This is a genomic window from Citrobacter sp. CK189 (assembly GCF_030333505.1).
GTDB lineage: Bacteria > Pseudomonadota > Gammaproteobacteria > Enterobacterales > Enterobacteriaceae > Citrobacter_B > Citrobacter_B koseri.
The window spans coordinates 170,646-285,988 of sequence record NZ_JAOWFV010000035.1 but is presented as its reverse complement, the minus strand read 5'-3'; the positions used below and the strand labels follow the sequence as shown (position 1 = coordinate 285,988).

Annotated in this window: 109 protein-coding genes and 4 pseudogenes (2 of these 113 cut by a window edge); 48 read left to right on the top strand and 65 right to left on the bottom strand. The window is 53.6% G+C overall.

Going from position 1 to position 115,343, the window contains the following annotated elements; genetic code table 11:
• On the bottom strand, positions 1 to 303 hold the 5' portion of the coding sequence (osmE, locus tag OGV83_RS05670) for an osmotically-inducible lipoprotein OsmE (protein ID WP_012132630.1). Its footprint begins 39 nt before the window's first position; only the first 303 of its 342 coding nucleotides appear in the window; its start codon is at positions 301 to 303; the stop codon falls past the left edge of the window.
• 228 nt (positions 304 to 531) lie between these two features.
• Between osmE and nadE the strand changes: the two genes are divergently transcribed.
• A complete protein-coding gene (nadE, locus tag OGV83_RS05665) occupies positions 532 to 1,362 on the top strand; it encodes an NAD(+) synthase (RefSeq protein ID WP_104868732.1) in 831 nt (276 codons plus the stop codon).
• 172 nt (positions 1,363 to 1,534) lie between these two features.
• Here nadE and ves read toward each other — a convergent pair whose 3' ends face one another.
• The 7 genes from ves to astC all read right to left on the bottom strand — a co-directional run bounded on the left by ves (position 1,535) and on the right by astC (position 9,123).
• Positions 1,535 to 2,110, bottom strand: a complete 576-nt coding sequence (gene ves, locus OGV83_RS05660) for an environmental stress-induced protein Ves (protein ID WP_047457383.1) — start codon at positions 2,108 to 2,110, stop codon at positions 1,535 to 1,537.
• Positions 2,111 to 2,282: 172 nt separating this feature from the next.
• Positions 2,283 to 2,771, bottom strand: coding sequence for an ATP-independent periplasmic protein-refolding chaperone Spy (gene spy, locus OGV83_RS05655; protein WP_047457387.1), 489 nt, complete (start codon positions 2,769 to 2,771; stop codon positions 2,283 to 2,285).
• A gap of 324 nt (positions 2,772 to 3,095) precedes the next feature.
• Positions 3,096 to 4,064: a succinylglutamate desuccinylase gene (astE, locus tag OGV83_RS05650; RefSeq protein WP_104868733.1), complete on the bottom strand. Its 969-nt coding sequence runs from the start codon at positions 4,062 to 4,064 to the stop codon at positions 3,096 to 3,098.
• Positions 4,057 to 5,400, bottom strand: coding sequence for an N-succinylarginine dihydrolase (gene astB / locus OGV83_RS05645; protein ID WP_286463253.1), 1,344 nt, complete (start codon positions 5,398 to 5,400; stop codon positions 4,057 to 4,059). Before astB ends, astE begins: the two co-directional genes overlap by 8 nt.
• Entirely contained in the window at positions 5,397 to 6,875 is a 1,479-nt protein-coding gene (gene astD, locus OGV83_RS05640; RefSeq protein ID WP_286463251.1) for a succinylglutamate-semialdehyde dehydrogenase, read from the bottom strand. Before astD ends, astB begins: the two co-directional genes overlap by 4 nt.
• The gene (astA, locus tag OGV83_RS05635; RefSeq protein WP_012132639.1) at positions 6,872 to 7,906 is read right to left on the bottom strand and encodes an arginine N-succinyltransferase; all 1,035 of its coding nucleotides are present in this window, start codon (positions 7,904 to 7,906) and stop codon (positions 6,872 to 6,874) included. Before astA ends, astD begins: the two co-directional genes overlap by 4 nt.
• Positions 7,903 to 9,123: a succinylornithine/acetylornithine transaminase gene (gene astC / locus OGV83_RS05630; protein ID WP_071258197.1), complete on the bottom strand. Its 1,221-nt coding sequence runs from the start codon at positions 9,121 to 9,123 to the stop codon at positions 7,903 to 7,905. The genes astA and astC overlap by 4 nt, the downstream gene beginning before the upstream one ends.
• Positions 9,124 to 9,568: 445 nt before the next feature.
• On the opposite strand from astC, the gene xthA reads away from it, so the two are divergent.
• From xthA to OGV83_RS05600, 6 genes are all read left to right on the top strand, one after another.
• On the top strand, positions 9,569 to 10,375 hold the full coding sequence (gene xthA, locus OGV83_RS05625; RefSeq protein ID WP_012132643.1) for an exodeoxyribonuclease III: 807 nt from the start codon (positions 9,569 to 9,571) through the stop codon (positions 10,373 to 10,375).
• A 9-nt stretch (positions 10,376 to 10,384) separates the two neighbouring features.
• Positions 10,385 to 11,059: a TVP38/TMEM64 family protein gene (locus tag OGV83_RS05620; RefSeq protein ID WP_012132644.1), complete on the top strand. Its 675-nt coding sequence runs from the start codon at positions 10,385 to 10,387 to the stop codon at positions 11,057 to 11,059.
• A 14-nt stretch (positions 11,060 to 11,073) separates the two neighbouring features.
• Positions 11,074 to 12,237, top strand: coding sequence for an ABC transporter substrate-binding protein (locus OGV83_RS05615; RefSeq protein WP_071258198.1), 1,164 nt, complete (start codon positions 11,074 to 11,076; stop codon positions 12,235 to 12,237).
• The gene (locus tag OGV83_RS05610; protein ID WP_286463303.1) at positions 12,210 to 13,745 is read left to right on the top strand and encodes an ABC transporter permease family protein; all 1,536 of its coding nucleotides are present in this window, start codon (positions 12,210 to 12,212) and stop codon (positions 13,743 to 13,745) included. Before OGV83_RS05615 ends, OGV83_RS05610 begins: the two co-directional genes overlap by 28 nt.
• Positions 13,745 to 14,377 carry an ATP-binding cassette domain-containing protein gene (locus OGV83_RS05605; protein ID WP_049010881.1) on the top strand — a complete coding sequence of 211 codons (633 nt, stop codon included), beginning with the start codon at positions 13,745 to 13,747 and terminating at the stop codon, positions 14,375 to 14,377. Before OGV83_RS05610 ends, OGV83_RS05605 begins: the two co-directional genes overlap by 1 nt.
• 87 nt (positions 14,378 to 14,464) lie before the next feature.
• Positions 14,465 to 15,772, top strand: a complete 1,308-nt coding sequence (locus OGV83_RS05600; RefSeq protein WP_286463249.1) for a rhodanese-like domain-containing protein — start codon at positions 14,465 to 14,467, stop codon at positions 15,770 to 15,772.
• Positions 15,773 to 15,860: 88 nt separating this feature from the next.
• Here OGV83_RS05600 and OGV83_RS05595 read toward each other — a convergent pair whose 3' ends face one another.
• Both OGV83_RS05595 and OGV83_RS05590 read right to left on the bottom strand, forming a co-directional pair.
• Positions 15,861 to 16,496, bottom strand: coding sequence for a CDP-alcohol phosphatidyltransferase family protein (locus OGV83_RS05595; protein WP_286463247.1), 636 nt, complete (start codon positions 16,494 to 16,496; stop codon positions 15,861 to 15,863).
• Positions 16,489 to 17,058, bottom strand: a complete 570-nt coding sequence (locus OGV83_RS05590; RefSeq protein ID WP_286463245.1) for a carboxymuconolactone decarboxylase family protein — start codon at positions 17,056 to 17,058, stop codon at positions 16,489 to 16,491. Before OGV83_RS05590 ends, OGV83_RS05595 begins: the two co-directional genes overlap by 8 nt.
• 79 nt (positions 17,059 to 17,137) lie before the next feature.
• On the opposite strand from OGV83_RS05590, the gene OGV83_RS05585 reads away from it, so the two are divergent.
• Positions 17,138 to 17,551 carry a pyrimidine (deoxy)nucleoside triphosphate diphosphatase gene (locus OGV83_RS05585; protein ID WP_111925695.1) on the top strand — a complete coding sequence of 138 codons (414 nt, stop codon included), beginning with the start codon at positions 17,138 to 17,140 and terminating at the stop codon, positions 17,549 to 17,551.
• Here the strand turns inward: OGV83_RS05585 and OGV83_RS05580 are convergent.
• A complete protein-coding gene (locus OGV83_RS05580) occupies positions 17,511 to 17,753 on the bottom strand; it encodes a YnjH family protein (protein WP_172773950.1) in 243 nt (80 codons plus the stop codon). The two genes, OGV83_RS05585 and OGV83_RS05580, sit on opposite strands and share 41 nt — an antisense overlap.
• A gap of 269 nt (positions 17,754 to 18,022) precedes the next feature.
• Between OGV83_RS05580 and gdhA the strand changes: the two genes are divergently transcribed.
• Positions 18,023 to 19,366 carry an NADP-specific glutamate dehydrogenase gene (gdhA, locus tag OGV83_RS05575; RefSeq protein WP_286463243.1) on the top strand — a complete coding sequence of 448 codons (1,344 nt, stop codon included), beginning with the start codon at positions 18,023 to 18,025 and terminating at the stop codon, positions 19,364 to 19,366.
• Positions 19,367 to 19,468: 102 nt separating this feature from the next.
• On the opposite strand, the gene topB is transcribed toward gdhA, so the two are convergent.
• From topB to OGV83_RS05560, 3 genes are all read right to left on the bottom strand, one after another.
• Positions 19,469 to 21,412 carry a DNA topoisomerase III gene (gene topB / locus OGV83_RS05570; RefSeq protein WP_286463242.1) on the bottom strand — a complete coding sequence of 648 codons (1,944 nt, stop codon included), beginning with the start codon at positions 21,410 to 21,412 and terminating at the stop codon, positions 19,469 to 19,471.
• 4 nt (positions 21,413 to 21,416) lie between these two features.
• Positions 21,417 to 22,460, bottom strand: coding sequence for a selenide, water dikinase SelD (gene selD / locus OGV83_RS05565; protein ID WP_024130393.1), 1,044 nt, complete (start codon positions 22,458 to 22,460; stop codon positions 21,417 to 21,419).
• 160 nt (positions 22,461 to 22,620) lie between these two features.
• Positions 22,621 to 23,172, bottom strand: coding sequence for an NAD(P)H nitroreductase (locus OGV83_RS05560; RefSeq protein ID WP_104868743.1), 552 nt, complete (start codon positions 23,170 to 23,172; stop codon positions 22,621 to 22,623).
• Between the two features lie 180 nt (positions 23,173 to 23,352).
• Between OGV83_RS05560 and sppA the strand changes: the two genes are divergently transcribed.
• The 3 genes from sppA to pncA all read left to right on the top strand — a co-directional run bounded on the left by sppA (position 23,353) and on the right by pncA (position 27,005).
• Positions 23,353 to 25,209 (top strand): signal peptide peptidase SppA, encoded by a 1,857-nt coding sequence (gene sppA, locus OGV83_RS05555; RefSeq protein ID WP_058669023.1) that lies wholly within the window; start codon positions 23,353 to 23,355, stop codon positions 25,207 to 25,209.
• Between the two features lie 127 nt (positions 25,210 to 25,336).
• Positions 25,337 to 26,353, top strand: a complete 1,017-nt coding sequence (ansA, locus tag OGV83_RS05550; protein WP_049008792.1) for an asparaginase — start codon at positions 25,337 to 25,339, stop codon at positions 26,351 to 26,353.
• A 10-nt stretch (positions 26,354 to 26,363) separates the two neighbouring features.
• Positions 26,364 to 27,005: a bifunctional nicotinamidase/pyrazinamidase gene (pncA, locus tag OGV83_RS05545; RefSeq protein ID WP_286463241.1), complete on the top strand. Its 642-nt coding sequence runs from the start codon at positions 26,364 to 26,366 to the stop codon at positions 27,003 to 27,005.
• A 104-nt stretch (positions 27,006 to 27,109) separates the two neighbouring features.
• Here the strand turns inward: pncA and OGV83_RS05540 are convergent, their stop codons facing one another.
• Together OGV83_RS05540 and msrB are read right to left on the bottom strand one after the other, a co-directional pair.
• A complete protein-coding gene (locus OGV83_RS05540) occupies positions 27,110 to 27,385 on the bottom strand; it encodes a YeaC family protein (protein ID WP_012132664.1) in 276 nt (91 codons plus the stop codon).
• A gap of 41 nt (positions 27,386 to 27,426) precedes the next feature.
• Positions 27,427 to 27,840 (bottom strand): peptide-methionine (R)-S-oxide reductase MsrB, encoded by a 414-nt coding sequence (msrB, locus tag OGV83_RS05535; protein WP_047457431.1) that lies wholly within the window; start codon positions 27,838 to 27,840, stop codon positions 27,427 to 27,429.
• 341 nt (positions 27,841 to 28,181) lie between these two features.
• On the opposite strand from msrB, the gene gapA reads away from it, so the two are divergent.
• Both gapA and OGV83_RS05525 read left to right on the top strand, forming a co-directional pair.
• Positions 28,182 to 29,177: a glyceraldehyde-3-phosphate dehydrogenase gene (gapA, locus tag OGV83_RS05530; protein ID WP_012132666.1), complete on the top strand. Its 996-nt coding sequence runs from the start codon at positions 28,182 to 28,184 to the stop codon at positions 29,175 to 29,177.
• 84 nt (positions 29,178 to 29,261) lie between these two features.
• Positions 29,262 to 30,146 carry a D-hexose-6-phosphate mutarotase gene (locus OGV83_RS05525; RefSeq protein WP_047457434.1) on the top strand — a complete coding sequence of 295 codons (885 nt, stop codon included), beginning with the start codon at positions 29,262 to 29,264 and terminating at the stop codon, positions 30,144 to 30,146.
• A gap of 209 nt (positions 30,147 to 30,355) precedes the next feature.
• Here the strand turns inward: OGV83_RS05525 and OGV83_RS05520 are convergent, their stop codons facing one another.
• Positions 30,356 to 31,102: a MipA/OmpV family protein gene (locus OGV83_RS05520; protein WP_012132670.1), complete on the bottom strand. Its 747-nt coding sequence runs from the start codon at positions 31,100 to 31,102 to the stop codon at positions 30,356 to 30,358.
• A 432-nt stretch (positions 31,103 to 31,534) separates the two neighbouring features.
• On the opposite strand from OGV83_RS05520, the gene yeaG reads away from it, so the two are divergent.
• Both yeaG and OGV83_RS05510 read left to right on the top strand, forming a co-directional pair.
• Positions 31,535 to 33,469 (top strand): protein kinase YeaG, encoded by a 1,935-nt coding sequence (gene yeaG / locus OGV83_RS05515; RefSeq protein ID WP_012132672.1) that lies wholly within the window; start codon positions 31,535 to 31,537, stop codon positions 33,467 to 33,469.
• Between the two features lie 204 nt (positions 33,470 to 33,673).
• Positions 33,674 to 34,957, top strand: coding sequence for a YeaH/YhbH family protein (locus tag OGV83_RS05510; RefSeq protein ID WP_058669020.1), 1,284 nt, complete (start codon positions 33,674 to 33,676; stop codon positions 34,955 to 34,957).
• A 51-nt stretch (positions 34,958 to 35,008) separates the two neighbouring features.
• Here OGV83_RS05510 and OGV83_RS05505 read toward each other — a convergent pair whose 3' ends face one another.
• On the bottom strand, positions 35,009 to 35,779 hold the full coding sequence (locus tag OGV83_RS05505; protein WP_049008788.1) for a class I SAM-dependent methyltransferase: 771 nt from the start codon (positions 35,777 to 35,779) through the stop codon (positions 35,009 to 35,011).
• Between the two features lie 170 nt (positions 35,780 to 35,949).
• Here OGV83_RS05505 and dgcJ point away from each other — a divergent pair, with 170 nt between their 5' ends.
• Both dgcJ and OGV83_RS05495 read left to right on the top strand, forming a co-directional pair.
• Entirely contained in the window at positions 35,950 to 37,437 is a 1,488-nt protein-coding gene (gene dgcJ / locus OGV83_RS05500; RefSeq protein WP_012132675.1) for a diguanylate cyclase DgcJ, read from the top strand.
• A gap of 45 nt (positions 37,438 to 37,482) precedes the next feature.
• Positions 37,483 to 37,986 (top strand): YbaK/prolyl-tRNA synthetase associated domain-containing protein, encoded by a 504-nt coding sequence (locus tag OGV83_RS05495; protein ID WP_012132676.1) that lies wholly within the window; start codon positions 37,483 to 37,485, stop codon positions 37,984 to 37,986.
• Between the two features lie 4 nt (positions 37,987 to 37,990).
• On the opposite strand, the gene yoaI is transcribed toward OGV83_RS05495, so the two are convergent.
• The gene (gene yoaI / locus OGV83_RS05490) at positions 37,991 to 38,095 is read right to left on the bottom strand and encodes a small membrane protein YoaI (protein ID WP_096753847.1); all 105 of its coding nucleotides are present in this window, start codon (positions 38,093 to 38,095) and stop codon (positions 37,991 to 37,993) included.
• Between the two features lie 209 nt (positions 38,096 to 38,304).
• Here yoaI and OGV83_RS05485 point away from each other — a divergent pair, with 209 nt between their 5' ends.
• A complete protein-coding gene (locus OGV83_RS05485; protein ID WP_153259123.1) occupies positions 38,305 to 38,751 on the top strand; it encodes a DUF441 domain-containing protein in 447 nt (148 codons plus the stop codon).
• Here the strand turns inward: OGV83_RS05485 and OGV83_RS05480 are convergent.
• A pseudogene (locus OGV83_RS05480) lies at positions 38,734 to 39,523 on the bottom strand (AraC family transcriptional regulator); the annotation flags it as partial. The gene OGV83_RS05485 and the pseudogene OGV83_RS05480 overlap by 18 nt on opposite strands.
• A gap of 99 nt (positions 39,524 to 39,622) precedes the next feature.
• Here OGV83_RS05480 and OGV83_RS05475 point away from each other — a divergent pair.
• A complete protein-coding gene (locus tag OGV83_RS05475; RefSeq protein ID WP_012132679.1) occupies positions 39,623 to 40,810 on the top strand; it encodes a CynX/NimT family MFS transporter in 1,188 nt (395 codons plus the stop codon).
• 32 nt (positions 40,811 to 40,842) lie between these two features.
• Here OGV83_RS05475 and OGV83_RS05470 read toward each other — a convergent pair whose 3' ends face one another.
• Positions 40,843 to 41,550, bottom strand: a complete 708-nt coding sequence (locus OGV83_RS05470; RefSeq protein ID WP_012132680.1) for a CTP synthase C-terminal region-related (seleno)protein — start codon at positions 41,548 to 41,550, stop codon at positions 40,843 to 40,845.
• A gap of 217 nt (positions 41,551 to 41,767) precedes the next feature.
• On the opposite strand from OGV83_RS05470, the gene OGV83_RS05465 reads away from it, so the two are divergent.
• The gene (locus OGV83_RS05465; protein WP_012132682.1) at positions 41,768 to 42,115 is read left to right on the top strand and encodes a DUF488 domain-containing protein; all 348 of its coding nucleotides are present in this window, start codon (positions 41,768 to 41,770) and stop codon (positions 42,113 to 42,115) included.
• 55 nt (positions 42,116 to 42,170) lie between these two features.
• Here the strand turns inward: OGV83_RS05465 and OGV83_RS05460 are convergent, their stop codons facing one another.
• Positions 42,171 to 42,425 (bottom strand): putative hemolysin, encoded by a 255-nt coding sequence (locus tag OGV83_RS05460; RefSeq protein WP_024130397.1) that lies wholly within the window; start codon positions 42,423 to 42,425, stop codon positions 42,171 to 42,173.
• 170 nt (positions 42,426 to 42,595) lie between these two features.
• Between OGV83_RS05460 and OGV83_RS05455 the strand changes: the two genes are divergently transcribed.
• A complete protein-coding gene (locus OGV83_RS05455; RefSeq protein ID WP_024130398.1) occupies positions 42,596 to 42,694 on the top strand; it encodes a YoaK family small membrane protein in 99 nt (32 codons plus the stop codon).
• Positions 42,695 to 42,833: 139 nt separating this feature from the next.
• Here the strand turns inward: OGV83_RS05455 and OGV83_RS05450 are convergent, their stop codons facing one another.
• Positions 42,834 to 43,082: a GlsB/YeaQ/YmgE family stress response membrane protein gene (locus OGV83_RS05450; RefSeq protein WP_012132684.1), complete on the bottom strand. Its 249-nt coding sequence runs from the start codon at positions 43,080 to 43,082 to the stop codon at positions 42,834 to 42,836.
• A gap of 466 nt (positions 43,083 to 43,548) precedes the next feature.
• On the opposite strand from OGV83_RS05450, the gene fdhF reads away from it, so the two are divergent.
• Complete coding sequence (fdhF, locus tag OGV83_RS05445) at positions 43,549 to 45,696, top strand: formate dehydrogenase subunit alpha (RefSeq protein WP_012132686.1); 2,148 nt, start codon at positions 43,549 to 43,551, stop codon at positions 45,694 to 45,696.
• Positions 45,697 to 45,759: 63 nt separating this feature from the next.
• Here fdhF and OGV83_RS05440 read toward each other — a convergent pair whose 3' ends face one another.
• The 7 genes from OGV83_RS05440 to OGV83_RS05410 all read right to left on the bottom strand — a co-directional run bounded on the left by OGV83_RS05440 (position 45,760) and on the right by OGV83_RS05410 (position 52,569).
• The gene (locus OGV83_RS05440; RefSeq protein WP_058669016.1) at positions 45,760 to 46,407 is read right to left on the bottom strand and encodes a hypothetical protein; all 648 of its coding nucleotides are present in this window, start codon (positions 46,405 to 46,407) and stop codon (positions 45,760 to 45,762) included.
• Positions 46,408 to 46,639: 232 nt separating this feature from the next.
• On the bottom strand, positions 46,640 to 46,822 hold the full coding sequence (locus OGV83_RS05435) for a DUF1869 domain-containing protein (protein ID WP_012132688.1): 183 nt from the start codon (positions 46,820 to 46,822) through the stop codon (positions 46,640 to 46,642).
• A gap of 3 nt (positions 46,823 to 46,825) precedes the next feature.
• Complete coding sequence (gene yeaR, locus OGV83_RS05430; protein ID WP_024130400.1) at positions 46,826 to 47,188, bottom strand: DUF1971 domain-containing protein YeaR; 363 nt, start codon at positions 47,186 to 47,188, stop codon at positions 46,826 to 46,828.
• A 186-nt stretch (positions 47,189 to 47,374) separates the two neighbouring features.
• Positions 47,375 to 48,013, bottom strand: a complete 639-nt coding sequence (gene leuE / locus OGV83_RS05425) for a leucine efflux protein LeuE (RefSeq protein WP_012132690.1) — start codon at positions 48,011 to 48,013, stop codon at positions 47,375 to 47,377.
• 209 nt (positions 48,014 to 48,222) lie between these two features.
• Complete coding sequence (zinT, locus tag OGV83_RS05420) at positions 48,223 to 48,873, bottom strand: metal-binding protein ZinT (RefSeq protein ID WP_024130401.1); 651 nt, start codon at positions 48,871 to 48,873, stop codon at positions 48,223 to 48,225.
• Positions 48,874 to 49,009: 136 nt separating this feature from the next.
• Positions 49,010 to 51,454, bottom strand: coding sequence for a trimethylamine-N-oxide reductase 2 (locus OGV83_RS05415; RefSeq protein WP_071258212.1), 2,445 nt, complete (start codon positions 51,452 to 51,454; stop codon positions 49,010 to 49,012).
• A gap of 20 nt (positions 51,455 to 51,474) precedes the next feature.
• A complete protein-coding gene (locus OGV83_RS05410) occupies positions 51,475 to 52,569 on the bottom strand; it encodes a NapC/NirT family cytochrome c (protein WP_200053591.1) in 1,095 nt (364 codons plus the stop codon).
• Between the two features lie 531 nt (positions 52,570 to 53,100).
• Between OGV83_RS05410 and uspF the strand changes: the two genes are divergently transcribed.
• Entirely contained in the window at positions 53,101 to 53,529 is a 429-nt protein-coding gene (gene uspF, locus OGV83_RS05405) for a universal stress protein UspF (protein WP_012132695.1), read from the top strand.
• A 666-nt stretch (positions 53,530 to 54,195) separates the two neighbouring features.
• On the opposite strand, the gene OGV83_RS05400 is transcribed toward uspF, so the two are convergent.
• The 3 genes from OGV83_RS05400 to icd all read right to left on the bottom strand — a co-directional run bounded on the left by OGV83_RS05400 (position 54,196) and on the right by icd (position 57,366).
• Positions 54,196 to 54,327, bottom strand: a complete 132-nt coding sequence (locus tag OGV83_RS05400) for a hypothetical protein (RefSeq protein ID WP_012132696.1) — start codon at positions 54,325 to 54,327, stop codon at positions 54,196 to 54,198.
• 123 nt (positions 54,328 to 54,450) lie between these two features.
• Positions 54,451 to 55,410, bottom strand: coding sequence for a Kdo(2)-lipid IV(A) acyltransferase (locus OGV83_RS05395; RefSeq protein ID WP_024130404.1), 960 nt, complete (start codon positions 55,408 to 55,410; stop codon positions 54,451 to 54,453).
• A gap of 705 nt (positions 55,411 to 56,115) precedes the next feature.
• Positions 56,116 to 57,366 (bottom strand): NADP-dependent isocitrate dehydrogenase, encoded by a 1,251-nt coding sequence (gene icd / locus OGV83_RS05390; RefSeq protein WP_153258433.1) that lies wholly within the window; start codon positions 57,364 to 57,366, stop codon positions 56,116 to 56,118.
• A gap of 172 nt (positions 57,367 to 57,538) precedes the next feature.
• Here icd and rluE point away from each other — a divergent pair, with 172 nt between their 5' ends.
• From rluE to purB, 5 genes are read left to right on the top strand one after another with little or no spacing between them, the layout of a single operon-like run.
• Positions 57,539 to 58,192: a 23S rRNA pseudouridine(2457) synthase RluE gene (gene rluE, locus OGV83_RS05385; protein WP_081353176.1), complete on the top strand. Its 654-nt coding sequence runs from the start codon at positions 57,539 to 57,541 to the stop codon at positions 58,190 to 58,192.
• 9 nt (positions 58,193 to 58,201) lie between these two features.
• Complete coding sequence (locus OGV83_RS05380; protein ID WP_047457463.1) at positions 58,202 to 58,663, top strand: NUDIX hydrolase; 462 nt, start codon at positions 58,202 to 58,204, stop codon at positions 58,661 to 58,663.
• Between the two features lie 54 nt (positions 58,664 to 58,717).
• Positions 58,718 to 59,824: a tRNA 2-thiouridine(34) synthase MnmA gene (gene mnmA, locus OGV83_RS05375; protein ID WP_248623415.1), complete on the top strand. Its 1,107-nt coding sequence runs from the start codon at positions 58,718 to 58,720 to the stop codon at positions 59,822 to 59,824.
• A 35-nt stretch (positions 59,825 to 59,859) separates the two neighbouring features.
• Complete coding sequence (gene hflD / locus OGV83_RS05370; protein WP_024130407.1) at positions 59,860 to 60,501, top strand: high frequency lysogenization protein HflD; 642 nt, start codon at positions 59,860 to 59,862, stop codon at positions 60,499 to 60,501.
• 3 nt (positions 60,502 to 60,504) lie between these two features.
• Positions 60,505 to 61,875, top strand: coding sequence for an adenylosuccinate lyase (gene purB / locus OGV83_RS05365; RefSeq protein WP_012132704.1), 1,371 nt, complete (start codon positions 60,505 to 60,507; stop codon positions 61,873 to 61,875).
• A 412-nt stretch (positions 61,876 to 62,287) separates the two neighbouring features.
• Here purB and OGV83_RS05360 read toward each other — a convergent pair.
• Positions 62,288 to 63,078, bottom strand: a pseudogene (locus tag OGV83_RS05360) (PBSX family phage terminase large subunit); the annotation flags it as partial.
• A 182-nt stretch (positions 63,079 to 63,260) separates the two neighbouring features.
• Between OGV83_RS05360 and OGV83_RS05355 the strand changes: the two are divergent.
• The 8 genes and pseudogenes from OGV83_RS05355 (at position 63,261) to roxA (ending at position 69,904) form a co-directional block, all read left to right on the top strand.
• A complete protein-coding gene (locus OGV83_RS05355; protein WP_248623280.1) occupies positions 63,261 to 63,962 on the top strand; it encodes an XRE family transcriptional regulator in 702 nt (233 codons plus the stop codon).
• Between the two features lie 21 nt (positions 63,963 to 63,983).
• Positions 63,984 to 65,135, top strand: a complete 1,152-nt coding sequence (locus tag OGV83_RS05350) for a type I restriction endonuclease (protein ID WP_110494337.1) — start codon at positions 63,984 to 63,986, stop codon at positions 65,133 to 65,135.
• A gap of 234 nt (positions 65,136 to 65,369) precedes the next feature.
• Positions 65,370 to 65,744 (top strand): annotated as a pseudogene (locus tag OGV83_RS05345) (RecE family exodeoxyribonuclease); the annotation flags it as partial.
• Positions 65,707 to 66,081: pseudogene (locus OGV83_RS05340) on the top strand (recombinase RecT); the annotation flags it as partial. The pseudogenes OGV83_RS05345 and OGV83_RS05340, both read left to right, overlap by 38 nt.
• A 19-nt stretch (positions 66,082 to 66,100) precedes the next feature.
• Positions 66,101 to 66,490 (top strand): site-specific integrase, encoded by a 390-nt coding sequence (locus tag OGV83_RS05335; RefSeq protein ID WP_248623954.1) that lies wholly within the window; start codon positions 66,101 to 66,103, stop codon positions 66,488 to 66,490.
• Between the two features lie 65 nt (positions 66,491 to 66,555).
• Complete coding sequence (phoP, locus tag OGV83_RS05330; protein WP_024130426.1) at positions 66,556 to 67,227, top strand: two-component system response regulator PhoP; 672 nt, start codon at positions 66,556 to 66,558, stop codon at positions 67,225 to 67,227.
• A complete protein-coding gene (phoQ, locus tag OGV83_RS05325; protein WP_012132787.1) occupies positions 67,227 to 68,690 on the top strand; it encodes a two-component system sensor histidine kinase PhoQ in 1,464 nt (487 codons plus the stop codon). The genes phoP and phoQ overlap by 1 nt, the downstream gene beginning before the upstream one ends.
• 92 nt (positions 68,691 to 68,782) lie before the next feature.
• The gene (gene roxA, locus OGV83_RS05320) at positions 68,783 to 69,904 is read left to right on the top strand and encodes a [50S ribosomal protein L16]-arginine 3-hydroxylase (RefSeq protein ID WP_047457471.1); all 1,122 of its coding nucleotides are present in this window, start codon (positions 68,783 to 68,785) and stop codon (positions 69,902 to 69,904) included.
• Between the two features lie 110 nt (positions 69,905 to 70,014).
• Here the strand turns inward: roxA and pepT are convergent, their stop codons facing one another.
• Positions 70,015 to 71,241 carry a peptidase T gene (gene pepT / locus OGV83_RS05315; RefSeq protein ID WP_047457474.1) on the bottom strand — a complete coding sequence of 409 codons (1,227 nt, stop codon included), beginning with the start codon at positions 71,239 to 71,241 and terminating at the stop codon, positions 70,015 to 70,017.
• Positions 71,242 to 71,491: 250 nt separating this feature from the next.
• Here pepT and potA point away from each other — a divergent pair, with 250 nt between their 5' ends.
• Genes potA through potD form a run of 4 tightly spaced genes read left to right on the top strand, consistent with a single transcriptional unit; the run spans position 71,492 to position 75,316 of the window.
• A complete protein-coding gene (gene potA, locus OGV83_RS05310; RefSeq protein WP_012132791.1) occupies positions 71,492 to 72,628 on the top strand; it encodes a spermidine/putrescine ABC transporter ATP-binding protein PotA in 1,137 nt (378 codons plus the stop codon).
• Entirely contained in the window at positions 72,612 to 73,469 is an 858-nt protein-coding gene (gene potB / locus OGV83_RS05305; protein WP_049011765.1) for a spermidine/putrescine ABC transporter permease PotB, read from the top strand. The genes potA and potB overlap by 17 nt, the downstream gene beginning before the upstream one ends.
• The gene (gene potC / locus OGV83_RS05300; protein WP_012132793.1) at positions 73,466 to 74,245 is read left to right on the top strand and encodes a spermidine/putrescine ABC transporter permease PotC; all 780 of its coding nucleotides are present in this window, start codon (positions 73,466 to 73,468) and stop codon (positions 74,243 to 74,245) included. The genes potB and potC overlap by 4 nt, the downstream gene beginning before the upstream one ends.
• A 24-nt stretch (positions 74,246 to 74,269) precedes the next feature.
• The gene (gene potD, locus OGV83_RS05295; RefSeq protein ID WP_071258216.1) at positions 74,270 to 75,316 is read left to right on the top strand and encodes a spermidine/putrescine ABC transporter substrate-binding protein PotD; all 1,047 of its coding nucleotides are present in this window, start codon (positions 74,270 to 74,272) and stop codon (positions 75,314 to 75,316) included.
• Positions 75,317 to 75,417: 101 nt separating this feature from the next.
• Here the strand turns inward: potD and cobB are convergent, their stop codons facing one another.
• The 5 genes from cobB to lolC are packed head-to-tail and all read right to left on the bottom strand — an operon-like array spanning position 75,418 to position 80,336.
• A complete protein-coding gene (cobB, locus tag OGV83_RS05290; RefSeq protein WP_047457485.1) occupies positions 75,418 to 76,239 on the bottom strand; it encodes a Sir2 family NAD+-dependent deacetylase in 822 nt (273 codons plus the stop codon).
• A gap of 15 nt (positions 76,240 to 76,254) precedes the next feature.
• Positions 76,255 to 77,166, bottom strand: coding sequence for an N-acetylglucosamine kinase (gene nagK / locus OGV83_RS05285; protein WP_286463234.1), 912 nt, complete (start codon positions 77,164 to 77,166; stop codon positions 76,255 to 76,257).
• A 32-nt stretch (positions 77,167 to 77,198) separates the two neighbouring features.
• The gene (gene lolE / locus OGV83_RS05280; protein ID WP_024130429.1) at positions 77,199 to 78,443 is read right to left on the bottom strand and encodes a lipoprotein-releasing ABC transporter permease subunit LolE; all 1,245 of its coding nucleotides are present in this window, start codon (positions 78,441 to 78,443) and stop codon (positions 77,199 to 77,201) included.
• Complete coding sequence (gene lolD, locus OGV83_RS05275; RefSeq protein WP_012132798.1) at positions 78,443 to 79,144, bottom strand: lipoprotein-releasing ABC transporter ATP-binding protein LolD; 702 nt, start codon at positions 79,142 to 79,144, stop codon at positions 78,443 to 78,445. The genes lolE and lolD overlap by 1 nt, the downstream gene beginning before the upstream one ends.
• Positions 79,137 to 80,336 (bottom strand): lipoprotein-releasing ABC transporter permease subunit LolC, encoded by a 1,200-nt coding sequence (gene lolC / locus OGV83_RS05270; protein WP_024130430.1) that lies wholly within the window; start codon positions 80,334 to 80,336, stop codon positions 79,137 to 79,139. Before lolC ends, lolD begins: the two co-directional genes overlap by 8 nt.
• Positions 80,337 to 80,597: 261 nt before the next feature.
• On the opposite strand from lolC, the gene OGV83_RS05265 reads away from it, so the two are divergent.
• From OGV83_RS05265 to ldtC, 3 genes are all read left to right on the top strand, one after another.
• Positions 80,598 to 81,671, top strand: coding sequence for an acyltransferase family protein (locus tag OGV83_RS05265; RefSeq protein WP_012132800.1), 1,074 nt, complete (start codon positions 80,598 to 80,600; stop codon positions 81,669 to 81,671).
• Positions 81,672 to 81,800: 129 nt separating this feature from the next.
• Complete coding sequence (mfd, locus tag OGV83_RS05260) at positions 81,801 to 85,247, top strand: transcription-repair coupling factor (protein WP_058669010.1); 3,447 nt, start codon at positions 81,801 to 81,803, stop codon at positions 85,245 to 85,247.
• Between the two features lie 354 nt (positions 85,248 to 85,601).
• Positions 85,602 to 86,567 carry a L,D-transpeptidase LdtC gene (gene ldtC / locus OGV83_RS05255; protein WP_047463699.1) on the top strand — a complete coding sequence of 322 codons (966 nt, stop codon included), beginning with the start codon at positions 85,602 to 85,604 and terminating at the stop codon, positions 86,565 to 86,567.
• 79 nt (positions 86,568 to 86,646) lie between these two features.
• Here ldtC and bhsA read toward each other — a convergent pair whose 3' ends face one another.
• Positions 86,647 to 86,904, bottom strand: a complete 258-nt coding sequence (bhsA, locus tag OGV83_RS05250) for a multiple stress resistance protein BhsA (RefSeq protein ID WP_012132806.1) — start codon at positions 86,902 to 86,904, stop codon at positions 86,647 to 86,649.
• A 240-nt stretch (positions 86,905 to 87,144) separates the two neighbouring features.
• On the opposite strand from bhsA, the gene comR reads away from it, so the two are divergent.
• A complete protein-coding gene (comR, locus tag OGV83_RS05245; protein WP_024130432.1) occupies positions 87,145 to 87,780 on the top strand; it encodes a TetR family copper-responsive transcriptional repressor ComR in 636 nt (211 codons plus the stop codon).
• A gap of 73 nt (positions 87,781 to 87,853) precedes the next feature.
• Here comR and OGV83_RS05240 read toward each other — a convergent pair whose 3' ends face one another.
• From OGV83_RS05240 to hinT, 8 genes are all read right to left on the bottom strand, one after another.
• Complete coding sequence (locus tag OGV83_RS05240) at positions 87,854 to 88,393, bottom strand: glycine zipper 2TM domain-containing protein (RefSeq protein ID WP_024130433.1); 540 nt, start codon at positions 88,391 to 88,393, stop codon at positions 87,854 to 87,856.
• A gap of 235 nt (positions 88,394 to 88,628) precedes the next feature.
• Positions 88,629 to 89,933, bottom strand: coding sequence for an NADH-quinone dehydrogenase (ndh, locus tag OGV83_RS05235; protein WP_024130434.1), 1,305 nt, complete (start codon positions 89,931 to 89,933; stop codon positions 88,629 to 88,631).
• Between the two features lie 247 nt (positions 89,934 to 90,180).
• A complete protein-coding gene (gene ycfP, locus OGV83_RS05230; RefSeq protein ID WP_012132812.1) occupies positions 90,181 to 90,723 on the bottom strand; it encodes an alpha/beta hydrolase YcfP in 543 nt (180 codons plus the stop codon).
• A 23-nt stretch (positions 90,724 to 90,746) separates the two neighbouring features.
• A complete protein-coding gene (nagZ, locus tag OGV83_RS05225) occupies positions 90,747 to 91,772 on the bottom strand; it encodes a beta-N-acetylhexosaminidase (protein ID WP_024130435.1) in 1,026 nt (341 codons plus the stop codon).
• A 10-nt stretch (positions 91,773 to 91,782) separates the two neighbouring features.
• Entirely contained in the window at positions 91,783 to 92,607 is an 825-nt protein-coding gene (gene thiK / locus OGV83_RS05220) for a thiamine kinase (RefSeq protein WP_114647416.1), read from the bottom strand.
• The gene (gene lpoB / locus OGV83_RS05215; RefSeq protein ID WP_049008938.1) at positions 92,588 to 93,229 is read right to left on the bottom strand and encodes a penicillin-binding protein activator LpoB; all 642 of its coding nucleotides are present in this window, start codon (positions 93,227 to 93,229) and stop codon (positions 92,588 to 92,590) included. The genes thiK and lpoB overlap by 20 nt, the downstream gene beginning before the upstream one ends.
• A 13-nt stretch (positions 93,230 to 93,242) precedes the next feature.
• Positions 93,243 to 93,617: a YcfL family putative periplasmic lipoprotein gene (locus OGV83_RS05210; RefSeq protein WP_058669008.1), complete on the bottom strand. Its 375-nt coding sequence runs from the start codon at positions 93,615 to 93,617 to the stop codon at positions 93,243 to 93,245.
• 2 nt (positions 93,618 to 93,619) lie between these two features.
• Positions 93,620 to 93,979, bottom strand: a complete 360-nt coding sequence (gene hinT / locus OGV83_RS05205) for a purine nucleoside phosphoramidase (protein ID WP_047463701.1) — start codon at positions 93,977 to 93,979, stop codon at positions 93,620 to 93,622.
• A gap of 354 nt (positions 93,980 to 94,333) precedes the next feature.
• On the opposite strand from hinT, the gene fhuE reads away from it, so the two are divergent.
• The gene (gene fhuE / locus OGV83_RS05200) at positions 94,334 to 96,532 is read left to right on the top strand and encodes a ferric-rhodotorulic acid/ferric-coprogen receptor FhuE (RefSeq protein ID WP_104869145.1); all 2,199 of its coding nucleotides are present in this window, start codon (positions 94,334 to 94,336) and stop codon (positions 96,530 to 96,532) included.
• A 191-nt stretch (positions 96,533 to 96,723) separates the two neighbouring features.
• On the opposite strand, the gene ptsG is transcribed toward fhuE, so the two are convergent.
• The 14 genes from ptsG to yceD all read right to left on the bottom strand — a co-directional run bounded on the left by ptsG (position 96,724) and on the right by yceD (position 109,272).
• Entirely contained in the window at positions 96,724 to 98,157 is a 1,434-nt protein-coding gene (ptsG, locus tag OGV83_RS05195; protein WP_024130440.1) for a PTS glucose transporter subunit IIBC, read from the bottom strand.
• A gap of 416 nt (positions 98,158 to 98,573) precedes the next feature.
• A complete protein-coding gene (locus OGV83_RS05190) occupies positions 98,574 to 99,371 on the bottom strand; it encodes a metal-dependent hydrolase (protein ID WP_198448254.1) in 798 nt (265 codons plus the stop codon).
• Positions 99,372 to 99,381: 10 nt separating this feature from the next.
• Complete coding sequence (holB, locus tag OGV83_RS05185) at positions 99,382 to 100,386, bottom strand: DNA polymerase III subunit delta' (protein ID WP_153258413.1); 1,005 nt, start codon at positions 100,384 to 100,386, stop codon at positions 99,382 to 99,384.
• Positions 100,383 to 101,024, bottom strand: a complete 642-nt coding sequence (tmk, locus tag OGV83_RS05180) for a dTMP kinase (protein ID WP_012132824.1) — start codon at positions 101,022 to 101,024, stop codon at positions 100,383 to 100,385. The genes holB and tmk overlap by 4 nt, the downstream gene beginning before the upstream one ends.
• Positions 101,014 to 102,036: a cell division protein YceG gene (gene yceG / locus OGV83_RS05175; protein ID WP_248623279.1), complete on the bottom strand. Its 1,023-nt coding sequence runs from the start codon at positions 102,034 to 102,036 to the stop codon at positions 101,014 to 101,016. The genes tmk and yceG overlap by 11 nt, the downstream gene beginning before the upstream one ends.
• Positions 102,037 to 102,038: 2 nt before the next feature.
• Positions 102,039 to 102,848, bottom strand: a complete 810-nt coding sequence (pabC, locus tag OGV83_RS05170) for an aminodeoxychorismate lyase (RefSeq protein ID WP_248623278.1) — start codon at positions 102,846 to 102,848, stop codon at positions 102,039 to 102,041.
• 116 nt (positions 102,849 to 102,964) lie between these two features.
• Positions 102,965 to 104,206: a beta-ketoacyl-ACP synthase II gene (gene fabF / locus OGV83_RS05165; protein WP_248623277.1), complete on the bottom strand. Its 1,242-nt coding sequence runs from the start codon at positions 104,204 to 104,206 to the stop codon at positions 102,965 to 102,967.
• Between the two features lie 85 nt (positions 104,207 to 104,291).
• Positions 104,292 to 104,528, bottom strand: coding sequence for an acyl carrier protein (gene acpP, locus OGV83_RS05160; RefSeq protein ID WP_000103754.1), 237 nt, complete (start codon positions 104,526 to 104,528; stop codon positions 104,292 to 104,294).
• 151 nt (positions 104,529 to 104,679) lie between these two features.
• Positions 104,680 to 105,414: a 3-oxoacyl-ACP reductase FabG gene (fabG, locus tag OGV83_RS05155; protein ID WP_012132828.1), complete on the bottom strand. Its 735-nt coding sequence runs from the start codon at positions 105,412 to 105,414 to the stop codon at positions 104,680 to 104,682.
• Between the two features lie 12 nt (positions 105,415 to 105,426).
• The gene (gene fabD, locus OGV83_RS05150) at positions 105,427 to 106,356 is read right to left on the bottom strand and encodes an ACP S-malonyltransferase (RefSeq protein ID WP_199971460.1); all 930 of its coding nucleotides are present in this window, start codon (positions 106,354 to 106,356) and stop codon (positions 105,427 to 105,429) included.
• A gap of 15 nt (positions 106,357 to 106,371) precedes the next feature.
• The gene (gene fabH, locus OGV83_RS05145) at positions 106,372 to 107,325 is read right to left on the bottom strand and encodes a beta-ketoacyl-ACP synthase III (protein ID WP_012132830.1); all 954 of its coding nucleotides are present in this window, start codon (positions 107,323 to 107,325) and stop codon (positions 106,372 to 106,374) included.
• A gap of 76 nt (positions 107,326 to 107,401) precedes the next feature.
• On the bottom strand, positions 107,402 to 108,481 hold the full coding sequence (plsX, locus tag OGV83_RS05140; RefSeq protein WP_071818860.1) for a phosphate acyltransferase PlsX: 1,080 nt from the start codon (positions 108,479 to 108,481) through the stop codon (positions 107,402 to 107,404).
• A gap of 79 nt (positions 108,482 to 108,560) precedes the next feature.
• Positions 108,561 to 108,734: a 50S ribosomal protein L32 gene (rpmF, locus tag OGV83_RS05135; RefSeq protein ID WP_000290727.1), complete on the bottom strand. Its 174-nt coding sequence runs from the start codon at positions 108,732 to 108,734 to the stop codon at positions 108,561 to 108,563.
• 16 nt (positions 108,735 to 108,750) lie between these two features.
• On the bottom strand, positions 108,751 to 109,272 hold the full coding sequence (gene yceD / locus OGV83_RS05130; RefSeq protein WP_012132832.1) for a 23S rRNA accumulation protein YceD: 522 nt from the start codon (positions 109,270 to 109,272) through the stop codon (positions 108,751 to 108,753).
• Positions 109,273 to 109,470: 198 nt separating this feature from the next.
• On the opposite strand from yceD, the gene OGV83_RS05125 reads away from it, so the two are divergent.
• Complete coding sequence (locus OGV83_RS05125) at positions 109,471 to 110,055, top strand: Maf family protein (RefSeq protein ID WP_012132833.1); 585 nt, start codon at positions 109,471 to 109,473, stop codon at positions 110,053 to 110,055.
• A gap of 159 nt (positions 110,056 to 110,214) precedes the next feature.
• Here OGV83_RS05125 and rluC read toward each other — a convergent pair whose 3' ends face one another.
• Positions 110,215 to 111,168: a 23S rRNA pseudouridine(955/2504/2580) synthase RluC gene (gene rluC, locus OGV83_RS05120; RefSeq protein ID WP_012132836.1), complete on the bottom strand. Its 954-nt coding sequence runs from the start codon at positions 111,166 to 111,168 to the stop codon at positions 110,215 to 110,217.
• Between the two features lie 687 nt (positions 111,169 to 111,855).
• Here rluC and rne point away from each other — a divergent pair.
• Entirely contained in the window at positions 111,856 to 115,059 is a 3,204-nt protein-coding gene (rne, locus tag OGV83_RS05115; protein ID WP_286463228.1) for a ribonuclease E, read from the top strand.
• 162 nt (positions 115,060 to 115,221) lie between these two features.
• On the opposite strand, the gene flgL is transcribed toward rne, so the two are convergent.
• Positions 115,222 to 115,343, bottom strand: partial view of a flagellar hook-associated protein FlgL gene (gene flgL, locus OGV83_RS05110; RefSeq protein WP_049008924.1) — the final stretch only. It continues 832 nt past the right edge of the window; the window shows 122 of its 954 coding nt (coding positions 833-954); the start codon falls outside the window, past its right edge; the stop codon is at positions 115,222 to 115,224.

Here is a 115,343-nt window from a genome sequence, read left to right as displayed (position 1 = left end):
ACAGCTCTGGTAGCCGGAGTTAATCACATGACCAGTGTCATCCAGCGCGACAAAATAGGTTTCAGCTTTACCATCACGTTGACCCAGGATGTAGGTCTGGCAAGTACCGCGCGCGTGAATCATGCTCACTTCAGATGAAGGCTTACCGGCAATCTGCTCAACCTGCGACCGGCTCATCCCTTTTTTCACATCTTTTACTACAGGCTGGACAAATTGGTCTTTTGTACGATCGTACGCCGTACACCCTGCCAGCATAGTCATTACCGCCGCTGCACTCAGAATTCCTGCTATATTCTTGTTCATTTTCCGTCCTCTTGTTTATCAGCGTGTTATATAAGCCTGGAATACATCAGGGCTTTTTTCAAGCCCACAATCGATGCAACAAATCTTTCAGAAAATTCCAATTAAACAAAACGATGTCGTTTTAATGCCGTAAATTGCGCCACTCAGGCCGTGGAGTCTTGTCGTTTAGAGAGCAAAGCGTTAGCTTTAACGCAGTATATTTATTCTGAAAATCTTCGGAGGGGTTAAATGACGCTACAGCAAGAGATAATCCGGGCGCTTGGCGCAAAACCGCACATTAATGCAGAAGAGGAAATTCGCCGTAGCGTAGATTTCCTGAAAGCGTACCTGAAAACATATCCCTTCCTGAAATCCCTGGTACTGGGTATCAGCGGAGGGCAGGATTCGACGCTGACGGGCAAATTGTGCCAGACCGCAATTACTGAACTGCGTGAAGAGACAGGGAACGACGCCCTGCAATTTATTGCCGTGCGTCTGCCATTCGGCGTGCAGGCCGACGAGCAGGATTGTCAGGATGCGATCGCGTTTATTCAGCCGGACAGAGTCCTGACCGTCAATATTAAAGGCGCCGTTCTGGCCAGCGAGCAGGCGTTGCGTGAAGCAGGCATTGAATTAAGCGATTTTGTTCGCGGCAACGAAAAAGCCCGCGAACGCATGAAGGCACAGTACAGTATCGCCGGAATGACCAACGGTGTGGTGGTCGGCACCGATCATGCCGCCGAAGCGGTGACGGGTTTCTTCACTAAATATGGCGATGGCGGTACCGATATTAACCCGCTTTTCCGTCTGAACAAGCGCCAGGGAAAACAGCTGCTCGCCGCGCTGGGTTGCCCGGAACATTTATATAAGAAAGCGCCAACGGCGGATCTCGAAGACGATCGCCCTTCTCTGCCGGACGAAGCGGCGCTGGGCGTCACCTATGACAACATTGATGATTATCTGGAAGGGAAAACGCTGGATGCCAGCGTCGCGAAAATCATCGAAGGTTGGTATATCCGAACGGAACACAAACGTCGCACACCCATTACAGTATTTGACGATTTCTGGAAGAAATCATAATCGCCGGATGGCGACGTACCGTCTTATCCGGCCTACATCACTGTATAACGCCCGTAGGCCCGATAAGCGAAACGCCATCGGGCGCGAACGTGCCGTCTTATCCGGCCTACATCGCTGCATAACGCCCGTAGGCCCGATAAGCAAAGCGCCATCGGGCGCCGTCCTGTTGCACTTACTGGACGGTGTCCGGCGTATAACCCGGCAACCACGTAATCTCGCTAAACAACAGCTGTCCTTCTGGCTTCAACAACCGTAACGTGTGTTTCCCGTCATGCCAGCAGGCGCCCTGATCGGCGGTCAGGAGCTTGTCTCCCAGTTGCCAGGCGCCGCTAATAACAAACACAACGCCACCGCGCGAACCGAAGGTCGTAAACGTGCGATCGGCAACCCTGACCTTCGCCTTACAACGATCGCGTCGGGTCATAATATTGAGATCCATCGACATTTGCCCTTCCGACAGCGTGGCTTTCACAACGCTATCGCCTGCAAACGTGAATGGCTGATGTCGCTTGAGAGTATGGGTAAACGTATTCACGCCTTCCAGCATCACCTCTCCGCCTTCCAGTAACGTAATAACGCGCTCAACCCCAGGAAAAAGGGAAAACTCCCCGTTCCCGGCGATAGACGCAATACTGGCGCGCCAGTGAAAATCCCGCGTCGCCGGAGGAAAACAACAAATCTCGCGCGTTTCGCCCGCACCATTGCGCCAGAGGTTTACCGGCATTTTACGGATATCAAAGTATTCCATTATCACTCCCGAGAAGGACGCAGCGCCATAATATGGCACATTGTTGTTATCGGCAGCAGTGAAGATTTACCTTAACGAGAAGAAAAGAAAAACCGCCGATCCTGTCCACATCGAGAAGAGATGTTGTGAACAGGACCGGCGGTCTTGAATGCGTTAGCGTAACGCTGAGGGATTACTCAGCAGGGGGTGTTGGCATTTTACCTTCCGGCGCCGGACGTTCTGTCAGACGCTTCTCAAAATTGGCATTAAACTGTTTTTTCTGTTCCGGCGTCAGAATGTTGTAGATCTTATTCTGCGTTTCCATGTGCGCCAGCATATTGGCTTTACGCTGTTCTTCCATCTTCGCAATCTGCGCTTCGGCTTTCGCCTTATCGAAGCTGTCGCTGGCGATGATATCGTGCATTGCGCGGCGCTCTTCCAGCGGCGGACGTTTCATCTGGTCACGCTGACCTTTCATAATGTCGCGGATTTGCTGTTTCTGCGCGTCGGTCAGGTTCAAATCTTTGAACATCATGTCATGATGCGGACCGAATTTGCCTTTGTGGTGCATCATCGGCTTCGCATCTGCCGGAGCAGCGGTAGTGGTATCAGCCGCGTGAGCCAGGTTCGCAGCGCCCAGCGCCAGGGTAGAGGCAACAAACAGTGCAGTTAATTTACGCATAATCTATGTCCTTCCTTTCAGTTATTCTTTCGGCGTAGCGCCGTGTTGACGAGATAAACTTTACCGCCTTAATCGTCAATTAGTCAGAGCAACGGTAAAACAATGAAAGTGTAAAAAACAATTTTTCGTCAATTATGAAGAAAAAAAGAATAAATCGAGGAGAGTTGCAATATTTTATTGCAAGCGGATGATTTTGCAGGAAATATGAAGAACTATACCTGACCGATGACTATTAATAAAGCAGTTTACCAGGATTAATCCGTAATAAATCGCGATAGCACACAAAAATAAGACCCTCAGACGTTCGCCTGAGGGGAGAAATAATTACGCGAGTTTTTCCAGCATCAGGCCAGCGCGTAAACCACAGGCCACATTAGGGTTAGGAAAGAGAACATATTCAACATCATGGGTAACGATCACCTGCTCATCGCCATCCTGCGCCAGTAGCGTTCCTTCTTTGAACGGCGTGAAATTCAGCGTCTGGTTATCCATACAGAGAACAAACGCATCGCTGCGGCGTGTAATTTGCGCCACCACGCGATAGCGAACCGGCCTCGTTCCCCCTTCCATCGGCTTTTCTCCCGCCAGCAACGTTGCCAGCGCCTGCGCGGTGGGGGTAAATTGCGTCAGATCGTTGTGCCCAAACGGCAGCGCTTTGCCCAGCTCCAGCGTGCAGGACAACGCGCCAAAATGCTCACAGCTAAAATGCGTAAAGGTGCCGCCCGGCGTTTGATGAAAAACCAGCGCCTCCAGCCCTGCCGCCCCCAGCCATGACAAAAAGTGTTCATCCCAGGGGATCGGCCGTTGCGGCAAAACGCCAAACCGAACGTGGCGGGAGCCGCGAATCGCAGTATGCAGATCGAGATGCCAACGTATCCGCGTTTTGCGGCGGGAATAAAAATCCTCCAGCAGTTGTTCCAGCTCGCGGGCGCGCAGCGTTTCCCCGCTCTCCTCGAACATCTGCCAGCGCCCGCCGAACATACGGTTCATATCGCTATGGCAATAGCGTACCCCCTCTGCCAGCGCCGGAGGATTCCCCAGAATCACCAGCAATCGCCAGCGCAGGGGGATTTTCCCTTCAAACAGCGCCGAAAGGAGTGCGTCTAGCATTTCCACAGGCGCCGTTTCATTGCCGTGGATGCCCGCAGAGAGTACCAGAGCGCGGTCAACCTCAACGGCAGGCGTAAGTTCAAGCACACCAGGCATCTGCCAGCGCCAGTGAAAGCTCTCCGTTTCCCCTTGCGTAATATCGGGGGATATTCCTGCCAGCGTCTGCGCCAGAAAGTTATCCATTCCCTGCGCCCTCCTGCTGGAAGGGATACACCGATCCCAGGTTAAGCAGTTGCGTCAGCGTATCAAGCGCCTCCCGCCCTTCACGCAGCAATTGCGGATCGGCCAGATCGGCGGCGGTGAGGCGGTCGCGATAATAACGATCCACCCAGTCATTGAGCGTGCTGAACAGGGTATCGTTCATCATCACCGCCGGATTCACCGCCCGCAGCTCATCCTCGGTCAATACCACGCGCAAGCGTAAACAGGCCGGGCCGCCGCCGTTCGCCATACTTTCGCGCAGGTCGAACACGCGCAGATCGCTGATGGGGTTATCAGCCGCCAGCAACGCGTTCAGATACCGCCACACACCGGCATGTTCCCGGCACTCCTGCGGCAGAACCAGCGCCATCGAGCCGTCATCGCGGCTTAAAAGCTGACTATTAAACAGGTACGTGGCGACGGCATCCTGCACGGAAACCTCCCTGGCTGGCACCTCAAGCGGCATAAATCCCGCCACGCGCGACCGGAGCTGGCGCATCAGCTCGCCCTGCTTTGCGAACGCCTGTTCATGGCAAAACAGCACCTGGCGGTTCGACACCGCAATCACATCGTTGTGGAATACGCCGAGATCGATAACGTCTGGGTTCTGCTGGGCAAAGATAACCTGATGCGGATTCACCTGGTTAAGACGCGCCACCGCTTCACTGGCCTCGCGGGTTTGCCGCGCCGGATAGCGCACCGGACGCGTGTCGACGCCCTCTTCACGCCCATAGACAAACAGCTGAATGCCCGGCGCGCCATAATCACCGCCGAGCCGGTTATGGTTGGCAGCGCCTTCATCCCCCAGCAGCGCCACCTGCGGCAGCGCGTCGTGCACTGCGAAAAACTGCGCGTCGCGGAAGATGGTCCGCAACAAAGACGCCGTGGTCGGTGCCTCCAGCGCGCGGTGAAATTTGTTGTTCAGGTTCGCCACCGTCAGATGCACTTTGCCGTCAAGCGCGTCCGCTGAAGGACATACCGTCGCCGCATTCGCCACCCACATCGGCGAAGCGGAGCTGACGCTGGAGAGCCAGTGAGGTGCCTGGCGCGCCACTTTCTCCAGCACCTGCTCGTCCTGCCCGCTAAAACCTAGCTGACGAAGCACGGGAATAAACGGCCGCTCGTGCGGGGGGATGACCGCCTGAGGGAACCCCGCATCCGCCAGCGCTTTCATCTTGAGTAAGCCCTGCTTCGCCGCCAGGCGGGGATTCGACACCTGAAAGCGGTGCTGTATCGACGCCTCGTTACCAAAGGACAGCCCGGCATAGTGGTGGGTTAACCCCACCAGGCCGTCAAAATTCACTTCATGCGCTTTCATACCGGTTCCTCGCGAGAGAAGTCCAGCCCCGGACTGAGCGAATCGGGCAGTACAAGCGTCGGCGATTCCAGGCTCGCCATCGGCCAGGCGCAATAATCTGCCGCATACCAGGCGCTGGGGCGATGGTTCCCCGACGCGCCAACGCCGCCAAACGGCGCCGTGCTGGCCGCTCCGGTCAGCGGTTTGTTCCAGTTAACAATACCCGCACGCGCCTCCAACAGTAGCTGGTCGAACTGCTTACTATCGGGAGACACCAGCCCGCACGACAAACCGAAGCGGGTGTTATTCGCCATACGAATGGCTTCATCAAAGCGCTCATAGCGCCAGACGCTCAGTAACGGGCCAAACACCTCGTCATCCGGGACCTGCTTCACGCCGGTCATTTCGATAATGCCCGGCGTCAACAAGGACGTTCCCGCTTTCAGCATACGTGGGGCCAGCAGCGTTCGTCCGCCCATCGCCTCAAGACGCTGCCAGGCCTCATACACATGACGCGCAGCCGGTTCGGAAATCAGCCCGCCGATAAACGGCTGCGGTTCATCATCCCACTCACCCGGCGTTAAACGCTGACTCACCTCCAGCAGGCGCGCCAGAAACGCGTCGCCCTGTTCCCCGCGTTTCACCAGCAAACGGCGGGCGCAGGTGCAGCGCTGTCCGGCGGTGACAAACGCCGACTGAATCGTGAGGTGTACCGCCGCATCAATGTCCTCTGGATTCTCAATGATGAGCGGGTTATTCCCTCCCATTTCCAGCGCCAGGATTTTTTCCGGTTGCCCGGATAACTGACGGTGCAACTGATACCCCGTATTCGCGCTGCCGGTAAAGAGCAGACCGTCAAGCGCATCCAGCGCGCTGAGCGCCTGTCCCGTTTCGCGCCCTCCTTGCACCAGGTTGAGTACGCCTGGCGGCACCCCCGCCTGTTGCCACAGTTTCATCACCGCTTCGCCAGTCCACGGCGTTAGCTCGCTCGGTTTAAAAATCAGGGTATTTCCGGCCAGCAGCGCCGGAACGATATGGCCGTTGGGTAAATGGCCGGGAAAATTGTATGGGCCAAACACCGCCAGCACGCCATGCGGACGATGGCGCAATGTCGCCGCCCCGTCCGGCAATTCGCTTTGTTGTTCTCCCGTCCGGGCATGGTATGCCTTCACCGAGATAGCGATTTTATTGATCATCGCCGTCACTTCCGTCGCCGCTTCCCAGCGAGGCTTCCCGGTTTCTCGCGCAATAATTGCCGTCAACTCCGCTTTATGAACCTCCAGCAAGGCGGCAAATTTTTCCACGATGGCCTGTCGCGCGGCGAAAGGCAGCCTGGCCCAGGCCGGAAACGCCGCACGCGCCGCACGCCCTGCCTCAGCGACCTGTGTCGCATCCGCGTCGCTGCCCTGCCAGAGCACTTCGCCATTCACCGGATTCGTTTTGACCCGGCGCTCCCCCTGACCAGTTACCCAGTCACCATTTATCCATAAAGTCATGCGGTTTTCTCCTCAGCGCAAAGACGTACCAGACGAACGCGATCTCCCGCGTGGCATTTGAGCGCATCAAGTTGCGCCGCAGTCAGCACCAGACGTTGCGTATCCGGGTCGGTACGAATCAGCATGGCGCGAAAATGATGATAATTTTCATTGGCGACCAGACACGCCGGAAACTCGCCCGGCGCGGGCTGGCCTTCCACCACGTCCAGCAGGCGGCTTTTACGGATTGCCCGAACCCGATCAATGTCGCACTCCAGCGTCGGGCCGCCGTCGAAAATGTCGATATAGTTGCGGTAGCGGAAACCTTCTTTCTCCAGTACCGTTCTGGCCGGCGCCGTTTGCGGATGTACTTCGCCAATCACCGCCTGCGCTTCTTCCGATAAGAAATGGGTGTAGATAGGGTGCTTCGGCATCAGTTCAGCAATAAACGCCTTCTGCCCGGTGCCGCATAAATAGTCTGCCCGGCTGAATTCCATAGAAAAAAAGCGTTCTCCCAGGCTTTCCCAGAACGGCGAGTAGCCGTGTTCGTCGATCACGCCACGCATTTCCGCCACAACCTTTTCATTAAATTTGTCGCGAAACGCCGCCATAAACATAAAGCGTGATTTAGAGAGCAAATAGCCGTTGCCCTCTTTGCGCCAGTCGGGATCGAGGAACAGCGTGCACAGTTCGCTGCTCCCGGTGTGATCGTTACTGAGAAACAGCGTCGGCAGCGCGTTATAGACATTCAGCTCTTTAGAAGCATGCACCAGCGTGCCAACGCGATAGTTGTACCAGGGATCGTTCAACCCCACGGCCACCTCAATCGCACAAATTCCCGCAACGCTTCCCGTATCGCTGTCCTCCAGCACAAACACGTAACCCTGTTCGCTTTTCGGCAGTTCGCCACGCCACGTTTTTAGCGCGCGCTCAATACGCGACGTCAGCGTTGCTTCATCTGCTGGCAGAGAGGTCAGGCCGCCGCCGGTTTTACTGGCAAGCTGCATCAACGCACTGACATCACGTCGTTCGACGGGGCGGATCACCATCATGACGAACCTCCTGCTTTGATGCGTTCACAGGCCAGCGCAAAGCGATCCAGCCCGGTTGCCACTTCCTCTTTGCTGACGTTTAACGCAGGTGCGAAACGCACCACGTTAGCGCCCGCAATCAACACCATCACTCCGGCTTTTGCGGCTTCCTGTGAAATAAGTTTAGCTTTTCCGGCAAACTCAGCCTCCAGAACGCAGCCAATAAGCAGCCCCAGTCCACGAATTTCACTGAACAATCCGAAGCGTTCATTTATGGCGTTCAGGCGTTCGACAAACCAGTCATGGCGTTGCTTAACGCCGTTCAGCATTTCCGGCGTATTGACGATCTCCAGCAGCTTTCCCGCCACCGCAGAAGCCAGCGGGTTGCCGCCGTAGGTGGTTCCGTGAGTGCCTACCGTCATCACGCTGGCGCATTTTTCAGTGGCCAACAGAGCCCCGATGGGGAAACCGCCGCCCAGCGCTTTCGCAGTGGTAAGCAGATCGGGGGTGACGCCATAATGCATGTAGGCATACAGCTCGCCGGTACGCCCAACCCCCGTCTGTACTTCATCAAAAATCAGCAAGGCATTGTGTCGGTCGCACAATTCGCGCAGCCCCTGTAAGAATGCTTTCGTGGCCGGGAGCACGCCCCCTTCGCCCTGCATGGGCTCCACGATCACCGCGCATGTCGTGTCATCAATCAGTTCGCTGGCCGCGTTGAGATCGTTATACACGGCATGGCGGATATCCGGCGGCAGCGGAGCGAAATCCTGTGAATACGCGGGCTGCCCGCCTGCGCTGACGGTAAACAGCGTGCGGCCATGAAAGGCATTTTTGAATGCCACAATCCCGCTTTTATGCGTGCCAAAACGATCGTGCGCATACTTACGCGCCAGTTTCAGCGCCGCTTCGTTGGCCTCCGCGCCGGAGTTACAGAAGAAGACGCGTTCAGCAAAGGTGGCGTCAATCAGCATCTTCGCCAGTCGCAGCACCGGCTCGTTGGTGTAGCCATTTCCGGTATGCCAGAATTTGCTCGCCTGCTCATTCAACGCCTCGCGTAAAGCCGGGTGCGCATGGCCGAGCGCATTCACCGCAATTCCCCCGGCGAAGTCGATATACTCTTTCCCCTGCTGATCCCACAGGCGTGAGCCTTCTCCACGAACCGGAATAAAAGGTGCCGGGGCATAGACCGGCATCATCCATTCATCAAAATTTTCACGCGTAATTGACAGAGACATAGCGACCTCTTCCGGTAAATAAAAAGTTATTTATATGTTAATAAAATGAGTGTTTGCGCTGTAAATGTAGATTGCACTGTTCGTGCCAGCCAGAGGAAAAAATGCATAAACCGGTTTTGGAAACGAAAAATCAACGGGTTACAACCCGCCGGTATTCACTATTGCTGCATAAAAAGTGAATATATTTGCGAAGAAAAGAACAAATAAGAGGAAAAATCGAAATATTATTCAGTCGCCAAATATAATTCTGGAATTGTGATCGTAGACGAAATTTATCGGAAATTATTGCATCGTTATGACGCACTCCGCCCTGAAACAGTGCAGTTTTTGCTCCATCGTTAAGACCATTGGCAGTTATCGTTTGATTCGCGCGACAAGTGGCAGTCAGCCCGTCTAATTTCTGCTACCATCCTTGCACTATTCATCTTGCAAAGTGGCAGCGACTATGAAATTTGTCTCTTTTAATATCAACGGCCTGCGCGCCCGTCCTCATCAACTGTCAGCCATTGTCGACAAGCACCAGCCTGACGTGATCGGCTTGCAGGAGACAAAAGTTCACGACGATATGTTCCCTCTCGAAGAGGTAGCAAAGCTCGGCTATAACGTCTTCTATCACGGACAGAAAGGCCATTACGGCGTCGCGCTACTGACCAAAGAGACGCCTGTTTCTGTGCGCCGTGGTTTTCCCGACGACGGCGAAGAGGCGCAGCGCCGTATCATCATGGCGGAAATCCCGTCGCCGCTGGGCAGTATCACCGTCATTAACGGTTATTTCCCGCAGGGCGAAAGCCGTGACCACCCGCTGAAATTTCCGGCAAAAGCGCAGTTTTATCAGAACCTGCAAAACTACCTGGACAACGAACTGAAACGCGACAATCCGGTGCTGATCATGGGGGATATGAATATCAGCCCAACCGATCTGGATATCGGCATTGGCGAAGAGAACCGCAAACGCTGGCTGCGTACCGGTAAGTGCTCCTTCCTGCCGGAAGAGCGCGAGTGGATGGATCGCCTGATTAACTGGGGGCTGGTGGATACCTTCCGTCACGCGCACCCGGAAACGGTCGATAAATTTTCATGGTTTGATTACCGCTCAAAAGGTTTTGACGACAACCGGGGGCTGCGCATCGACCTGCTGCTGGCGAGCAATCCGCTGGCCGAACACTGCGTTGAAACCGGCATTGACTATGAAATCCGCAGCATGGAAAAACCGTCCGACCATGCGCCCGTCTGGGCAAAATTCCGGGTCTGATAAACGCAGGTGAACGCGAAAAAACGACTGCTCTCAGGTTTTTTAATCATCTGTATCGCCGGGGTGGTGTGGGCTTTGCCTCCCGGTTTTCTCTCCCTTGATACCCTGAAACGCTATCACACGATGCTGGCGGCCTGGCAGCAACAGTCGCCATTCCTGAGCGCCGGTCTCTATTTTCTGGTCTATACGCTGGTGGCGGCCTTATCGATTCCCGGCGCTGCGCTGCTGACGCTGCTCGGCGGCGCGCTATTCGGACTCTGGCAAGGAACGCTGCTGGTCTCCTTCGCGTCAACCCTCGGCGCTACGCTCGCCATGCTGGCCAGCCGCTACCTGCTGCGGGAGTGGATCTCCCGCCGGTTCGCACGCCAGATGCAAACCGTAAATCATGGTATGGCGCGCGACGGCGCCTTTTATCTGTTTGCGCTACGCGTAATGCCGCTGTTCCCCTTCGTTCTCGTTAATTTACTCGCCGGGTTGACGTCAATCCGCGTACGTCAATACTGGTGGATCAGTCAGGCGGGCATGTTTCCGGCAACGGTGATTTATCTCAACGCCGGACGCCAGCTCAGCCAGTTGACATCAATACGCGACATCATTTCCCCCGGTATGCTGGCGGCCTTTGCCCTGCTGGGGCTGTTACCGCTGGCCTCCCGTTGGCTGGTTAAGCGTTTTTTACGATCCTAATTTCAGGAGCGATCATGCGTCGTACTCTATTACTGGCGGGTCTGCTGTTGACGGGCCATGTGCAAGCCGTCGAAAACTGGCAGGCGGTGAAAGATGAAGCCAAAGGCCAGACCGTCTGGTTTAACGCCTGGGGCGGCGACAATGCCGTTAATCAGTATCTCGACTGGGTCAGCGGCGAGATGAAAACGCATTACGCCATTAACCTCAGGATTGTCCGGCTTGCGGATGCCGCCGATGCCGTGAAACGCATTCAGACTGAGTCCGCCGCCGGGCGTAAAACCGATGGTTCCGTCGATCTGCTGTGGGTAAATGGCGAAAACTTCCGCACGCTGAAAGAAGCCGGACTGCTGCAAACCCACTGGGCGGAAACGCTGCCAAACTGGCGCTATGTCGATACGCGCAAACCGGTACGCGAGGATTTTTCCATGCCGACGCAAGGGGCGGAGTCACCCTGGGGCGGCGCGCAGTTAACCTTCATTGCTAACCGGGATATTACGCCGCAGCCGCCGCAAAGCCCGCAGGCGCTACTCGCTTTTGCGAAAGCCCATCCCGGTACTGTCACCTACCCACGGCCGCCGGATTTTACCGGGACGGCGTTTCTGGAACAGCTGTTACTGGCGTTAACCCCTCAACCGGATGCGCTCAAGGTCGCGCCGGATGACGCGACGTTCAATTCCGTCACCGCGCCGCTATGGGCATATCTTGATGCGCTGCATCCCAGCCTGTGGCGGAAGGGAAAAGACTTCCCTCCCTCTCCCGCCCGGATGGACGCGCTGCTGCAAGCCGGTTCGCTGCGCCTGTCTCTGACATTTAATCCCGCTCATGCGCAGCAAAAGATCGCCAGCGGCGAACTGCCCAAAACCAGCTACAGTTTCGGTTTTTCACAAGGCATGATTGGCAACGTGCATTTTGTCACGATCCCGGCGAACGCCCGCGCCAGCGCAGGCGCAAAGGTGGTTGCCAATTTCCTGCTCTCCCCCGACGCGCAGTTGCGCAAAGCCGATCCGGCGTTCTGGGGCGATCCTTCCGTGCTTGATCCGCATAAGCTGCCCGCCGGGCAGCGGGAAGCGTTACGGTCGCGCATTCCTGACGGGTTGCCGCCTACGCTGGCGGAACCGCATTCCGCATGGGTGAACGCGCTGGAACAGGCATGGCTACGCCGCTACGGTACACAGTAACCCTGCTGGTCTGGGGCGTGATGGCGGTCATCTGGCTGCCGCTGGTTCCTGCCGCATTCACGCTTATCACGCCCGCGCTCTCCGCTACGCACTGGCTGGCGCTGTTTAGCGATCCGCAGCTTCCGCAGGCGCTGCGGGCAACGCTGGTCTCCGTCACCCTGGCGGCAACCGGCGCGCTGGCTATTGCGCTGACGATCGTCGTCGCGTTGTGGCCTGGCGCAAAATGGGCGCATCTTTGCGCCCGCCTCCCCTGGCTACTGGCCATTCCCCATGTGGCCTTTGCCGCCAGCGCCCTGCTGCTTTTTGCCGAAGGCGGGATGCTTTATCGCCTTTTCCCCTCGCTCACACCGCAGATGGATCGCTATGGCATCGGGCTTGGGCTCACGCTGGCCGTCAAAGAGAGCGCCTTTCTGCTCTGGGTCCTGTCGGCATTATTAAGTGAAAAACAGCTTTCGCAGCAGGTCATCGTGCTGGATACCCTGGGCTACAGCCGTCTGCAATGCCTGAGCTGGCTGCTGTTACCCGCCGTTGCGCCAGGATTAGGCGCGGTGATGCTGGCGATTGTCGCCTGGTCATTATCGGCAGTGGATGTCGCGATGATTCTGGGGCCGGGCAATCCACCTACGCTGGCAGTGTTAAGCTGGCAATGGCTGAGCCAGGGCGACGCCGACCAACAGGCCAAAGGCGCTCTCGCCAGTTTACTGCTCGTGGCGTTGCTTATGCTGTTTGCCCTGTTCGGCTATCTCATCTGGCGGGGATGGCAACGCACCCTTCCTGCCATCAACGGTTTTCGCCGCCAGCGCTTATCAGGCAGAAGCGGAAAAACGTTGGCGCTAACGCTGCCGTTAAGCGGCATGCTGTGCGTGGCGCTGCTGGCTTATATGGCTGAACCTGCGTCGGTGAACCGCGAAGCGCTGGTGAACAGCCTGCAAATGGGTCTGGCGTCCGCCGTGCTGGGGTTGATGACGCTGTTCTTATGGCTGGAATGGGGGCCGCAAACCGGGCACCGCTGGGTCTGGCTGCCAATACTGCTGCCTGCGCTGCCGTTGGTCGCCGGGCAATACACTCTGGCGCTGCTCGCCGGGCAAGACGGCCAGTACGCTACCGTTATCTGGGGGCACCTGCTATGGGTTATCCCGTGGATGTTATTCGTCCTCAAACCCGCCTGGCAGCGCATTGACCCACGGCTGGTGCTGATCGCGCAAACGCTGGGCTGGACGCGGGTTCGTATCTTCTGGCGCATCAAGTGCCCACTTTTACTGCGCCCCGCATTGTTTGCCTTCGCGGTAGGCTTTTCCGTCAGCATCGCCCAATATATGCCGACACTCTGGCTGGGCGCCGGACGCTATCCTACGCTCACCACAGAAGCCGTGGCGCTCAGCAGCGGCGGCAGTACCACAATTCTTGCGTCGCAGGCGCTATGGCAACTGCTGTTACCCCTGCTGGTTTTCGCGCTGACGGCGCTGTGTTCACGCGTCATTGGCCACTATCGTCAAGGACTCCGCTAATGCTCATCGTTCGACATCTCACGCTGCGCCAGGACAATCACCGCTTATTGAATCAGGTCGCCTTTCAGGTCAAAAAAGGTGACATTGTCACGTTAATGGGACCCTCCGGTAGCGGAAAGTCTTCGCTGTTTTCGTGGATGGTCGGCGCACTGCCGTCTCAGTTTCAGGCCTCCGGCGAGCTTTGGCTCAACGAACGACGCATCGATACGCTCCCCACCGCGCAACGTCAAATCGGTATTTTGTTTCAGGATGCCCTGCTGTTTGACCATTTCAGCGTCGGGCAGAACCTACTGCTGGCGCTGCCTGCCGCAATAAAAGGGGCGGCCAGACAAACGGAAGTACGGCATGCTCTTGAGCGCGCCGGGCTGGACGGGTTCAGCCGCCGCGATCCGGCGTCATTGTCCGGCGGCCAGCGCGCCAGGGTGGCCCTGCTTCGCGCGCTGCTGGCGCAACCGCAGGCATTACTGCTGGATGAGCCGTTCAGCCGACTGGACGCCGGGCGCCGCGACGCCTTCCGCCGGTGGGTCTTTGCCGAAGTACGGCAACAAAATATTCCGGTGGTACAGGTGACGCACGATATCCAGGATGTTCCTCCCGGCGGCACGGTGCTCCAGATGGAGGCGTGGGCGTGAATATGCCGACAAACTGCGTTAACGCAAAGTTTTTCCCTGCCAGCCAGCAGAGAATGGCGCCCTCTTATTTTAACGTCGGGCTATTCGATGAAACGTGTTTCTCAAATGACCGCGCTGGCACTGGCTTCAGGACTCGCCTGCGCTTCCTCCTGGGCTGCTGATATGGCGCAGTCGCTTACCTTCAGCCAGCTACAGCAAAAACAGGGCGCCGCAATTGATACGCGCCAGAGCGCTTTTTACAACGGCTGGCCGCAAACCCTTAATGGCCCTTCCGGTCACGAACCTTCCGCACTGAATCTGTCAGCCTCCTGGCTCGATAAAATGAGCGACGAGCAGCTCGCCGCCTGGCTGCAACTGCATCAGCTCAGGAAAGACGCCCCGCTGGCGCTGTATGGCAATGACAGTGGCGTACAGGCGGTGAAATCACGTTTACAGAAGGCAGGCTTCAGCCAGATTGCTACGCTGAGCGATGCGCTGACCGATCCTTCCCGACTGCAAAAGCTCCCTCACTTCGAGCAATTAGCATACCCACAGTGGTTGCATGCCCTTCAACAAAACCAGCCGGTTACGGCTAAACCAGCGGGAGACTGGAAGGTGATTGAAGCAGGCTGGGGCGCGCCGAAATATTATCTGCTCAGCCACATTCCCGGCGCCGGATACATCGACACCAATGAGGTGGAAAGCGAACCGCTGTGGAATAAAGTCTCTGACGCGCAGTTGAAAGCGATGCTGGCGAAACACGGTATTCGCCATGACACGACGGTTATTCTGTATGGCCGCGACGTATACGCTGCGGCGCGCGTTGCGCAGATTATGCTCTATGCGGGCGTGAAGGACGTTCGTCTGCTCGACGGCGGCTGGCAAACCTGGTCCGATGCGGGTCTGCCGGTTGAACGCGGCATGCCGGCTAATGTGAAGCCGGAACCCGACTTTGGCGTGGCGATCCCGGCGCAGCCGCAGTTAATGCTGGATATGGAACAGGCCCGCGCCCTGCTGCACCGTCAGGACGCATCGCTGGTCAGTATCCGTTCCTGGCCGGAATTTATCGGCACCACCAGCGGATACAGCTATATCAAGCCAAAAGGCGAAATTGCCGGCGCGCGCTGGGGACATGCGGGCAGCGACTCCACGCATATGGAGGATTTCCATAACCCGGACGGCACCATGCGCAGCGCAGAGGATATCGCCGCCATGTGGAAGCAGTGGGATATCCTGCCGGATCAGCACGTTGCCTTCTATTGCGGCACCGGCTGGCGCGCCTCCGAAACGTTTATGTACGCGCGGGCGATGGGCTGGAAAAACGTCGCCGTGTATGACGGCGGTTGGTACGAATGGAGCAGCGATCCGAAAAATCCGGTGTCCACCGGCGAGCGCGGCCCGGACAGCAGTAAGTAGGCGTAATACGCTGATGGCGCTACGCTTATCAGGCCTACGGGAAAGCGCCGTGCCATACTGATGCCTGATGGCGCTGCGCTTATCAGGCCTACAGGGAGGCTCTTTTTCCAGGCCGGATAACCTTCAGCGTCAGGTATCCACTCCAGACCCTTGTCAGGGTGGTCATCCAGCACAACGCGCCAAATACCCACGCCAGAACGGGAAAATAACGCGGAAACAGGCAGCTCAGGACAAAAAGCAATATTGTCTCGGTGCCTTCGGTCAACCCGCCCAGATAGTAAAACGATTTGTGCGCATAGCCCGGATTATCAATCTGATATTTCGCCGCCAGCGCCGCAAACGCCAGAAAACTACTGCCCGTACCGATAAACGCAAACAGCAGCCAGCCCCCTGCCAGCGCGTTTTGTTCCGGTGCGGCCAGGATAAAACCAAACGGAACCAGCGCATAAAACAGAAAGTCGAGGGTGATATCAAGAAATCCCCCCGCATCGGTTAACCCTCTGCGCCGCGCCAGCGCGCCATCCAGCCCGTCGAACAGGCGATTCAGCACAATGGCCGCCAGCGCGGCCAGATACCAGCCCAGCGCCAGAAACGGCAGCGCCAGCACGCCAATGGCAAATCCGAACAGCGTCAGGCCGTCCGGGGTGATCGCCGGTTTATCGAGATACGCGGCACAGCGGTGCAGGAGCGGTTTAACCCGTGGGTGCAGATGCCGATCAAACATGTGGCGCCCCTTTCAATGCGTCACACAGCCCTTGCGAAGGAATATCCAGCGCAGCATTAAAACGCGCCGACAGGTTCTGAAAGGCGATCAGCGCCGTCATTTCGGTAATCGCGTCGTCAGTAAAATAGCGTTTCATCATCGCCTTGAGCGCCTCATCAACCTGCGGCGGCGTGGCGGTCACGGCCTCGGCATAAGCCAGTGCGACACGCTCCTCCTCGCTGAACAGCGTGGACGATTGCCACCCGGCAACGGCCTGTACTTTATCCAGCGCCCCACACCGCTCGGCCAGACGTAAACTGTTGGCATCCACACAGAAGGCGCAATGGCACACCTGCGAAACGCGCGTCATCAACAACGCGCGCATCACCGGCGTTACCCGCGCGCGCTTACGTTCCAGAAACCCGACAAACAGCGCCACCAGCCAGAACAGAAACGGCATTCGCCCCCACCAGCGCGTGGGGTGCAGAACGTCGCCGTAATGTTTTTTCTGCGTAGCGACGAGAGGTTTCAGACTGGAAGGGATATGGGTCAATGGGCTAACCCAGGGTTGTGAATCGTTCAACGCTTGCTCCTGAAGACTTTAGGTCACGCAAAGATAAGGATAGTATGTCACTTTCCGTTGTTGAACCTTGATGAATATGATGAAAACCATTGATGTCGTCGCCGCAATCATTGAGCGTGACGACAAAATATTGCTGGCTCAACGCCCGGAACACGCCGATCAGCCGGGTATGTGGGAGTTTGCCGGAGGCAAAGTGGAGTCCAGTGAGACGCAGCCTCAGGCGTTGATTCGCGAACTGCGTGAAGAGTTGGGTATTGAGGCGGTTGTCGGGCGCTATATCGCCAGCCATCAGCGCGAAGTCTCTGGCCGGCTGATCCATCTGCACGCCTGGCACGTCCCGGCGTTTACCGGCGCCGTCACCGCGCATTATCACCAGAACATGATCTGGTGTTCGCCAAAAGAGGCGCTGCGTTACCCGCTTGCGCCTGCGGACATTCCGCTGTTAGAGGCGTTTATGGCTTTACGCGACGCCAGACCAACGGATTCGTACTGAGCGTTTTTTCGTCGCGCTGGCATTGCAGCAGCACGCCTTCGGCTTTAATCACCGCCCCTTCCGAATAGTTTTGATCCTGGTAGACGCAGCACTGATTGCAGGGCTGCGCACGCTGCCCGCTGGAGCTGAACACTTCGGGCGGGACGTTAACCTCCACATCCGGGCGATAATGCTGATTCGCCAGCGCGGCAAAAGAGACCATCGCCGCTGCTGCCGCGATAAATAAACGATGCATAGCGTTTCCTTGTTATGAAGCCTACCTTCAGTATAACGGTCGTAAGCGACTGAAACTTTAGCCACTCCATCCATCGCTTTTTATTATGACGCGCGCGCCGTTATTAATTTCCCTGGCACGCCATTTTTTTTTCTTGCTTACCGTCACACTGCTGGTGGTATAGTCAAAAACTGCATAAACACGAAACACAACATTATAAATATAACCATATCAATACATAAGAGGTTCTTATATCTATGGATCAGACATGTTCTCTGGAGTCGTTTCTAAACCATGTTCAACAGCGTGACCCCAATCAGACCGAGTTCGCGCAGGCCGTTCGTGAAGTAATGACCACGCTGTGGCCTTTCCTTGAGCAAAATCCTCGTTATCGTCAGATGTCATTGCTGGAACGTTTGGTTGAGCCAGAACGCGTGATCCAGTTCCGCGTGGTGTGGGTGGACGATCGTAACCAGGTGCAGGTTAACCGTGCCTGGCGCGTACAGTTTAATTCCGCCATCGGCCCGTATAAGGGCGGGATGCGTTTTCATCCTTCCGTTAACCTCTCAATACTGAAATTCCTCGGCTTTGAGCAGACGTTTAAAAATGCGCTGACCACGCTGCCGATGGGCGGCGGTAAAGGCGGCAGCGATTTCGATCCTAAAGGCAAGAGCGAAGGCGAAGTGATGCGTTTCTGTCAGGCGCTGATGACGGAGCTCTATCGCCATTTAGGGCCAGACACTGACGTACCTGCTGGCGATATCGGCGTGGGCGGACGTGAAGTGGGCTTTATGGCCGGTATGATGCGTAAGCTCTCCAACAACAGCGCCTGCGTGTTCACCGGGAAAGGCCTCTCGTTTGGCGGTAGCCTGATTCGCCCGGAAGCCACCGGTTATGGCCTGGTGTACTTTACCGAAGCGATGCTCAAACGCCACGGTCTGGGTTTTGAGGGTATGCGTGTGGCGGTGTCCGGTTCCGGCAACGTGGCGCAGTACGCTATCGAGAAAGCAATGGCGTTCGGCGCTCGTGTGGTGACGGCTTCGGACTCCAGCGGCACCGTCGTTGATGAGAACGGCTTCACCGAAGAAAAACTGGCGCGCCTGTGCGAAATCAAAGCCAGCCGTGACGGTCGCGTGGCGGATTACGCCCGCGAGTTTGGCCTGCCCTATATGGAAGGCAAACAGCCGTGGTCAGTGCCGGTTGATATCGCCCTGCCGTGCGCAACGCAGAACGAACTCGACGTGGACGCCGCGCGCGTGCTGATCGCCAACGGCGTGAAAGCAGTGGCGGAAGGCGCCAATATGCCAACCACCATTGAAGCCACCGATCTGTTCCTCGAAGCCGGCGTGCTGTTCGCGCCGGGTAAAGCGGCCAACGCAGGCGGCGTGGCGACCTCCGGTCTGGAGATGGCGCAGAACGCCGCGCGAATGAGCTGGAAAGCCGAGAAAGTGGATGCGCGTCTGCACCACATCATGCTGGATATTCATCATGCCTGCGTGGAATACGGCGGCGAAAACAAACATACCAACTATGTTCGCGGGGCGAACATCGCAGGCTTCGTCAAAGTGGCCGACGCGATGCTGGCGCAGGGTGTGATTTAATTTTCCGTGGCATGCAGGCCTGATAAGCGTTGTAGGCCTGATAAGCGCAGCGCCATCAGGCATTGCCAGATGGCGGCGTAAGTGCCTTATCCGGCCTGTGCGTTATACGCTCGCCTCTTCTGACGGCGGGCTTTTTTTCGCCGCTCGCTTACGGGGCGCGCTCTTTTTCTTCTCGCCGCCACCGCCTGGCGCGACAATGCCCCGGAACTGACGTACCGGCGTGCGTTTGGCCTGATCGATCAACTGAAAAAGCGTGCCGACCAGCGGCTGCATAAAATCCTGATAGCGGCACTGCTTTTCACTGATTTGCGTCAGGACAGACTCCCAGTGCGCCGTCATATCCGGTCGGGCAGCCATCTCCGGTAACGAGTGAATCAGGGCTTTCCCGGCATCCGTTGAATGAATGTAACGCCCTTTCTTGGTCAGGAATCCGCGCCTGAACAGCAGTTCGATAATGCCCGCGCGCGTCGCTTCGGTTCCCAGCCCGTCGGTCGCTCGCAGGATCTTTTTCAGATCTTTATCCTGCACGAAACGGGCAATCCCGGTCATGGCGGACAGCAGCGTAGCATCGGTAAAATGGCGTGGCGGCTGGGTCTGACGCTCAACGACCTCGCCCTTTTCGCACAGCAGTTCGTCGTCTTTCGCCACCACCGGTAACGGCGTACCGTCGTTCTCTTCGTCACGCTCTTTATTGCCCAACAGCGTTCGCCATCCGGCCTCCGCCAGAAAACGCGCTTTGGCGACGAATTTCCCCTTCGCAATCTCCAGTTCAATGACGCATTTGCGAAATACCGCGTCCGGGCAGAATTGCATCAGGTACTGGCGTGCGATCAGGTTGTACACCTTCGCTTCATTGTCGCTGAGGGAAATTGATGAACTGCGCGCAGTCGGGATGATCGCGTGGTGAGCGTCGACTTTTTTATCATCCCAGCAGCGGTTTCGCGTGTCCGGGTCAACCACCGGCTGCGGCAACAAATCCTCAGCATGCACGCCAATGGCGTTCATCACCGCATGGCGTCCGGCAAAATGCTCTTCCGGCAGATAGCGGCAGTCGGAACGCGGATAGGTAATTAATTTGTGGGTTTCGTACAACTTCTGGCAGATATCAAGCACGTTCTGCGCGCTCAGGCCAAAGCGTTTCGCCGCTTCAATCTGCAACGCCGACAGCGAAAACGGCAACGGGGCAGATTCTGATTCCCGTTTATCGTTATAGCTGGTGACGATCGCGGGCTGACCGTTAATACGATTCACCACATGCTCCGCCAGCGGACGATGCAGCAAACGCCCCTCTTCATCCTGATACGGTTCGCACGCTTCACTGGGTTGCCAGATGGCGGTAAACCGCTCCTCAGCTGGCGTGACGATATGCGCTTTCACTTCAAAGAAATCTTTGGCGACGAAGTTCTCGATCTCTTCATCGCGGCGAACCACCAGCCCGAGAACCGGTGTCTGAACACGCCCTACCGAGAGCACGCCCTGGTAGCCCGCGTTGCGCCCGAGAAGGGTATACGCGCGGGTCATGTTAATGCCGTACAGCCAGTCGGCGCGCGCACGCGCCAGCGCGGAAACGCACAGCGGCACAAATTCGCTGTTGGCGCGCAGCCGGGAAATCGCACGCTCCACCGCCTGCGGGTTAAGATCGTTGATCAGGCAACGCTGCACCTGCTGGCGTTTTTCCGGGGACAGTTGCAGATAATCCAGCACCTCGTCCACCAGCAGCTGCCCTTCGCGATCCGGGTCTCCCGCGTGAATCACTTCGCTTGCGTCATGTAAAAAGCGCTTAATGACATTGAGCTGCTTCATCACGGAAGGACGCGGCTGGAGCTGCCACTTTTCCGGCACAATCGGCAGATCGGCCAGATTCCAGCGCGCATAACGACCGTCATACGCGTCCGGCTGCGCCTGTTCAAGCAGATGGCCGATGCACCAGGTGACCACCTGTCCATTCCCGCATTCGATAAAACCGTCGCCTTTGCGGTGCGGCTTTGGCAGCACATCCGCAATGGCGCGGCCCAGACTCGGCTTTTCGGCAATAAACAACCGCATCGAATTAACGGATCTCTACCATGGCGCGACCGCCACGGGCGTCAACCAGTTCACCAATCGCCGTCAGTTCAATACCAAACTCCGCCGCGGTGACTTTCACTTCCTCTACCGCTTCCGGCGTCACCGCAAGCAGCAGACCGCCAGACGTTTGCGGATCGCACAGCAGGTCACGCACCTCGCGCGGCATGTCGCCCATCAGATGGCCGTAGCTGGCGAAATTACGCTCCGTCCCCCCCGGCACTGCGCCAAGTTTAATGTACTCTTCGACGCCCGGCAGTTTTGGAATGTCCTGATAGCAGATCCGCGCCTGCACGCCTGCGCCCTGGCACATTTCGCTAAGGTGCCCCAGCAGACCAAAACCGGTCACGTCGGTCATTGCTTTCACGCCGTCGATATGGGCAAACGACGCCCCCGCAATGTTCATCCGGCACATCACTTCTGTCGCCAGCCCCTGATGTTCCGGCTTGAGCAGTGATTTTTTCTCGGCGGTGGTCAACACGCCAATGCCCAGCGGCTTGGTGAGGAACAGTTTGCATCCGGCCTGCGCGGTGCTGTTTTTCTTCACGCGCTCGGTCGGCACCACGCCGGTGACAGCCAGACCGAAAATGGGCTCAGGCGCGTCGATAGAGTGCCCGCCCGCCAGCGCAATACCCGCCTGACGACAAGCAAAACGCCCGCCTTCGGTGACTTCCCGGGCAATTTCCGGCGACAGTTTGTTGATAGGCCAGCCCAGAATGGCGATCGCCATAATCGGTTTGCCGCCCATCGCGAAGATATCGCTGATGGCGTTGGTCGCCGCAATACGGCCAAAATCGAACGGATTATCGACAATCGGCATAAAGAAGTCGGTGGTGCTGATGATACTGGTGCCATTACCCAGGTCGTATACCGCCGCGTCATCGCGGGTTTCATTGCCCACAAGCAGGTTCGGGTCGACAAACTTCGCCTGCTCGCTGTGCAGGATGGTTTCCAACACTTTAGGGGAAATTTTACAACCGCAACCGGCTCCGTGGCTGTATTGCGTTAAACGAATAGCGTGCTCGCTCATGGACATCTCCTGTCATTGCAATCGGGCTATGGTAGCGCTCATTCCATGACGTGGTAAGAGAGAGTGTCTGAATTCCGGCGTCTTTGCTCATAATCCAGACAGTTTTGCCGAATAATCGGCAGGCGCTCATCGAAAAAGCCGCCTGCCGGGGCCATGACGCTTAGAAATACGTCACGAAAGGCGTCGGGTCCGGTACGCTGATGGTCGTTGACGCTTTCAGCTGCGGCGTGCCCAGATAGAGGAAGCCCACAATTTTATCCTGTGCGCGACAGTCGAACGCCTCGCGAACCACCGGGCTTTCGGTTAACGCCCCGCTGCGCCAGATGCCGTTGAAGCCTTGCGCAATCGCCGCCATCTGCATCGCCATAACCGCACATCCTGCTGACATCTCCTGCTCCCACAGCGGCACTTTGTGGTTCTCCTCGCATTTCGCCACCACCGTGATGATCAGCGGCGCGCGAAATGGCGCGGTGCGCGCTTTCTCTATCGCTTTCTCATCGCCTTCCGCCGCAATGGCGCCCTGCTCCAGAACAGCGCTGAAGCGCTCACGCCCCTCACCTTCAATCACAAAAAAACGCCAGGGTTGCAGGGATTTGTGATCGGGTACGCGCATGCCCGCGCGCAGAATATTTTGTAACTGTTCACCCGCAGGCGCGGGTTCGGCCAGACGAGAGGCGCTACGACGGTTTACAAGTAATTCGAGTGCGTCCATTTGGTTAACTCCAGCAATGATATTTATTCACAAAATTAACACGAGAGGGGATTTAGTTACAGCACAGGCAGTGATTCCTGCTGACAAGTGCCTGCCTGGTCATTACGATACCCACATCTTATACGCTTTCTCTCTGAGTATGACGGAGATAGCGGAATGTTAATCTGGTAGGGAGAATACATGCGAACCCTGTGGCGATTTATTGCCGGATTTTTTAAGTGGACATGGCGACTGCTGAATTTCGTCCGGGAACTGGTGCTCAACCTGTTCTTCATCTTTCTGGTTCTGGTGGGTGTCGGTATCTGGATGCAGCTTAGCGATGGCAATACCAGCCAACAAACTGCACGCGGCGCGCTGCTGTTGGATATTTCCGGCGTGATCGTCGATAAACCGTCCAGCACCAACCGCCTGGGCGTCATTGGCCGACAGCTGTTTGGCGCCAGCTCTGACCGCCTGCAAGAAAACTCACTGTTTGATATCGTCAACACCATTCGTCAGGCGAAAGACGATCGCAATATCACCGGCATCGTGATGGATCTGAAAAACTTCGCGGGCGCCGATCAGCCTTCCATGCAGTACATCGGGAAAGCGCTGCGCGAATTTCGCGATAGCGGCAAGCCGGTCTTTGCCGTAGGCGACAGCTACAGTCAGGGGCAATATTACCTGGCGAGCTTCGCCAATAAAATCTGGCTTTCTCCGCAGGGTACGGTCGATCTGCACGGCTTCGCAACCAACGGCCTGTATTACAAATCCTTGCTGGATAAGCTGAAAGTCTCCACGCACGTTTTCCGCGTCGGCACCTATAAATCCGCCGTGGAACCGTTTATCCGCGATGATATGTCGCCTGCCGCGCGCGAAGCGGACAGCCGCTGGATTGGCGAGCTGTGGCAAAACTACCTGAACACCGTTGCGGCGAACCGTCAGATCCCCGCGCAGCAGGTCTTCCCTGGCGCGCAGGCTATGCTCGACGGGCTGAGCAAAGTGGATGGCGATACCGCGAAATACGCGCTCGACAACAAACTGGTGGATGCGCTGGCGTCTAACGCCGAAGTGGAAAAAGCGCTGACCAAACAGTTTGGCTGGAGCAAAGCAGAAAACAACTATCGGGCCATCAGCTATTACGATTATTCGCTGAAAACGCCTGCGGATACCGGCGACGGTATTGGCGTCGTGTTCGCCAATGGCGCGATTATGGACGGTGAAGAGACGCCGGGCAACGTTGGCGGCGACACGACAGCGTCGCAAATCCGCGATGCGCGCCTGGACCCGAAAGTGAAAGCGATTGTGCTGCGCGTAAACAGCCCCGGCGGCAGCGTCAGCGCCTCTGAAGTCATTCGCTCCGAACTGGCCGCTGCGAAAGCCGCAGGCAAGCCGGTTGTGGTGTCGATGGGCGGAATGGCGGCATCCGGCGGTTACTGGATCTCCACCCCGGCAAGCTACATTGTGGCGAACCCGAGCACCCTGACAGGCTCAATCGGCATTTTTGGCGTTATCAACACCGTTGAGAACAGCCTGGATTCGATCGGCGTGCATACCGATGGCGTTGCCACCTCGCCGCTGGCGGACGTTTCTGTCACCAAATCGCTGCCGCCTGAAGTGCAGCAGATGATGCAGCTCAGCATTGAGAATGGCTACAAACGCTTTATCACGCTGGTTGCCGATGCGCGTAAGAGCACCCCGGCGCAGATTGATAAAATCGCGCAGGGGCATGTCTGGACCGGTCAGGATGCAAAAGCGAATGGTCTGGTAGACAGTCTGGGCGACTTCGACGACGCCATCGCCAAAGCCGCAGAGCTGGCTAAACTGAAGCAATGGCATCTTGAGTATTATCAGGATGAACCGACATTCTTCGACAGAATCATGGACAGCATGTCCGGCTCCGTGCGCGCAATGCTGCCGGAAGCCATTCAGGCGATGCTCCCGGCGCCGCTGGCGACAGCCGCCAGCGCGGTAAAAGCAGAGAGTGATAAACTGGCTGCCTTTAACGATCCGCAAAACCGTTATGCGTTCTGCCTGACCTGCGCGAACGTGCGCTAAATTGCCATTGCCGGATGGCGATGCTATCGCATCTTATCCGGCCTACGAGTTTCGCGTAATTTGTAGGCCGGATAAGGCGCAACCGCCTCCGGCAATATAAGAGACTTCACTTCGTAAGAACATTGCCATGCAGAAAAAATCGATTTACGTTGCCTATACCGGCGGTACGATTGGTATGCAGCGCTCGGAACAGGGTTACATTCCAGTATCAGGCCATCTCCAGCGCCAGCTGGCGCTGATGCCCGAATTTCACCGCCCGGAAATGCCGGACTTCACCATTCATGAATATGCCCCGCTGATGGACTCATCCGATATGACGCCGGAAGACTGGCAGCATATCGCAGAAGACATCAAAGCGCGTTACGCCGACTATGACGGCTTTGTCATCCTCCACGGCACGGACACGATGGCGTTTACCGCCTCGGCGCTCTCCTTCATGCTGGAGAATCTGGGTAAGCCGGTAATTGTGACAGGGTCACAAATTCCGCTAGCGGAACTGCGCTCCGATGGGCAGATTAATCTGCTGAATGCCCTGTATGTCGCCGCGAATTACCCCATCAATGAGGTCACCCTCTTTTTCAATAATCGGCTGTTTCGCGGCAACCGCACGACAAAAGCGCATGCCGATGGCTTTGACGCGTTCGCCTCCCCCAACCTTCAGCCGCTACTGGAAGCCGGAATTCATATCCGTCGCTTAAGTACGCCGCCCGCGCCGCACGGCGAAGGCGAGCTGATTGTTCACCCAATCACGCCGCAGCCTATTGGCGTCGTCACCATTTATCCGGGAATTTCTGCCGAAGTGGTGCGTAACTTCCTGCGCCAGCCGGTAAAAGCGCTGATCCTGCGTTCTTACGGCGTCGGTAACGCGCCGCAGAACAAAGAGTTCCTCAAAGAACTGGAGGATGCGAGTTCACGCGGTATCGTGGTGGTTAACCTGACGCAATGCATGTCCGGCAAGGTGAATATGGGTGGGTATGCCACCGGCAACGCGCTGGCGCATGCGGGCGTGATCGGCGGCGCGGATATGACCGTTGAAGCAACGCTGACTAAGCTGCACTACTTGTTAAGCCAGAATCTGGATACACAGACCATTCGTACCGCGATGACGCAAAATCTGCGCGGTGAACTGACGCCAGACGAATAAGGAGCTTTTCATGACGACCCGGGCCTTACTGCTGGTTGATTTGCAGAATGATTTTTGCGCCGGCGGCGCGCTGGCCGTCCCTGAAGGTGACAGCACCGTGGACGTAGCAAACCGTCTTATCGCCTGGTGTAAAGCGCGCGGCGACACAGTGATCGCCAGCCAGGACTGGCATCCTGCCGGACACGGCAGTTTCGCCAGCCAGCATCAGGCGCAGCCCTACAGCCAGGGACAACTGGACGGTTTAGCGCAAACCTTCTGGCCCGATCACTGCGTACAAAATAGCGACGGCGCGGCCCTGCATCCCCTGCTCAGGCAGAACACCATCGACGCGGTTTTCCATAAAGGCGAGAATCCGCAGGTGGACAGCTACAGCGCCTTTTTTGATAACGGACGCCGCCAGAAAACCGCCCTGGACGCCTGGCTTCGGGAGAACGGCGTACAGACGCTGATCGTGATGGGGCTGGCGACCGATTACTGCGTGAAGTTTACCGTGCTGGATGCGCTGCAACTGGGTTATACGGTGAATGTGATTACCGATGGCTGCCGTGGTGTGAATATTCAGCCGCAGGACAGCGCGCACGCCTTTATGGAGATGGCGGCCGCTGGCGCCACGCTGTATACGCTGGCAGACTGGGAAGAGACGCAGGGTTAGGTGTTCTTACTGCCTGATGGCGCTTCGCTTATCAGGCCTACTGGTTATCGCTTTGTAGGCCTGATAAGCGAAGCGCCATCAGGCTACCAACAAAAAAGGCTACATTACAGTTTCAGCGTCGCAATCGATTTTGGCGCAATGCCAAAATCCTCTTTCAACTGCTGCTTACTTTTCATCACCATCTGACCGTTGGTATCAATGGTCATATGCTGCGCGTCGGTATTGTGCCGCGCCTGCCAGAGCATCACCAGTTGCATGCTGTTCTCTTTTTGCTCCGGCGTCAGCGCAACGCCGTCCGGCCATTTTCCCAGCTCAACGGCGGTAGATAAGCGCTGATAAACTTCCGGCGTCATGCTGTCGATCATCTCATCAAGATTCATGATAAGTCCGCTCCTGTGGAATAATTTGCTGAATCGTTTTTTCAGCCCTTAGTTTGTTCGCCGTTTTCATCATCGGTGAAGCTTAATGAGGCCGAATTGACGCAATAACGCTCACCCGTCGGCTGTGGGCCATCCGAAAAGACATGTCCCAGGTGCGCATCACAGTTGCCGCAGCGAATTTCTATACGCTGCATCCCGTGGGAAAAGTCCTTAATGTAACGGATAGATTCTTCACTGACCGGCTCGTAAAAGCTCGGCCAGCCGCAGCCGGAATCATACTTGGTTTGGGAATGAAACAGCGGCGCGTCGCAGACCAGACAGTGGTAGACGCCATCACGCTTATTATGCAGCAAACGCCCGGTAAATGGCGGTTCCGTACCGTGATTCTGCGTCACGTAGAATTGCATTTCGGACAACTTTTTTTTCAGATCTTCCGCAGAGGGTTGATTAGCCATTTGCTCACATCTCGCTTTAGCCATACTCACATTGCGTGACCGATTCTAACAAAACATTAACACCCCAGTGTGAACTTTTGTTCTAAACTTGATCCTTGCGAAATGGCAGCTTATGAATCGTGATCGAAATCACGTTTTTATCTCAGTTGCCCTTTAAAATTCGGGGCGCCGCCCCCATGTGGTTTCAAGCCGAAAGGAAGAGTGAGGCGAGTCAGCCGTGCAAAGCTTGTACAGAGGATTGATTTGTCGCAATGATTGACACGATTCCGCTTGACGCTGCGTAAGGTTTTTGTAATTTTACAGGCAACCTTTTATTCACTAACAAATAGCTGGTGGAATATATGACTATCAAAGTAGGTATCAACGGTTTTGGCCGTATCGGTCGCATTGTTTTCCGTGCTGCTCAGAAACGTTCTGACATTGAGATTGTTGCAATCAACGATCTGTTAGACGCTGAATACATGGCTTACATGCTGAAATATGACTCCACTCACGGTCGTTTCGATGGCACCGTTGAAGTGAAAGACGGTCATCTGATCGTTAACGGTAAAAAAATCCGTGTTACCGCTGAACGTGATCCGGCTAACCTGAAATGGGACGAAGTTGGTGTTGACGTAGTTGCTGAAGCTACCGGTATCTTCCTGACTGACGAAACCGCACGTAAGCACATCACTGCTGGCGCGAAAAAAGTGGTTCTGACGGGCCCGTCCAAAGACAACACTCCGATGTTTGTTAAAGGCGCTAACTTTGACAAATACGAAGGCCAGGACATCGTTTCCAACGCATCCTGCACCACTAACTGCCTGGCGCCGCTGGCTAAAGTTATCAACGACAACTTCGGTATCATCGAAGGTCTGATGACCACCGTTCACGCGACCACCGCTACTCAGAAAACCGTTGACGGCCCGTCTCACAAAGACTGGCGCGGCGGCCGTGGCGCAGCTCAGAACATCATCCCGTCCTCTACCGGTGCTGCTAAAGCGGTAGGTAAAGTGCTGCCGGAACTGAACGGCAAACTGACTGGTATGGCGTTCCGCGTTCCGACTCCGAACGTATCCGTTGTTGACCTGACCGTTCGTCTGGAAAAAGCGGCTTCTTACGAAGACATTAAGAAAGCGATCAAAGCTGCTTCCGAAGGCCCGATGAAAGGCGTTCTGGGTTACACCGAAGACGACGTAGTATCTACCGATTTCAACGGCGAAGTGTGCACTTCCGTGTTCGATGCTAAAGCAGGTATCGCGCTGAACGACAACTTCGTGAAACTGGTCTCCTGGTACGACAACGAAACCGGCTACTCCAACAAAGTTCTGGATCTGATTGCTCACATCTCCAAATAAGTTGAGATGAGAAATTGATCCCAAAAGGCGACCTCCGGTCGCCTTTTTTTATGGCTAAGAGTTTTCAACTCCAAGGATTGCATCATGATTAACACAATTTTCGCTCTCCCGGTCATCGAACAAATTACCCCTGTCCTCTCCCGCCGCCAGCTCGACGAGCTTGACGTGATCGTCGTCGATCACCCGCAAGTTAAGGCGTCTTTTGCACTCCAAGGCGCACATTTGCTCTCCTGGAAACCAGCAGGCGCCGAAGAAGTGCTGTGGCTGAGCAACAACACACCGTTTAAAACAGGCGTTGCGCTGCGTGGCGGCGTACCGATCTGCTGGCCGTGGTTTGGCCCCTCTGCGCAGCAGGGTCTGCCGTCTCACGGCTTTGCCCGTAACCTGCCGTGGGCGCTGAAAGCCCACAACGAAGACGACAACGGCGCGGTACTGACATTTGAACTACAGAGCAGTGAGGCGACTCGCCAGTACTGGCCGCACGATTTCACCCTGCTTGCGCGCTTCAAAGTGGGTAAAACCTGTGAGATCGAACTGGAGGCCCACGGCGAATTCGAAACCACGTCTGCCCTGCACACCTACTTTAACGTCGGCGATATCGCCGCAGTTAAGGTCAGCGGCCTTGGCGACCGTTTCATTGATAAAGTGAACGACGCCAAAGAAGATGTGCTGGCAGACGGCGTCCAGACGTTCCCGGATCGTACTGACCGCGTTTACCTGAACCCGGAAGCCTGTAGCGTCATCCACGATGACGCGCTGAACCGCAACATTGACGTCATCCACCATCACAACATTAACGTTGTGGGATGGAACCCTGGCCCGGCACTCGCCGCCAGCATGGGCGACATGCCGGATGATGGCTACAAAACCTTTGTCTGTGTGGAAACGGCTTATGCCACAGCGCCGCAAAAAGCCAGCGAAGAAAAACCGTCTCGCCTGGTGCAAACAATTCGCGTCGCAAAACGTTAAGGCTTGACTGATGCCGGATGACGATGCTGACGCATCTTATCCGGCCTGCAACCTGTCGGCACCGCCGTCTGCGTACATCTCTGCGCTGGCATTCTCACCCATGTACCACGTCCTGTCATCGCATCCTCCCCATCAATGCACCACCGCAAAGCAAAACAGAGCGCAAGCGCCCTGTTTTGATGCACGAATTGCACTGTAAAAATGCACAATCAGAACTTATAGGTGATCCCGGTTGAGATTAGGCCGGTCCAGGATTTATCAACCATCGGGCTGTCGGTCACTTCATCCGACAAACGGGTATAACGCGCTGTACCGTAAACGCTCCAGTCCCCGAGGAAGTTGTAGTTAGCGCTGATTTCCAGGTACGGGTTCCAGCCGCTTTCTGGATCGTAGCTACGCAGGCCGCTGCGCGAGGACTCTTTGCGCGAAACGCCATAGTAGTATTCATTCTGGTTTTCGCTGTTCCACTGCACGCCAATACCCGGCGTCAGCGTCAGCGCGCCATTGGTATAGCGGTACAACCAGGCCAGATCCCACACGATGCCGTTGCTGTTATCCAGCGTATCGCCCGCCAGCGTGGTGCGCAGGAAACCGTATTCGGTATTGTGGATGTAAGACAGGCCCGCCATCATGGTGCTCTTACGCTTGTCGAGTTCGCGCAGTCGGCGATCGTCGCTGTCACCCGGCTTAAAGTACAGCGGAGACCAGTACGCGGTAATCGACAATTTATCCGCTTTGTCGTTCCACAGGTAGTATCCGCCGCCCAGCCCCCGGAACCAGAAGTTATCACTTTCATAGTTGATAACCGGCACCGGATACACATCAGCATCGTAATCTTTGTAAGGATGTTCAACCACACCAACGCCAGCGCCCAGCGTCAAGTCGTTTTCAGCTTGCGCTACGCCAGCTGATGTGGCGATAAGCACGCCAAATGCCAGAAGTTTGAGTTTGGTCACAATCCATATTCCTTATTCAAATGTTTAGCGCCAAAAGTGTAACTGCCAATACGTTTCAACCCAACTATTTTACTTATTCGTTTCACTCTCTGTAACCGGTTAATTTCTCAATAGTGGATGACAGTTTGCTTGCAGTCGGATGAACGCGGGATGACTTTCATCTCTTTTCTTTACATAACCATGCACTTTTAGCGGATGAGTTATTGATATGCCATTGAAATTCATTTATGCGCACAGGCAAGTTTTGCAAATGCCATCTACGCTTAATTTTAAGAAGGTGTATCACCGGGCACGTTGATCTCTTGCTCAGCGTTGTGGCATGAGAGTTGCTGTTTATCAGTAGAGACGTCGTTCAGTTACCTCTTCCGGGAGCCTCTACTATTCATATGAACGGCTCTTACCATGTGCTAAAAAACGAAAGGACGGCATACCATGAATATATTCGATCACTATCGCCAGCGCTATGAAGCTGCCAAGGACGAAGAGTTCACACTGCAGGAGTTTCTTACCACTTGTCGGCAAGATCGCAGTGCTTATGCCAACGCGGCAGAGCGGCTACTGATGGCTATTGGTGAGCCTGTCATGGTCGATACTGCCCAGGAACCTCGACTTTCTCGACTCTTTTCGAACCGGGTCATCGCTCGCTATCCCGCATTCGAAGAGTTTTACGGCATGGAAGACGCGATTGAACAGATTGTCTCTTATCTGAAACACGCGGCTCAGGGGCTGGAAGAGAAGAAACAGATCCTGTATCTGTTGGGGCCTGTAGGGGGCGGTAAATCGTCGCTGGCCGAGCGACTGAAATCTTTGATGCAGCATGTGCCTATTTATGTTCTGAGCGCCAACGGTGAGCGTAGTCCGGTAAACGATCACCCGTTATGCCTGTTTAATCCGCAGGAGGACGCGCAGATTCTGGAAAAAGAGTACGGCATTCCGCGCCGCTATCTCGGCACTATTATGTCGCCGTGGGCCGCAAAACGTCTGCATGAGTTCGGCGGGGATATTACCAAATTCCGCGTCATCAAAGTCTGGCCGTCCATTCTGGAACAGATTGCTATCGCCAAAACAGAACCCGGCGATGAAAACAACCAGGATATTTCCGCGCTGGTCGGCAAGGTGGATATTCGTAAACTCGAACACCACGCGCAAAACGACCCGGATGCCTATGGCTATTCCGGCGCGCTGTGCCGCGCTAACCAGGGGATCATGGAGTTCGTCGAGATGTTTAAAGCACCGATTAAAGTGCTGCATCCTCTGCTGACCGCCACTCAGGAAGGTAACTATAACGGGACGGAAGGTATCTCCGCCCTGCCGTTTAACGGTATTATTCTTGCCCACTCGAACGAATCCGAATGGGTGACTTTCCGCAACAACAAAAATAACGAAGCCTTCCTCGACCGTGTTTACATTGTGAAGGTGCCGTATTGCTTACGCATTTCCGAAGAGATCAAAATCTACGAGAAGCTGCTGAATCACAGTGAGCTGACTCATGCGCCATGCGCGCCGGGTACGCTGGAAACCCTGTCGCGCTTCTCGATTCTTTCTCGTCTGAAAGAGCCGGAAAACTCGAGCATCTACTCGAAAATGCGCGTCTATGATGGCGAAAGCCTGAAAGATACCGACCCGAAAGCTAAGTCCTATCAGGAATACCGGGATTACGCCGGCGTCGATGAAGGGATGAACGGTCTGTCCACGCGTTTCGCGTTTAAGATCCTCTCCCGCGTGTTTAACTTTGACCATGCCGAAGTGGCCGCCAACCCGGTGCATCTGTTCTACGTACTGGAGCAGCAAATCGAGCGCGAACAGTTCCCGCAGGAGCTGGCCGAACGCTACCTGGAGTTCCTGAAAGGTTATCTGATCCCGAAATACGCCGAGTTTATTGGCAAAGAGATCCAGACCGCCTATCTGGAATCCTATTCCGAGTACGGACAGAACATTTTTGATCGTTATGTCACCTATGCGGATTTCTGGATTCAGGATCAGGAATATCGCGACCCGGATACCGGCCAGCTCTTTGACCGCGAGTCACTGAACGCTGAACTGGAGAAAATCGAAAAACCGGCGGGCATCAGCAACCCGAAAGATTTCCGTAACGAGATCGTCAACTTCGTTCTGCGTGCCAGAGCGAATAACAGCGGTCGCAATCCAAACTGGACCAGTTACGAAAAACTGCGCACGGTTATTGAGAAGAAAATGTTCTCGAATACCGAGGAGCTGCTGCCGGTGATTTCGTTTAACGCGAAAACCTCAACCGACGAGCAGAAAAAACACGACGATTTTGTCGACCGCATGATGGAGAAAGGTTATACCCGTAAGCAGGTTCGCCTGCTGTGCGAATGGTATCTGCGCGTACGTAAATCGTCTTAACAGCATAAATGGCCCGGAAAATTTTATCCGTTTACCGGGCCAACAATTCTTTTGTACGCGAAATCATTCAAGAGGTATCAAGGCGGCAAATGAGTGAATCCCCAGGAGCGTACATAAGTACGTGACTGGGGTGAGCGAATACAGCCAACGCAGAGACAACTTGAAGGATGAAGCGTAAGTTGGCAAATGCAGTACGGGGGGCTTATGACCTGGTTTATTGACCGGCGTCTTAACGGTAAAAACAAGAGCATGGTGAACCGCCAGCGCTTCTTACGCCGTTATAAAGCGCAAATTAAACAGTCGATCTCCGAGGCCATTAATAAACGTTCGGTGACCGATGTAGAGAGCGGCGAGTCCGTCTCAATCCCGACGGATGACATCAGCGAACCGATGTTTCATCAGGGACGGGGCGGCTTGCGCCATCGCGTACACCCCGGCAACGATCATTTCGTACAGAACGATCGCATTGAGCGTCCACAAGGTGGCGGCGGTGGTTCCGGGAGTGGGCAAGGCCAGGCCAGTCAGGATGGTGAGGGTCAGGATGAATTCGTCTTTCAGATTTCCAAAGATGAGTATCTGGATCTGCTCTTTGAAGATTTAGCGCTGCCTAACCTGAAAAAAAATCAGCAACGGCAGCTTACTGAGTATAAAACCCACCGCGCGGGTTTTACCTCCAACGGCGTTCCGGCCAACATCAGCGTGGTGCGTTCCCTGCAAAACTCTCTGGCGCGCCGCACGGCGATGACTGCGGGTAAACGTCGGGAGCTGCGCGCGCTTGAGGACGACCTGGACATCATCACCAAAAGCGAACCCGCGCAGTTGCTGGAAGAGGAGCGGCTACGTAAAGAGATTGCCGAACTGCGGGCAAAAATCGACCGTGTCCCCTTTATCGACACCTTTGATTTACGCTACAAAAATTATGAAAAGCGCCCTGACCCTTCCAGCCAGGCCGTGATGTTCTGCCTGATGGACGTATCCGGTTCGATGGATCAGGCCACCAAAGATATGGCCAAACGTTTTTATATCCTGCTCTACCTGTTCCTCAGCCGAACCTATAAGAACGTTGAAGTGGTCTATATCCGCCACCATACGCAGGCAAAAGAGGTGGATGAGCATGAGTTCTTCTACTCCCAGGAAACCGGTGGCACTATCGTCTCCAGCGCCCTGAAATTGATGGATGAGGTAGTGAAAGATCGCTACGACCCGGCGCAGTGGAATATCTACGCGGCGCAGGCTTCGGATGGCGATAACTGGGCAGATGACTCTCCGCTGTGTCATGAGATTCTGGCGAAAAAACTGCTGCCGGTGGTGCGCTATTACAGCTATATCGAAATCACCCGCCGCGCCCACCAGACCTTATGGCGCGAATATGAGCATCTGCAATCGACCTTTGATAACTTTGCGATGCAGCATATCCGCGACCAGGATGATATCTATCCGGTCTTCCGTGAACTGTTCCAGAAACAAAGTACGACAAGTAAAGACTAGAAATCAGTCCGTCATGTCAGTAAAAAGCCAGAACCCTGTTCTGGCTTTTCTTTATTTCCCCTTAACCGAACAGCAGGCAATGTAATTCAACTGATGGCGCTGTGATTTAAAGAAGCGAAACATCTTGATAAAACGGCTGCGATTGTCACGGATGCACAGCCCGTTATAAACAATTTTAAGCGCCCCTTTCAGCCCTTCATCGCGAATCAACCCTCGCGGAGACATCAGCGACATTTCACCGTTCTGCTGTAAAACCTGCTCAAACCCGGAATCCAGCAACAGATCGCGCCAGCCTTGTTTGGTCATCGGGCTTACATTCGATTTCACCACATGCTGAAGCTGGTTCTGCTCACCTTCCGCCAGCTTCTGGCTGGTCAGCATAATATCGTGCGTTAAGAGACGGCCACCCGGCTTCAGAACCCGATAATATTCACCGATCAGCTTTGCTTTCGCTTTGTCGGCATACATGGTGAGCATGGCCTCGTTAATCACGACATCGAAACTGTTATCGGCAAAGGGTAAGCTGTTGGCATTGGCGGCCATGACATGGATGTGATTTTCCAGCCCGTGCGCCGCAACATTGTTCCGCGCGTTTGCCAGCGCGTTTTTATCCATATCGATGGCGTAGACCGAACAACCAAAACGTTGCACCAACTCAATGGCGGTCGTCGCCATATTGCATGCCACTTCCAGCACCTGGCTGCCCGGCGTCAGTTGAGACTGGCTGAACAGCCACTCCGTCGCCTCAATGCCGCCCGGACGCAGACGGGTTTTGCCCAGGCTAGCTAAAAACGTATGGCCCGCTTTTTCATTCGCACTCATCGCGCACCTCCTTCCTGATAAGTTGCATTATAAATACAACATTAAGAGAAAAAGGGGAAGTATGAGAATGATTTTTATTTCACAACACAAAAGAGGACGAAGGCGCTGTTAGAGAGAACATCGCCACTGTGATAAACTGAAGCGTCGCCCTTTGAAAACTGTTATTCATCATGAAATTGCATCATAAAGCGCTCAGGCTCTTTATCTCCGCAAGCGTCATTGTACTGACGTCCTCTTTTCTGGCTTATGAATTGATCGCCAGTGACAGGGCGATGAATGCCTATATGGGCTATATCATCGAAAAGGCAGACTCTTCATTTTTGTATGACAAGTACCAGAATCAGAGCATTGCAGCTCATTTAATGCGCACGTTCACGGAGCCCAAAACACCACCATCCGATGAACAACAATATGCGTTATGCCGCGGATTTGAAACAGGTCGCAATACCCACGGCATCAATCTCACCACTCATAATAACCCATCGCTACATGGAACACTGCAAACCGCCGAGGCAAACTGCGCGATCGTAGCTGACGACGCTCCTCTGTTGTTCGCTTTTGATCAGGCGGTGGCCGCGAATCGTAACCAGAAGGATTATGGTAAAGGGCTGGGCACTGTAGAAGATAAATTCCACTACTATCTGGATATTAAAAAACGCTACGTCTATTTCTATAACCTGATTGACTCCAGACAATTTTTTATGCACCACTGGTCTTTTCTGCGAAAAGGAACGCTGGGAATCAACCGTAACGATATTGATGGTCAATTCACAGGGCGAACAGTGCTCTCAAGCATTTATCAGGACGATCTTACTGAAAAAAATGTGATGAGTTTTTTAACTCCCGTTTATCTACATGGAAAGTTAAAAGGCATAGTAATGGTGGATATTAACCAGGATAACCTGAAGAATATTTTTTACACTCAGGATCGTCCACTGGTCTGGCGCTATCTGGACGCGACTCTGTTCGACCTTAATTCAGAGAAAAAAATCATCGTCCATCAGAGCGAAAATAACCTCTTTAATTATGTTAATTATGTTCACGACCTGCCAGGCGGAATCCGTGTCACATTATCTCTCGACATCCTGTATTTTATTGTCTCATCATGGAAACTGTTCGCCTTTTACCTGCTCGTTACCGCTACGTTACTGAACATGGTCAGAATGCATTTTCGCCTTTACCATAATGTCAATCGTGAAAATATCAGCGATGCGATGACCGGCCTCTATAACCGTAAAATCCTGACACCGCAGCTTGAACAGCGTTTGCAGCGACTGGTCAACACAGGCACCTCCGTGACGTTTATCGCCATCGATCTGGATAGGTTGAAAGTCATTAACGACACGCAGGGGCATCAGGAAGGCGATCGCACAATTACATTGCTGGCAAAAGCCATTGAAGCATCGGTGCGTAAAACAGATTATGCAATAAGATTGGGAGGTGATGAATTTTGTGTAATTCTTATCGATTCAGTTGTACCGGCAACAACTTTACCTGAGCGTATTGCCAATAAGTTGCGAATCATCGCGCCAGATAAGGTGATTAGTTTTTCCGCTGGACTTTATCATATGCAACCTGAGGATACGATCCAGGACGCATACAAGGCCTCTGATGAGCAACTCTATCTCAACAAACAACAAAATCATGCACGTTTGTGATACCCTTTTGCCGTTAAAACTTCATCGCAATATTGGGAGTGAATGATGAATGAAGTCGCTAAGGGAATCACGGCTCACCAGCGTTTGATTACCCTTTTATCGCAGGAAGGCGCCACTTATCGTGTACTCAGCCACGAGGCGGTCGGTAAGTGCGAAGCGGTTTCGGAAATTCGCGGCACCGCACTGGGCCAGGGGGCAAAAGCGCTGGTATGTAAAGTGAAAGGCAATGGCGTCAATCAACATGTCCTGGCGATCCTTTCCGCTGACCAGCAGGCCGATCTCGCCCAACTCGCAAACCATCTCGGCGGACTAAGAGCTTCGCTTGCCAGCCCTGCCGAGGTGGATGCGCTGACCGGCTGCGTCTTTGGCGCGATTCCCCCTTTTAGCTTCCATCCTAACCTGAAGCTGGTGGCCGATCCGCTGTTGTTCGAACGCTTCAACGAAATCGCGTTTAACGCCGGCGTACTGGAAAAATCGGTCATTATGAATACCGACGATTACCTGCGCATTGCGCAGCCGGAACTGGTCAACTTTCGCCGAGCGCAATAACGGCTCAGAAACGTCTTTCCAGCACCAGTACGGAAATCACAATCACCGCGGCAATAGCGAAAAATGATGAGGTAATGATCAGTGTTTCAATCAGCATATGATCGTTCATGGTTTCACCCCGTTGCGACAGAGAAAACGGCTCACCTGTTATTGATAAATCGAATTAATGGCAATTTAATGACAGCAAGCCTGGCCTGCCCGGAAAATTCCCCTCAGGCATTCGCCTGAAAATGTGCCGTTATTGATAAAAAAGCCTGTTCACTCACGTATTTGCGCGTACAGTAAGCAGGCTTATCTTTCTCTGGCAAGGAAACCACGATGTTTGATGTCACTCTGCTGATCCTGCTTGGACTGGCAGCGCTGGGCTTTATCAGCCATAACACCACTGTCGCCGTTTCAATTCTGGTGTTGATCATTGTCCGCGTTACCCCACTCAATACGTTTTTCCCGTGGATTGAGAAACAGGGGCTTACCGTCGGGATCATTATCCTGACTATCGGCGTCATGGCGCCGATCGCCAGCGGTTCGCTGCCTCCCTCTACTCTCATTCACTCCTTCATCAACTGGAAATCACTGGTTGCCATCGCCATTGGCATCTTTGTTTCCTGGCTGGGCGGGCGCGGCGTTACGCTGATGGGAAGCCAGCCACAGCTGGTCGCGGGTTTACTGGTGGGGACGGTACTGGGCGTTGCGCTGTTCCGGGGCGTGCCGGTCGGCCCGCTCATTGCCGCAGGCCTGGTGTCGCTGATTATTGGGAAGCAGTAAGCCCGGCCAGATAACGGCCTGGCGTTTGCCCCAGCCCCTTTTTAAACATGGTGATAAACGCGGTCGTTGAATCATAACCCAGCGTTTGGGCGACATGCTGCACGCTGTGTCCGTCAATCAGCGCCTGCAACGCCAGAATAAGCTGCAACTGGTGACGCCAGCGACGAAAGCTCAGGCCGGTTTCCTTTACCACCAGTCGGGCAAGATTGCGTTCGCTCATGGCGAACAGGCTCGCCCACTGCCCCAGCGTTTGCCAGCGGGCTGGTTCACGCGCCATCGTCTCCACCATTTGACGTATTTTGGGATGCCCGGAAACCGGAAGCTGCATCTGCTCCTGTGGTTGTTGCGGAAGCTCATCAAACAAGACCTGTGTCAGGCGCTGCGTCATTGGCTCGGTACGCTGAATATCCGTTCTCGCGGCAAGCGCCAGAATCAGCTCCCGGCACAATGGCGTTATTTTCAGCGTACAGCAGCGATCCGGCATCACAACCGCATCCGGCTCAATAAACAGAAAACATAATTCCGCCCCCGCCGTGACGTGGTTACTGTGGGGAATTTCGCCGGGAACCCATACCGCATACTGTGGCGGCACCATCCACATGGCGCTTTCTACCTCGCAGGTAATAGCGCCATGCAGCGCCAGGATCAGTTGTCCTTTTCGATGGTGATGCAGCGGACTGAAAAGCTCATCTTCGCGAGCGCGAATGCAAAAGGCCACAGCCGCATCATGGTGAAGGTCAGGCTCGTAGCCATCCAGTCTCAGGCCAATCATCATATTGTCCGATTTTAGCGATAAACTGTCATTTTAGCTTGATTGATCCAGAGAGTAAAAACGGTAAGGTATCGCCTCGCCTGTTGATATGAGAAAACAATGACTATTTCCCCTTCATTACGCGGCAAAAACGGTGCATTACTGATTGCCGGTATTCTGATGATTGCGACGACGCTGCGCGTTACCTTCACTGGCGCTGCGCCGTTACTGGAGACAATTCGTGCGGATTACGGGCTAACTACCGCACAAACGGGCCTCCTGACCACGCTTCCCTTGCTGGCTTTCGCGCTGGTCTCTCCGCTGGCGGCAAACATTGCGCGCCGGTTCGGCATGGAACGCAGCCTGTTTGCCGCCATGCTGTTGATTTGCTTTGGTATTGCCGTGCGCTCGCTGCCTTCTGCCAGCTTCCTGTTTACCGGCACAGCCATTATTGGTTGCGGTATCGCGCTGGGAAACGTGCTGCTCCCCGGGCTGATTAAACGCGATTACTCACAGCATGTGGCAAAACTGACCGGCGCCTATTCATTGACGATGGGCGCCGCAGCGGCGGTGGGTTCGGCAATGGTCGTACCGCTGGCGTTGCATGGCTTTGGCTGGCGCGGCGCGCTGTTAATGCTGATGCTGTTTCCCCTGCTGGCCTTTCTTATCTGGCTGCCGCAGTGGCGCAACACGGCTACCGCCAACCTGAGCAACTCCCGCGCGCTACACTCGCGCGGCATCTGGCGATCTTCCCTCGCCTGGCAGGTCACCTTATTCCTCGGCATTAACTCGCTTATCTATTACGTTATCATCGGCTGGCTGCCCGCGATTTTAATCAGCCACGGCTACAGTGAAGCGCAGGCCGGATCGCTACACGGCCTGCTGCAACTGGCGACGGCTGCGCCGGGACTGTTGATTCCGCTCATCCTGCACCGATTCAAGGATCAGCGCAGTATTGCCGCGCTGGTATCGCTCATGTGCGCTCTCGGCGCGGCCGGGTTCTGGTTTGTGCCGGAACAGGCGGTGCTGTGGACGATTCTGTTCGGGTTTGGCTCTGGCGCGACGATGATTTTAGGTCTGACGTTTATCGGGCTGCGCGCCAGTTCCGCGCACCAGGCGGCGGCGCTTTCGGGCATGGCGCAATCTGTCGGCTATCTGCTGGCGGCATGTGGGCCGCCGTTGATGGGTAAGATTCATGATGCCAACGGCGACTGGCACATCCCGCTAATTGGCGTGGCGGTTCTGGCGGTCGCGATGGCGATATTCGGCCTTTATGCCGGACGCGATCGGGAGATCGCAGCAAAATAACCGAACGGGCAGGCATTGACCTGCCCTTGTTTTTATCCCCGTGCGGCTCGCAGCATCGCCTGCACCAGGGGAACGGGTTTGCCCGCCAGCGCGCCACGTTCATGTTGAAAAAGCGTACCAACGAAAAAGGGATGCGTTACCAGTTCCACGGCACGGATGTCTCCCGCCTCATCCCACCCGGTAACCCGCAAATCGCCATTCTCAAGTTCAGCGGCAAAATCCTCTGATACCCCGTAGTTGCAGTGATACCCTTCGGAGATAACGTCCTGCCCGTAGGCTTTGGCGACCAGCGTATTCGCCCTCAGTTCGATATCATCCGTTTTTTCCACCAGCGAGCAGCTCAACGGGGCGATAACCATCCGACCGGAAGCATCAGTTTCGGCGTGCGCCGCATCGCGCCAGCCCAGCACGTTGCGGGCATACTCGAGGATCGCGTGCTGGAATCCGCCGCAGGTTCCCAGAAAAGGAATGCTGTTTTCACGGGCATAGCGAATAGCAATCAATGCCCCTTCGGTATTTTTATAGGGACTGCCGGGAACAACCCAGATGGCATCATAGCCCACCAAATCTTCGTCACTATTGATGTCGGGCGTCGTCAGCCAGTCATAGTCCGCCATTAACTCCAGCACGGCGGCCGCATCATCAATAGCAAGGGGAATGGCCTGGTGCGCCACGATATCGGGGTTGTAATCACCCACCAGCGCAATACGTAGCGTGTCTTTAACAGGGGAAAGTTCCATGAGGCGTTCCTTATGTCAATGCAATGAGGGACAACATAAGGAACCTCAGACTACCGATCTTTTACTGTTATCACAATCCCTTAAATTGAGGAGGATCGAAGTGCTATAGTGATGACGTTCTACGTTTCAGAAACAGCCTGCTACGTCAGCATGACGCGGCACGATTTTCCGGCAATCAGATTAATGAAGTCATGGCCTGGATTGAGGAGAGAAAAGGATGAAAATTCAGTGTAAACGCGTCTACGACCCGGCAGAAAAAAGCGACGGCTACCGTGTACTGGTTGACAGGCTGTGGCCGCGAGGGGTCAAAAAAACCGATCTGGCCTTTGACGAGTGGGATAAAACGCTGACGCCTTCATCTGAATTACGCAAGGCCTTTCACTCTGAAGTGATTGATTTCAAAAATTTTACTGAGCAATACCGGAGTGAACTCGACCAACAAAAGCAGGAAGGTAAACGGCTGGCGGATATTGCCCGCCAGCAGACGCTGACCCTGCTATATGCGGCAAAGAACACAGAGCAGAATCACGCACTTGTCCTGGCCGACTGGCTACGCGGATTGTGATTCGCACAAAAAATCCGCCAAAACACGGCGCATGCGCAAAGCGATGCGCCGGGTGTCACTTACCGCTGGCAGGATGATCTCTGCGCCAGAGATCCCACTCTTCAATCACTTCACCGCCGGGTAGTTTACATTCCGTGCGTACCCCTTGCGGGCTTTGAACGGGCACTCGCGTACCGCCCTTCTGTTCGCAATAGACGGCAGCCGGGTTTGCCATACCTATTTGCGGAGGTTTCGGCGCCTCGGGCTGGGATGACGACGAACAGGCGGAGAGCGCCAACGCGCACGGCAGCGCGACAAACATGAATCTCATATGAACTCCCGTTAACATTACACCCCGACAGGTTAACCCGCCTGCCGTTGTATCTCCATGTTTTCTTGCGATGCGTATCAGAATGAAAAGCGTGACGTTAAAACATCTTTTGTCACGCACGACGCCCTGCTATCCTTGCTCGTCTTCCTATAACGAGAACGGGTGATAGCATGAAATTAGGCATTATTTTTCCTGTCGTAATTTTCATCACGGCGGTGACTTTTTTGGCATGGTTTTTCATCGGCGGCTACGCCACGCCGGGGGCGTAACGATGAAGAAAACGACGCTCATCATGATTGGCATCGCGATTATCGCGGTGGCAGGAACCAAACTGGGCTGGTGGTAACGGGCTTATCAAAATAATAAAGGCCACCAACGGTAGCCTTTTCGTCTTACGAACTACGTCGCTTAACTTTTGATTTTTCTGTAGATAAACAGAACGACAATCGCGCCGATAACCGCTACGGCAAAGCTGCCAAAGTTGAAGCCGTCAACTTTGCCAAACCCGAAGAACGTGCTGATCCATCCCCCTACCACGGCACCGACGATCCCCAGGATGATCGTCATGAAGAATCCGCCGCCATCCTTACCAGGCATAATCCACTTCGCCAGAATACCTGCAATAAGCCCAAAGATAATCCATGAAATAATGCCCATTTTTTCCTCACTTATGTTTGTACGTTAGCGGTTTACTCGCCGTTAAAAAGAATAGCACATCATCAGAGAATTGAAATTTGTGATAAATGTCACTTTTATTATTTTTTATTTACTCCCATAAAAGTTGGGGTTGCAAGTTTAGATGATAAAGATTATCTTTCTCATTACTGAATAGTTGAGCAAATCACTCAGGTATTCAGTACGACATTGCTCACATTGCTTCCAGTATTTTTGCCCGCCTCACTGAGTGCGGGCTTTTTTTTGACGTTTACTCGTCATTTATGACGAATCCGCTGTCATTTTCTTCATCTTTCCGCAGACAAGCCCCGCCGCGCCTGAGTTTCTGTTTCTGGCACGGTTTGTGCTTTAACAGCCCGTCGCTACGACAAACCGAAGCCAGCGCCATGTCGCGCGTCGGCTTCGACTACAATTCGCGCTATTTCAGCTTTTAACAGGTCTGTTATTGATGAAAAAAATCACCAGTGTGTGCCCGTACTGTGGGGCCGGGTGCAAGCTCAAGCTTGTTGTTGAAAATAACAAAATTATCCGTGCCGAAGGCGCAGAGGGTGTAACCAACCAGAACCAGTTATGCCTGAAAGGCTACTATGGCTGGGACTTCCTTAACGACACGCGGCTTCTGACGCCACGTCTGACCCGCCCGATGATCCGCTATCAAAAAGGCGGAAAATTTACCCCCGTCAGTTGGGATGAAGCGATCCGCTATACCGCACAACGCTTATCCGCCATTAAAGAAACCTTTGGGCCCCGCGCCATTATGACGACGGGCTCTTCCCGTGGGACAGGGAATGAGACCAACTACGTCATGCAGAAATTCGCCCGCGCCGTACTCAATACCAACAATGTCGATTGCTGCGCCCGCGTATGCCACGGCCCTTCCGTCGCCGGGTTGCAGGAGACGCTGGGTAATGGGGCGATGAGTAACTCCATCAGTGATATAGAGAACTCCAAATGCCTGCTGATTTTCGGTTATAACTGCGCAGACTCTCACCCTATTGTCGCGCGCAGAGTCATTAAGGCCAGGCAGAACGGCGCCAAAATTATTGTGTGCGATCCCCGGCGCATTGAGACCGCCCGTATTGCCGATCAGCACCTGCAACTGAACAACGGTTGCAATATGGCGCTGGTTAACGCCTTTGGCTACGTTCTGCTTGATGAACACCTTTACGACACGGAGTACGTACAAAAGCACACGGAAGGACTGGAGGCCTACCGGGAGACCGTAAAAGATTACGCCCCGGAATCCGTTGAACATTTGACCGGCGTCCCTGCCCAGCAGGTGCGTCAGGCGATGCGAACGTTCGCCGCCGCCCCTTCCGCCACGGTCATGTGGGGAATGGGTGTGACCCAGTTTGGTCAGGCTGTCGACGTCGTGCGCGGTTTGTCGAGCCTGGCGCTGCTGACGGGCAATCTGGGGCGTCCTGACGTCGGCGTCGGCCCGGTACGCGGTCAGAACAACGTCCAGGGAGCGTGCGATATGGGCGTTCTGCCTAACCAGTTCCCCGGCTACCAGGACGTGACGGATGCAGCCGCCAGAGAGAAATTCGCGCAAGCCTGGGGAATCGATGCCAGCCTGATGGATGACAAAGTCGGCACGCGTATTACCGAGGTGCCGCACCTGGCGATGGAAGGCAAAATTAAAGCCTACTACATCATGGGGGAAGATCCGCTGCAAACCGAGGCCGACCTGGGGCTGGTGCGGGCCGGTTTCGAGGCGCTGGACTTTATCGTGGTACAGGATATTTTCATGACCAAAACGGCAGAAATGGCGGATGTTCTCCTGCCCGCGACCTCATGGGGCGAACACGGCGGCGTCTTCACCTGTGCCGACCGTGGCTTCCAGCGGTTTGAAAAAGCCATCGACCCCACCGGAGATGTGAAGCGCGACTGGGAGATTATCAGTCTGCTGGCGACCGAAATGGGCTACCCGATGCATTATGAAAGTAACCAGCACATCTGGGATGAGATGCGCGAACTGTGTCCGCTTTTCTACGGCGTCACCTGGGAGAAAATGGGCGATATGGGGCATGTGCAGTGGCCGTGCCCGGACCTTGATCACCCCGGCACACCGTATCTTTACGCACATAGTCAGTTTGATACGCCCAGCGGCAAAGGCAAGTTATTCGCCGCGCCGTGGCGGGCTCCGGCGGAAGTTCCTGATGATGCGTTCCCGATGGTGCTCTGTACCGTTCGCGAAGTGGGACACTATTCCTGCCGCTCAATGACCGGCAACTGCGCTGCGCTACAGGCGCTGGCAGATGAACCTGGCAACGTGCAAATCAACACGAACGACGCGGAAAAACTGGGGATTCGTCATCGCGAACTGGTGTGGGTGAGTTCACGTCGCGGTAAAGTCATCAGCCGGGCCGATGTTTCAGATCGCATTAACCAGGGGACGGTCTATATGACCTATCAATGGTGGATAGGCGCCTGTAACGAACTGACTCAGGATAATCTTGATCCGATTTCGAAAACGCCTGAAACCAAATACTGCGCCGTGAAGGTCGAAGCCATTACCGATCAACGCTGGGCGGAAAACCATGCTGCCCAATCGTACAGCGATATGAAGTCGCGTTTATGCGAGGCAATTGCATAAGCCGCGCTGTGCTTGTTAGCCCGGGTTCGGGAAAAAGAACCCGGGCGTTTTCATCCGCGAACCTCAATATTCCGCATGCTGCGGTTCCGCCGTCTGCAACGCAATATATTCATCTTGTTTATCGCGTTTCATAAACGTCAGCGTAACCAAAAAAAGCCCGATCATGAACGGCAATTCGTACAGTTCTTCAATCAAATCGGTGTATTGCTTACTGTGCAGGAACAGCGGCGCCAGTAACCGATGATGCTCCACCGTATCGGAAATTAAAAACGCACAGGCAGTAACAGTTAGCAACCACAGCGGCAGGGATTCTTCACGCAGCCGACGCGCAATTTCCTGGCGCAAAGTCTTTGAGATCAATACCGGAAGCACAAGCGCGGCGATCAGGACGACGGAAATCCCCCGGAAGATCATTTTGGGATGATCAGGAAAATAGTCGCGCCCCCAGCTGGTGCTTCGCCCTAACAACACCAGCCACCACACCACCGCCCAAAGCCAAAACTGCTTTGCGCCGTCAGGGCGAGACAACGGCCTGATATACCAGGCGGTAAATAGCGCACCAAACAGTAGCCATAGCGCCTGCCCATTTTCAATCCATAACACCACGACGCCATTTAGCAGAGGTACGTGCCAGTTCGCAGTGAAAGGAATAACCAACGCAACAAGCGCAAGGACGAGAGCCGACGAGGTCAATCGAGTATCAAATTTCATGGTGGTCATTTTCTGTTCAGTGTTTGATGCTCAATCATATATTTTATGAATGCCATAGCATTAACAAACAATGCGATGTTCTTAAGGTTTCCTTAATATTTCTTTTCAATTAATTTCAGTTGTCAGGTACATGCTGATATCAGGCGAAAAAAAAACCGCCCAGCGTCGTGATAGCGCTGTGCGGTTTAGCGTAACGGTTAAAAAATCGCGGTCGCAGGCTTCCCGAACGGGATCACCAGCCGCAAACGTCGTGCTCGTTTTCGGTGTCGTATGAGCGCACGGTGTTCACCAGATCTTTCACCACTTCTGCCGCAACGTCCGGGACCAGCAGTGTCATCGGCGCTTCAGTTTCATAATCAACTGAAACACCGTTGCTGTTATTGGTTACGGTAACGGTATAGGTCGCTTTGCCCATAATTTACTCCTTCCCGGTATGAATGACTTTTCGTTGGCTGGCGCTTTCCATCAGCACTTCCGGTGCAACAAAAAAGTCGATGTTAAAGTAGGTATCGTCGCTCATCACTTCGATGTTGTGCCATTTTTCCGGGGGAAAAACGCCGAACTGACCGGCTTCAATGATCATCACTTTTTCCGGTTCCGGGCTGTGTTCATCTGCGTATCCGAGATATTTGACCGCCCCCTGCATAACCGACAGGCGAGGATAAACCCCTGGTCGGGTTCCTTTATCAAGGTGGCGTTCGAAAATTCCGGCTGGCGCGGTGTCTTTATTCCAGAACGGAGTGGAGCGTGTATGGATATGATTTTGTGGAATTTGAAGCATTTTATTCCCTCTTCCAGTAACAACCAGCGATCTTACTGAATCGCTGCTGTAAAAAGGGTACGCCTCATAAGATGCGTTTTAAATACCATTTATTGGTTATTTTTTTCCGCCGCGCGTGGCGGTGAGCATCATCTTTAAGCAAAAAGTAAAAACGGAAGGCCCACAGAGTGCGCGGGCCTGATGGCGTTATGACTGAAGCGTCGCCAGACGTGCGGCAAAACCAACGAAAATCAAACCAATAAGGGAATTCCCTACCTTCGCCAGTTTCTTTTTCGTGCGAATGTACTGCGTTACAAAAGCGCCCGAAATAATCAGGAAGCTCAGATAGAAAAAGCTCACCACTTCAAGCGTTGTCGCCAGGATAAAAAATGACAGCCCCGCGTGTGGCGCATTGACGTCAATAAACTGGACGAAAAACGAAACGTAAAAAAGGATGGCTTTGGGATTGGTCAGGCTCAGTATTAAGGCACGTTTAAAGATTGCGCCAAACGGAACCTCATCATGCGCCACTTCGCTCCCTTTCGATTTGAGCGTGGCGTAAAGGATCTTCGCACCAAGATACAGCAGATAAAAAGCGCCGAGATAACGAACGATATTAAACAGCACCGGCGTTGTTTTTATTAATGTTGCGACGCCCGCGTACGCCAGAAACATCAGTACCGCATCGCCAATGAACACGCCGCTGGCGGCGAGATACCCGCCTTTCATCCCTCGCCCGACGCTGTTTTTCAGCACAAATATCGTATTAGGCCCCGGCACCAGCACGATAAAAATGGCCCCAACCAGATACGTCCAGTAGTTCAGAACTCCATACTCTGCGAACACGTTAACCTCTTCCTGAAAAAAACAGATACGCTTTACTGCGAAACAATATGCTAACGAATGAACTGAATGATGGGAAGGGAAATCATAGCGTTGCGTTATATCATGATATTTACCGGCAAAGGCGCCTTACTTATGACAGATATCGCTCTTTTGGGATACCGTCACAACACGATGGCGGGTCCTGCCGGACCCGCCATAATGACAACATCTTAGTGGTGCAACATCTCGTCGACGACCTCTTCGGCCTTCAGCTGGTACGGATAATAGGTTGGCCAGTTATCCATTTCTTCAAGCAATGCCTGCTGGGAAGTGTTCCCCATAAAGATATGGAAATGGCTCGACTTACGCGGCGCGATAATATGATCGCTGAACTGCACATATTTAGGCGCGTTGCTCTTCGCATCTTTACACTCAAACAGATAGCGAACGCCTTTTTTACCGGATGCATAGGTCAGGATTTTGTGTCCGGCATAATCGTATTGGCAGGACTCAACCTGATTACCGGTGTGAAATTCCATGACGCCATTCTCAATGCCGATAGTATCCACATTGGTAGCGTAGCCTTTACGGTAATAGGCCTTAATCTCCTCGGCTGTTTTGCTGTTATCTTTCTCCGCTTTCTTTTTAAATACCGGATCAAGCTCCCCGCTTACCAGATACGGATAAACAGACTGCCACATACCGTCCCAGTCCGTTAGCGCCCTGTCCTTCACGTTTTTATCGTCAAAAACGCCTTCTGCCGCCTTTTGCTCCATCTCCGTTAGCGGTGCGCCATGTGAATGGTGCCCATGCGCAAGCGCGTGTCCGCTAACCAGAAGCATTCCCAGAGCTACTGCTAATTTTTCAAAATGAATCGCCAAAATATCACCCTCAATCAGTGCGTAAAGATGGAATGTTATAATATAACATCACCATTAATTCAACTCTGAATGAGAAGCATAAAAAACGGGAGCACACAGGCTCCCGCTTATTCCAACAAACTAACAGCCCCCGGCGTTACAGAGTGACAATCTCTGGCTCATCAAATACCGTGAGCGTTGGGGCTTCGCCGGTGAATTTCTCTGCGTATACCAGGGTCGTATTCCCCGCGCAGCCGTTCGCCAGCCTTGACGTCGGGATGTCCGCCGTCAGCACGTTGGCGCCGCCGTTTTTACAGATGCCATTCTCGATATCAGGCCAGGCGCCTTCATGGATACAGATGATCCCCGGCTTGATCCCATCGCTGACGTGCGCCCCGACCAGAACCTGACCACGACCATTCCATACGCGTACCAGGTCGCCTTCGGCAATGCCTCTTGCCTTCGCATCATCTGGATGAATCGTCACCGGCTCGCGATCGGCAATGGCATACTCTTTTCGCAACGACGCATAGTTCAACTGACTGTGCAGACGGTGTGCCGGATGGGCGGTCAGCAACTGTAGCTGATCCTTATCCGCAGACCCTTTCCACTCATCTGGTTCAATCCATGAAGCATGAGGCGGACAGTCTTTGTAGTGATAACCTTCAATGGTTTTTGAATAGATCTCGATCTTACCGCTTGGCGTACCGAGCGCATTCATGACCGGATCATGGCGGAAATCGGCATAACGCACATACTTGTTGTTCTTTTCGTTCTCGCGCATTTCAATCAGCTTATTCTGCTGCCAGAACGCATTGAACTGAGGCATTGCCACACGTTGAGCGCGAGCCGCCTTTTGCGCGGCGTCGTAGAATTGCTTCAGCCACGCCATCTCATCTTTACCCTCGGTATAGACCGCTTTGCCGCCGGGTTTGAGCATCTCAGCTAAATCAGCAAAGACGTCAAAGTCATTACGGGCCTCAAACTGCGGCGCAATCACCTGCTTCATAGGCACCAGATGCTGGTTGCTGTAGTCTCCGGTCATCGTGAGATCGTTACGTTCAAACGATGTGGTGATCGGGAGAACAATATCGGCATGTTTCGCCGCCGCCGTCCAGTAGCACTCGGAAATCACCACCAGCTCAGGCTTCTGCCACGCTTTGATTAAGCGGTTGGTATCCTGATGATGGGTAAAGTTCGCGCCGCCTGCCCACCAGATCATTTTGATATCCGGGAAGGTCTGCTCTTTACCATTATGCTGATATTTTCCTCCCGGGTTTTCCAGCGCTTCCACAATTCGCGCCACAGGCAGATTCACCACCGCATCCGATACCGCCCAGTCGTTCCCTGCCGACGATCCCCCCTCAATTTGCGCCGATATCGCAGGCAGTACACCACCGGTACGCGTCGGGTTCCCGCCGTTGGAATAGTGATAGGAGAAACCGAAACCGCCGCCTTCCGTCCCAATTTGCCCCAGCATCGCGGCCAGCGTCACCAGCATCCAGTGTTTTTGCTCACCGTATTGCTGACGTTGAATCCCCCAGCCCGCCATCAGCATGGTTTGGTTGCTGGCAAAAATTTCCGCCAGTTTCTCAATCTGTTCTGCGGGTACGCCACAGACGCCGGATGCCCATTCAGCGGTTTTCTCAACGTTGTCGCTCTTGCCGAGCAGATACTCTTCAAACTGCGGATAACCGGTGGTGTATTTTTCCAGGAACGCTTTATCGTGACGCTCTTTTTTCACCAGCGTATGCGCAATCCCCAGCATCATCGCCACGTCAGTTCCCATATGCGGGGCGATCCACGTTGCATTGTCGCCAAAAAACTCAATGGTTTCTGAGCGCATTGGGTCGATCGCGATAACGGTTTTTCCCGATTTCTTCAGCAGATTAAAATACTCAAGCCCTTGTTCATCCGTACTGCTCCAGGCAATTTTTAACGTGTTGAGCGGGTTCATCCCCCACAGCACCACCACCTGGCTGTGCTCAAGCACCATCGGCCATGTCGTCTGTTGTTCGTATACCTCAACCGATCCCACAACATATGGCATGATAACCTGCGCCGCCCCGGTGGAATAATCCCCGGTATGGCCTGCATATCCCCCGGCCATACTCATATAGCGTTGCAGCAATGTTTGCGCTTTATGCAAGACGCCGCTGGAGCGCCAGCCATAGGAACCCGCAAAAATGGAGGACGGGCCATAGCTGCTACGAATACGGCTATGCTGCTCATGAATGAGTTTCAGCGCCTGTTCCCAGCTCACCCGCACAAAGGGATCGCTTCCCCGTTTACCGTCCGCTTTACCTGGATTTTCCAGATAGCTTTTACGCACCATTGGGTATTTTACTCGGGCGTTGGTATGTACCTGATCCGGCGCGGTTTGCTGCAATGAGTTCGGTATGGTTTTAGGTAATGCGCCTTTTGAAGAGACAACTTTGCCGTCTTTGACCTCCACATATACGGCCCCCCAACGTGCGGCCGTCAGGATGGCGCCGCCATTTTGGTTTTCGGCCCAGGCAGGCATTGGGATCACCGAAGAAATCGCCATAGTCCCGGTTGCCGCTCCAGCCGTCTTGATAAAGTCACGTCTTGTGAGTTTCATGATTTCTCCTGGTATTATCACTATTCATGCATGTCTTTCGCGTTGTACTGGAAGTAACGGCTCAGGATATCCAGTTCGTTTTCACTGATGTTGGTACGAGCCCCCATCCCTTTCGCCACAGAGGGCCAGGCATTGAGGGTAAAATGCTTCGCAGGAATCGGCGCATGGCAGCCTGCGCAATACACATTGTCGAGTTTGCGCGCGTAGTCCCACATCGGTTCGCGGCTGGCGAGCGCAGAGCCACTCCACTCGCCCTGTAGCGCCACATCCCGCCACGCGTTACCGTAATCATCTTTTTTCCAGTCAGAGAAAATGTTGAGTGATTGCTGCCCTTTCTCACTCAGGCTGGCAAGGATCAACCGCTGGCCTGCCGCGTAGTAAATAACCTGCTCGCTCCCCTGCATCTGGCTCCCGCGAATCTCCACCAGCCGTGACGTTTCCGTCGATTTCAGGACATGCATTTGCGTGGCCGGATAGACCGTTGCCAGATCGCCAAGTGCGGTATTGCTTACGGCATAGAGCGTTTTTGCAGATGCGGGGGTAGATGCAGACTGGGCCTCAAGCGCTTTGAGGGCGCTGTCGTCCATTGTTATTTCGGGTGGGAAGTGGGCGACGCCTTTGTGGCAATCAATACAGGTTTGTTTTTCCTGAATGCCCATTTGGTGCATTTTGCGGGCATCAGCGCTTTGCGCGTCAAGATCCATCGCATCCATGCTATGACAGCTACGACAGGTTGCGGAGTCGCTGGCTTTCAACTGCGCCCAAACGGTTTGCGCCATCTCCAGACGATGTTCTTCAAACTTCTCTGGCGTGTCGATTTTTTTGGTGATGAACTGATGATAGACATCTTTCGAGGCAAGGAGCTTGGCTACCAGGTAATCCACCCCGCCTTCCGGGATATGGCAATCCGCGCATTCTGCACGAATCCCCTTCTGATTCTGGAAGTGAACCGAGCCCGTATACTCCTCATAAGGCGCCTGCATCGTATGGCAAGACAGACAAAATTCAGTGCTCGATGTTTTATGTAACGTCCATTGCCCCGCTAAAACAATTACTGCGCCAAGAACGATGCAAAGCAGCAGCATCCATAAAATGGTTTTATTTATTTTTCTCATTCTTCATTCTCGTCAGACAACTACCCTTTTAGAGGTAGACAATAATTAGACTAAGCAGGTTAATTATTGATATCCATCAAGCGTGGATGTGAATAAGAATTAGCATGCAAGTAAATTTGAAGGGGATCGCAGATTACACAGCAACGGAATATATGAATACAAAAGTGTTAAAACACAGCAAGTTACACTGTATTATATAGATATTTAAACCAGCATTAAATTAAATACCAGGAGAAAGTTTCAAATAATTAAGATGGCGATTCAAGAGAGAGAAAATATCCCGTCGTTATATAAATAAATATACAATGAAATAAAGTAAAACGGAACCCATTACTGCTTCATAACGATATTCACGGTAAAAATCATTCTCCTGACAGCCATCATGTCGGTAACACCTTCTGGTGGACGTTTTGTGTCTACATTCTTACGACTTGCGGACTCGTTCACATAACTTTGATCTGATTACTTCTTATACAACCGATAAGTCCAGTACACTTAAGGTGGAGATAAAACAAACAGGAGGTGGTGAATATGTATCGTTCTATTCTGGTGCCGATTGATATCTCAGAAGCCAGCTTGACCCGTCAGATCATCCCGCAGGTTGAGGCGCATGCTAAAACCGCAAAGGTGCATTTTTTGGCCGTAATACCTTCTGTCCCATTCTATGCCTCACTGGGTCTGGCCTACTCCAGCGAGTTCCCGGATAGAAGCGGTCTTCAGTCAAAGGCCGCCGTCAAACTGGAGGAAATTGTTAAACAATTCAATATCCCCGAGGGCAGGAGCCAGTCCCATGTTGTCTACGGCCCGCCCAAAGATCAGATCCTCAAACTGGCGGATGCGGTAGAAGCCGACCTGATTATCATTGCGTCGCATCAACCGGGTTTCAGCACCTATCTGCTGGGTTCAACTGCTGCGGCCGTTGTTCGCCATGCAAACTGCCCTGTTCTGGTTGTACGCTAATACCGCTCGCTAACCCTGGCGAAAACGGGAGCCAACAGGCTCCCGTTCTTGTATCACACCTGTTTTCTGATGAATGACTCCCGATAAAAACAGCCTTATAAAACGAATGGTTGAATCATTAAATGATAATGGTTATCATTCTCTTGCTGTAAATACCTTAGCGCCTAATACAGGTATTGAAAGCACGACATTGCTCACATTGCTTCCAGTATAATTTTGCCCGCACTCTGTTGCGGGCTTTTTTTGCCAGAGTATTCATGCTCTCAGGGAAAAGGGCATGTGAGTCGTTAAACATTAAAAGGATATTTATGAACATAAAGAGAGTTGCCGGCACGATTTCAATCGTATTGTTGACGGCTTGTGTCGACTCAGAAGTACAACCCGCGCCCTCTTCCGCCAGCCCAATTTGTCAGGGATTCGGCTGCGTAAAAACTCCCGGGAAACTTCCCAGCCGCGCCGCCACCCATAAACCGACAAAAGAAGAAAGAAACCGTGTGATCCGGGGCGAGAAACCCGATTTTGGCTCCGAAGAGTGGAGTGTCGGGGGCACGCTGCCTGGCTGGTGATTGCAGGTGCAGAGTCGTCACTCTCACAACACGCCATTCTACTGGCATAAAAAAACGGGAACTGACTGGTTCCCGTTCTTGTTTATCCTCAGGTGCATATTTACAGATACCCGGCGATATAACCGGAGATCATACGCACAAGATAAGGCCACCCGGCCATGACAAGCAGCATCAGCAGCGCGATAAGCAGCCCCGTTAATACTGACCGAATGCGTTCATGTTCCGTGCCCATTTTCACCTCCCCTGACCGCAGAAAATGAATGACTAAATTCCCAATAGCACGAACACATGACAGGTTTATGACGGCATTATTGACCAGTAACCGCCCGGAGGCGGTTTGAAACCAGAAAGCGAGCTATTCGCCGTTACTCTCAATCGCGTTTTCCTTCTTCCCATACAGGGCCGGCTTGCCTGCTGGTCGGGTCTTAAAGCGACGGTGTAGCCACATATATTGTTCAGGAGCCAGGCTGATTGCGCGTTCAATCGCCCGATTCATTCTGGTCGCAACGGTTTCCTTGCCCTCGTCATACAGTTCATGGCCGATATCCGGGAGGATGATCAGCTCGTACCCTCTTCCATCCGCTCGGCGTCGGGGAACAAAAGGAACAACCGCCGGGCGCGCGCTTCTGACAAGCATGTAACTGCCTGCGGTAGTCGCCGCATCGGGAACATCAAAAAAAGGAACAAACACGCTGTTACGAGCGCCATAGTCATGATCAGGTGCATACCAGACAATCTCACCTTGTTTGAGCACTCGTATCATGCCTTTTAAATCATAGCGATCGAGCATGGTTTTATTTGAGCGAAGACGTCCCCGCGTCTGCAACCAGTCATACAGCGCGTTATTGTTCGGCCTGTATACGCCAATGCCCGGATTGAGCATCCCAAATATGCGCGCCCCAAGTTCAAGAGTAAGAAAGTGCATACCGATGAGAAGCACGCCTTTATTTTCAGCTCGCGCACTTTCCATATGTTCATAACCCGTAACCGTAAACCATTTGCGTAAACGCCTGTCTGACCAGAACCAGGCGATACCGGTTTCAAGTACCCCCATGCCTACCGACTCAAAATTTTTAATCAGTAATTTTTCACGCTCCTTCGCAGGTAACGCCTTAAAGCAAAGTTCCAGGTTGCGACGGGCTATTGTTACCCTGCGAGGCAATGCGCGCATGGCCACTCTCCCCAGACAAGCGCCAAGCCTGAGCAGAATGGGATAAGGCAGCAAAACAGCACATCGTAAGAAGAAAATACCCAGCCATAGCAGCCAGTAGCGAGGATGAAAAAAAGCGAATGAAAATGTTGGGAGTCTCGTCATTGAGTAAAATACGTTCCGGTTTACTGATAACTGCGGTGTTAGCTATCTGACTATTACAAAGAGGGGGAAAACTAAAGCCCCGGTTAGCACAAAAAGTCTATAAAAAGACGAAAAAGTCGTTTTGTCATTTTTTGCGACTTATCCCCTGCTCACCGCGAGGTCGTAAAAACGTCATTTACCTTTTCGCCGCCACGTGACCGATCGGACAATTTCAGGTCTATTCATTAAGCACAATTGAGGTTATGTTATTACATAACTTTTAGTGAGAAGGGTAATCATCAGATGAAAGTCAGAAACATATTCGCCATATCACTGGCTGCCTCGTCGTTCAGTTGCCTGGCATTCAAATCGCCGCCCAACGTAGTACCCGGTACGGCTCCTGATAACGTTCGCACACTCGAAAGTAAGATTCTGGGAAGTTTTTACAGTCAGCATGGTACTGAGCCGCAGACAACATTTTTGGGAACCTGTGATGCTTCACCCGTTCCAGGTTGTTCATGCCCGTTTTGCACAATGCTCCGTAGCCACATCCGCTGATGGGCTAAACGTCTGAGCCACTGGCAGATGCACATCTTCCCCGTCTGGAGACTTGCGAAGTAGCGTCTTAGTCCTCTGCGGGTTCGACATTCAAAAAACAAGTTCGAATGCTAATAATAAAAAACGGGAACCCTCAGGCTCCCGTTCTTGTTTAACCCAGAAACTGGATTACATGTTTGCGATGATCGCGTCGCCAAACTCTGAACATTTCAGCAGTTTAGCGCCTTCCATCAGACGTTCGAAATCGTAAGTGACGGTCTTCGCGGCAATCGCGCCTTCCATCCCTTTGACGATCAGATCTGCGGCTTCGAACCACTGCATGTGGCGCAGCATCATCTCAGCAGACAGAATGATGGAGCCCGGGTTAACTTTATCCTGACCCGCATACTTCGGCGCAGTACCGTGAGTCGCTTCGAACAGCGCGCACTCGTCACCGATGTTCGCGCCCGGCGCGATACCGATACCGCCAACCTGCGCCGCCAGGGCGTCAGAGATGTAGTCGCCGTTCAGGTTCATACAGGCAATCACGTCGTACTCAGCCGGACGCAGCAGGATCTGTTGCAGGAACGCATCGGCGATCACGTCTTTAATCACGATCTCTTTGCCGGTGTTCGGGTTCTGGATTTTGACCCACGGGCCGCCGTCGATCAGCTCACCGCCGAATTCATCACGCGCTAACTGGTAGCCCCAGTCTTTAAACGCGCCTTCGGTGAACTTCATGATGTTGCCTTTGTGAACCAGGGTCACAGAATCACGGTCATTAGCGATGGCATATTCAATCGCCGCACGTACCAGACGTTTGGTTCCTTCTTCGGAACACGGCTTAATACCGATACCACAGTGTTCAGGGAAGCGAATTTTCTTCACGCCCATCTCTTCACGCAGGAATTTGATCACTTTCTCGGCATCCGCAGAGTCGGCTTTCCATTCGATACCTGCATAAATATCTTCAGCGTTTTCGCGGAAGATGACCATGTCGGTCAGTTCAGGGTGTTTAACCGGGCTTGGGGTGCCCTGATAGTAACGAACCGGACGCAGACAGACGTACAGGTCGAGTTCCTGACGCAGCGCCACGTTCAGGGAACGAATACCGCCGCCGACCGGGGTAGTCAGAGGGCCTTTGATGGCCACGCGATAATCACGAATCAGATCCAGGGTTTCAGCAGGCAGCCAGACATCCTGGCCATAAACCTGAGTGGATTTTTCACCGGTGTAAATTTCCATCCAGGAGATTTTACGCTCGCCTTTATAGGCTTTCTCGACAGCGGCATCGACCACTTTGAGCATGGCTGGGGTTACATCAACACCGATACCGTCGCCTTCAATGAACGGGATAATCGGATTTTCAGGAACGTTGAGTTTGCCGTTTTGCAGGGTGATCTTCTTACCTTCCGCCGGAACAACTACTTTGCTTTCCATTCACCTCTCCTTCGAGCGCTTCTGGTTTGCTCGTCTGTCATCACGCTGCATGTGCGTTTGCGTCCTGCGACACGGATGCATTAGAGCAACTTTTTTGTTAATGATTTGTAATGAGCGTGTCAATACTACCCTATTGTTTGCTGCCATGAAAGACACTCGTTATTAGGCTATAATGCGGCAATTGATAAGCCCTGAAAATACCATGCAAAAAACTTCTTTTAGAAATCACCGGGTTGAGCGATTCAGCTCACGACAAGTCACTAAGCGGCGGAAAGAAAACCAGCCAAAACGCGTGGTTTTGTTCAATAAACCTTACGATGTTTTGCCGCAATTTACGGATGAGGCCGGGCGCAGCACATTAAAAGACTATATTCCTGTCCAGGGCGTCTATGCAGCAGGTCGTCTGGACAGGGACAGCGAAGGTCTTCTGGTGCTCACCAACGATGGCGCATTGCAGGCTCGTCTGACGCAGCCCGGCAAACGTACCGGTAAGATTTATTACGTTCAGGTTGAAGGCGAACCCACCGCAGAAGCGCTGGAAGCCCTGCGCAATGGCGTGACGCTCAATGATGGCCCCACTCTGCCTGCGGGCATTGAGGTAGTGGAGGAACCCGAATGGCTGTGGCCGAGAACGCCGCCGATTCGCGAACGAAAAAGTATTCCCACCCGCTGGCTCAAAGTGACCTTATATGAAGGCCGTAACCGTCAGGTACGGCGTATGACGGCGCACGTCGGCTACCCTACGCTGCGACTGATCCGCTACGCAATGGGCAACTACACGCTGGATAATCTTGCCAACGGCGAATGGCGAGACGCTACCGATTAAGGAAAAACCATGTTCAAACCGCACGTCACCGTTGCCTGCATCGTCCATGCAGAAGGTCAATTCCTCGTGGTGGAAGAGACCATTAACGGCAAAGCGCTCTGGAATCAGCCAGCCGGACACCTGGAAGCCGACGAAACGCTGGTGGAAGCCGCCGCGCGCGAACTCTGGGAAGAGACAGGGATTACCGCGCAACCCCAGCACTTTATTCGTCTGCATCAATGGATCGCACCGGACAACACGCCGTTCCTGCGTTTCCTGTTTTCCATTGAGCTTGCCAGGATGTGCGCCACTGAACCTCACGACAACGACATTGACTGCTGTCGCTGGGTCAGCGCCGACGCGATCCTCAACGCCCCTAACCTGCGTTCGCCGCTGGTTGCCGAGAGCATTCGTTGCTGGCAGAACGGGCAACGTTATCCGCTGGCGATCATCGGCGAATTTAACTGGCCGTTTACAGAGGGTGTCAAGTAAAAGGGCTGCGTGATAGAATACGCCGCCTTGAAGTTCAATGTCGTGAGTATTCCAATGTCAGAAAGCCCAAAAAAAGTGATCGTCGGCATGTCCGGCGGTGTCGACTCCTCCGTTTCCGCCTGGCTGTTGCAACAACAGGGCTACCAGGTAGAAGGCCTGTTCATGAAGAACTGGGAAGAGGACGACGGTGAGGAATATTGCACAGCGGCAGCCGACCTGGCTGATGCGCAGGCCGTTTGCGACAAACTTGGCATTGAACTGCATACCGTAAACTTTGCCGCAGAATACTGGGACAACGTTTTTGAACTCTTCCTGGAAGAGTACAAAGCGGGCCGCACGCCAAACCCGGATATTCTGTGTAATAAAGAGATCAAATTTAAAGCCTTCCTCGAATTTGCCGCTGAAGACCTGGGCGCTGATTATATCGCCACCGGTCACTACGTCCGTCGCGCGGATGTGGACGGCAAAAGCCGCCTGCTGCGCGGGCTCGACGGTAACAAAGATCAGAGCTACTTCCTTTACACACTCGGCCATGAGCAGATCGCCCAAAGCCTGTTCCCGGTCGGTGAACTGGAAAAACCGCAGGTACGCAAAATTGCCGAAGACCTCGGTCTGATCACCGCGAAGAAAAAAGACTCTACCGGCATCTGCTTTATCGGCGAACGTAAATTCCGCGAGTTCCTCGGTCGCTATCTCCCGGCGCAGCCAGGAAAAATCATCACCGTAGACGGCGACGAAATCGGTCAGCACCAGGGGCTGATGTACCACACGCTGGGCCAACGTAAAGGTCTGGGTATCGGCGGCACCAAAGAAGGCACCGAAGATCCGTGGTACGTGGTCGATAAAGATGTCGAGAACAACATTCTGGTTGTCGCTCAGGGTCATGAGCATCCACGTCTGATGTCCGTCGGCCTGATTGCCCAACAGCTTCACTGGGTCGATCGCGAACCGTTTAGCGGCACCCTGCGCTGCGCGGTGAAAACCCGCTACCGCCAGACCGACATTCCGTGCACCGTGAAAGCGCTGGATGACGAACGCATTGAAGTGATTTTTGATGAGCCGGTAGCCGCAGTAACGCCGGGTCAGTCGGCTGTCTTTTATAACGGAGAAGTGTGCCTCGGCGGCGGTATTATCGAGCAGCGCCTGCCCCTGCCGGTATAATTATTCTCTATAACTGATACAAGGAAGCAGTGATCGTGGCAAAGAATTATTATGACATCACCCTCGCACTGGCAGGTATTTGCCAGTCAGCACGCCTGGTGCAACAGCTGGCGCACCAGGGGCACTGTGATGCCGATGCGCTACACGTTTCACTGAACAGCGTTATCGATATGAACCCCAGCTCTACGCTGGGCGTATTCGGCGGCAGCGAAGCGAACCTTCGCCTCGGTCTGGAAACCTTGCTCGGTGTCCTGAATGCCAGTAGCCGCCAGGGGCTGAACGCAGAGCTGACGCGCTATACGCTAAGCCTGATGGTGCTGGAGCGCAAACTGTCAGCCGCCAAAGGCGCGCTGGACATGCTGGGCGAGCGCATTAACGGCTTACAGCGTCAGCTTGACCATTTTGACCTGCAATCAGAAACGCTGATGAGCGCGATGGCCGGTATTTATGTCGATGTCATCAGCCCGCTGGGGCCACGCATTCAGGTGACGGGCTCACCCGCCGTGCTGCAAAGCCCGCAGGTGCAGGCAAAAGTTCGCGCCTCGCTTCTGGCCGGTATCCGTGCCGCAGTGCTCTGGCACCAGGTCGGCGGTGGCCGCCTGCAATTAATGTTTTCTCGTAATCGCCTGACCACTCAGGCAAAACAAATTCTTGCTCATTTAACCCCGGAGTTGTGATCTATGGAATTATCCTCACTGACCGCCGTTTCCCCTGTCGATGGACGCTACGGCGATAAAGTCAGCGCGCTGCGCGGGATTTTCAGCGAATACGGTTTGCTGAAATTCCGTGTACAGGTTGAAGTACGCTGGCTGCAAAAACTGGCCGCGCACGCAGCGATCAAGGAAGTTCCTGCTTTTGCTGCCGACGCAAACGGTTTCCTGGATACGATTGTCGCGAACTTCAATGAAGAAGATGCCGCACGTATCAAAACCATTGAGCGCACGACGAACCACGACGTGAAGGCAGTTGAGTATTTCCTGAAAGAAAAAGTGGCGGATATCCCGGAACTGCATGCGGTTTCTGAGTTCATCCACTTCGCCTGTACTTCTGAAGACATCAACAACCTGTCTCATGCGCTGATGCTGAAAACCGCGCGCGACGAAGTGATCCTGCCGTACTGGCGTCAGCTGATCGACGCGGTCAAAGATCTGTCCGTTCAGTATCGCGACATTCCCCTGCTCTCCCGTACCCACGGTCAACCGGCTACGCCGTCCACGATGGGGAAAGAGATGGCTAACGTGGCTTACCGCATGGAACGCCAGTTCCGCCAGTTAAACCAGGTGGAAATCCTTGGTAAAATCAACGGCGCGGTCGGTAACTATAACGCCCACATTGCCGCTTACCCGGAAGTGGACTGGCACCATTTCAGCGAAGAGTTTGTGACGTCGCTGGGTATCCAGTGGAACCCGTACACCACACAGATTGAACCGCATGACTACATCGCAGAGCTGTTTGACTGCGTCGCGCGCTTTAACACCATCCTGATTGACTTCGATCGCGACGTCTGGGGTTATATCGCGCTCAACCACTTCAAACAGAGAACCATCGCGGGTGAAATTGGTTCTTCCACCATGCCGCACAAGGTTAACCCAATTGACTTCGAAAACTCCGAAGGCAACCTGGGCCTGGCTAACGCCGTACTGCAACACCTGGCAAGCAAACTGCCGGTTTCCCGCTGGCAGCGCGACCTGACGGACTCCACCGTGCTGCGTAACCTGGGCGTCGGTATTGGCTATGCGTTGATCGCGTATCAGTCCACCCTGAAAGGCGTAAGCAAACTGGAAGTGAACCGCGATCGTCTGCTGGATGAACTGGATCACAACTGGGAAGTGCTGGCAGAGCCGATCCAGACCGTAATGCGCCGCTATGGCATTGAGAAACCGTACGAGAAGCTGAAAGAGTTAACGCGCGGCAAACGTGTTGACGCCGAAGGCATGAAGCAGTTTATCGACAGTCTGGCCCTGCCGGAAGAAGAGAAAACGCGCCTGAAAGCGATGACCCCGGCCAACTATATTGGCCGCGCCATCACTATGGTTGACGAACTAAAGTAATCCCCCCTGCCGGATAGCGATGCTAACGCATCTTATCCGGCCGATATTCAGCGCCCCCAATGCCGGAGACTCATCCGGCATAACTCTCCCCCCGGTTTACGAAATGTTTATCCCCGCCGCAACACAATCAGCGTTAGACTGCGAATGAAAAAAATAAACAATTTAAAAAAAACATATATTTATAACAATATCAAAAAGTTGGGGAATGTACTCATCGGACAATAGCAGACAATATCAGGTATTTTATCGCCCCTAAAGTTGCCCCTAACCTACTATTTGCCCCCAGATCCGCCCCCAAAATCCATACCGAAAACCAATAAAAACCCTGTCGAAGCAGGGTTTGAAAATAATCAGTTTATAAATTCAGGCAGCAGCAGTAACACCAAGCAATTTAGAGATCTTTGCTATACCTTTAACGAATGCCATCCCAGTAGTGCTCATAACCGTCGGCCAGTTTCGGCAACACCTCGCCGGTTATGCGGTCTGTTTTGTACGACCACATATGGGCCTCTCGCGCTACCTTCTTGCAGCGCGGGTGAATGATTATCTCGTCGAAGCCACGAAGATGTGCGATCCCGTCCTCAACGCTTCCCTGCCACTTCTCGGCGGCTGAGATTTTGAAACCCTGCCGCTTGAGATAGCTGATTGTCTCAGGGCGCGCCGAGTCGGCTGTAATGGGCCATTCACGCGACCCGGGGATTGTGTCGTATAGCTCCGGCATGTGGTCCAGCTCTGTTTGCTGACCGTATGCTTCATATTCGATGTACAGCCTGTTATGCAGAATGAATGAACGCACCAGCGTGTTCGGGTCTTTGGCAAAACTGAAGTCGACGCCGAAGAACAAGCGCTCGGCCTCTTTCCAGAGATTATCTGAGAATTCGGCGACCCGGTATTTACCGGCCAGAACCTGTTTATCCAAGTTTTCCAGGTAAGTCCCTTCCCACACCCAGTCATAGGTAGCAGGGTCGAGTCGGCGCTGGTCGTTCAGGCGTTCTCCTTCGAGCACGTCGGGGAATCACGGGTTATCCGTATAGTTCACATCTCAACGGTGATGCAGTCGTCACCTGCCTCTTTGCGGAAACGCTTGTCAGTGGCGCTACCGTCGCGCTCCGGGTTCCACGTCACCCAAATCTCTGAGCCTTCTTCGCGCACTGTTGGGCTGAGTTTCTGCCAGGCTATTTCACTGACTGATTCAGCTTCATCAAACTCCGCAGGCGTCAGCAAGTCTTTGCTGGCTTCCCACAATTTTCAGCACCCTATAAATAACTAAATTCATGAAACATTCCTCAAGTGGTAATTAATAATGAAAAAATAACCAAGATTATACAACCAATCCATAATATTTATTATTTTACTTTCTATAACCACGGTTATAAATTGACTGTATGAAAACCTTCGCAGAACGATTAATCGCCGCTATGACCGCCACTGGCTTGTCCCAAGGACAGCTAGCTGAACGTGTTGGACTCTCACAACCGGCGATTCAAAAAATGACATCAGGAAAGACAAATGGCAGCCGTAAGATGGTTGAGCTTTCGCGCGCGCTAAGCGTCAGACCAGAATGGCTAAGCGCAGGAAGCGGACCGATGCGTCATGGAGACAACACCCCCCCAGAGAAAGAATGGGGGAAAATTGACTCATGGGACAGAAATACGCAGCTTCCTGAAGATGAGGTGGAGATCCCTTTTTTGAGAGATATAGAGTTTGCTTGTGGTGATGGCAGGGTTTCTGACGAGGATCACAACGGTTTTAAGCTGAGGTTTTCAAAAGCTACTCTGCGCAAGGTAGGAGCTAACACCGACGGTTCAGGTGTTCTATGTTTCCCCGCCAGAGGAAATAGTATGGAACCTAATATTCCTGATGGCACTACGGTCGCTGTAAATACGAAAGATAAAAAAATCATTGATGGGAAAATGTATGCCATCAACGAAGATGGGTGGAAAAGAATTAAACTGCTTTATCGCACAGGACCCGAGATGATCAGCATTCGCAGTTACAATAGTGCTGAGTATCCATCTGAGGATAAAAATCTAGGAGATATAGAAATTATAGGCAGAGTTTTTTGGTGGTCAGTTTTAGACTATTAACACAGACATGGGACACCCCAAATGGATGCATTTAAAAACAGGTTAAAACTTCATAGTGAGCATGTTAAAAACGTTGGACTGCATTGCACTACTGAAGAAACAACAAAACAGGCACTAATTTTACCTTTTTTGGATATTCTCGGTTTTAGTCCATACGATCCACAAAAAGTAAAAGCTGAATACGGTGCTGACTTTCCTGGGGTGAAAGCTAATGAGCGGGTTGACTATGCCCTGTTTTGTCAAGGAATTCCAGTCATGTTCATTGAAGCCAAAGCCTATAAAGAAAAAATTGATAATCACTGCCCACAGTTATCAAGATATTTTAACTCAACCCCAGAAGTGACAATCTCAGCCATAACCAATGGAGTTGAGTGGCGGTTTTTCACTGATCTAAAAGAGAAGAACATTATGGATCCCACTCCATTCTTAAAAATAAGAATGGATGAAGTTACGGACGCCGATGCCGAGCAACTATTTAGATTTAGGCATGATAAGTTCAAACCAGAAGCCTTAAGAACTCTCGCAGAAGAAAGCGTATACCTTTCCGCTTTTACTAAAACAATAAGTTCAAGCCTTCGAGAAGTTGACCAGGAATTTGTTAGATATGTAGCAAGCAGATCGAATGTAGAAAGGCAATTGAACCAAAGATTTCTTGAGTCGATAACTCCATTAGTTAAACAAGCAGTAGAATTATCAGTAAGTGCCATGGTAGTTTCTGGGCTATCAGGAAAAAACTCAACAGAATCCCCGAACGATGAAGTTCATGATGATAACGAACAAGAAAAGTCTGACGCACAGGCGGATGTTGTAGATCCCGATAATCCTAATATTGTCACGACTTATAAAGAAAGGCAGCTCTTTGATAAAATCGTATCCATCATTGGCTCTGAGCACGACATTCAATACAAAGACACTGCATCGTACTTCGGTGTTCTCTTCCAGGGTAAAACGAACCGCTGGATAGTTCGCTACTATGATAAGAAATCGAAATCATCGATCCAGCTACCTATAGAATTGAATGACATAACAATTAATGAAATCTCTAGAGCAGGGTTAACCTGCGATGCTTCAAGAATTTACATGGATAATCCTGAAGATATTTTGAGGATATCGGGATTGGTTCTTGATTCATTTGAGTACGTAAAAAACGACGAAAATTTCCGCAAGAAGTAAGAACATAACCGGCCTTATGGCCGGTTTCTTCCTCCCCATCCTAAAGCAACCAATCCACTTCTGCTATCCATGCCCAAATTTCATAAAATTAAATTCTCTTTGTTATCATGAATATATAACTTAATTATTATAACTATAAGTTAAGTTACGGGCGTTGCAGATAACCATGGTTATCCTTAATCCATCGCGAAACACTAAGCACATAAGACTTCTAATTCTCAGCAGGCCGGCTTTATTAATGAGGAAACCAGGCTGGAAATCCGCGTACGCCCTGACCTTGAAATCGACATCGGCGCGGACCTGAAGACTATCAGCATGTGGAACATCAAGCAGGAAGGCCTGAGCGCTGCCATGTACTGCGAAACCGCAGCACTGGACCAGTTTTTCTGGATATTCGTCAACAAAGACGAGAACTACCACTGGCTCGCCATCGTCGAAGCATCCGAAGAATTGCTGAAACTCGGCATGCTGGAATACCGCAAAGCAATGCGCGCCATAGCGAACGGGTTCGACACAGGCGAATGGCTGGCACCGATTACCAAAGATTACGCCGAAGAACTCAATGATTTTGATGTGCGCCGCCTTGAAGCACTGCGCGTACAGGCATAAGGGGGAAATCATGGAAAACACAAATATTGTTACCACTGAGCAGCAGGCACCAAACACCATTTCTGCCAGTAACGCGATTTTTAACGTACAGGCGCTGGGCCAGTTAACCGCGTTCGCAAATCTGATGGCCGATTCCCAAGTGACTGTACCGGCGCACCTTGCAGGAAAACCAACCGACTGTATGGCTATCGTGGTGCAGGCTATGCTGTGGGGCATGAACCCATACGCGGTGGCGCAAAAAACGCATCTGGTTAACGGTATTCTTGGATACGAGGCGCAACTTGTCAACGCGGTAATCGCCAGTTCCAGTGCCATTCATGGCCGCTTTCATTACCGTTAACACCCTGAAACGAGTCGTGGGCGAGAACACACGCCTGGTTGATATTCAGCACGCAGATATTCTGAATTACCGCAAAGAACTCCTGACCGGAGAAGTTTTCAATCCTTCAATGCCAAACCGCATCAAAAATGGGCGCGCGCCCTCAACAGTCAATAAACAGATGGCTGTTTTATCAGAAATGCTGAAGCTTGCAAACCGAAGCCAGTTTATATTGCATGCTCCTTATGAAGGAGTGTCGCGACTCAAGTTATCTAAAAATGATCCCGATCCACTTTTACTTCATGAGTACCAGGCACTGATAGCCGCCCTTCCCCGTAGCCAGACATTAATCATCATTATTGCAGTACATACAGAGATGAGGCCCCCACGGGCGAGGGAGTATGAAAAAAGTTATTTAATTTCATAGCGCTGGTTTCAATCCACACAATCAGCGTTAAACTACTAATACCGTTAATTTAGGGAGAAAAGATGATGCGCGTACTGGTTGTCGAAGATAATGCCTTATTACGCCACCACCTGAAGGTTCAATTACAGGATTTGGGGCACCAGGTTGATGACGCAGAAGATGCAAAGGAAGCCGATTATTATCTTAACGAGCATCTGCCGGACATCGCCATCGTCGATTTAGGCCTCCCGGATGAAGACGGGCTTTCGCTGATCCGCCGCTGGCGCAGCAATGACGTTTCCCTTCCTGTTCTGGTATTAACCGCCCGTGAAGGCTGGCAGGATAAAGTGGAAGTGCTGAGCGCCGGCGCCGACGACTACGTGACAAAACCGTTTCATATTGAAGAAGTGGTCGCGCGTATGCAGGCGTTAATGCGCCGCAACAGCGGCCTGGCCTCGCAGGTTATCTCTATTCCGCCTTTTCAGGTGGATCTCTCCCGCCGTGAATTGTCCGTAAATGATGAAGTGATAAAACTGACGGCGTTTGAATACACCATTATGGAAACGCTGATCCGCAATAATGGCAAAGTCGTCAGCAAAGATTCGTTGATGCTACAACTCTACCCGGATGCGGAACTGCGTGAAAGCCATACCATTGATGTATTGATGGGGCGCTTACGCAAAAAAATTCAGGCGCGATATCCTGATGATGTGATTACCACCGTCCGTGGTCAGGGATACCTGTTCGAACTGCGCTAATGAATAAATTACTGCGTCATCTTTTTCCTTTATCGCTGCGCCTGCGCTTTCTGCTGGCGACGGCAGGCGTTGTGCTAGTGCTCTCTCTGGCCTACGGCATGGTCGCGCTGGTTGGCTATAGCGTCAGTTTTGATAAGACAACCTTTCGCCTGTTACGCGGTGAGAGCAACCTTTTCTACACCCTAGCGTCATGGCAAAACAATAAAATCAATATCGAGATCCCGGAAAATCTCGATATGCAGAGCCCCACGATGACACTGATCTATGATGAGAACGGCAAGTTGTTATGGGCGCAGCGCAACGTTCCCTGGCTGGAGAAACGTATCCAGCCGGAATGGCTGAAAGCCAACGGTTTTCATGAAATTGAAGCCGATGTCGATGCCACCAGCACATTGCTGAGTGAAGATCATTCCGCCCAACAGCAGCTCAAAGAGGTGCGGGAAGATGACGACGATGCGGAAATGACCCACTCCGTGGCGGTGAATGTCTATCCGGCTACCGCGCGGATGCCGCAACTGACGATAGTGGTTGTCGATACTATCCCCATCGAGCTGAAACGCTCGTATATGGTATGGAGCTGGTTTATTTATGTTCTGGCGGCAAACCTGCTGTTAGTCATCCCGTTGCTCTGGGTCGCCGCATGGTGGAGTTTACGCCCTATCGAAGCGCTGGCGCGTGAAGTGCGCGAGCTGGAAGAACACCACCGTGAAATGCTCAACCCGGAAACTACGCGGGAACTGACCAGCCTGGTGCGCAACCTCAACCGGCTGCTAAAGAGCGAACGTGAACGTTATGATAAATACCGCACCACGTTAACCGATCTCACCCATAGTCTGAAAACGCCGCTGGCGGTATTGCAGAGCACCCTGCGTTCAATGCGCAGCGAAAAAATGAGCGTCAGCGACGCCGAACCGGTCATGCTGGAACAGATCAGCCGTATCTCCCAGCAGATTGGTTATTATCTGCATCGCGCCAGCATGCGCGGAAGCGGCGTGTTACTCAGTCGCGAGCTGCACCCCGTAGCGCCGTTACTGGACAATCTCACCTGCGCGCTCAATAAGGTGTATCAGCGTAAAGGGGTCAACATTAGCCTCGATATTTCGCCGGAAATCAGCTTCGTCGGCGAGCAGAATGACTTTGTTGAAGTGATGGGCAACGTGCTGGATAACGCCTGTAAATACTGCCTGGAGTTTGTTGAAATTTCAGCCCGGCAGACCGATGAGCATCTGCATATTCTGGTAGAAGACGACGGCCCGGGCATTCCGCAAAGCAAGCGTGATGTGGTTTTCGATCGCGGTCAGCGCATTGACACCCTGCGACCAGGGCAAGGCGTGGGGCTGGCGGTCGCCCGTGAGATCACTGAGCAATATGAAGGGAAGATCGTCGCCGGTGACAGTTTGCTCGGCGGAGCGCGGATGGAGGTGATTTTTGGTCGCCAGCACCCGATTCAGCGCGATGAATGACGCTGGCGTGTAATATTTATGTATGTTCTTCACCGCATGTCGTTAAGCATCCGTTATAATCGGTGTCAGATACCAGCCTGCGGATAATCAACATGGAATATCAATTAACACTTAACTGGCCCGAATTTCTTGAACGCCACTGGCAAAAACGCCCGGTGGTGTTAAAACGTGGGTTCAACAACTTCATTGATCCGCTCTCCCCTGACGAACTGGCGGGACTGGCGATGGAAAGCGAAGTCGATAGCCGTCTGGTCAGCCATCAGGATGGTAAATGGCAGGTCAGCCACGGCCCGTTCGAGAGTTACGACCACCTCGGCGAGAACAACTGGTCGCTGCTGGTTCAGGCCGTAAACCACTGGCATGAACCTACCGCTGCGCTGATGCGCCCTTTCCGCGCGTTGCCGGACTGGCGTATTGACGATCTGATGATCTCCTTTTCCGTCCCTGGCGGCGGCGTGGGTCCGCATCTGGATCAGTACGATGTCTTTATCATTCAGGGAACCGGTCGCCGCCGCTGGCGCGTAGGCGAGAAGCTGCAACTGAAGCAGCATTGCCCTCACCCGGACCTGCTCCAGGTCGATCCTTTTGAAGCCATCATTGATGAAGAGCTGGAGCCCGGCGATATTCTGTATATCCCACCCGGATTCCCGCACGAAGGCTACGCGCTGGAAAACGCGATGAACTACTCGGTTGGTTTCCGCGCGCCGAATACGCGTGAACTGATCAGCGGTTTTGCCGACTACGTTCTGCAACGCGAGCTGGGCAGCACCTATTACAGCGACCCGGATATCCCGCCGCGCGAGCATCCTGCCGACGTTCTGCCGCAGGAGATGGACAAGCTGCGTGAAATGATGCTCGACCTGATCAATCAGCCTGAACACTTTAAACAGTGGTTTGGCGAATTTATCTCCCAGTCTCGTCACGAACTGGACATCGCGCCGCCGGAACCGCCGTATCAGCCGGATGAGATCTATGATGCGCTGAAACAAGGCGATGTGCTGGTGCGTCTGGGCGGCTTACGCGTCCTGCGCATTGGCGATGAGGTCTACGCCAACGGTGAGAAGATTGATTCTCCGCACCGCCCGGCGCTGGAGGCGCTCTCCAGTCACATCGTGCTGACCGCCGAGAATTTTGGCGATGCGCTGGAAGACCCGTCGTTCCTCGCAATGCTGGCCGCGCTGGTCAATAGCGGGTACTGGTTCTTCGAAGGGTAAATAAGTTATTGCGATTGAGCCTGATGGCAACGCTAGCGCGTTTTATCAGGCCTACACACGGTAGGCCTGATAAGCGAAGCGCCATCCGGCGCCATCACACCACGACACCATTACTGCTGCTTCGCAGTTAGCTCCGCAATACGCACAATCACCTGCACCGCTTTCTCCATCCCTTCCAGCGTCACAAACTCATGCTTGCCATGATAGTTATAGCCGCCGGTAAAGAGGTTCGGACACGGTAAGCCCATAAACGAAAGCTGGGCGCCGTCAGTGCCGCCACGAATCGGCTTCATATCCGGCACAATATCGCAGTCACGCATTGCCTGCTGTGCAATATCGAGAATATGTGGGTGTTCGACCACTTTCTCACGCATATTGTAATAGCTGTCTTCGATCACCAGCTCAATGTAGCAGTCCGGGTGCAGTCCCTTCCCGACCTTTTTAGCGATCTCCATCATTTTGCGCTTGCGGGCTTCAAACTGTTTGCGGTCGAAATCACGAATGATGTAGTGCATATCCGCACGATCAACGGTGCCTTTCATACTCGCCAGATGGTAGAAGCCTTCATAGCCTTCGGTCGTCTCCGGGCTCTCATCCGCCGGAACCTCGGCATGAATACGCGCCGCCAGCGACAGCGCATTCACCATCACGCCCTTCGCCGTACCGGGGTGTACGTTATTGCCCACGATTTTGATATTCACGGAGGCCGCATTGAAGTTTTCAAACTCCAGCTCCCCTACGCCGCCGCCATCAACGGTATAAGCCCATTGCGCGCCGAAAGCCTCAACGTCAAAATGTTTCGCCCCTTTACCGACCTCTTCATCCGGCGTAAAGGCCACGCGAATATCACCGTGCGGAATATCTTTCTGTTTCAGTACCGCCAGCGCGGTCATGATTTCCGCCACGCCCGCTTTGTCGTCAGCGCCCAGCAGCGTTTTCCCGTCAGTGGTGATCAGCGTCTGCCCCAGCAGTTGATGCAGAACCGGGAACATCACCGGCGACAGCACCTCATCGCCGATCCCTAGCGCAATATCGCCACCACGGTAGTTTTCCACAATCTGCGGATTCACATTTTTACCGCTGAAATCAGGTGAGGTATCCACATGAGAGATAAAACCAATCGCGGGAATATCGCCAGCAACGTTGGCTGGCAGCGTCGCCATGACGGTCCCTTTGTCACTTAACGTGACGTTCACCAGCCCCATTTCTTCGAGCTGTTGTTTGAGCAAATGTAATAATTTCCACTGGCCCTCAGTGCTGGGCACTTGCCGTACGCCCGCCTTTGATTGGGTATCCAGCGACACGTAGTGTAAAAAACGCTCAAGTAGTTTATCCATGCAGTCACCCTCACTTTTCGTGACAACATTATTAATAAGCAAGAAAAGACAAATATTGCGTCAGGTCACTTTTATCCCTGCAAACGAGAATATTTCGCGTAGACACTTTTTCTGACTATAAAGCTAAGCCAGTAATTCGCAACAAGGATTGGCGATTTTAGCGGTTTGCCGTAGAATGACCGCCCTCATTAAGAGTCACCAAGGTGGTTAACCACAAACCCCGCATCGGTCAGCCATCCGTTGCGTCTACATGGGACAGAGTAAAAAATTGAATAAACAACCGCGTTCGCTTTCACCGCTGGTACAACTGGCGGGAATTCGCAAAAGCTTCGACGGAAAAGAGGTCATTTCTAATCTGAATCTGACCATCAATAACGGCGAATTCCTCACGCTGCTTGGCCCCTCTGGCTGCGGTAAAACAACCGTTCTGCGCCTGATTGCCGGTCTGGAAAATGTTGATGCCGGTCATATCATGTTGGATAACCAGGACATCACCGACGTTCCAGCGGAACACCGCTATGTGAACACCGTCTTTCAAAGCTATGCGTTATTCCCCCACATGACCGTATTTGAAAATGTGGCTTTCGGTTTACGCATGCAGAAAACCCCCGCCGCCGAGATTACCCCTCGCGTCACCGACGCTCTGCGCATGGTGCAACTGGAAGAGTTTGCGCAGCGAAAGCCGCATCAGCTTTCCGGCGGGCAGCAGCAGCGTGTGGCCATCGCCCGCGCCGTCGTCAATAAACCGCGTTTATTGCTGCTGGATGAATCCCTCTCCGCGCTGGATTACAAGCTGCGAAAGCAGATGCAGAACGAACTGAAAGCGTTGCAGCGTAAGCTGGGCATCACTTTTGTGTTCGTTACGCACGATCAGGAAGAAGCGCTGACCATGTCTGACCGTATCGTGGTGATGCGCGACGGCATTATTGAGCAGGACGGCACGCCGCGAGAAATCTATGAGGAGCCGAAAAACCTGTTCGTCGCCGGATTCATTGGCGAAATCAACATGTTTAACGCCACGGTAATTGAACGTCTGGACGAACAACGCGTACGCGCCAATGTAGAAGGACGCGAGTGCAATATTTATGTTAACTTTGCCGTCGTTCCTGGTCAGAAACTGAACGTACTGTTACGCCCGGAAGATCTGCGCGTTGATGAAATTAACGATGATAACCACATTGAAGGTCTCATTGGCTACGTACGCGAGCGCAACTACAAAGGCATGACGCTGGAATCCGTCGTCGAACTGGAAAATGGCAAAATGGTGATGGTCAGCGAATTCTTCAATGAAGACGATCCTGACTTCGACCACTCTCTCGACCAAAAAATGGCCATTAACTGGGTAGAAAGCTGGGAGGTCGTACTGGCTGATGAAGAACACAAGTAAATTCCAGAATGTGGTGATTGTCACTGTCGTTGGTTGGCTTGTGTTGTTTGTCTTTCTGCCCAACCTGATGATTATTGGTACCAGCTTTTTGACCCGTGATGACGCGAACTTCGTCAAAATGGTCTTTACGCTGGATAACTACGCTCGTTTGCTCGATCCGCTCTATTTTGAGGTATTGCTGCATTCCCTCAATATGGCGCTCATCGCCACCTTCGCCTGCCTGGTGCTCGGCTATCCCTTTGCCTGGTTTCTGGCGAAACTGCCGGAAAAAGTGCGCCCGCTGCTGCTGTTTTTGCTGATCGTACCGTTCTGGACCAACTCGCTGATCCGTATTTACGGCCTGAAAATTTTTCTCAGCACCAAGGGCTATCTCAACGAGTTCCTGCTGTGGCTGGGTGTGATTGACGCCCCGATCCGCATCATGTTCACGCCGGGCGCGGTCATTATCGGTCTGGTCTATATCCTGCTGCCGTTTATGGTGATGCCGCTCTACTCCAGCATTGAAAAACTGGATAAGCCGCTGCTGGAGGCCGCCCGCGATCTGGGCGCCAGTAAATTGCAGACCTTTATTCGCATTATTATTCCACTGACCATGCCGGGGATCATCGCCGGGTGTCTGCTGGTGATGCTGCCGGCGATGGGGCTGTTCTATGTCTCTGACCTGATGGGTGGAGCAAAGAACCTGCTGATTGGTAACGTTATTAAGGTTCAGTTCCTGAACATTCGCGACTGGCCGTTTGGCGCAGCCACCAGCATTACGCTGACGATTGTGATGGGCCTGATGCTGCTGGTTTACTGGCGCGCATCGCGGCTGCTGAATAAGAAGGTGGAACTCGAATGATCGGTCGACTGCTTCGTGGCGGTTTTATGACCGCTATCTACGCGTACCTGTATATTCCAATCATCATCTTGATTGTGAACTCCTTTAACAGTTCGCGCTTTGGCATCAACTGGCAGGGCTTTACCACCAACTGGTACAGCCTGCTGATGAATAACGACAGCCTGTTGCAGGCGGCACAGCACTCGCTGACGATGGCGGTGTTCTCGGCCACCTTTGCCACAATCATCGGCTCGCTAACGGCAGTGGCGCTGTATCGCTATCGTTTTCGCGGTAAACCGTTTGTCAGCGGCATGCTGTTCGTCGTCATGATGTCGCCGGATATTGTAATGGCGATTTCACTGCTGGTGCTGTTTATGTTGCTCGGCATCCAGTTGGGCTTCTGGTCGTTGCTGTTTTCGCATATCACCTTTTGCCTGCCCTTCGTGGTCGTTACCGTTTACTCGCGCCTGAAAGGGTTTGACGTGCGGATGCTGGAAGCGGCAAAAGACCTGGGGGCCAGTGAAGTCACGATTTTGCGTAAGATCATTCTGCCGCTGGCAATGCCTGCGGTCGCGGCTGGCTGGTTGCTCAGTTTCACCCTGTCGATGGATGACGTGGTGGTTTCGTCATTCGTCACCGGGCCTGGCTATGAGATTCTGCCATTGAAAATTTACTCAATGGTAAAAGTCGGCGTTTCACCGGAAGTTAATGCGCTGGCAACGATTTTGTTGGTTCTGTCGCTGGTTATGGTCATCGCCAGCCAGCTTATTGCTCGTGATAAAACCAAGGGCCGTTGAGGCCCACTATTCAGGGGACGTTAAATGAAAAAATGGTCACGCCACCTGCTCGCGGCGGGTGCTCTGGCACTGGGCATGAGCGCCGCTCACGCTGATGACAACAACACGCTCTATTTCTACAACTGGACCGAGTATGTTCCACCAGGACTGCTGGAACAGTTCACTAAAGAGACGGGCATTAAGGTTATCTATTCGACCTACGAGTCGAATGAAACCATGTATGCCAAGCTGAAAACGTATAAAGACGGCGCCTACGACCTGGTGGTGCCTTCCACCTATTACGTCGATAAAATGCGTAAAGAGGGCATGATCCAGAAGATCGACAAAACGAAGTTAACCAACTTCCACAACCTCGATCCTGAAATGCTCAACAAACCGTTTGACCCGAATAACGACTACTCCATCCCGTATATCTGGGGCGCAACGGCAATTGGCGTTAACAGCGACGAAATTGACCCGAAAACCGTCACCAGTTGGGCTGACCTGTGGAAGCCTGAGTATAAAGGCGGCCTGCTGCTGACTGACGATGCGCGTGAAGTGTTCCAGATGGCGCTGCGTAAGCTGGGTTACTCCGGCAACACCACCGATCCTAAAGAGATTGAAGCGGCGTATAACGAACTGAAAAAACTGATGCCAAACGTGGCGGCGTTCAACTCCGACAACCCGGCTAACCCGTATATGGAAGGCGAAGTCAACCTGGGGATGGTGTGGAACGGTTCTGCGTATGTTGCACGTCAGGCAGGGACGCCGCTTGAGGTTATCTGGCCGAAAGAAGGCGGTATTTTCTGGATGGACAGCCTTTCTATTCCGGCGAACGCCAAAAACAAAGAAGGCGCGCTGAAGCTGATCAACTTCCTGCTGCGCCCGGATGTGGCGAAAGAAGTGGCGGAAACCATCGGTTATCCGACGCCGAACCTGGCCGCACGTAAGCTGTTAAGTCCTGAAGTGGCAAATGATAAATCACTCTACCCTGATGCCGACACCATCAATAAAGGGGAATGGCAGAACGATGTGGGTTCCGCCAGTGCTATCTATGAAGAGTATTATCAGAAGCTGAAAGCGGGACGCTAATTCAGCGTTGTAAAGAATGCCCGATGGCGCTGCGCTTATCGGGCCTGGACAAATGCGAACCGTAGGCCGGATAAGGCATTCGCCGCCATCCGGCAAAAAAATCACAGTCCTTTCAATAATTTCTCAATAAATGCCGGTACGACCTGGCTTGCCGGGCCATAATATTTCTCTTCAAACTCGCTGCCGACCTGGCTTGGTTCAAGATTTAGCTCGACCGTATGCGCGCCGTGCAGGCGGGCCTCATGCACAAACCCGGCCGCCGGATAAACATGCCCGGATGTTCCGATAGCGATAAACACATCCGCCATCGCCAGCGCCATATAGATCTCATCCATGCCAAGCGGCATTTCACCAAACCACACGACGTGCGGGCGAAGCGAAGCCGGGAACTGGCAGCAGTGGCACTTATCGTCTGAAGTCACATCGCCCGTCCAGTCCAGAATTTGCCCGCTCTGGGAGCAGCGCACTTTCAACAGCTCGCCGTGCATGTGGATGATATTCTTGTTGCCCGCGCGTTCATGCAGATTATCGATATTTTGCGTCACCAGCAGGAAACGATCGCCCAGCGCCTCTTCCAGTTTTGCCAGCGCGACATGCGCCGGGTTGGGCTGAATCTCAGGCCGCTGCAACTGCTGACGGCGGGCGTTGTAAAATGACTGAACCAGTTCTGGATCGCGGGCAAACCCTTCCGGGGTCGCCACATCCTCTACCCGATGCTCTTCCCAGAGACCATCAGCGGCGCGAAATGTACGAATGCCGGATTCGGCAGAGATTCCCGCTCCAGTAAGAACTAATACTCTTGGTTTTTCCATCATTTCCGGCACCACTCTGTCTCTGAAAAAGATTCGCTGACGCAGGCGTTCACGCAAATGGCGTTTGTTTTTACGAAAACGGCTTAATCGATGAGCCCGACGCGACTGCATAACAACCTCTTTTGATTAATCGGTAAGATGTAAGAAGGCAGCGCCGCGCATCCCGCCCGCATCACCGTGTCGCGCCCGTTCAATACGCGGTACACGAGCAACAGGAAGGAGATGACGTGGCAACCTGTCTGCCAGTTGCGTTGTTATAGCAGTGAAGTTTGATAATCCTCCCCCAATCACCACCAGATCGGGATCGACGATCGTGAGGATATTCCCCAGGCAGACCGCCAGTAAATCCAGGTAACGTTCAACATGCGCACGCGCGCGTTCATCACCTTGCTCCCACAAAGCAATAATCTCCGGCGCCTGTAGAGGTTGATGATAGTAATGCTGATACAGCCACGCAAACCCGCGGCCGGAAAGATAATTTTCGATGCAGCCCAGTTGACCGCAACCGCAGCGACGCAGAGGAAAATCGAACCCCATCAGGGTGAGCGCATCGACAGGCAAACGCATATGACCAAACTCGCCGGTAATATAGCTGCGACCGGTGATCGGCTTACCGTTGAGCACCAGTCCGCCGCCTACGCCCGTCCCGAGGATAAGCCCCATGACCAGCGGATACTGCGTGAACTCATCATCCCAGGCTTCCGACAGTGCAAAGCAGTTCGCGTCGTTATCCAGGCGAACATCACGATCCAGCCGGGCGCTGAGATCGGCGCGGAGCGGTTTACCGCTGGCGGCCGGAACATTGGCGGCATACAGCGTTCCGTCTTCCGTTTCCGGCATCCCGGGAATAACAATGCCCACGGAACCTTTTACGTCAAACCGCTGGTCGGCTTCCGCCACCAGATCGCAGACCGCCGTTAAAAAAGCCTCATAGCCTTCGCGTGGCGTCGGTACGCGTTTTTCCCAGCGCAAACGTCGCTCGTTATCAAACACGCCTAAGGCAATTTTTGTCCCGCCAATGTCAAACCCGTAATGCATCACGCACCGCTCCTTGTTCTTATGTACTGCGACTACTGGCCGCTTAACACTCTCGCGGGGTCAATATTGCTGGCGCGTCGCGCCGGATACCAGCTCGCCAACAAGCTCAGCAACAATGCCGTAACCAGTACGTAAATAACGTCCAGCCAGTGTAATTCGGATGGCAGGAAGTCGATAAAATAGATGTCTCCAGAAAGGAACTGATGCCCTATCAGCTTTTCGATGCCTTCGATAATAGGGGTCAGTTGCAACGAGACGACCACGCCAATCGCCACGCCGCACAGACTGCCGAGCAGACCCGCCAGCAGCCCATACCAGACGAAAATGGCGCGGATTAGGCCATCTTTCGCCCCTAAGGTTCTTAATACCGCGATATCGCCGCTCTTATCTTTTACCGCCATCACCAGCGTCGAAACGATATTGAAGCAGGCCACGCCGATCACCAGCACCATCGCCAGATACATGATGGCGCGGATCATCTGAATATCATGGTACATATAGCCGTAAGTACCGATCCAGCTCTTAATGTAAACGTAACTGTCGGTCACTTCGCCAGCGTCCCGTACCAATTTATTGGCGTTAAAGACATCGTTGACCTTAATCGCGATGCCGGACACGCTGGCCCCCATATCCAGGTACTGCTGCGCGTCTTCCATAGGGATCATGGCAAAGCTGTGATCGAGCTGACCGCTCAGTTGCAGAATCCCCGTCACATGCAGACGCACTCGCTTAGGCTGCTGCAATTTATGATCGGCGCTGGCATTGGGGATCATGATCGACACCCAGTCGCCCTGCTTCACTTTCAGCGCATCGGCAACGCCCTTGCCAATGATGATCTGCTGCTCGCCCGCCCTGAAGTTATCCCAGGCATGATTTTGCACAAACGACGGCAGCGCGCTCAAGCGCTGTTCCTGTTTCGGGTCCACGCCCTTCACCTGGATTGCGCGCAGATTCGCCCCGCTCTCCACCAGCCCGGTAAAGTTGATATAGGGCGCTGCCGCTGCAATCCCCTGTACGTGCTGCACTTTTTCCAGCGCTTCGCGCCAGTGAGTCCACGGCTGATTCACCGCTTCAATTTCACCATGCGGCACCACGGCCAGAATACGGTTGTTCAGCTCGCGCTCAAAACCGTTCATCGCGCTTAAACCGACAATCAGTACCGCCACGCCCAGCGCGATGCCGATAGTCGAGATAACGGAAATCAGCGACACCATACCGCCGCGCCGACGACCACGACTAAAGCGCAAGCCGATCAATAACGATAAAGGCGAAGCCATTACTCAGCTCCCATCAGGCTCAGTTCTGCCGTCAGCAGACCGTCACGCATTTCAAGCTGACGGCTCATTCGCTTCGCCAGCTGCAAATCGTGAGTCACCACCAGAAACGCCGTTCCCTGAGCGCGATTGAGTTCACCCAGAAGCTGGAAAATACTGTCGGCATTGCGCGCATCCAGGTTGCCGGTCGGTTCATCCGCCAGCACCAGGCGCGGATTGTTGACCAGCGCTCGGGCGATGGCGACACGCTGACGCTCGCCGCCGGAAAGTTCGGATGGACGATGGTTAGCTCGGTGATCCAGCCCCACCGCCTGCAACATTTCACGCGCCCGCTCGGTAATTTCAGCCGGTTTTTTCTTGCCGATCAGCAGCGGCATGGCGACGTTTTCCAGCGCGGTGAAATCCGGCAGCAGGTGATGGAACTGATAAATAAAGCCAAGCTTCTGGTTGCGCAGTTCCGCTTTCGCCGCCGACGAGAGTTTGCTCATCGGCTGGCCGCTAAAAATGACATCGCCCGACGTCGGCGTATCCAGGCCGCCCAGCAGGTGCAGGAGCGTACTTTTCCCGGAGCCGGAGCTGCCAACAATCGCCATCATTTCGCCTTCGCCAATGCTGAAGCTGACATCGTGCAGCACGTCGGTTTGCACGGAGCCTTCCTGATAGCGTTTGCACAGGTTGTCGCATTGCAACAGGATCTTATTCATAACGTAAAGCCTCAGCGGGTTGGGTGGCGGCAGCGCGCCAGGAAGGATACAGCGTGGACAATAACGCGATGGCCATCGCCACCAGCGCAATAACAACAACCTGTAGCGGTTCAATCGCCACCGGCAGCGCAGCGCCATCCAGGAATGCGCCAATGATCGGCATCAGGTTATTCAGTTGGCTGGCCAGCAATGCGCCCAGCACTGCCCCCAGCAGCGCACCGATAATCCCGGCGCTGGCGCCCTGAACCATAAACACCATCATGATCTGGCGCGGCGTCAGCCCCTGGGTTTGTAAAATAGCCACTTCGCCCTGCTTCTCCATCACCATCAAACCTAACGAAGTAATAATATTAAACGCCGCCACGGCGACGATCAGGCTTAACAGCAAACCCATCATGTTTTTTTCCATGCGCACGGCCTGGAACAGTTCGCCTTTTCGCTCACGCCAGTCCTGCCATTTCGTCCCCTCTGGCAGCGTCTGCTGGCTGAGGGTATCCACCTTCAGCGGCTCATTGAGCCACAAGCGCCAGCCGGTGATATTGCCCGCCGGGTAGCGCATCAGGCGCGACGCGTCCTGAATATTGGTCAGCATCTGGTAGCCATCCACTTCGCTGTTCGCCGCGAAGGTGCCAATCACCGTAAACAGGCGCTGGCTCGGCAGGCGTCCCATTGGCGTGAACTGGCTGGCGGAAGGCACCATCACGCGAATTTGATCGCCGCGATTGACGCCCAACTGCCCGGCAAGCTGCTCGCCGAGGATGACATTATACTTGCCCGGTTCAAGAGAGGTTTGCTTCACATTGACCAGATACGGCGTTAAGGGATCTTTTTGCGCCGGGTCGATACCCAGCATCACGCCCACGGCGACGCTACGCGCGCTTTGCAGCACGACATCTCCCGTGGTAAGCGGCGCGATACGATTGACGCCATTCAACGTAACCGCTTTTTCGGGTATCTGCTGTGGATTAAGGGAGCCCTGCTCAGACGAGAGAATTGCCTGCGGCATCAGGCCAAGGATGTTGTTTTGCAGTTCACGTTCAAAACCATTCATCACCGACAATACCGTGACCAGCGCCATCACCCCGAGAGTAATGCCAATGGTGGAAAGCCAGGAGACGAAACGACCGAAACGATCTGCTGCACGCCCACGCATATAACGCAGGCCAATAAATAGAGCGACAGGTTGGTACATGAAATCCGTCTGGTTGCTGTTAGCAAAGCCCTGAGTATATAAGCGAAAGCGGAATGGGTAAATGACTGAACCGTAAGTGTTCGTCAGCGTAATTCTGAAAAGTATCAAGAAATCAACTTCCTGAAGATACCTGCCTTGATACTCGCCCTTAACCCTGATCTTTATCTTAAAAAAATAAAATACAGAATGTTACGCATTACAACACCGATCCCCGCCCGCAGGATCACAGGCTATGTTGAATAACACGAGTACGCCGTCCTGATGAAACAAAAAGAATTGTGGATCAACCAAATCAAAGGGTTATGCATCTGCCTGGTGGTCATTTATCACTCTGTGATTACGTTCTATCCCCACCTGACCGCTTTCCAGTATCCGTTATCGGAGATTCTGACGAAATGCTGGATCTACTTTAACCTCTATCTGGCGCCGTTTCGCATGCCGGTGTTTTTCTTTATTTCCGGGTATCTGATCCGCCGCTATATTGACAGCGTGCCCTGGGGAACCTGTATTGATAAACGGATCTGGAGCATTGTCTGGGTACTGGCGCTCTGGGGAGTGGCGCAATGGCTGGCGCTTAGCTGGCTCAACCACTGGCTGGCGCCCGAACGCGACATCAACAATGCCTCCAACGCCGCTTATGCCGGGTCCGTCGGCGAGTTTATTCACGGAATGCTGACGGCCAGCACCAGCCTCTGGTATCTGTATGCGCTGGTTGTCTATTTTGTGCTGTGTAAAGTCTTCAGCCAATGGGCAAAACCACTGTTCGTACTGTTTGTACTGCTGAGCGTGACGATAAACTTCGTGCCGACGCCGTGGTGGGGAATGAACAGCGTGATCCGCAACCTGCCTTACTACAGCCTCGGCGCCTGGTTTGGCGCCACGCTGATGGAGTGGATTAAGCATGTCCCACTGCGTCGTTATGCTATCGCGTTTGCGGGCATTGCGCTGCTCGCCGTCATCGCCTGGCTGGCTAATGTATCCCTGCTGCTCTCACTGGTGTCGATTGTGCTGATCATGAAACTTTTTTATCAGTATGAGCAGCGCTTCGGCATGCGTTCTTCCAGCCTGCTGAATGTCATCGGCTCAAACACTATTGCTATCTATACAACCCACCGTATCCTGGTCGAAGCGTTCAGCTTAACGTTGATTCCAAAAATCAACGGCGCGGCATGGTCGCCGCAGCTTGAGTTTGCTCTGCTGTTGGTTTACCCCTTTGCCAGTCTGCTGATTTGCACGCTGACGGGCCTTACCGTCCGAAAAATTTCGCAACGCCTGTTTGCCGATCTCTTCTTCTCTCCGCCTTCACTCCCCGCCGTTACCAGCTATTCGCGTTAATCTTTTCGCCCCCTCCCGGGGGCGAATCAATTTGCTAAAGAGAAACGATCACGGATAATAAAGAGCATTGCTTATCAGTGATATGCCCCCATAGTGTGGTGTATACCCAATAGAGATCCTGCAACCACTATGCCTGAACAACAACGTTATACTCTGCCAACCAAACCCGGCGATCAGCGCCAGTTGGGTGAGCTTACCGGCGCCGCCTGCGCCACGCTGGTGGCGGAGATTGCCGAGCGCCATGCTGGCCCAATCGTGCTTATTGCACCTGACATGCAAAACGCCCTGCGCCTGCATGACGAAGTTCGCCAGTTCACCGACCAACTGGTGATGAATCTGGCGGACTGGGAAACGCTCCCTTACGACAGCTTTTCCCCACACCAGGAAATCATCTCTTCACGCCTGTCCACGCTTTACCAGTTGCCGTCAATGCAGCGCGGCGTATTGATTGTTCCGGTAAATACGCTGATGCAGCGCGTTTGCCCGCACAGTTATTTGCACGGCCACGCCCTGGTGATGAAAAAGGGTCAGCGTTTGTCGCGCGACGCCCTGCGCGCACAGCTGGATAGCGCGGGCTATCGCCATGTTGATCAGGTCATGGAACACGGTGAATACGCCACTCGCGGCGCGCTGCTGGATCTGTTTCCGATGGGCAGCGAACAGCCCTATCGTCTTGATTTTTTTGATGATGAAATCGACAGCCTGCGCCTGTTTGATGCCGATACCCAGCGTACGCTGGAAGAAGTCGACGCCATCAATTTGCTGCCCGCGCATGAATTTCCGACCGATAAAACGGCCATCGAGCTGTTCCGCAGCCAGTGGCGTGACACATTTGAAGTTAAACGCGACGCCGAGCATATTTACCAGCAGGTCAGTAAAGGCACGCTGCCTGCCGGGATCGAATACTGGCAGCCGCTGTTCTTCAACGAGCCGCTGCCGCCTCTGTTCAGCTACTTCCCGGCGAACACGCTGCTGGTGAATACCGGCGCGCTGGAAAACAGCGCTGAACGCTTCCAGGCCGATACCCTGGCGCGTTTTGAAAACCGTGGCGTCGATCCTATGCGCCCACTTTTGCCGCCGGAATCCCTGTGGCTGCGGGTCGATGAGCTGTTCTCCGAACTCAAACGCTGGCCCCGCGTACAGTTAAAAACCGAACATCTGCCAGGTAAGGCGGCGAATACCAATCTGGGTTTCCAGAAACTGCCGGATCTGGCGGTACAGGCGCAGCAAAAAGCGCCGCTGGACGCGCTGCGTAGATTTCTTGAATCCTTCAACGGGCCGGTCATTTTCTCCGTAGAAAGCGAAGGCCGCCGCGAAGCGCTCGGGGAACTGCTCGCCCGTATTAAAATTTCACCCAAACGAATTTTGCGCCTGGATGAGGCGCTCGACGCCGGACGTTACCTGATGATTGGCGCTGCGGAGCATGGCTTCATCGATACGCAGCGTAATCTGGCGCTTATTTGCGAGAGCGATTTGCTGGGTGAACGCGTTGCGCGTCGCCGTCAGGACTCACGCCGCACGATTAACCCCGACACGCTGATCCGCAACCTGGCGGAACTGCATCCTGGCCAGCCGGTGGTACACCTTGAGCATGGTGTGGGGCGTTATGCGGGTATGACGACGCTGGAAGCCGGCGGCATCAAGGGCGAGTACCTGATGCTCACCTACGCCAACGACGCCAGACTGTACGTACCGGTGTCATCTTTACATCTCATCAGCCGCTATGCCGGAGGCGCCGAAGAGAACGCGCCGCTGCATAAACTGGGCGGCGACGCCTGGTCTCGCGCCCGACAGAAAGCCGCGGAGAAAGTGCGCGACGTGGCGGCAGAGCTACTGGATATTTACGCCCAGCGCGCGGCGAAAGAAGGTTTCGCCTTTAAGCACGATCGCGAGCAGTATCAACTGTTCTGCGACAGCTTCCCGTTCGAGACCACGCCAGACCAGGCGCAGGCCATTAACGCCGTCCTGAGCGACATGTGCCAACCGCTGGCAATGGATCGTCTGGTGTGCGGCGACGTCGGCTTCGGGAAAACCGAAGTGGCGATGCGCGCCGCGTTCCTGGCGGTGGAAAACCACAAACAGGTCGCGGTGCTGGTGCCTACCACCCTGCTGGCGCAACAGCATTTCGATAACTTCCGCGACCGCTTCGCCAACTGGCCGGTGCGCATCGAAATGCTCTCCCGTTTCCGTAGCGCCAAAGAGCAAGCGCAGATCCTTGAGCAGGTCGCTGAGGGGAAAATCGACATTCTGATCGGCACTCATAAGCTGCTGCAAAGCGATGTGAAATTAAAAGATTTGGGCTTGCTGATTGTCGATGAAGAGCACCGTTTCGGCGTGCGGCATAAAGAGCGCATCAAGGCAATGCGCGCCGACGTCGATATTCTGACGCTGACGGCAACGCCAATCCCCCGTACGCTCAACATGGCGATGAGCGGTATGCGCGATCTGTCGATCATTGCCACACCGCCCGCCCGTCGTCTGGCGGTAAAAACCTTCGTCCGTGAATATGACAACCTGGTGGTGCGCGAGGCTATCCTGCGTGAAGTTCTGCGCGGCGGCCAGGTGTATTATCTGTATAACGACGTGGAGAATATCCAGAAAGCCGCGGACCGACTGGCGGAACTGGTGCCGGAAGCCCGCATCGCGATTGGTCACGGGCAGATGCGTGAGCGCGAACTTGAGCGCGTTATGAACGACTTCCACCACCAGCGCTTTAACGTTCTGGTGTGTACCACCATTATCGAAACCGGTATTGATATTCCAACCGCGAACACGATCATCATTGAGCGCGCCGACCATTTCGGCCTGGCGCAGCTACACCAGCTACGTGGCCGCGTTGGACGTTCGCACCATCAGGCGTATGCCTGGCTGCTGACGCCGCATCCAAAAGCGATGACGACCGACGCGCAAAAACGCCTGGAAGCCATTGCCTCGCTGGAGGATTTGGGCGCCGGTTTTGCGCTGGCGACCCACGACCTCGAAATTCGCGGCGCTGGCGAGCTGCTTGGCGAAGATCAGAGCGGGCAGATGGAGACTATCGGCTTCTCGCTGTATATGGAGCTGCTGGAAAACGCCGTGGATGCGCTGAAAGCCGGACGTGAGCCGTCGCTGGAAGACCTCACCAGCCAGCAGACGGAAGTCGAACTGCGTATGCCGTCGCTGTTGCCGGATGATTTTATCCCGGATGTGAATACGCGTCTGTCGTTCTATAAACGCATTGCCAGTGCGAAAAACGAAAACGAGCTGGAGGAGCTCAAGGTAGAGCTGATCGACCGTTTCGGCCTGCTGCCTGACCCGGCGCGCAATCTGCTGGATATCGCGCGTCTGCGCCAACAGGCACAGAAGCTGGGCATTCGAAAACTGGAAGGCAACGAGAAAGGCGGTACGATCGAGTTTGCCGAGAAAAATCACGTAAACCCAACCTGGCTGATTGGTCTGTTGCAAAAACAACCGCAGCACTTCCGCCTCGACGGCCCGACACGCCTGAAGTTTATTCAGGATCTGGCGGAGCGTAAAACGCGTATGGACTGGGTGCGCCAGTTTATGGCGCAACTGGAAGAAAACGCGGCGGCGTAACGCCCTACGACGCCGGATGGCGGCGCAAGCGCCTTATCCGGCCTACGGAAAGCATATCCTGTAGGCCCGGTAAGCGCAGCGCCACCGGGCACATCGCCTTATCCGGCCTACGGGAAGCATACCCTGTAGGCCCGGTAAGCGCAGCGCCACCGGGCACATCGCCTTATCCGGCCTACGAGAAGCATACCCTGTAGGCCCGGTAAGCGCAGCGCCACCGGGCGTAATGCCCTCTGCCATCCCCGCGTTTTCGCCCACATTTACAACACTTTGCACTTCTCTTGCACTTCAAGACATGACAACCCGCCATAATGATCATTGACTCAATTTATTACAATAACCCTTTGATTTGTGATGATAATGAATAACATGCGACTTTCCCGCTGGCTGGCGTTTTTTACGCTCGCCGCGTCCGTAGCGCTGGCGATACCGGCGCAGGCGAACACCTGGCCGCTTCCTCCTCCCGGCAGCAAACTGGTGGGCGAGAATACATTTCACGTTGTCGAAAACAACGGCGGCTCGCTGGAGGCGATTGCTAAAAAATACAATGTCGGTTTTTTAGCGTTGCTACAGGCAAACCCGGGCGTTGATCCTTACGTTCCCCGCGCGGGCAGCGTTCTGACCATCCCTCTGCAAACCTTACTGCCGGACGCGCCACGCGAAGGTATTGTGATTAACCTCGCCGAATTGCGTCTGTATTACTATCCTCCCGGAAAAAATTCGGTGACCGTGTATCCAATCGGTATCGGTCAACTGGGTGGCGATACGCTGACGCCAACGATGGTCACTACCGTCTCGGATAAGCGCGCGAACCCAACCTGGACACCTACGGCGAATATCCGCGCCCGTTACAAAGCTCAGGGGATAGACCTCCCTGCCGTGGTTCCCGCCGGGCCGGATAACCCAATGGGCCATCATGCGATCCGCTTAGCGGCTTATGGCGGCGTCTATTTGCTGCACGGCACGAATGCTGATTTCGGTATCGGGATGCGCGTCAGTTCCGGCTGTATTCGCCTGCGTGACGGTGATATTGAGACGCTGTTCCGTCAGGTCACGCCGGGTACGAAGGTCAACATTATTAATACGCCGATCAAAGCGTCCGTTGAACCTGGCGGCATGCGCCTGGTAGAAGTCCACCAGCCGTTATCGAAGAATATTGATGACGATCCGCAGATATTGCCGATCGTATTGAACGGTCAAATGCAGGCTTTCAAAGATACCGCACAGACCGATGCCGCCGTTATGGAGCATGTTATGGAAGTGCGTTCAGGAATGCCGGTCGATGTCACCCGCCATCCCGGGATAACGCAGCAGTCGATGTAACGTCGGATAATAAAAAAGCCCCGCTCAGACAGCGGGGCTTTTTTGTGGCAGTAGCAGTGGCATTAATGAGGGTTAATGCTTATTTGTAGATAACCGCAGTCCCGTGGAGGGTGTTAGGACCGGTTACCGAAGTAATGCGGAAAGATTTCGCGCCCATTTCATCCGCTTTTTGTGCCAGTTGATCTTCCAGAGATCCCAGGTTAGTCCCGGCGGTTGCGGAAATGGTGCCTACTTTCTGTTGATCCGCAGGCGTCGCCTGAACTTCAACAGCAGCGAAACTTGCGAAAGAGAGTGAACTCAGTACAGCGGCAGCAATGAGGGTTTTTACGTTTTTCATGATAGTGACCTTTAGCAGATGAACGGTGTCGAAATATTTACTTAACGATCGATAGGTAAATCATAGATGTGATCCAGGTCACACGTCAACATTTTTTTATAACGATCATTATATAAATTAAAAATGACTTATTTTTCATATCAATACAGGTGAATTATTTTTCTTCTGAATGCGCTGGAGACTGAGCGGGATTATTTTTATAATGGTTGTTCAACAAACCCAACAAGGTACAACGGCATCATGACAACTGACTCGACAGGTTGCGTAAAAAAAAGCCGTGGCCGACCAAAAGTGTTCGACAGGGAAGCCGCGCTTGATAAGGCCATGACACTCTTCTGGCAGCACGGCTATGAAGCAACATCGCTCGCCGACCTCGTGGAAGCGACCGGCGCAAAAGCGCCCACGCTGTACGCAGAATTTACGAACAAGGAAGGGTTGTTCCGCGCAGTGCTGGACCGCTATATCAGCCGCTTTGCGGCAAAGCATGAGGCCCAGCTCTTTTGTGAAGAAAAAAGCGTTGAGTCTGCGCTGGAAGACTATTTCACCGCCGTCGCGACATGCTTCACCAGTAAAGACACCCCTGCCGGGTGCTTTATGATCAACACGTCCGCCACACTGGCCGCCTCCTCCCGTGAAATCGCCCATACGGTGAAATCCCGCCACGCGATGCAGGAGCAGACGCTGACCCAGTTTTTGCGCCAGCGGCAGGAGCGCGGGGAAATTCCGGCGCACTGTAATCCACAAACGCTGGCGGAATATCTGAACTGTATTTTACAAGGAATGTCGATCAGCGCGCGTGAAGGCGCGACGTTTGACAAGCTGATGCAGATAACCCGCACCACCCTACGGCTGTGGCCGGAGATGCTGAAGGCTTAGCGCCTGACCGTCTGATAAAAAAAGCCCCTCAGCCTGAGCGAATGAGGGGCTAACGTGCAGAGTACAGCTTTTTTTACGCGTCGTTATTCAGAATCAATTGACCGTTATTATCCAGCGGGATTTGCGTTCCGGGATCTTTATCCATGCGGATTTTCCCCTGCTGATCGCCAATCTTGTAAGTGACGTCATAGCCCAGCATTTTCTCTGACTTGTCATACACCGTTTTACAACGCTGCTGCGTAGAGGTGTAGGTGTCATTTTCCTGCATTGATCCCTGGATTTGGTTACCGGCGTACCCTCCGCCCAGCGCCCCGACGACGGTCGCCACATCTTTACCACGGCCACCGCCGAACTGATGACCAATCACGCCGCCAGCAACCGCGCCAAGCACCGAACCGGCAATGCGATTTTCGTCCTGAACAGGTTTGCGGTGCGTGACCGTCACGTTGCGGCATTCCTGACGCGGTGTTTTGACGGTTTCTTTTATGGGTGTGGCTGATACGACTTGCGCATATTTCGGGCTACGGTCAAAAACGTTCAGACTGGCCACCGCCGCCACACCCAGCGCAGCAGCTACGCCAATCCCTATACCCGCCAACATTGATTTATTCACGGGAATTCCTCCTTTTTTGCTATTAGTAACAATTTTGCAACCAGCAGTGGGGTTAAGCAAATCAGAAAGAGGATGAAAAGTGCGGGGTTATGCGGCAAACAGACACGATTCAGAGAACTCTGAAGCAGATGGCGCGATTAAATTGCCGGATGGCGGCCAATGGCCTTATCCGGCCTACATGCAGTGCGAGCCGTAGGCCTGATAAGCGAAGCGCCATCAGGCGATACGGTAAGGATTAATGCAGTTTCAGACGCGGGCGAATCACACGGTTAATGCTGCCTACTAACATCATTAACCCGGTTTTAAAGTAACCGTGCAGCGCAATCTGGTGCATACGGTAAAGCGAAATGTAAACAAAACGCGCGATACGCCCTTCCACCATCATTGAACCACGCATCAGGTTCCCCATCAGGCTGCCGACAGTCGAGAAATTAGAGAGCGATACCAGCGAACCGTGATCTTTATAAACGTAGTCTTTCATCGGTTTGCCTTTCATCTGCGCCAGAATATTATTCAGTGCGCAGCTTGCCATCTGATGCGCGGCCTGAGCGCGCGGCGGCACAAAGCCCCCTTCAGGACGTGCACAGGAAGCACAGTCGCCGATGGCATAAACATCCGGGTCACGGGTGGTTTGCAGCGTCGGTTCAACCACTAACTGGTTGATGCGGTTAGTTTCCAGCCCGCCAATATCTTTCAGGAAATCAGGCGCTTTAATCCCTGCCGCCCACACCATCAGGTCAGCTTTGATGTGTTCGCCATCTTTCGTGTGCAGGCCGCCTTCGTCTGCGCTGGTCACCATCGTCTGAGTCAGTACGCGTACGCCCAGTTTGGTCAGTTCGCTATGCGCCGCAGCGGAAATACGCGGCGGCAGCGCAGGCAGAATACGCTCACCGGCTTCAACCAGCGTCACGTTCAGCGCTTCGTTAGTCAGGCCTTTGTAGCCGTAGCTGTGCAGCTGTTTCACAGCGTTATGCAGTTCCGCAGAAAGCTCCACGCCCGTTGCGCCGCCACCGACAATCGCAATGTTGACCTTACCGCTAACACCCATGCTGGAAGAGTATTTCAGGAACAGGTTCAGCATTTCCTGATGGAAGCGACGCGCCTGATGCGGGTTGTCCAGGAAAATACAGTGTTCTTTAACGCCAGGGGTGTTGAAGTCGTTAGAGGTGCTGCCCAGCGCCATCACCAGGGTGTCGTACGCGATTTTACGCTCAGGAACCAGCAGTTCCCCTTTCTCGTCACGCAGTTCTGCAATGGTGATCGTTTTCGCTTCACGATCGATATCCATAACCGAACCCAACTGGAACTGGAAACCATGATTACGCGCATGCGCCAGGTAGCTCAGAGCGTCCACGCCTTCGTCCAGTGAACCGGTCGCCACTTCATGCAGCAACGGCTTCCACAGATGGCTGTGGTTTCTGTCCACCAGCGTGATTTTTGCCTTTTTCTTACGACCCAGTTTTTTACCCAACTGAGTCGCCATTTCAAGCCCGCCAGCACCGCCGCCGACAATCACGATCTTTTTCAATGGTGTAGTCAACGTGACCCCCTTAAATTTATTAACCAATTGTTAATTAAAAGTTATAAATATAGCCTTTAATTAACAACAAGTTACGGTAATGCAAAGTGACTTCGCTAGTGAGAATAACACGAACGGTGCATTGGTCATACCAAAATTGATGTACATCAAGTTTTCTCGCTGAAAAGATAGACAACCCTGCCTGAATGCTCATAAAAAAACCAGCCCGAAGGCTGGTTTCTGAGGGGGGTGATCGGGTTATAACGGCTTAGCCTAACGTTTTAAACGCTTTTATCCGCTGTAAATGAGGAGAGATATTCTTAAATTTATGGGTCTGCTCTTCGTCCCAGACAATTTCATAGAAATGATGCAGCTCTTTTGCCGAACGATGGCTGTCCAGCGCTTCATCATGCCGGGACAGGATCACCAGGCAGCGATCGCGGTTTTTTTCGCGGAAATTGGTGACGCATTTCGTTGCGATATCGGCATACTCTTCCGGGCGGTCGATTTTGCCTTCCATGTTCTCATAGGGGAACAGATTAGGGTTGAATACCACCTGGCGTATGTCGCACAGGAAGCCAATCCGCTCCGCCCAATACCCACCCAGTCCTACGCCACAAATTAATGGCCGATCGTCCACATTCAGTTGCAACATTTTATCTACTTCTTTCAGCAGATGCTGCATGTCATGTTTGGGATGCCGTGTGCTATAGCTGATCAGTCTGACATCCGAATCAATAAACTGTAGCTGCAACACTTTCTCGTGGTTACCCGGACTGTTGGAGTCAAAACCGTGTAAATAGATAATCATCGCATCCTCACACAAAACTCGGGTTAATGACCTGCTTTTTCTTCCTGCCAGCGTTCATGCAACTGGTTAAGCTGGGCGCTGACCGTTTTCCAGCGTGCGGAGTCCATCAACTCCTGACGCGAAAATGAACCTTTATGATACAAACGCGTAACACGTTCTGCATTGATCGGCGACAGATTATCTAACACGCTGACCGCTCCTTTACGATTATTACAGACCAGGATCATATCGCAACCCGCATCCAGCGACGCCTGCCCGCGCTCCGCGTAGCTCCCCATAATCGCCGCCCCTTCCATCGACAGGTCATCGGAGAAAATCACGCCATCAAAACCAAGTTCCTCACGCAGCACCGTTTTCAGCCAGTGCGGTGAACCACTCGCCGGACGCGGATCGACATCGCTGTATATGACGTGCGCCGGCATAATCGCATCAAGTTTGTTCCCGGTGATTAGCGAACGGAACACCGACATATCCCTGGCGCGAATTTCCGCCTCAGGACGCGGATCGGTTGGCGTTTCTTTATGCGAATCGGCAGTGACTGCCCCGTGTCCGGGGAAGTGCTTACCGGTGGTTTTCATTCCGGCAGCATGCATCCCGTCGATAAAACGCGTCGCCATTGCCAGAGCTTTAAGCGGATCGGCATGGTAAGAACGCTCGCCAATTGCTGCGCTGATATGCCCGACATCCAGCACCGGCGCGAAACTGATATCAATGTCCATCGCGATCATCTCGCTGGCCATTAGCCACCCGGCATCCTGCGCCAGTTTGCCCCCTTCTTCCAGCCCGTGCAGCGCAGCAAAAGATTGTGCGGCTGGCAGGCGGGTAAAACCTTCACGAAAACGCTGTACGCGTCCGCCTTCCTGGTCAACCGCCACCACCAGATGATTGCGCGAAGCCGCCCGAATCTGGCGGACTAACTCGCGCAGTTGCTCCGGGTCATGATAATTACGCGTAAAGAGGATCAGCCCCCCCACCAGCGGATGGGCCAGAATCTCGCGCTCTTCTGCGTCCAGCTCAAACCCTTCGACATCCAACATTACTGGACCCACACTGCTCTCCTTATCCTTTCTTTTTCAGCTGCCGCCAGGCGTCGTCGGCCAGCCTGATAAATTGTTGTTCGCCGGTTTGCTGCCAGCGGTATTCAAACCATCCGGCTTTCAGCATCATTACCCAGGGGTGCCATAACCTGACCTGCCGCCATAGCGTTTGCGGACAGATATGCGCAACGGCGGCATAGGATGCCACCAGCCGTTGATGCTGCCGCTCATCCTCTACCCATACGGCGGCCAGTTCCAGAGCGATATCGCCATCCCCGGCGTATTCCCAGTCAATCAACCGTAGCCCCGATGCCGTCTGTACCAGGTTATCGCCGTGGACATCCATATGCAAAGGCGCCAGACGCAGCGGACGAGGTTCTCGCGCCGCTCGCAGCCGTTTTAGCATCCGTAGCCAGTACGGCGTCCTGCGTGCCGGATCGCTCCCCTGCCAGTAGCGCATAAGCAGCGATAACAGCGAAATACGCCAGCCAAAACGCGGTTGTTGGTGCAGATGATACAGTAAGCCCGCCAGTTCGTCGGTATCCGGTAATCCAGATTTTACCTCTCCCTGCAAATAGTCCACCGCCATCCAGCCGGGAATATAAAAACGCGGTCTGGGGGCAAGGGTTTCCGGTAAACGTGACAACGCGTGATACTGACGCAAAAAATCAGATTCAGGCGCAAAGGGATCATGATGGCAACGGAGCACCAGACGGCGGGCGTCATGTTCAATGATGCAACTCCCGCCGCTTAATCCGTTGTGGCAGGCGGCGACGGGATGATATTGCGGGAAGTAGCGCGACAAAACGTCGTCGCGCGTCAGTAGATTATTGTTGCTGGACTGCACCTTTACCTGACCAGATTATCTCGCCAGTTTGTACCAGCATTAACTGCATTTGCAGCGATGGCGCATTGACGTTACCCGCCGCGCTGGAATAGAGCACATATTGCGCCCCTACGTTACGGGCGATGCCAATCGCTTTACTGCGCGTACCGAGGCTGTCCTGCGGTGATAAACCCAGTTGCTGCTTCGCCATCGCCAGTTGCTGCGCGGAAACCAGCGTAAATTTACCGTTATTCGCCAGCGCATTACGTAAAGTCTCTGTGGCCTCGCCCGCGTTGAGCGAACCGTTGGTGCGGTTATTTACGCTATCGACCAGCAGTACGTTACCCGCCGTTACGCCATCAGCCTGAAGCATTTTTCCGACCATCGGCTGCATCGCGCTGTTCCAGTCATAATGGCGCACGCGCGGCGCAGGCTGTGCGGTCTGGTCTTCGTGTTCAATCGGGCCCGGCTGTTGCGGGATCGTCGGCACCGATGGCACGACCGGCACAGGCTGCTGCGGCTCAGCTGGCTGTTCCGGCGCCGGTTTGACTTCATCAACCGGTGCGGGTTCACGTTGCCCCACACAACCGGAGAGGAATATCGCCAGCGCGGCCACCAGTGCGTAGCGATTCATTTTCGTCATCAAAATTCACCCCTTACAAATAAAGATAAAGTCTAACCTTATGCGCCCCCAGATAATTGGCGCTGCCATACAGCGTGACCGACGAGCGCGCCGGGATAGTCACGCTGCGTGGCGCTTCCAGAGGATGCATTTCCAGCCCTCTGGCGTCATACCAGTAAAACCGATAATGCACGGTAACGGGTTCTTGCCTTTCGTTATAGAGGCGTGAGGATGCAGAAGGCTGAATATCGGACGTCGTCAACGCAGGCGCTTCCGCCGTGATACCGGCCGCCAGCAGCGTTGACTCCATCACCAGTGTCTGTTCATCACTGACCGGAATTTCAGGGTGTGAGCGACAACCCGCAAGCAACAGTAAGGCCAGTGACATCGCAAGGCATCCTCTGGTCATTGTCAGAGGCCTTTATGCGCCAGCATCGGCCCCAGCGCACGCCCGCCCAGCAGGTGCATATGAATGTGATAAACCTCCTGCCCGCCATGACGGTTAGTATTCATGATCAGGCGGTAGCCGTCTTCGGCAATGCCTTCCTGCCCGGCAATTTTTGCCGCGACGGTGATCATACGGCCCAGCGCCTGTTCGTGCTCCGCCGTGACATCATTAACCGTTGGGATCAGGGTATTCGGGATGATCAGAATGTGCGTGGGCGCCTGCGGCGAAATATCGCGAAATGCGGTAACCAGTTCATCCTGGTAAACGATATCCGAGGGGATTTCACGACGGATAATTTTGCTGAATATAGTTTCTTCTGCCACGACATTTTTCCTTTTTTCAAAATTAGCCATAACGTTGCGCCATGCTACGCCGAGCCACACTGCGAGTATAGAGTATGAGCGAGTTACTCACGCTCTTTCAACTTTAACCCACGATTTATTAAGCAAAAAATCTGTCAGTTGCTGCGCTTATACTCATTTCCCTCTTCTCTTTGCACCTCATAGCACTGAAACAAGATTTCATTTTCACCCGTAACATCTGTTTACAGCATTAATGCAAGTGCGTATATTTCGCATTTGCATTTTCATGCGCATTTGATGGTTAGAAAATTAAAAGGGTTCGCCATGCCATTTCATGGTTTGAACTTAACGTTCATCATTATTAGGGGTTTTTCGATGTCTTTCACAACACACACCCAGGATGAGCAGCGTCAGCCTGCCGCAGTTCCCACACTGCTGGCAGCCTGCATCGCTATGGCATTGATGCCTTCCACCAGCTTCGCCGCTACCACAACAGAAGAAACAATCGTTGTTGATAGCGCATCACAAGCCGACACGTCCAGCGATGAAGAACAGGACTACAACGTTAAAACGACAACCGCTGGCACTAAAATGCAGATGGCGCAGCGCGATATTCCTCAGTCTGTCAGTATCATCAGCCAGCAACGCATGGCTGATCAGCAATTACAAACCCTTGGCGATGTGATGGACAGCACGCTGGGTATCAGCAGAAGCCAGTCAGACTCCGACCGCAACCTCTACTACTCACGCGGTTTCCTCATCGACAACTACATGGTCGATGGCATCCCCACCTATTTTGAATCACGCTGGAATCTTGGCGATGCCCTTTCTGACACGGCCCTGTTTGAACGTGTGGAAGTCGTACGCGGCGCAAATGGATTAATGACCGGAACCGGCAACCCTTCCGCGTCTATCAATATGATCCGCAAACATGCCACCAGCCGTGAATTCAAAGGTAATGTGTCTGCGGAATATGGAAGCTGGAACAAACAGCGTTACGTAACCGATTTACAAAGCCCGCTGACAGAAGACGGTAACGTACGTGCGCGGATTGTTGCGGGTTATCAGAACAATGACTCATGGCTGGATCGTTATAACAGCGAGAAAACATTCTTCTCCGGCATTATCGATGCCGATCTGGGGAGCACAACCAGCCTTTCCGCCGGGTATGAATATCAACGCATCGACGTTAACAGCCCGACCTGGGGCGGTTTACCTCGCTGGAATACGGATGGCAGCACCAACAAATATGACCGCTCGCGCAGTACCGCTCCAGACTGGGCCTACAACGATAAAGAGTTTAATAAAGTCTTTGTCACGCTGAAGCAGCGTTTTGCGGATACCTGGCAGGCAACGCTCAACGCCACGCATTCTGAAATCAAATTCGACAGTAAAATGATGTACCTGGATGCCTATGTCAATAAAGACACTGGTATGCTGGTTGGCCCTTACGCCAACTATGGGCCAGAGTACGGTTACATTGGCGGTACGGGCTGGAACAGCGGCAAACGTAAAGTCGATGCTGTCGATCTTTTCGCCGATGGAGGCTACGACCTGTTTGGCCGTCAGCATAACCTGATGATCGGCGGAAGCTACAGCAAACAGAATAACCGCTATATGAATACCTGGGCGAACGTATTCCCGGATGAACTGGGCAATTTCTACAACTACGACGGTAACTTCCCGGAAACAAACTGGGGTCAACAAACCGTTGCCCAGGATGATACCACGCACATGAAATCGCTCTATGCAGCGACCCGCATTTCGCTGGCCGATCCGCTGCATCTGATCATCGGCGCTCGCTACACCAACTGGAGTATCGACACGCTGACCTACCGGATGGAGAAAAACCATACCACGCCATATGCCGGACTGGTGTATGACATTGATGATAACTGGTCTGCCTACGCCAGCTATACTTCCATCTTCCAGCCACAGAACTATCGTGATAGCTCGGGTAAATATCTCGCCCCTATTACGGGTAACAACTATGAAGTGGGCTTGAAATCTGACTGGATGAACAGCCGCCTGACCACCACATTGTCGGTCTTCCGTATTGAGCAGGATAACGTCGGCCAATCGACCGGTAGACCGATTTCAGGTAGTAACGGCGACACCGCTTATAAAGCGGTAGATGGAACCGTCAGCAAAGGCGTTGAATTCGAAATTAACGGCGCTATCACCGACAACTGGCAGATGACTTTCGGGGCAACGCGCTTTATCGCGGAAGATAACGAGGGAAATGCGGTGAATCCGAACTTGCCACGTACAACCGTGAAGTTGTTTACCAGCTACCGTCTGCCAGTCATGCCTGAGTTGACCGTCGGCGGTGGCGTTAACTGGCAGAACCGTGTTCACGGCAGCGATACTGTCACACCATACGGCACATGGCGCGCGGAACAAGGCAGCTATGCGTTAGTGGATCTGTTCACTCGCTACCAGGTAACCAAAAACTTCGCCGTACAGGGCAACATTAACAACCTGTTAGACAAAACCTACGACACCAATATTGATGGTTCTATTGTCTACGGCGAACCACGTAACGTCAGCATTACTGCAAGCTATCAGTTCTGATAACGTTACTGACGAAAAGGGAGCCATCTGGCTCCCTTTTTTACGTTCTCGCAAGCCTGATGGCGGCTAACGCCTTATCAGGCCTACAACTGTGCTATAACCGTAGGCCGGATAAGCCACGCGCCATCCGGCAACACAGCGTAAAAAAGGCAGCCATTTGGCTGCCTTAGTTCTCCCCAACGTCTTACTGCTTAGCTATTGCGGATGTATTCATCCATTTCCGTTTTCAGGTTATCGGATTTCGTACCGAAAATAGCCTGAACGCCGGAACCTGCGACGACGACACCAGCTGCGCCAAGCGTCTTCAGGCCAGCCTGATCCACTTTAGCAACGTCAGCAACGCTAACGCGCAGACGGGTGATACATGCGTCGAGGTTAGTGATGTTCTCTTTACCACCAAACGCGGCGATCAGGGCCGGAGCCATTTCACTGGTTGCGCCCACTTTGCTGTCTTCGCTCGCGTCTTCACGACCCGGCGTTTTCAGATCCAGCGCTTTAATCAGCACACGGAAGACGGTGTAGTAAATAATCGCATAACCTGCACCAACAATCGGGAACAGCCACAGTTTGCTGCTGTTGCCAGACAGAACGATGAAGTCGATCAGACCGTGCGAGAACGATGTACCGTCACGCATACCCAGCAGGATACAGATCGGGAATGCCAGACCTGCCAGAATCGCGTGGATAACGTACAGGATCGGCGCAACGAACATGAAGGAGAACTCGATCGGCTCGGTGATACCGGTCAGGAACGAGGTCAACGCTGCGGAGATCATGATACCGCCCACTTTCGCGCGGTTTTCCGGTTTAGCAGAGTGCCAGATCGCGATAGCCGCAGCAGGCAGACCGTACATTTTGAACAGGAAGCCGCCGGACAGTTTGCCCGCAGTCGGGTCGCCCGCCATATAGCGAGGAATGTCGCCGTGGAACACCTGACCTGCTGCGTTGGTGTATTCACCGATCTGCATCTGGAAAGGAACGTTCCAGATATGGTGCAGACCAAACGGCACCAGGCAGCGCTCAATGAAGCCATAGATACCGAACGCCACAACCGGGTTCTGGTAAGCAGCCCACTGAGAGAACGTCTGGATAGCCGTCCCGATCGGCGGCCAAATGAAGGACAGGATCACGCCGGTGAAGATGGCAGCCAGACCAGAAATGATCGGCACAAAGCGTTTACCCGCAAAGAAGCCCAGATACTCAGGCAATTTGATACGGTAGAAGCGGTTGAACATGTACGCTGCAATCGCACCGGAGATAATCCCCCCGAGAACACCGGTATCCGCCAGGTGTTTTGCTGCGATTTCTTCAGCAGGTAAATGCAGAACCAGCGGCGCAACCACGGCCATGGTTTTGACCATGATGCCGTAAGCGACAACCGAGGCCAGAGCCGAAACGCCGTCGTTGTTGGTGAAGCCCAGTGCGACACCAATGGCGAAAATCAGCGGCATATTTGCAAAAACAGAACCGCCTGCTTCTGCCATAACGTGCGACACAACGGCTGGCAGCCAGCTGAAGTTAGCGGAACCGACGCCCAGCAGGATACCTGCGATAGGCAGTACGGATACCGGTAGCATCAGCGATTTACCGACCTTTTGCAGGTTAGCAAATGCATTCTTAAACATAATTAGGAGTGCTCCTGAGTATTTGTGCTTATACACTTCATCCTTCAAACCGCCTCAGCGTTGGCTGCGCTCGTTCATCCCAGTCACTTACTCAAATAAGCTCCTGCAATTCACTCACTTGCCGCCCTGATGCAGCCTGAATGATTTTGTGTATTCTACGTTTTCACGCATTGGCGAGGGGGGAGAACCTCGCCGTGGACAGGGCATCTAAGCGCCCTTTATTTATTACACAGAGTAAAATAAATAAGCTCGGTTTTGTTTGACGGCTATCACGTTTCAGCTCCTGACAGCCATAAAACCATCACATTCTGACAAAATGAGTGTCTGAATGTTACAATTCGCTCATTCACCGCCCATTTTGTGGCGGTGAACTTTACTCGCTTTGAATATTAATTACGAGCTTTAAAAAAACTCAGTTAACGGGTTGATTGCAGGCGAGAAGCGTCGATGTGGAACAGGCGGGCAAAGTTTTCAGTGGTTGCCTGCGCCAGTTCTTCAACGGCAACACCCTTCAATACGGCCATATACTCTGCGACATCGCGAACCATTGCAGGCTGGTTCTCTTTACCACGATGCGGCACCGGAGCAAGATAAGGAGAGTCCGTCTCAACCAGCAGACGATCCAGAGGAACATAGCGGGCGGCATCACGTAACTGCTCCGCGTTGCGGAAGGTCACAATCCCGGAAAAAGAGATATAAAACCCAAGATCCAATAATTTACCCGCCGTCTCCCTGTCCTCTGTAAAACAGTGTAGTACGCCACCGCAATCCGTCACTTTTTCTTCGCGCAAAATCGCCAGCGTATCGGCGCGTGCGTCACGGGTATGCACAATCACGGGTTTATTTAATTCACGGCCAATCTGAATATGGTTAATGAAGGATTCTTGCTGGCGAACTTTTGTTTCCGGCGTATAAAAATAATCCAGCCCGGTCTCTCCCATGGCCACCACGCCTTCTTCAGCGGCAAAGCGACGCAGGTCTTCCACATCGTATGTTTCATCCTGGTTTAACGGGTGTACGCCGCAGGAAAACACAACGTTATCCCGCTCGCCAACCAGTTCGCGCATATTCCGGTATCCGGGCAGGGTTGTCGCCACCGCCAGGCAGAACTTCACATCGCGCGCGGCGGCTTTTGCCAGCACGTCATCCACGTCCTTATGCAGAGATTGATAATCCAGGCCATCAAGATGGCAGTGTGAGTCGACTAAAAACATAATGTCTCTCTCAAAGATGGGAAACAGGCAACACGGCGCCTGGTTGCAGGTAATGCTCTATGCGGAGAATAAGATCGGTTAATACCAGTTCGCGGTTTAATCCGGTCACGTTAATAAGCTGTTCGCGACAATGGCAGACATCGCTGAGTATGGCCTGGATGCGTGCGACGGATAACCGTTCAGCTATCGACGCCACCAGCGTTCCGGCATCCTGATTTGTCAGGCTGGAAGCGCCATACTGGTATTTAAGGGCATCCATAAGCAGCGTCGCCAGCCAGTGTAAACGTACGGCGGCCTGTTCGTGATTCAACACCGACAGAAGGATATACCAGTCGCCGGATTGCAGCGTATTCGCCAGCGCTTCGCAAAGCGCGTTACGATGCGCCCAGCTGTCGGCCTGCAACAACGCCAGAGCGGCGCCGGGAGCCCCTGCGCTCAGGCGCAGCGCCGCCAGCAACGTCTCTTGTGACATTGTCACTTCACGAGAAAGCCAGGAAACAGCGTATTGTTCAGATGGCGGCGCAAGATGATGCAGACGACAGCGGCTGCGTAAAGTCGCCAGCAGGCGTGCCGGTTCACGGCTGGCAAGGAAGAACCAGGTTTGCTCCGGCGGCTCTTCGAGCGTCTTTAATAAGGCATTCGCCGCGGCATCAGTCAGCAGGGCCGCATCCGGGATCAACACGACTTTCGCGCCGCCAAGTCGAGAATGTTCGTACAGCTTCTCGCCCACGTCGCGTACCGCGTCCACGCCAAGGGTGCTTTTCCCCTTTTCCGGCAACAGCGAATAATAGTCAGGATGCGTACCCGCCTGCATTAACTGGCAGCCACGACAGCGCCCGCAGCTTTTATGCCCTTCCGGTTGCTGGCACAGCAAATAACGACTGAGGGCATAAATCAGCGCATCATCCCCCATTCCGGGCAACGCCTGAATCAGTAACGCATGGTGGCCCCGACCCGCCTGATAGCTTGCTACCAGTTTTTCAAAGTCTGGCCGTAACCACGGATACCATTTCATGCACCCTGCTCCTTGATCCAGGCCGTTACGGTTGTGCGAATATCGTTCATCACAGCCTCCAGCGGCTGAGTCGCATCAATGGTGCGAATGCTGGCATCGCTGGCGGCCAGCTCAAGGTAGCGGGCACGCGTGCGATTGAAGAAATCCAGAGACTCCTGCTCAATGCGGTCAAGTTCGCCGCGCGCGCGCGCGCGTTTTAAGCCAACCTCCGGCGTCACATCCAGATACAGGGTCAGGTCAGGACGGAAGTCGCCCAATACAGCATCACGCAGCGTCGCCAGCATTGTCTGATCGATCCCACGGCCGCCGCCCTGGTAGGCCTGAGTGGACAGGTCATGGCGATCGCCAATGACCCATGTTCCTTTCGCCAGCGCAGGCTTGATAACGGTTTCCACCAGTTGCACTCGCGCGGCATAAAACATCAGCACTTCAGCTTTATCCGTGATCGTTTCATCACCCACCGATTTGATGTCCAGCACCAGACTTCTTAATTTCTCTGCAAGCTGGGTGCCGCCCGGCTCACGCGTAAAAATCATGTCGTGAATACCCAGTTGCTCAAGTGTCTCCACCACCACGTTACGCGCGGTGGTTTTTCCGGCGCCTTCCAGGCCTTCGATGACGATATAGTTACTGCCCATTTTTTTCCTTAAGCACTTTCAGGTAGTCCTGCACTGACCGGTTATGGCTGGCAAGATTGGTGTTAAACGTGTGACCGCCCTTTCCGTCAGCCACAAAATAGAGGTACGGCGTTTTCGCCGGATGCGCGGCGGCTTTCAAAGAGGCTTCGCCAGGCATGGCGATAGGACCTGGCGGCAACCCGGTGATGGTATAGGTGTTATACGCCGTCGGCGTTTCCAGCGCCGCGCGCGACAGCTTACCATTATAACTCGCCCCCATGCCGTAAATCACGGTCGGATCGGTCTGCAAACGCATACCAATACGCAGACGGTTAATAAAGACCGATGCCACCTGGTCGCGTTCGCTGGCGACGGCCGTCTCTTTTTCGATAATAGACGCCATCGTCACCAGTTGATTCTTATCTTTATAAGGCAGCCCTTCCGCGCGCCCTTCCCAGACGTCATCTACCGCTTTAACCATCTTTTGATGCGCACGCTTCAGAAGCGCGACGTCGGTGGTGTTGGCGGTATACATCCAGGTGTCCGGCCAGAACCAGCCTTCAAGCCACTCCGGGTTCTCCAGCTTCAGCGCCTGCGCGACGGTTTCGTAACGGTCATCACTAAGCGTATGCTGAATATAAGGCGCATTTCGCAACTGATTCAAATAATCGCTCAGGCGCATCCCTTCGACCAGACGTAGCGGGAACTGTGCTTCTTTACCGCTTTCCAGCAGTTTCAGCATCTCCCGTACGGTCATGTCAGGCGTTAAACGATAGGTGCCCGCTTTAAAGTTTGATAATTCAGGTTCAACGCGCAACAACCACTGAAACACGCGCGGCCGATTGATAATCTTGTCGGCGTAGAGTTGATCGCCTAATGCCAGACGCCCGGTTCCGGCCTTCAGGGTAAAGATCGTCTCTTCTTTTATTAACAAGGGACTGTCGACCAGTTGGCGCACTTTCCACATTCCTGCGCCAGCGGCAATGCCCAACACAACGACCAGCAGAAGGAAAAAGCGTAACATTCTTTTCATGACTAATTCGGGTGCTCACAAAGTGGGGCTAAAAAATCGAACAATGAACGTGCAAACATCAGTTTATCGCCACAGGCGCGCACGGGAATCACGGGCATCAACGCATTGCAGATAACCATCTCATCGGCCTGCATAAGCGCGTCCTCCCCGGCATACACTTCGACAACCTGGAAAGGCGATTGTGCCAGCGACTGTAAACAAAATTGTCGCATAATGCCGTTTACCCCCGCCTGATCCAGGCGCGGCGTATACACCACATTCTCTTTACGCCAGAACAAATTAGCCGCACAGCATTCCGTAACCCATCCCTCGCTGTCAAGAACCAGCGCTTCATCGGCGTTTGTCTGCTCAAGATGAGACCGGATCAGTACCTGTTCCAGCCGGTTAAGGTGTTTTATACCCGCAAGCATAGGGTTACGCCCCAGCCGTACGGGGCTTAGCGCCAGCGTAATACCTTCCGTACGCCAGCGTTCATAATGAGTGGGATAAGGAGAAACGGATAAAATTCGCGTGGCCGCACGGCAGTTTGACGGGCTGTAGCCCCTGCCGCCGCTGCCACGACTCAGAATAACTTTCAGTACGCCACTGTTCTGGCCTGCTGCCATCGCCGTCATTTCGTGTTGCAGTTCCGTCCATTGACTGAAGGGAAGCAGCAGTTTTTTGCAGGCATCCTGCAAACGGCGAAGGTGTGCGGGCAGGAGGCAAATTTTACCGTCACGGATTCGCGCAGTAGTGAAACAGCCATCACCAAACTGCGTCGCGCGATCGCTGGCGGCAAGAGAATCCTGTTCACGGCCATTAATTAAGAACATAGTGGCTCCTTATTCGTGGTCGATTAGTGTGGCAGGATGGTTAACGCAGGACAAGGGAAGAAAGCTGAATAAAAAAGGCCCGGCAAGCGGACCTTTTTACTCTCTGGTGGAACGACTTAGACCTTTTTGAAGATCAACGAGCCGTTAGTACCGCCAAAGCCGAAGGAGTTACACAGCGTATACTCCATTCCATTAACCTGACGAGCTTCGTGAGGCACAAAGTCCAGGTCGCAACCCTCATCCGGGTTATCCAGGTTGATGGTTGGCGGAACAGCCTGGTCGCGCAGCGCCAGAATAGAGAAAATGGACTCTACCGCGCCCGCAGCACCCAGCAGGTGACCCGTCATGGATTTCGTCGAGCTGACCAGCACACGGCTTGCCGCATCGCCAAAGACAGATTTCACCGCCTGAGTTTCCGCTTTATCGCCTGCCGGCGTAGACGTACCGTGGGCGTTGACGTAACCAATCTGACCCGGATCAATGGCCGCATCACGCAGCGCATTGACCATCGCCAGCGCGGCGCCCGCGCCGTTTTCCGGCGGTGACGTCATGTGATAAGCATCGCTACTCATCCCGAAGCCAACGATCTCGGCATAAATTTTCGCGCCACGCGCTTTTGCATGTTCGTACTCTTCCAGTACCACCATGCCCGCGCCATCGCCGAGAACAAAACCGTCACGCTCTTTATCCCACGGGCGGCTGGCCGCTTGCGGGTTATCATTACGTGTAGACAGCGCACGCGCTGCGCCAAAGCCACCGACACCCAGCGGCGTACTGGCTTTTTCCGCACCCCCCGCTACCATCGCGTCCGCATCGCCGTATGCAATGATACGCGCGGCATGACCGATGTTATGTACGCCTGAGGTGCAGGCGGTAGCGATAGAGATGCTTGGCCCACGCAGGCCGTACATGATGGTCAGGTGACCCGCCACCATGTTAACAATCGTCGACGGAACAAAGAACGGGCTGATCTTACGCGGCCCACCGTTCACCAGGGAACTGTGGTTTTCTTCGATCAGTCCGAGACCGCCGATACCAGAGCCGATAGCGGCGCCAATACGGTCTGCGTTCTCTTCCGTTACTTCAAGGCCAGAATCCTGCATGGCCTGAACGCCAGCGACAATTCCATATTGAATGAAGGCATCCATCTTGCGCTGTTCTTTGCGCGAGATGATGTCGTCACAGTTAAAATCCTTTACTAAGCCAGCAAATTTCGTTGCATAGGCGCTAGTATCGAAATGGTCGATCAGGCTGATGCCACTCTGACCGGCAAGGAGAGCTTTCCAGGTAGACTCTACGGTATTGCCGACAGGAGACAACATGCCCAGTCCGGTCACAACTACACGACGCTTAGACACGTTTGTCCTCCAGGGAGGGAAAATGATTCTAGTGGGACAAAAAGATAAAACTCAGGCGGTCGAATGACCGCCTGGAGATGTTCACTTACGCCTGGTGGCCGTTGATATAATCAATGGCAGCCTGAACGGTGGTGATTTTCTCAGCTTCTTCGTCCGGAATCTCAGTATCAAACTCTTCTTCCAGAGCCATTACCAGCTCAACGGTGTCAAGAGAATCTGCGCCCAGGTCTTCAACGAAAGAAGCATTGTTGGTAACTTCTTCCTGCTTAACGCCCAGCTGCTCGCCGATAATTTTCTTAACGCGTTCTTCGATAGTGCTCATACTCTTAAATTTCCTATCAAAACTCGCTTTCGCGATGGTTTTCGTAGTGTATAAAATGTTGAAAAATTTGCAACTAAATCCCGGCAGTTCTTACCACGATTTTACGTTATTTTGAGGCCAAGACCTACAATAACGCAAATATTTTTCGTGGTTAAACCATATACATTCCGCCGTTGACGTGTAGAGTCTCACCAGTGATGTAACTTGCTTCGTCAGAGGCTAAAAATGCAACCGCACTGGCGATTTCCTGAGCGCCGCCGAGGCGACCCGCAGGAACCTGCGCCAGAATACCCGCACGCTGATCATCAGACAGCGCACGCGTCATGTCCGTTTCAATAAAGCCCGGAGCCACAACATTGACAGTAATCCCACGCGACGCAACTTCACGCGCCAGTGATTTACTGAAGCCAATCAGACCCGCTTTCGCCGCAGCGTAGTTGGCCTGACCCGCATTTCCCATGGTACCAACCACAGAACCGATAGTGATAATACGTCCATGACGTTTTTTCATCATAGCGCGCATTACCGCTTTTGACAGACGGAAAACAGATGACAGATTGGTTTCGAGAATATCGTTCCACTCATCATCTTTCATTCGCATCAGCAGATTATCGCGAGTGATACCGGCATTATTGACCAGGATATCAACTTCACCAAATTCTGCGCGAATATTTTCCAGAACAGATTCAATAGATGCCGGATCGGTCACATTCAACATCAGACCTTTACCGTTCGCACCTAAGTATTCGCTAATGGCCTGAGCGCCATTTTCGCTGGTAGCAGTACCGATGACTTTCGCGCCACGGGCAACGAGCGTCTCAGCAATTGCGCGGCCAATGCCACGGCTTGCACCGGTAACCAGCGCGACTTTTCCTTCAAAACTCATGGTTTTCCTCTTTTATTGCTCAAGCGCCGCTGACAGTGCCGCCGGTTCGTTTAGCGCCGAGGCCGTCAGGGTGTCAACAATACGTTTAGTCAGACCAGTGAGGACTTTACCTGGACCCACTTCATAAAGGTGTTCAACACCTTGTGCTGCGATAAATTCTACACTCTTCGTCCACTGCACCGGGTTGTACAGCTGGCGTACCAGCGCATCACGGATAGCGTTAGCGTTGGTTTCACACTTCACGTCAACGTTATTCACAACCGGTACGGTCGGGGCATTGAAGGTGATTTTCGCTAATTCAACCGCCAGCTTATCCGCCGCAGGTTTCATCAGCGCACAGTGTGACGGCACGCTTACCGGCAGCGGCAGCGCACGTTTTGCGCCAGCGGCTTTACAGGCTGCGCCCGCACGTTCAACTGCATCTTTATGCCCGGCGATAACCACCTGGCCCGGAGAGTTAAAGTTCACCGGAGAAACCACCTGGCCTTCAGCCGCCTCTTCACACGCTTTGGCGATGGACGCATCATCCAGACCGATGATCGCCGCCATTGCGCCGGTGCCTTCCGGCACAGCTTCCTGCATGAATTTGCCGCGCAGTTCAACCAGACGAACCGCGTCAGCGAAATCGATGACGCCAGCACATACCAGCGCGGAGTACTCCCCCAGGCTGTGTCCCGCCATCAGCGCAGGCGCTTTACCGCCCTGCTGCTGCCATACGCGATACAGCGCAACGGAAGCGGCCAGCAATGCGGGCTGAGTCTGCCAGGTCTTATTCAGTTCTTCCGCAGGCCCTTGCTGCGTCAGCGCCCACAGATCATAACCCAGCGCCGCAGAAGCTTCAGCAAAGGTTTCTTCTACGATCGGGTAGCTGGCTGCCATTTCAGACAACATCCCAACCGTCTGGGAACCCTGCCCCGGGAACACAAAAGCAAATTGCGTCATGTTTAAATCCTTATACTAGAAACGAACCAGCGCGGAGCCCCAGGTGAATCCACCCCCGAAGGCCTCAAGCAATACCAACTGCCCGGCTTTAATCCGCCCGTCGCGCACGGCTTCGTCCAGCGCGCATGGCACAGAGGCCGCAGAGGTGTTGCCGTGTCTGTCCAGCGTAACCACCACATTATCCATCGACATACCCAGCTTTTTCGCTGTCGCGCTGATGATGCGCAGGTTAGCCTGGTGCGGAACCAGCCAGTCCAGAGCGGAACGATCCAGATTATTCGCCGCCAGCGTCTCGTCAACGATGTGTGCCAGTTCAGTTACCGCCACTTTAAACACCTCGTTGCCCGCCATCGTCAGATAAATCGGATTTTCTGGATTGACGCGATCGGCGTTTGGCAGCGTCAGCAACTCACCATAGCTGCCGTCTGCATGAAGATGCGTCGAAATAATGCCTGGCTCTTCGGATGCGCTCAGAACCGCTGCGCCCGCGCCGTCACCAAAGATAATGATCGTCCCGCGATCGGTGGGATCGCAGGTGCGCGCCAGGACATCGGAACCGATGACCAGCGCATATTTAACGGCGCCTGATTTTACATACTGATCGGCAACGCTTAACGCGTAGGTAAAACCGGCGCAGGCCGCTGCAACGTCAAACGCCGGGCAGCCTTTAATGCCCAACATACTCTGAATCTGGCATGCTGCGCTTGGGAAAGCATGTGTTGCTGACGTGGTCGCAACCACAATCAAGCCAATCTGGTCTTTATCGATGCCCGCCATTTCAAGCGCGCGGTTTGCGGCTGTATAGCCCATCGTCGCGACTGTTTCGTTTGGCGCTGCAATATGGCGTTCACGGATGCCTGTACGCGTGACAATCCACTCGTCAGACGTCTCTACCATCTTTTCCAAATCGGCGTTAGTACGCACTTGTTCAGGCAGATAGCTGCCAGTACCAATAATCTTTGTATACATGTACGCTCAGTCACTTTTCGGTTATATACCACCGCGTGCAAACTGCTGGTATGTTGGTTGCGCTCAGGTTACACCGTTAATTGTGCACCCGTGAGTGTCCGTTTTTGCCACCTTCCAACAGTTCGAATCCGGCTGGGTATACAGATTCCAGGCGAGCGGCAATTCGCTGAGGAACTTGTCGCTGCACCGCCTGCACTGCCTGTTCAATCGCGACGGCAAATGCTCGCTGATTGGCCGCACCATGACTTTTAATCACCGTGCCACGCAATCCTAACAGACAGGCGCCATTATACTGGTCGGGGTTGAGGTGACTGAATCGCCTCGTCAGGCTTTTTTGTAACCAACGTTTTAATAACAGCAGCCACCACGACCGTTTTTTACTCTCACCCTGAGATTTCAGCAGTGAAAGGAACATCCTGACAACCCCTTCCATTGTCTTTAATGTGACATTGCCTGTAAATCCGTCACATACCAGCACATCAGTTTTTCCCGTCAATAACTCATTGGCTTCAAGATAACCAATGTAATTGATGGAAGGGACTGTTTTGAGCAACGCAGAGGCATCACGAATACTGTCGAGACCTTTGGTTTCTTCTTCACCAATATTGAGCAACGCCACGCGGGGATTGGTTATCCCAATCACCTCTTCCGCCATCACGGACCCCATCACGGCAAACTGCACCAACATGGTACTGTCACAATCGACGTTGGCGCCTAAATCCAGCACCACCGTTTTTCCTTTCTGCTGATGCGGTAAAACCGTCATCAACGCAGGACGCTCGATGCCCTCAAGGGGTTTGAGCAATAATTTCGCAAGTCCCATGAGCGCGCCCGTATTACCGGCGCTCACACAGGCTTCGGCTCGGCCTTCTTTCACGAGCTCCAGGGCCACACGCATTGAGCTACCGCGACTGGCGCGGATAGCCTGCGAAGGCCGGGCATCACTGGCAATAACTGACTGTGCAGGGATAATCTGCAGACGCGAACGTTGTTCAAAGTCAGCTTTGGCAAGTAATGGCGTGATGGTATCGGGATCCCCGACTAAAAGAAGTGTGAGTTGCGAATTAGAATTCAGTGCCTGCAGTGCTGCAGGCACTGTCACGGAAGGGCCGAAATCTCCCCCCATGACATCTAACGCCAGGGTTAGACGTGTCAAGGTATCGTCGCTGCCTGGTTTGGTGTTTCCCCGCTTACGCGGGGAAATCCTCACTAAGCTTCATCACGCTTGCGCGTGATTACTTAGCGATGACCTTACGGCCGCGGTAGTAACCGTCGGCAGTGATGTGGTGACGCAGGTGTTTTTCACCAGAAGTTTTGTCTACAGACAGGCTGGTGACTGCGGTCAGAGCGTCATGAGAACGACGCATGCCACGTTTGGAACGGGTTGGTTTATTCTGTTGTACGGCCATGGACCTTACTCCTCAATTACTTACGCTTTAAGCTGGCTAATACGGCAAATGGGTTTGGTTTTTGCGCTTCATCAGGCAGTTCACCAAAGACCATGTCCGCCTCGGACACTTCACAGTGTTCAGAATCATGCACCGGAACTACCGGCAAGGAGAGGATGATTTCATCTTCAACCATTGCAAGCAGATCGATTTCACCGAATTCGTTAACCTCAATCGGCTCATACGCTTCCGGGAGTGCTTCAGCCTGTTCGTCAGAACGAACCGGACTAAAACAATACGTTGTGTGAACCTGATGGGTAAACGGCTTCCCGCAACGCTGGCATTCGAGCGATACCGTCACCTTCGCATCACCCGTAATAACGGCGAGACGTTGGTTATCGATAGCGAACGACATGGAGCATTCCACATCACTGTCCACACTGACTACAGAATCGGCGACGCGCTCTACCAGATCAGAAGTATAGATACCTTCATAATCGAGGCGTTTTTGAGCCGTACGAACCGGATCAAGAGTCAGGGGTAATTTTACCTTTTGCATAGGGCGCGCATATTAACTTTGTAACGTCATAGAGTCAAAGAAAAAGGCAGCCTGCGGTTGCCTTTTGCCAATAATTCGCACACATTGCGGGTTACAGACTTATTTTCGCTCAAACCGTGACTGTATGTCATGCTTGAAGGACGAAGAGCATAGTTTAAGATGGCTCTCATTAATACGCTATATCTGAGGGAAAAAAATATGCCCCGTCTCATCCTTGCTTCTACCTCTCCCTGGCGTCGCGCGCTGCTCGAAAAACTGGCGATCCCTTTCGAGTGCGCGGCTCCCGAGGTTGACGAAACGCCCATGTCTGGCGAAGCGCCGCGCCATTTAGTCTCTCGCCTCGCACAGGCGAAAGCACAATCGCTCGCCCACCGTTTCCCCGATCATCTGATTATTGGCTCCGATCAAATTTGCGTTCTGGATGGCGAAATTACCGGCAAACCGTTAACCGAAGAAAAAGCGCGCCAGCAATTAACCAAAGCCAGCGGGAATATTGTGACGTTTTATACCGGACTGGCGCTTTATAATTCTGCAACCGGACATTTACAAACGGAAGTCGAACCGTTTGATGTACATTTCCGCCATTTAAGCGAAACGGAAATAGAGGACTATGTCCGCAAAGAGCGTCCATTGCATTGTGCCGGAAGTTTTAAAAGCGAAGGTCTTGGCATTGCCCTTTTCGAGCGCCTGGAGGGGCGAGATCCCAATACCCTTATTGGGCTACCGCTGATTGCGCTGTGCCAGATGCTGCGCCGGGAAGAGATGAACCCGCTGATGGCATAGTGGATGCGTCTGATGGCGACGCTAAAACATCTTATCAGGCCCACAGCGGAGCAATGCCCGTAGGCCTGATAAGCACAGCGCCATCAGTAAAGATGCCGGATGGCGACGTAAACGTCTTATCCGGCCTACAGGTTTAGCGCGATAATATCGCAACGCGCATCAGGCTTTGTTACGTAACACCTGAAGGCAATGCTTGAGTTGGTTATCCATCGGCGCTTCGATACGCATCACCTCGCCAGTCCCCGGATGGGTAAACTTCAGCGCTGCCGCGTGCAGAAAAAGCCGTGACAGCCCCGTTCCCGCAAGCTGCTTATCAAATTCGCGATCGCCGTAACGATCGTCAAACGCGATCGGATGGCCCGCATGCAGCGTATGCACACGAATCTGATGCGTACGTCCCGTCACCGGGCTACAGCGCACCAGCGTCGCAAACGCATAGCGCTCTTCAACCTTAAAGCGCGTTTCGGAGGGTTTTCCTTCCTGACTCACACGTACAATACGTTCGCCGCTTTGCAGAATATTCTTTAATAAAGGCGCCTGTACCGATTTAACATGCGACTGCCACTGGCCGCGAACCAGCGCCAGATAATCTTTCTGCATCCCCTTCTCACGCAGTTGCTCATGCAAAGAACGCAGCGCTGAGCGTTTTTTCGCAACCAGCAGTACGCCAGAGGTATCGCGGTCCAGACGATGCACCAGTTCCAGGAAACGCGCTTCTGGCCGCAACGCGCGCAGCCCCTCGATAACGCCGAAGCTCAACCCGCTTCCGCCATGCACCGCCGTACCGGAAGGTTTGTTCAGCACAAGGATATGGTCATCTTCATACAAAATGACATCGGCCAGCGCCGCCACTTTTTGCAAATGCGGCGAAACGGCCTCTTCTTCGCGTTCGGCGACGCGCACCGGCGGAATACGCACTTCATCCCCGGCTTCGAGCTTATATTCCGGTTTGATGCGTTTTTTGTTCACCCGCACTTCGCCTTTACGCAAAATGCGGTAAATCATGCTTTTCGGTACGCCTTTGAGTTGCGTGCGCAAAAAGTTATCGATGCGTTGCCCCGCTTCGTCGGCAGTAATGGCAACTATTTTTACGGATGGAGTCTCAGTTTTCATGGGGGCCGATTCTAAATAGCCATAAGGATTAGCGCCACTCATTTTTCTATGCTTATATTTACTTCTATATCCTGTTACTCACGTTCAACATGACCAATTTGCTGGTTATTAAACCAATCACCATGAGGAAGTGAAAAAACTGTGAGTAACCGGGTGATAAATGGTAAAAGTCATCTTGCTATAACAAGGTTAGCAGTGGAATAATGTAACCGTTTCCGTGTCGAACCTTGTTAAAACAAGAAATTTTACGGAATGACCCATTTTGCCAGACAGATCATCAACGCAGCAATGGCGTAAGACGTATTGATTTTTCAGGCAGTTAGCGGGCTGCGGGTTGCAGTCCTTACCGGTATATGTTCTATGTACTACGCGTTGCAGAAAGGCGGCAAATCTGGGAATCCCCAGGAGCTTATGCCCGGGTGAGCAGATGAAGCCAACGCATCTGCGGCGTGAAAGACGATGAACATAATGGAATCTTCTCTGGAGAGTAACTCCCAGGCTGTTCCCCTGATAATTGCGCTGTATTTCCGTATGAAATACAGGCAACCGACACTCTGCGCCTCTTTGAGCAGACGATAACCGTGAGGTTGGCGACGCGAATAGACACGAGGCCATCGGTTCACACCCGGAAAGGCATTACTATGCCCGCAGCTTAGTCGTCAATGTAAGAATAATGAGTAAGTTACGATGAAAAGAATGTTAATCAACGCAACTCAGCAGGAAGAGTTGCGTGTTGCCCTTGTAGATGGGCAGCGCCTGTACGACCTGGACATTGAGAGTCCAGGACACGAGCAGAAAAAAGCGAACATCTATAAAGGCAAAATTACCCGTATCGAACCGAGTCTGGAAGCGGCTTTTGTTGATTACGGCGCTGAACGTCACGGTTTCCTCCCGTTAAAAGAAATTGCCCGCGAATATTTCCCCGCCAACTACAACGCCCACGGCCGTCCAAACATTAAAGATGTGTTGCGCGAAGGTCAGGAAGTGATTGTTCAGATTGATAAAGAAGAACGCGGCAACAAAGGCGCTGCGCTGACGACGTTTATCAGTCTGGCAGGGAGCTATCTGGTTTTAATGCCGAACAACCCGCGCGCGGGCGGCATCTCCCGTCGCATTGAAGGCGACGATCGCACCGAATTAAAAGAAGCGCTGGCAAGCCTCGAACTGCCTGACGGCATGGGGCTTATCGTGCGTACCGCAGGCGTCGGCAAATCCGCCGAAGCGTTGCAGTGGGACCTGAGCTTCCGCCTGAAACACTGGGAAGCGATTCAGAAAGCCGCTGAAAGCCGCCCTGCTCCATTCCTGATCCATCAGGAAAGCAACGTTATCGTCCGCGCATTCCGTGACTACTTACGTCAGGATATCGGCGAAATTCTTATCGATAATCCGAAAGTGCTTGAGCTGGCGCGCCAGCACATCGCGGCGTTGGGTCGCCCGGATTTCAGCAGCAAGATTAAGCTTTATACCGGCGAGATTCCGCTGTTCAGCCACTACCAGATCGAGTCGCAAATTGAATCCGCCTTCCAGCGTGAAGTGCGTCTGCCTTCCGGCGGCTCTATCGTTATTGACACAACCGAAGCGTTAACCGCGATTGATATTAACTCCGCGCGTGCCACACGCGGCGGCGATATCGAAGAAACCGCGTTTAACACAAACCTGGAAGCAGCCGATGAAATTGCTCGCCAGTTGCGCTTGCGCGACCTCGGCGGCCTGATCGTTATCGACTTCATCGACATGACGCCAGTACGCCACCAGCGCGCTGTGGAAAACCGTCTGCGCGAAGCGGTACGTCAGGATCGTGCGCGTATCCAGATTAGCCATATTTCTCGTTTTGGCCTGCTGGAGATGTCCCGCCAGCGTCTCAGCCCGTCTCTGGGCGAGTCCAGCCATCACGTCTGCCCACGCTGTAGCGGCACCGGCACCGTACGCGACAACGAATCGCTCTCCCTGTCTATTCTGCGTCTGATTGAAGAAGAAGCGCTGAAAGAGAATACCCAGGAAGTTCACGCCATTGTTCCGGTCCCGATCGCCTCTTACCTGCTTAACGAAAAGCGCACCGCGGTTAATGCTATTGAGACTCGCCAGGATGGCGTGCGCTGCGTGATCGTACCAAACGATCAGATGGAAACGCCGCACTACTCCGTTTTGCGCGTACGTAAAGGGGAAGAAACGCCAACCCTGAGCTACATGCTGCCGAAACTGCATGAAGAAGCGATGGCGTTACCTTCTGAAGAAGAGTACGCCGAGCGTAAACGCCCTGAACAACCAGCACTGGCGACCTTCGCGATGCCGGAAGTGCCGCCTGCGCCGACGCCAGCAGAACCTGCGGTGAAAGCAGCGACGGCAGCACCGAAAGCCGTTGCCACTGCGCCTGCACAACCAGGTCTGCTTACCCGCTTCTTCGGCGCGCTGAAAAACATGTTCAGCGGCAGCGAAGTCGCTAAGCCGGTTGAACAACCTGCACCGAAAGCAGAGGAAAAACCGGAGCGTCAGCAGGATCGTCGTAAGTCTCGCCAGAATAATCGCCGTGACCGTAACGATCGCCGTGACAACCGTGATAATCGCGACAACCGCGCTGAAGGCGGTGAAAACCGTGATGACAACCGTCGTAACCGTCGTCAGGCGCAGCAGCAGAACGCAGAAGCGCGTGACAACCGCCAGCAGTCTAACGACGTTGCCGATAAGGCGAAGTCCGGTGACGAGCAGCAGACGCCGCGTCGTGAACGCAACCGTCGTCGCAACGATGAAAAACGTCAGGCACAGCAAGAAGTCAAGGCGCTGAACCTGGATGAGCAACCGGCTCAGGAGACGGAACAGGAAGAACGCGTTCGTCAGGCACAGCCTCGCCGTAAACAGCGTCAGCTGAGCCAGAAAGTTCGTTACACAGACTCCGCAACCTCTGAAGCAGAAGCTGTCGCAACGCCAGTCGTCGAAGACGCTGTCGCCACCCAGCCTGCTACGCAAAGCGCGCCTGCTCAGCGTACTGAACTGGCGAAAGTCGACCTGCCAGCGATCGCAGACGTTGCGCCAGCAGAGCAGGAAGAAAACGGCGAAGCGCGTGATAACGCAGGAATGCCGCGTCGCTCCCGTCGTTCTCCTCGCCACCTGCGCGTCAGCGGCCAGCGTCGTCGTCGCTACCGCGATGAGCGTTACCCGCTTCAATCGCCAATGCCGTTAACCGTCGCTTGCGCTTCACCGGAAATGGCGTCTGGCAAAGTGTGGATTCGCTACCCTGTCGCCCGTTCTCAGGATACGCAGGTTGAAGCACAGCGCGAAGAAGAGGCCGTACAAGCTCAGCCGGTTGCAGTAGAGCCGCAGGTCATCGCTGCCGCAGCCGAACAGGTTGTAGACGCACCGGTTCAAACTGAAACCGTTGTCGCTGAACCTCAGCCCGCTACTGTGGAAACAACGCATCCTGAAGTAATTGCCACCCCGGTTGAAGAACAACCTCAGGTGATTGCAGAGGCTGACGTCCCTGTTGCGCAGGAAGTCGCTGCACAAGCGGAACCTGTCGCTGACGTTCAGGAAACCACGACGGCTGAAGAATCCGCTGACGTTGTCATCGCCGAACCGGAAGAGATCGTTGAAGGGATCGTTAAAGAAACGGTTGAACCTGTCGTGGTTGCCGCTGAACCGGAAGAGATTGTCGCTGCGCCTGTTGCCGTTGCTGAAACCGTGTCAGAAAGCGCGGTAACCACCGGGGAGAAACCCGTCAGCCACGCCAGTGCGCCGATGACCCGCGCGCCTGCGCCGGAATATGTCCCGGAAGCGCCACATCACAGCGACTGGCAGCGCCCTGCCTTCATCTTTGAAGGTAAAGGTGCGGCAGGTGGTCATAGCGCAACGCATCAGGCCGCCGCGCCAGCCACGCGCCCGCAGCCTGTAGAATAAGCTGAACGCAATGTTAAAGATAAGCCGACCTGCGGGTCGGCTTTTTTGTACCTGCAATCGGTGCCCGTTATCTGTTTTCCGGGCAAAAAAATGCCCGCTCCGGGGTGAAGGGAGCGGGCAGACAAAACATACCCAGTTTCATGATATGTTTCAAAACATGTGCTATCTGTTCAACTGAAACAGAGACATTCCTTGCATATCGCTAAACGCTTTATAGGACGCCTGTAACGCAGCCTGTTGCATTACATACGACGAGATAGCCGCGTTCCAGTCCACATCGACCA

Bases quoted from the DNA above. Each gene is read 5' to 3' on its own strand.
- holB (WP_153258413.1), bottom strand. From the start codon at position 100,386: ATGAAATGGTATCCGTGGTTACGGCCAGACTTTGAAAAACTGGTAGCA.
- OGV83_RS05440 (WP_058669016.1), bottom strand. From the start codon at position 46,407: ATGAAATTTGATACTCGATTGACCTCGTCGGCTCTCGTCCTTGCGCTT.
- OGV83_RS05265 (WP_012132800.1), top strand. From the start codon at position 80,598: ATGAAACAAAAAGAATTGTGGATCAACCAAATCAAAGGGTTATGCATC.
- OGV83_RS05380 (WP_047457463.1), top strand. From the start codon at position 58,202: ATGTTCAAACCGCACGTCACCGTTGCCTGCATCGTCCATGCAGAAGGT.
- fabH (WP_012132830.1), bottom strand. From the start codon at position 107,325: ATGTATACAAAGATTATTGGTACTGGCAGCTATCTGCCTGAACAAGTG.
- ves (WP_047457383.1), bottom strand. From the start codon at position 2,110: ATGGAATACTTTGATATCCGTAAAATGCCGGTAAACCTCTGGCGCAAT.
- potD (WP_071258216.1), top strand. From the start codon at position 74,270: ATGAAAAAATGGTCACGCCACCTGCTCGCGGCGGGTGCTCTGGCACTG.
- xthA (WP_012132643.1), top strand. From the start codon at position 9,569: ATGAAATTTGTCTCTTTTAATATCAACGGCCTGCGCGCCCGTCCTCAT.
- lolD (WP_012132798.1), bottom strand. From the start codon at position 79,144: ATGAATAAGATCCTGTTGCAATGCGACAACCTGTGCAAACGCTATCAG.
- astC (WP_071258197.1), bottom strand. From the start codon at position 9,123: ATGTCTCTGTCAATTACGCGTGAAAATTTTGATGAATGGATGATGCCG.
- rluE (WP_081353176.1), top strand. From the start codon at position 57,539: ATGCGGCAATTGATAAGCCCTGAAAATACCATGCAAAAAACTTCTTTT.
- OGV83_RS05460 (WP_024130397.1), bottom strand. From the start codon at position 42,425: ATGAGATTCATGTTTGTCGCGCTGCCGTGCGCGTTGGCGCTCTCCGCC.
- ycfP (WP_012132812.1), bottom strand. From the start codon at position 90,723: ATGATTATCTATTTACACGGTTTTGACTCCAACAGTCCGGGTAACCAC.
- rne (WP_286463228.1), top strand. From the start codon at position 111,856: ATGAAAAGAATGTTAATCAACGCAACTCAGCAGGAAGAGTTGCGTGTT.
- OGV83_RS05615 (WP_071258198.1), top strand. From the start codon at position 11,074: ATGCGTCGTACTCTATTACTGGCGGGTCTGCTGTTGACGGGCCATGTG.
- mfd (WP_058669010.1), top strand. From the start codon at position 81,801: ATGCCTGAACAACAACGTTATACTCTGCCAACCAAACCCGGCGATCAG.
- OGV83_RS05350 (WP_110494337.1), top strand. From the start codon at position 63,984: ATGGATGCATTTAAAAACAGGTTAAAACTTCATAGTGAGCATGTTAAA.
- astD (WP_286463251.1), bottom strand. From the start codon at position 6,875: ATGACTTTATGGATAAATGGTGACTGGGTAACTGGTCAGGGGGAGCGC.
- nagK (WP_286463234.1), bottom strand. From the start codon at position 77,166: ATGCATTACGGGTTTGACATTGGCGGGACAAAAATTGCCTTAGGCGTG.
- nadE (WP_104868732.1), top strand. From the start codon at position 532: ATGACGCTACAGCAAGAGATAATCCGGGCGCTTGGCGCAAAACCGCAC.
- phoQ (WP_012132787.1), top strand. From the start codon at position 67,227: ATGAATAAATTACTGCGTCATCTTTTTCCTTTATCGCTGCGCCTGCGC.
- lolE (WP_024130429.1), bottom strand. From the start codon at position 78,443: ATGGCTTCGCCTTTATCGTTATTGATCGGCTTGCGCTTTAGTCGTGGT.
- rpmF (WP_000290727.1), bottom strand. From the start codon at position 108,734: ATGGCCGTACAACAGAATAAACCAACCCGTTCCAAACGTGGCATGCGT.
- OGV83_RS05475 (WP_012132679.1), top strand. From the start codon at position 39,623: ATGACTATTTCCCCTTCATTACGCGGCAAAAACGGTGCATTACTGATT.
- OGV83_RS05585 (WP_111925695.1), top strand. From the start codon at position 17,138: ATGAAAACCATTGATGTCGTCGCCGCAATCATTGAGCGTGACGACAAA.
- fabD (WP_199971460.1), bottom strand. From the start codon at position 106,356: ATGACGCAATTTGCTTTTGTGTTCCCGGGGCAGGGTTCCCAGACGGTT.
- OGV83_RS05560 (WP_104868743.1), bottom strand. From the start codon at position 23,172: ATGGACGCACTCGAATTACTTGTAAACCGTCGTAGCGCCTCTCGTCTG.
- phoP (WP_024130426.1), top strand. From the start codon at position 66,556: ATGCGCGTACTGGTTGTCGAAGATAATGCCTTATTACGCCACCACCTG.
- OGV83_RS05485 (WP_153259123.1), top strand. From the start codon at position 38,305: ATGTTTGATGTCACTCTGCTGATCCTGCTTGGACTGGCAGCGCTGGGC.
- OGV83_RS05610 (WP_286463303.1), top strand. From the start codon at position 12,210: ATGGCTACGCCGCTACGGTACACAGTAACCCTGCTGGTCTGGGGCGTG.
- yceD (WP_012132832.1), bottom strand. From the start codon at position 109,272: ATGCAAAAGGTAAAATTACCCCTGACTCTTGATCCGGTTCGTACGGCT.
- OGV83_RS05435 (WP_012132688.1), bottom strand. From the start codon at position 46,822: ATGGGCAAAGCGACCTATACCGTTACCGTAACCAATAACAGCAACGGT.
- potC (WP_012132793.1), top strand. From the start codon at position 73,466: ATGATCGGTCGACTGCTTCGTGGCGGTTTTATGACCGCTATCTACGCG.
- astE (WP_104868733.1), bottom strand. From the start codon at position 4,064: ATGGATAACTTTCTGGCGCAGACGCTGGCAGGAATATCCCCCGATATT.
- lolC (WP_024130430.1), bottom strand. From the start codon at position 80,336: ATGTACCAACCTGTCGCTCTATTTATTGGCCTGCGTTATATGCGTGGG.
- OGV83_RS05125 (WP_012132833.1), top strand. From the start codon at position 109,471: ATGCCCCGTCTCATCCTTGCTTCTACCTCTCCCTGGCGTCGCGCGCTG.
- gapA (WP_012132666.1), top strand. From the start codon at position 28,182: ATGACTATCAAAGTAGGTATCAACGGTTTTGGCCGTATCGGTCGCATT.
- astA (WP_012132639.1), bottom strand. From the start codon at position 7,906: ATGATGGTGATCCGCCCCGTCGAACGACGTGATGTCAGTGCGTTGATG.
- fabG (WP_012132828.1), bottom strand. From the start codon at position 105,414: ATGAGTTTTGAAGGAAAAGTCGCGCTGGTTACCGGTGCAAGCCGTGGC.
- comR (WP_024130432.1), top strand. From the start codon at position 87,145: ATGACAACTGACTCGACAGGTTGCGTAAAAAAAAGCCGTGGCCGACCA.
- OGV83_RS05580 (WP_172773950.1), bottom strand. From the start codon at position 17,753: ATGGTCTCTTTTGCCGCGCTGGCGAATCAGCATTATCGCCCGGATGTG.
- OGV83_RS05410 (WP_200053591.1), bottom strand. From the start codon at position 52,569: ATGAGAAAAATAAATAAAACCATTTTATGGATGCTGCTGCTTTGCATC.
- pabC (WP_248623278.1), bottom strand. From the start codon at position 102,848: ATGTTCTTAATTAATGGCCGTGAACAGGATTCTCTTGCCGCCAGCGAT.
- OGV83_RS05455 (WP_024130398.1), top strand. From the start codon at position 42,596: ATGAAATTAGGCATTATTTTTCCTGTCGTAATTTTCATCACGGCGGTG.
- msrB (WP_047457431.1), bottom strand. From the start codon at position 27,840: ATGGCTAATCAACCCTCTGCGGAAGATCTGAAAAAAAAGTTGTCCGAA.
- OGV83_RS05400 (WP_012132696.1), bottom strand. From the start codon at position 54,327: ATGGGCACGGAACATGAACGCATTCGGTCAGTATTAACGGGGCTGCTT.
- OGV83_RS05450 (WP_012132684.1), bottom strand. From the start codon at position 43,082: ATGGGCATTATTTCATGGATTATCTTTGGGCTTATTGCAGGTATTCTG.
- ansA (WP_049008792.1), top strand. From the start codon at position 25,337: ATGCAGAAAAAATCGATTTACGTTGCCTATACCGGCGGTACGATTGGT.
- OGV83_RS05495 (WP_012132676.1), top strand. From the start codon at position 37,483: ATGAATGAAGTCGCTAAGGGAATCACGGCTCACCAGCGTTTGATTACC.
- yeaG (WP_012132672.1), top strand. From the start codon at position 31,535: ATGAATATATTCGATCACTATCGCCAGCGCTATGAAGCTGCCAAGGAC.
- OGV83_RS05525 (WP_047457434.1), top strand. From the start codon at position 29,262: ATGATTAACACAATTTTCGCTCTCCCGGTCATCGAACAAATTACCCCT.
- OGV83_RS05540 (WP_012132664.1), bottom strand. From the start codon at position 27,385: ATGAATCTTGATGAGATGATCGACAGCATGACGCCGGAAGTTTATCAG.
- OGV83_RS05190 (WP_198448254.1), bottom strand. From the start codon at position 99,371: ATGTTTTTAGTCGACTCACACTGCCATCTTGATGGCCTGGATTATCAA.
- astB (WP_286463253.1), bottom strand. From the start codon at position 5,400: ATGAAAGCGCATGAAGTGAATTTTGACGGCCTGGTGGGGTTAACCCAC.
- selD (WP_024130393.1), bottom strand. From the start codon at position 22,460: ATGAGCGAGCACGCTATTCGTTTAACGCAATACAGCCACGGAGCCGGT.
- OGV83_RS05505 (WP_049008788.1), bottom strand. From the start codon at position 35,779: ATGAGTGCGAATGAAAAAGCGGGCCATACGTTTTTAGCTAGCCTGGGC.
- yeaR (WP_024130400.1), bottom strand. From the start codon at position 47,188: ATGCTTCAAATTCCACAAAATCATATCCATACACGCTCCACTCCGTTC.
- acpP (WP_000103754.1), bottom strand. From the start codon at position 104,528: ATGAGCACTATCGAAGAACGCGTTAAGAAAATTATCGGCGAGCAGCTG.
- potA (WP_012132791.1), top strand. From the start codon at position 71,492: ATGGGACAGAGTAAAAAATTGAATAAACAACCGCGTTCGCTTTCACCG.
- OGV83_RS05395 (WP_024130404.1), bottom strand. From the start codon at position 55,410: ATGACGAGACTCCCAACATTTTCATTCGCTTTTTTTCATCCTCGCTAC.
- OGV83_RS05605 (WP_049010881.1), top strand. From the start codon at position 13,745: ATGCTCATCGTTCGACATCTCACGCTGCGCCAGGACAATCACCGCTTA.
- cobB (WP_047457485.1), bottom strand. From the start codon at position 76,239: ATGCAGTCGCGTCGGGCTCATCGATTAAGCCGTTTTCGTAAAAACAAA.
- potB (WP_049011765.1), top strand. From the start codon at position 72,612: ATGAAGAACACAAGTAAATTCCAGAATGTGGTGATTGTCACTGTCGTT.
- spy (WP_047457387.1), bottom strand. From the start codon at position 2,771: ATGCGTAAATTAACTGCACTGTTTGTTGCCTCTACCCTGGCGCTGGGC.
- topB (WP_286463242.1), bottom strand. From the start codon at position 21,412: ATGCGGTTGTTTATTGCCGAAAAGCCGAGTCTGGGCCGCGCCATTGCG.
- gdhA (WP_286463243.1), top strand. From the start codon at position 18,023: ATGGATCAGACATGTTCTCTGGAGTCGTTTCTAAACCATGTTCAACAG.
- OGV83_RS05600 (WP_286463249.1), top strand. From the start codon at position 14,465: ATGAAACGTGTTTCTCAAATGACCGCGCTGGCACTGGCTTCAGGACTC.
- sppA (WP_058669023.1), top strand. From the start codon at position 23,353: ATGCGAACCCTGTGGCGATTTATTGCCGGATTTTTTAAGTGGACATGG.
- tmk (WP_012132824.1), bottom strand. From the start codon at position 101,024: ATGGGCAGTAACTATATCGTCATCGAAGGCCTGGAAGGCGCCGGAAAA.
- dgcJ (WP_012132675.1), top strand. From the start codon at position 35,950: ATGAAATTGCATCATAAAGCGCTCAGGCTCTTTATCTCCGCAAGCGTC.
- yoaI (WP_096753847.1), bottom strand. From the start codon at position 38,095: ATGAACGATCATATGCTGATTGAAACACTGATCATTACCTCATCATTT.
- pepT (WP_047457474.1), bottom strand. From the start codon at position 71,241: ATGGATAAACTACTTGAGCGTTTTTTACACTACGTGTCGCTGGATACC.
- OGV83_RS05510 (WP_058669020.1), top strand. From the start codon at position 33,674: ATGACCTGGTTTATTGACCGGCGTCTTAACGGTAAAAACAAGAGCATG.
- uspF (WP_012132695.1), top strand. From the start codon at position 53,101: ATGTATCGTTCTATTCTGGTGCCGATTGATATCTCAGAAGCCAGCTTG.
- OGV83_RS05470 (WP_012132680.1), bottom strand. From the start codon at position 41,550: ATGGAACTTTCCCCTGTTAAAGACACGCTACGTATTGCGCTGGTGGGT.
- lpoB (WP_049008938.1), bottom strand. From the start codon at position 93,229: ATGACGAAAATGAATCGCTACGCACTGGTGGCCGCGCTGGCGATATTC.
- purB (WP_012132704.1), top strand. From the start codon at position 60,505: ATGGAATTATCCTCACTGACCGCCGTTTCCCCTGTCGATGGACGCTAC.
- yceG (WP_248623279.1), bottom strand. From the start codon at position 102,036: ATGAAAAGAATGTTACGCTTTTTCCTTCTGCTGGTCGTTGTGTTGGGC.
- OGV83_RS05465 (WP_012132682.1), top strand. From the start codon at position 41,768: ATGAAAATTCAGTGTAAACGCGTCTACGACCCGGCAGAAAAAAGCGAC.
- pncA (WP_286463241.1), top strand. From the start codon at position 26,364: ATGACGACCCGGGCCTTACTGCTGGTTGATTTGCAGAATGATTTTTGC.
- OGV83_RS05415 (WP_071258212.1), bottom strand. From the start codon at position 51,454: ATGAAACTCACAAGACGTGACTTTATCAAGACGGCTGGAGCGGCAACC.
- ptsG (WP_024130440.1), bottom strand. From the start codon at position 98,157: ATGTTTAAGAATGCATTTGCTAACCTGCAAAAGGTCGGTAAATCGCTG.
- OGV83_RS05595 (WP_286463247.1), bottom strand. From the start codon at position 16,496: ATGTTTGATCGGCATCTGCACCCACGGGTTAAACCGCTCCTGCACCGC.
- OGV83_RS05355 (WP_248623280.1), top strand. From the start codon at position 63,261: ATGAAAACCTTCGCAGAACGATTAATCGCCGCTATGACCGCCACTGGC.
- fhuE (WP_104869145.1), top strand. From the start codon at position 94,334: ATGTCTTTCACAACACACACCCAGGATGAGCAGCGTCAGCCTGCCGCA.
- mnmA (WP_248623415.1), top strand. From the start codon at position 58,718: ATGTCAGAAAGCCCAAAAAAAGTGATCGTCGGCATGTCCGGCGGTGTC.
- icd (WP_153258433.1), bottom strand. From the start codon at position 57,366: ATGGAAAGCAAAGTAGTTGTTCCGGCGGAAGGTAAGAAGATCACCCTG.
- roxA (WP_047457471.1), top strand. From the start codon at position 68,783: ATGGAATATCAATTAACACTTAACTGGCCCGAATTTCTTGAACGCCAC.
- bhsA (WP_012132806.1), bottom strand. From the start codon at position 86,904: ATGAAAAACGTAAAAACCCTCATTGCTGCCGCTGTACTGAGTTCACTC.
- rluC (WP_012132836.1), bottom strand. From the start codon at position 111,168: ATGAAAACTGAGACTCCATCCGTAAAAATAGTTGCCATTACTGCCGAC.
- OGV83_RS05210 (WP_058669008.1), bottom strand. From the start codon at position 93,617: ATGACCAGAGGATGCCTTGCGATGTCACTGGCCTTACTGTTGCTTGCG.
- fdhF (WP_012132686.1), top strand. From the start codon at position 43,549: ATGAAAAAAATCACCAGTGTGTGCCCGTACTGTGGGGCCGGGTGCAAG.